Genomic DNA, 115,343 nt, shown 5'->3' with positions numbered 1-115,343 from the left:
GTCACATTCGATTTTATTGCCCAGGTTGGAGGAACAATCAGCTTGATGCCACCAAAAACTGCAGTCACATCAAGGGACGCCCTTTCATTAAAATCAGCTTGCGTCATAATGATGTCGGCCCCGCCAAAAACGGCTGAGATGTCTCCTCCTTTGAAATCTTTGGAATAAACTGTTTGGTTTGAACCACCGAAAACCGCAGTTACGTCGATGAAATCATGCCCTGTTGGTTGCTGATTTGCTTCATTATAGCCCGCTTCAGCGCCTTGCTTGAAGCCGAAGTCTGATTTCAGGTTCTCTTTAAAAGTTTTCTTACTCCTCAGCGAATCTTTTGGCCTGATGATTAAAAACCCGCCGATAATCACCAATCCAAATCCTAATGCATATTTTGATACATCAATATCAAAGCCCATATTGTCGATGGTATTATATGATCCAATTAAGATTAATATCAGCCAGCCAATTCCTTTAAAATGGCGCTTAACGCCTAAAAACAAACCTAATGCAATTAAGAATGTCCAGAAACTGAATACCCAGTTGGGGATATCCAGTCCCATGTTATCGAGCAGGAAGGCAAGCCCGATAATCACAATAACCAAACCACTTAAAATCCGTCCAGAACTTTTAGCCGAATGTTGTCCGTTTATATTTAGATTTTCCATGTGTTATAATATTTAATAATCAAAAGTATTTATAAGAGATCAAAATGACCATGGATTGGCTTTAAAGATTCGAAGAATGGCGGTGAGCGGCTGCATTTCATCGGTGAAAAATATTTGCGTATTTTGAGACTATGAAATATTGGTTAATAGTAGTAGGATTAAGCCTTTCCTCTTTATGTTTTGCCCAGGATATCCATACGAGATTTAAAGTCTACGACGTTAAAAAGCACAGGGTAATTTCATTGGGCGAGATTATATCCGATATGAGTAAAGCAGATGTACTATTTTTTGGCGAAGAGCACAATGACTCAATCGGACATTTCCTGGAATTGGAAATATTCAGATTATTAAACGAAAAATACCAGAAACAGGTAGCTTTAAGCATGGAAATGTTCCACACAGATGTTCAGCCAGTAGTTGACGAGTATCTTGCTGACGCCATTTCTGAAAAGAACTTTGTTAAAGACAGCAGAGCATGGTCAAACTATAAAGATTACAAACCACTAATCGAGTATGCCAAATTGGGGAAATTACCAGTTATCGCGGCTAATGCTGCTGCCAGATATAGTAACGCGGTAACAAAAGGTGGATTAGTTATTTTGCAATCGTTTCCAAAGTCATCCCTCGTCTTTTTACCGCCAATCCCTATTGATACAGCATCCGGCAGATATTATCAAAAATTTAATGATTTACTGGGCGGACATAGCATGGGGTCGATGAAAGTATATCAGACTCAGAACTTCTGGGATGCGACCATGGCCTGGTCAATCAGCAGGTTCATGAAAAACAACAAAGCGTTTAAAATATTTCAGATAAACGGTCGCTTTCACAGCGATGAAAAGTTAGGAACCTTTGTTCAGTTAATGCGTTATGCACCTAAAGCCAGAATCCTGAACATCTCAGCTTTTTCCGATGATAGTTTTGAGAATCCGGACTGGAGTAAGTTTAGCAACCTGGCAGATTATTTGATCATTACCGATCCGAAAGTTAAAAGAAGCTATTAAGTTGATACCAAATAAAAAATCCGCCTCTCAGGCGGATTTCCAATTTATGCTTTTGCTTTTAGCAAATCTCTTATTTCTGTAAGCAATACCTCTTCTTTGGTTGGTGCCGGAGGTGCAGCTGGCGTGGCTTCTTCCTTACGTTTCAAAGCATTAATAGCCTTAACCATGAGGAAAATAATAAATGCCAAAATCAAAAAATTAATGATTTCAGTTACGAAATTACCCCAGGCGAAAACAGGGCCCAGTTTTTTCGCTTCTTCGAGTGAAAGATCAGGATTTGCTTCAAACGCAGCTTTAACCTTATCATTTAATGGAAAATAAAAATTAGTAAATCCCTTATCTCCTATCAACAAACTTATTGGAGGCATTATCAAATCATTTACCAATGACTGCACAATTTTTCCAAAAGCACCACCAATGATAACACCGACAGCAAGATCTACTACATTGCCTTTAATGGCAAACTCTTTAAATTCTTTTACAAATCCCATAAATTAAATTTTAATATATTTATTTTCAAATTAGCAAACATAATGCCCATGCATATGTTTAAGGGATGATTTTAAAACCAAACATAACAAAAGCATTTGATTAATTCCCCAAATATCTGAAATGATTTGTTTATTTTTGCTCCAATTCTATTACTACTTATGCTAAAGCAACATTTACAACAAAAATTATTACAAAAGTTATCACCACAACAAATTCAGTTTATTAAGTTGTTGCAGGTGCCAACAGTTGCTTTAGATACGCGTGTTAAAGAAGAACTGGAAGAAAATCCAGCACTCGAAGATCCAAGTTTAATGACACAGGATGAGCCGAAAGGTGAGTATGATGATTTGAACGATACCCCGGATAATTACGAAAGCTCATCTGAGGAAAGTGGTATGGATGAGTTTAATGTTGATGACTATCTGCAAGATGATAGCGCTAACGACTATAGCACCAATTACAATAACGGCGATGATGATGAAGAAAAAAAAGAAACACCTATAGCGATAGAAAGTACTTTTTTTGAAAGTCTGCAGGAGCAACTGGACCTAGTACCCTTATCTGATCAGGATTTCATAATCGGCAAACAGATTATAGGCAGTTTAGATGATGATGGCTACTTGCGCCGCCCCCTAAGCTCAATGATCGATGACCTGGCATTTTCACAGAATGTAATGGTGGAAGAAGAAGATGTACTGGAAATGCTGAAACTGATTCAAAGCTTCGACCCTCCGGGAATTGGTGCCAGGGATTTAAAAGAATGCCTGCTTATCCAGCTTAAAAGGAAAGACGCCAGCAACCCGATCATCGTTAAAGCAATGAATGTTGTGGAGAACTACCTGGATGAATTTACACGTAAGCATTACGATAAATTAGAAAAGAGTCTCGGCCTTGACAGCGAGGAGCTGAAAGAAGTAGTGAATGAAATTTTGCGTTTGAATCCTAAACCGGGTGATGCGAACCAGGTTACAACAAAGCAAATGCAGATCATCCCGGATTTTCACATCAGCAACAATGACGGCATTTTAATTCTGACTCTCAATTCAAAAAATGCACCCGAGCTTAAAGTAAGCCGCTCCTACCAGGAAATGTTCGAGCATTATGATAAGGCTGCCTCAAAAGATAAAAAGCTCAAAGAAGCCGTTCAGTTTGTAAAGCAAAAACTTGACTCAGCAAAGTGGTTCATAGATGCCATTAAGCAAAGACAGCAGACCTTGCTTAAAACCATGAATGCCATCATGCATTATCAGTATGAATATTTTTTAACGGCAGATGAGCGTAAAATGCGCCCTATGATTTTGAAAGATATTGCTGATAAAATCGATATGGATATTTCTACAGTATCCAGGGTAGCCAATTCAAAGTACGTTCAAACGGAATTCGGCACCTTTTTGCTTAAATCCTTTTTTTCTGAAGCCATTCAAACCGAAAATGGTGAAGAAGTTTCCAACAAAGAAGTTAAAAAAATTCTTGAAGATTGTATTGGTAATGAGGACAAACGCAAACCGCTTGCCGATGAAAAGTTAACTGAAATCCTGAAAGACAGGGGTTATAACATCGCCCGCAGAACGGTTGCAAAGTATCGTGAGCAAATGAATATCCCCGTTGCCCGCCTCAGAAAGGAATTATAGAGCTGTTCTACATGCTGTGTTAGTTGTAAGCCATTTGTGTACTGGGGTTACAACCTAAAGTTAGGAGTTCAAAAAGCCTTACCAGATTTTAATGTATGATGGGACCTTGTAAATATTGTTCAACATCAGTCCAAGCACAATTTCATGACTGCCATTGCTCACCTGATTCAAATCTGAAGTTGTAAAATCGTACGAGTAAGTCAGATTAACCATTTTGCCTATGTTAAAACCAGCCATTGCAGCAAAGGAATCATCTTTCCGGTAACTTCCGCCCAGCCAGAAACGATCTCTAAAAGCAATTTTCATATTTAAATCAAATGAAACCGGACTTGGCTCCACGTATTTGATCATTACTGAAGGAATGGCTGCGATTTCATCATCAAAGAAAAACTTGTATCCTGCAGTAGCAAAATAATGCGGAACCTCTTTACCCACATTGTATGATTCATCTCCGGTAAAACTTAATGTTTGTGGTAAAATCTGCTGAACAGATAAACCTCCAAATAATCGTGAGCCATATAACCATAACCCGATACTCAGGTCAGGTTTAACCTGGTTGATCAACGCTCTGTTCAGTGCCGGATCATACGGCGTGTCAAATGTTAAAGCATTTACATCAAGCGAAATACTGGAAACACCGGCGGCAACGCCTGCAGATAAATTAAAGTTATTGTTAAGCTGTAAATGGTAGGCATAAGTCACATTTGCATCCACCCGCTTTATTGGCCCTGTTTTATCCAATACTGCCGTTACACCCATACCGTGGTGAGATGGAGATGACGTATAGTTTTGCGTATAATTGCGGTCCATTGGGTTACCTGTTTGCTCCGGAAAAGAAGTCAGTGCATTACTCCAAAGCTGGTTATCTCCTAGTGCCCAATGTGCTGACACAAACGATGTTTGCGGCGCGTCGTTAATCCCTGCCCATTGTTTCCTGTACCCCGCCTTGAAATCCATATAATTTTCAATTCCCGATAAAGCAGGATTGAGCAGATATTGATTAAATATATACTGGGTATACTGTGGTTTCTGCTGCGAAAACCCCTGAAGTGTAAGAAAAACTGCTAAAATAAAAATGAGCTTTTTCAAAATTCTATCTGATAATTGTTAATGGTCCTGTCACTGTTTTCCGGCCGTTGCGCGGATTAATAATGTAATAATATACACCTACGGGCAATGGTTCATTCTGATAATTTCCGTCGAATGGAGTCTGATATCCATTACTGGAAAACACCTTGTTCCCGTTACGATTGAAGATCTCAACAGTAGCAAGTGGATATGATTCTAAATATTTAATTAACCATACATCATTTACCCCATCCCCGTTGGGCGTAAATGCATTAGGCGGATTTATACTTTGCAATACTTTAACCATAACCGATGAAGTTGCCATACAACCATCGGGCTGGGTAGTTACAGTGAGGGTATATTCGGTATCTTTTTCCGGTGCCGCTACCGGGTTTAGTACATCTGTACGGTTAAGCCCCAGCGCCGGCGACCAGCTGTAGGTTAAGTTTTTGCCTTCGGCTGTGGCAGGAAGGGGAAGTTGACCACCTGCCAAAATGTAAATGCTTTCGCCTGCATCAGTTACAGGCGACTCATAAACTTCTACTGTTTTTGTCACTGCATTTTCGCAACCATTATCAGCCTTAAAGGTATAGGTAATCATATGACTTCCTGGACCGGCAACTTTCGGATTATAGAGACCATCTTCGGCCATGCCTTTGCCATCGCTCGTATAAATGCCCTTCCCAATGATTCCTGAAGTTTCGTTGGCATAAGTAAACATCACACTGCCATCATTTTCACAAACTGAAGCCATATCGTTGAATAAAATCCGGGGCACAGGCTTTAAAGTGATTTCCTGAATCGCCTCTTTTGTACAAACAGAATTGTCACCGGTATAACCCACAATCCTGATGGTATGTTTCTGAACCTGATTTCCTCCGAAAGCATCATAGGTTAAATGAATTTCATCGGTTTGATTAGGATACATCACCGTTTTGGTAATCGTGTTGACTCCTGTTGCGGTGTAATCTTTATAAATTTCGAGTTTTACAACTTTGCCTACCAGCGCCGTAAAACCGCTCCTGAGCACGACATCATTGTTGCTGCATAAATTATCAATATTTAGCACCATAAATTCAGCTTTATCTACACGTCCGTTAACGATAAAAGATTTAGTACTGGTATTTTCACATCCATTGGAGTTAATGATGGTGAGTTTAACCTCATAAGGACCTGGATTTACATACTGATGTTTACCATCTCTTTCGGTTGACGTATTTGCTCCACTCGCCGGGTCGCCGAAGTCCCATTTATAAGTAAAGGTTCCTGCCCCATCGGAAGCATCTACCGATATATTTACAAATGTGGTTAAGCAATCACTCGAACATACATCGGGCAAAGTGAAGTCGGCCGTTGGAATTGCCGTAATGTCAATCCTTTTTTCATATGTTGTGCCACTGCAACCTGCACTGCTGGTGGTATAAAGCTTTACAGTGTATGCACCTATTTTGGAAAAAACATGCGTGAATGGCTTACTGTCGGTTCTAGTTTCAGGATTTGTACCATCGTTGAAATCCCATTTCCAGAAAGAAATTGAAGATGTGTTAACAGAATTATCAACGGTAGATTGATCAGTAAAGGTAACCGGCGCATTCACACAGCCTATAGCAGGTGCATCAAACTTGCTTTGAGATACCGGGTAAACTTCCACTTTCTTTTCTATCACATCTGACCAGCATCCCCCCGAGTTGGATACAGATAATTTAATGATATGCGATCCAGTTGTTTTAAATGTGTATACAGGACTTTCTGTTTCAATCACTTCGTCATCAAACTGCCACTTCCATTTAGTTACGGGAGCGTTGGTACTGCCGTTTACGATTACTGGTGTTACAGAATTCCCTAAGCATACCCGTTCGGAAACATTAAAAGTGGCATCAGGCTTTTCATAAATAATAAACCCGCTACTAATGGTTTCCATGTTACCACAATTGTTAGCGTTCTTGTAGGTAACCTGTACGCTAAAATTATATTCACCTGCTTTGTTTATGTCTATCTCATCAGGAAAATTGTAAGTGTAAAACTGAAGGCCGTCTTTGGTAGTAGGAATGGCAACCGGATTAGTTTGCTTTATTGTGTTCGCCCCATCTAAATTCCAAATCAGTTCAGTAGCCTCACCAGTAAGATTAATCTTAACTTTAAATCCATCTCCTGCGCATCCCGATGTTATGGTATTCTCTGCAAGATCAGTTGCCTGAAAAGTATAACTCTGAACGTTTGCACCTGCAAGATATGCATAAGACTCAACAACACCATATCCATAGGCAATGGCTGAAAACCCGCCACTCGCAGTCAGTCTATGCTGAGCTTGTAGGCCTGTTACATCAATTACAGCATAACTATAATCGGAATTGGCAATCGGAACAAACGATGATGAGTAAGCAGTACCATCTAATTTAAACGATGCAACTTCCGCAGTTTTGATCACCACGTTAATAAAGTATTTGTTGATGTTGGTTTTTGTACCCAAAAAGCTCTTTATGTCAGAGAAAACAGTAATATCATTAAGCGTTTGCTCAACTGGGTTTAATACCGTTATTTCCGGATCACCAGGAAAAGGTGCATCTGCATTTGCCCCTGTATTGCTTGGATTACAGGTCTGGGAAGTCTGGTAATGAGCCAGCGCAATTGAACGATCACTGGATATTACATTTGGGCCCGTAGAATAAAAATTGATGATTGAACCTTTTTTATACGGGTTTGTTAAAGTAGTTCCATTTGCAGATGTAGTACTCCCATTTACAGTTACATTAGTATTATCCTCAGCAACAATTATTCTAAACGCATCAGTATTTCCGTGTAGTGTGTTAAAAAATGGGGAGGTCACAAAGTTTTTTCCCCAGGCAGATACAGGGAACAATTGTTGATATAAATTATCCCCACCTGATGGAGTTCTCGAGTTACCAGACTCACAAAACGCAACCCAACTATTTCCGGAAAAAACAGCAATGGGTTTGCAATCACCGTCAGAGCTGATATAAGTTCCCGAGAGGTCATCAACAGCCTGATATTGGTAAATTTGCCCTTTATTTAACGTTATAGAAAAAGGTACACCTGCAGTATGGCCCCCAGTTCTGGAAGTCTGTTTTGGAACAATATTAATAAGGGTATTATCAACAGTCCCTAAAATACTGAACTCAGAATAAATGTTTGCCCCTTTATTTCCAAGGTTTTCATGAGAAAAAACATAATATTCTTTGCCTAAGGTTGTGGTTGGAATCACCATTGTTCCACCAGTCCTGTTATTGTTATAGATAATGCAATACAAAGATATCTGCATATCAGTCTCAACATGAACAGCCATATTCGATTCCACAACCTCAGAACTCTCGATGTAAACATTAATTGAATTAGGATCAATAACAATCGGAGCTGAGCTGTTTGCATTTATCGTTCCCGAAGCAACTACTGTATTCCCAACAGATATCTTATAATTTGTTTTGTAATCTGCAGATAAAATCAGGTTCATCCTCGAGGTTTTACCATCCACGTGTGCTGAATATGGCAAATAAAAATCTTTTCCCTTATTGGAGGTCGCTTGCCCGAAAATAGTAGCTGGCAACAGAAATAATAGAAACACACCAACCAATAGCCAAAGCTTACACATTATTTTATTAGTTTATTCGGCTTATGAAAGACATTTTATTCAAAATAGATATGCAATATACCATTTAAAGAATAGAACAAAAAAGACAATAATGGAAATTTAACACTTTTTATATTGTGCTAACGGATAAATTGAAGATCATTAAAACGATCATGATCAATTCATCTGGAGAGAAAGGTGTAAGAATGGGCTTCAGTCAACAGATAGCCTAATTCAACGTATAGATAAGAAGCTTATATAAAATATAGATTTTGTTAGTCCTGATCAGACTGATCGCCACTACCGAATTGGTCGGAAAAATCTTTCGCATTTTCGTCAGCTATCTCATCATTATGCGACTTAGGCTCCAGATTTTCATCCAAACGATCATTCCAGTCGTTCAAGCCTTTAGAGGCTTCGTCCTGATTCTGTGTATTCACATTTGATTTCGAAAGATCTTTACCGTGGTTTTCCATGAGCTTAAACTTTGATTTAGAACAACTCTGTGCCTAGAAAGTTTTGAACCCGGCCGATAATAATGTGTAGGTGTTATTTTTTCAAAGGTTCCTCCTTTGCGTCTTTAAACTCCTTAACACTTTTTCCAATCCCACGCATTAATTCAGGAAGTTTTTTACCACCAAAAATTAACAATATAACAACCCCAATTAAAATGATCTCTATAGCCGACATATATATGTTTTAATACAATATACGATAAAAGCCCGGACAATGTTTTTTTAAAAGCAAACATTTCAAAAAAAGCTTGATCTGGAAACGAAAAATCCAATAGGTGATTGCTGCTTTATTAAACCAGCATTGCCTTTAAAGTTCGGTTTTTGATCTTTGGCAATAAACCATGCCGAATGTATTCAGATAACCCCCTGAGTTGCTTAATCGCCTTGATTGCTTCGTATCCTTCATAGTTCGTTCTGATTTTATTTAACAACAGCGTATCCGTTTTAAACATATCGCTTTCCTTAAGGAGCCCTTTATGCAGAAACCTTTTTATCAGTTCGGCCATCTTCCCGTTTGCATACAGGTGTAACGGAAGTTTAAATACCTCATTATTCAGTTTTTCAAATACCTCATTAATCCAGGCCACCTGCTGATCATCGTTAACGGCCATTCTGCCATTATTCATCACAACCGATAATAGGAAGTTGCGGGCACTTTGACGTGAAATAATCCCGCCGTGTATACTGTCACGTAAAGTATAATCTAATCGGTCGGCACATAAAAAAGGCATTGGTTGTTCCAGGATATCAAATGTTCCGTATATGATTTCTTTAACATCATAACCATATTTCAGTAACACGTCAGGAATTTCGGATCGATAGATAATTTCAGCAAAAACCTGCTCGTGATAATCCTCTTCAACATGATCGAAAACATAATCACCTACGTGGGAAAATGCAGTATGTGAAATATCATGTAGCAAGCCTGCAATTTGTTCCAGTTCCGATCCACCAAGTTTTTTGATCAGCATGGTAACTCCAATTGCATGCTCTAAGCGTGAGTGGCAGATATCAGGGTTAACCAGAAAAATTGCACCACTTTGATGAACACCTCCCAATCGCTTCAAAGCGTCTGTATTTAAAAGATCTTCAAACACCTGCGGGAAATCCATTTTACCATATAAAAAATCATTTATCTGTATCATATTTTCCCTTTGTTATTAAATAAATTATAAGCCGAAATTACTAATATATTTAGCTTAAAAGAAATTAAGATATCAACATTGCATCATTACTAACTAATTTTATTAGCTCAAAAGCAAACTTTCATTTATTTTGAAAATGATTATTACAATTACATGATTAACAAATACCTACCTGATAAAACAAGGTATTCACTAAAGCGTTATCATTGTAAAAAAGTAACTATGGCAACCGCTCAACAAATTAGAAACGGATATATTGATTATGTTTTAACAAACAATGAAAAACCGAAATCGATTTATTCATTTGCTAAAAAGCTTAAAATAACCGAAGCTGATTTTTATCAGTTTTACTCCTCTTTTGAAAGTATCGAGAAAACGGTTTGGTTTGAGTTGACTTTCGAAACCATCAGTAAAATTAAAGAGCAGGAGGTTTGGCAGCAATATACGTCAAGAGAAAAGATCCTTTCATTTTTTTACAGTTACCTGGAAAACCTGAAGCGCGAAAGAAGTTTTGTGATATATAGCCTTAAAAATTTTAAAGGCAAATTCTCCACTCCGGATGTCCTTGCAGGTGTTAAGCCGATTTTTGAAAATTTTGCGCAGGAGATTATAGATGAAGGTTTAGATAATGGAGAGCTTGCAGAGCGTCGCTTTCTAAGCAAACGTTACAAAGATGCGCTTTGGATTCAGTTTGCTTTTATTGTCAATTTCTGGATAAATGATGATAGTGATGGTTTTGAAAAAAGTGATGAAGCCATTGAAAAAGGAATTAATGTAACTTTTGATCTTTTTCAACATTCTCCAATCGATAACCTGATCGACTATGGAAAATTTTTATCACGCAATGGAAAGTTTAAAGAAAAGATGGGACTGTAATTTTAGATGAAGGCACAAGAGAGTATTCCAACCACGAAAGTAGAACGTTCGGCAAAATTTGTTAAAACCGGTTTTCAAATCGGAGGTAATTATATCAAACACTATTCAAAAAAGCTGTTCAATCCAGAAATGGATCGCGCACAACTTAATGAGGATAACGCTACCGATATCTATAAATCGCTAAGCGAGTTGAAGGGAAGTGCTTTAAAAATTGCGCAAATGCTAAGTATGGATAAAAATATCCTGCCGAAATCTTATGTTGATAAATTTACGCAATCGCAATACAATGCTCCCCCCCTATCCGGACCGCTTATTGTAAGAACATTCACAAAAAACTTCGGTAAAACTCCGGATCAGATTTTTGATACTTTTAATCTGGTATCAAGCAATGCTGCTTCTATTGGCCAGGTACACCAGGCCTCTCTTAACGGCCAAAAACTGGCCATAAAAATTCAATATCCTGGCGTTGGGGATAGTATTTCCTCAGACCTTAAATTGGTAAAACCTTTTGCATTCCGTTTGCTGGGCATGTCTGAAAGAGAGCTTAATATTTATATTAAAGAAGTAGAAGAACGTTTACTCGAAGAAACAGATTATGAACTAGAGGTTAAAAGATCGATTCAGTTTTCTGAAGATTGTAAAAACCTCGATCACGTCGTATTTCCTAAATATTATCCTGAATTATCGGGCAAACGAATCATTACCATGGATTGGTTAGAAGGTTTGCATCTGAAAGAATTTCTCAAAACCAATCCTTCACAGGAGTTAAGAAACAAAATCGGTCAGGCACTATGGGATTTCTATAATTTCCAGCAGCATGAATTAGGGGCTGTTCACGCAGATCCACACCCGGGCAATTTTATGATCACACCCGATCAGAACCTTGGCGTAATCGATTTTGGTTGTATTAAAGAAATGCCAAATGACTTTTATTATCCGTTTTTCTCATTGATATCCACCGACGTAATTAACGATAAACAGAAGACCATCGATGCTTTCAGAAAGCTGGATATGATCCATTCAGATGATACCGATGAACAGGTCGAATTCTACTATAAATCTTACAAGGAAATGATCAGCCTTTTTGCGAAACCATACATCAGTAAAATTTTTGATTTCAGCAGGCCGGAATTCTTCGACCAGCTGTATGTTTATGGAGAGAAAATTTCTAAAATGCCGGAATTTAAGCAGGCACGTGGCGTTAAGCATTTTATTTATGTTAACCGCACAAACTTCGGCTTGTACCAGATTTTACACGAACTTCAGGCTACAGTGAACACTGATACCTACGAACCCACGCTTAACCGTTAATCAGGCATTTTTCTTAACTACTTCAACCATGTGTTCAATGTCGAATGGCTTCTCAATAAAGTCATCGGCATTGCAATCTTCGGCTTGTTGCGCAATATTGTTTGATGTGGAAGTTAAAACTGCTGACACATCTTCAGTTTCAGGATCAGCCTTCAATTCTTTGATCACTTCAGATCCCTTTTTCTTTCCTTTAATATGATCGTCAACTATCACTACGTCAGGATTTATTTCGTCAATTTTTTCGATGGGTTCTGTTGTTAACGACGACGTCACTACAAAGCCTTCCTCTTCCAATACTTGATCCATAATATCTAGGATATCTTTATTATCCTGAACAAGCACAACCTTTTTCTTCATAAAAAACTAAGGAATAATTTTCTTTAAATATAGTAAAAAGAATGTTTGTTAAATATCCTATTCACAAAACATTTATGTTATCAGAGTACCACTATACTCAGCACCGTCCCAAAGTTCAGTATTTCTTCAGAATTGGTTGGTTACTTTGTAGCTCAATCACTGATCGTAATGACCAAAATATTCAAAAGCCGCTATGCTTTACTAACCGGCTTTATCCTTTACTTCCTAATATTTTCGTTCATTGTCCGTACCATACTTTTTATCGAATCGGCACAACATGCAGATTTCAGTTTTTCTGATATACTGCGGTTTTATGGTGTTGGCTTATTTTTCGATCTGGGAACGGCAATCATGATCAGTTCACTTTACACGCTTTATCTGCTTATTTTACCTGAAAAGATCTATAAACAGAAATGGAACATTATTATTACCAAAATAGTTCTATTCATGTTCATCGTGTTAACATTCTTCTCTTTTTTTGCTGAATTGACTTTTTGGCAGGAATTTCAAAGCAGGTTTAATTTTATTGCCGTTGATTATTTAATCTATACTTATGAAGTCATCAATAATATTAATGAGTCTTATCCACTTCCAGTTTTAACCGGCCTTATTATAGTAATTTCAGCTGGCGTCATGTTTTTGTTTTTCCGTTTGAAGGCTTTTAAAAACAGTTTCGAAAGCAATACGAGTCTGAAGACACGCTTTTACATTTCCTCAGTTCTCCTTTCTTTATTACTGCTTTATTCGGTTTTTATTAAAAATAGTACTGCTGAATGTGGAAATAACAGATATGCAAACGAACTAAGCAAAGCCGGTATTTATTCATTCTTTGCTGCTTTTAAAAATAATGAATTAAACTACAATGAGTTTTATAAGTTGATTAACAAGAAGCAGGCCCTTTCAATTGTCCGAAACCAGTTGAGGCAGTCAAATGCATCATTTAAAAGCGGGAATACCATTCTGCGGAAAATAGCCGGAACAGATTCGGCATACAAACCCAATGTAATTATGATTACCGTAGAAAGCTTAAGTGCAGAATTCTTATCTCTTTATGGTAATAAAGATAATCTAACACCCAACCTGGACAGCCTGGCTAATCAAAGTATATTTTTCAGCAATATGTATGCTACAGGCACCAGAACTGTGCGGGGAATGGAAGCCCTTACACTTGCTATTCCACCCACCCCAGGCAGTAGCATTGTAAGACGAACGGATAACGAAGATTTATACACTGTTGGTCATGTTTTCAATCAACATGGCTATACCAATACATTTTTTTATGGTGGCGATGGCTATTTCGATAACATGAATCACTTTTTCGGAAACAACGGTTACAACATTGCAGACCGTGGACGAAAATTGCTTGATGAGACCTACGAAGGTAAAAGAACAATCATACCAGATAAAGAAGTGACCTTTGAAAATGCCTGGGGAATTTGTGATGAAGATATATTTAACGTGGTGATCAAGGATGCGGATGAAAAATACAGGCACAACATCTTATTTAATAATTTTGTGATGACAACTTCCAACCACAGGCCCTATACTTTTCCTGCACACAAAATAAGCCTGCCTTCCGGAACGCGCGAAGCAGCCGTTCGGTATACAGATTATGCTATCGGCAACTTCCTAGATCATGCGAGTAAAAAGCCATGGTTCAAAAATACAGTCATCATCGTTGTTGCCGATCATTGTGCCAGCAGTGCCGGAAAAAACGAAATAGACGTCTCAAAATACCAGATTCCATGCATAATCCTAAATCTAAAGAATCATCCGGTAATGAATATAGATAAAATGACTTCGCAAATCGACCTATTTCCTACCCTTTGGCACTTGCTGGGCTGGAGTTATACAAGTGGCTTTTTCGGCCAGAATGTTTTATCAGATCAATACCAGCCGAGGGCCTTTATCGGTACATACCAAAGGCTCGGCTATTTGAAAAGAGATAGTTTGGTACTTTTAAGTCCCCAACATAAAGTAGACACTTATTTATATCAAAAATCTACAAATGAACAAAAAGCCGCGAAACTTTCAGCCAACATAATCAATGAGGGTATTGCCAACTATCAAACAGCTTTCGACTTGTTTAAAGACGGAAAGCTGAGCATTAAAAATCATCAACACTAAACATAGCGATAGAGAAATTCTATGGCAGATAATAAGCAATAAAAAAACCCTGTTGAATCGAAACTCAACAGGGTTAATATTATGATTAAAGGTTAACCCAGCATTTTTGCGATTTCTTTTTCTATCGACTTCAGCTCCTTAGGTTTCAGCTTTTTGGTAATGTCCTTATTTTTCTCGGGGTACTTAACACCAACGCGCAAAGCCTTTAATCCTGAAACACCTTGAAGTTCATCAAGTTCCAACTGCTCAAGGTCATCATTTAGGTAACCCTGCACCTGCATGTATTTGATGTATTCCATGTATTCTTTCGCTTCATCAAGATTGAAATACACCATGGCAATTTTGTGAGGTTGCGTGAGGCGTTCATCACTACCTTTCACTAAAACTTTATCAATACGTTTTTTAACAACTTCATAACGGATATTGTAGGCACCTTCCACATCAAACCGACGTTCATCGTTTCTAAAGCTAATATCTATTGCGTTAGAGTGTATGAAAATAAGTTGTGTGGTTTCCAGCGCACGAGGCATCTCACCAATTAAGCTTTTTGATAAACGGGCAATTTCTACCATTGAAGTAAGCTGCCATAACCTGATATTTTTTAAATACAGCAAATCAAAAGGTTTATGTGGCGCAATTTCCTGTCCGATGTAAATATCATACTCTACACCGTCAGTCCTGAACTTGGCGAAATAACAAGGGTAACTTGCCTGTAAATTAGCTTGTGATTTTTCAAGATACTGACTAACTTCAGTATTGATCAGCTGCATAGATACCTCAAGCTGTCTGCGGTTGGCATAAGCCGCACCGGTTTCCGGTACAATAACCTCGAAATATCCTTCTACAATTTTGGCTGTTTCAAGATCATTCCCTTTAATAATAGAAAGAAAAGGATAAACTTCCACTTCCAGAAATTCATTTAACTGGCTTTCTTCATTAGAAGAAGCCAGGCTACCAATCCGTTTGATCCAGTCTTTACAGTTAAATAAAAGTTTATCAGTCAACTCCAGAGACACAGATTTTCGAATCGCTTTCAAAGCAGCCATCAGGCTATTCAAAAGCACGTTCAAATCGTCTTTTAAAGCCCTGTTTCGCTCAATGGTCGAATTTCTGATATCAATAGCGCCAAACAAAGGATACATGTGCTTAAATGTAACCGTTTCAATTTCTTTTACTTTGCTGTTGCTATTTTGTTGCTGAAGGAAATGCCACACTGCTTCATTAAATTTCCACTGAACAGAAGGTTGCAGCGCAGTAAACTTATCCATCAATACCTCATCCATTTTAGCATCAAATTCTTCGATACTATACTGAAATAACTGACCAATCAGCGGTATGGCAGGCCTTAAACGCGAAAGCAATTTATCGTCCACCAAAACCTCCTGATTAGAATAAACCTCCAAAACACCCGCTAGCTGGGTATTATAGTATACGGGTAATACTGAATATGAACAAACCCCAGCCGCTTTTAAGACCCTTAAGAAAGGATCTTTCTCTATCTGATCATCGTTAATAGAACTGACAAAGATGGCTCTGGGATTCTCTTTATACTTATCAACTAAAGAATAAAAAACCTCTTCTTCAAGATTTGATGCTTTTGCCGAGTTAATCAGCATACTTTGAGAAAACTCCTTATTATCAAAAACAAGTTTTTTATTCACCGTTAAAAATGGCATTAAGCCAAATTCAAGGTTGCCATCACCGCTAAGGCTTTTAAGCGCCTGAATCACATGCGCATAGGCTTCAGTTTGATAATTATGGTTAACCAGCGCATCCCGAATGCCATCAATGGCATGGTGCAGGGTAACATCAGTAATTGAAATAATGCTGAATCCTTCGAAATGAAAGTTTTGTAAAGGCAGGTGTGTGATAAGGTATTCCAATTCATTATTATCCTGAAAATACTGACTTAATTCTTCGAAATTAATCTCCGGCAATTCACCCCTATGCTGGATATCAACAAACTTGGTATCCGTTTGAATGTTATAGTATTGGGTTAACTTGGTTTTTTCATTAACATGGCCATAAATAATCTCATTTCTTAAAACAGAAGTGAAATTATAAAACCGGTCGAGAATAATATTATAAATAAATTTAAGCTGCTTTTTTTCTACAGGCTCACTATCTTTCACCACTTTATTTTTCGGATCGTGATCTTTAAAAAACTGGTAAAAAGCATTTGTACTGAAAAAAATCTGATCAGGAATAGGCGTACTTAATGCCCAGAACAAATCTTCCTCATCATCCATCAAAGGGGTGAGGATGGTAAAAATAAGTTCTAATGTATCTTTGTATTTCGATAACTCCTCCGCACTGATGCTGTTCAACAACACATCATCCTTTTCAATTTTTTGAAGCAAAAATCTGTAAAATTCTGATTTTACAGATTTTTCTGTTTTTAACCTGTCTTTAAGGTATTGCACAAGGGGGCGAAAAGACAGCGAAGATTCTACCTGGCAACCTATACATTCGTTTTTATGTATTTTTATTACATCAGTATTCATTGTATATGTTCTGCTATAGTGTAAATTTTAGTAGTTAATCATTTGTTAATCTGCAACAAAGATAACCAGATACTAAACCAACAATGGTCTTTCTAACGTAATACTTGGATAAAGCACCAATAATAATGTTACACAAATTTAGTACCTAAAATTTAAAGAAACATAAGGATACCACCCATCGGTTGAGTGTCCCATCACAAATCGAACAACTGTGAGTGATGCGGGAGCAAAATAAACCCCTCCACCAAGCCCGTGGTGCCATGTTTGGGAGGCCTCGTCTCTTTTCCATACCCTACCTACATCATACAAACCCATTAGGCCAATTTGCCCTGGTAATACATAACTAACCAGGTCGCCAAGTTTAGCCCTTAACTCCAGATTGTTATAAAAAACATGCTCCCCAGCAAATCTGAACTGGCGGTACCCCAGCAGGTTACCTTGGCCCCCTAAAAATAATGACTGATAGAAAGCAGGCTTACCAACCGTTACACCCCCACCAAAGCGGTCAGCCAGAATAAAGTTCTTTCTTCCATCCAGATTTTTATATAACGAAATACTGGCTGTAAACTGACCAAATGAGTTGGAATATTTATTTACGCCTTTATAGCCCAGTAATTTGAAATCCACGTAGCTTCCAAGTGTAGGAAGCAAGTCGTTATCACGGGTGTTGTTGGTAAAGTTAACTATTGCACCGGCAAACATCTTTTCGTTTCGTACCGTCAAGCTATCCGATGAATGTAGTGCACCGGCATTTAAGATGAAGCGTCCATCATTATCCTCACGGTTGAATTTATAGTACTGGTACGATGGTCCGATCGAAAAGGTAGATTTGGGCCTGCGCCACCGAACAGCTGCATCAATCTGGTAAAGGTTAAAGCGGGCACGGTAATAACGGATTTCGTCACCATGCTCATCAAACTGCGTGTCATTACCAAGGCCAAAAAAGTTTTGTGTATTGTTAGGCGCATAGGCATCGCCTTTAACTACAATATCACCCTTACCCAATGCTTTCAACCATTCACCTTTATAGTTGAAACGAAATGCCCGGGTAGAGAAGGAATGTAGAAAAGACAGCGTTTGAGAATTCCCCCAAGGCTGCTTCCGGAATCCTGGATTGGTTTGGTTATAGATCAGTCCGAGTAAAATACCATCGTCATTATTGTAGCCAGCGTTAACCAGGTACGAATTTCTGCGGTACATATCTTTTGGAATATAACTGAAATTGGAGGTGTCGTTTGAAATTACCTTTCTCACTTTATCTTTATCTTCCCCCTGGTAGGTTGCCTTCGTTTTTCTGCCATAAAGCCTTACAAAACCATTGCTTTTGGCAAAGTCATAGTATTTATCCCCCTTGCCGCCGATGATGCGAATTTTGATGCCAGAATTTTTGTTATCCAATATCAGGCTATCGTTACCGTTGTGCATGTAAATCCGCAGCTCACGCGTCACCTTCGGATCAAACTTTCTATCGAACAACTCGTCTTTAATATTACCTTCCTTCGAAATCTTATTGATCTTCACCCTCAAACCATTATTCTTAGCGTCAGTAATTTTGATGAGTTCATTTTTATTGGTGAGTTCAATATCAACTATACGGTTAAAGAAATGATAATAATCATTCATCATCTTAGGTAAATCAGCTATACGTTCCCTTAGTGTGGACAACAAAGCGTCATGATGCATCGAATAACCTGGCTCCGGAAGTTTACGCAATGCCTTTTCAAAAACTTCATCATTGTAACTGGCACAGAACTTCTTTACAACCTGATCAAATTCCTCCTCATCAATATTGGCGGTCCAGCGACTGCTTAACTCCCTTCCCTCCCATAAGAACCAGTTTATGTTTTTTATGGGTCTTTCATATCCCTGCATCATAGGCAATAGTGATGAGGATTGTGTATAACGCTGAAGAAAACCATCCGAACGGTAAAATACCTGGTCTCTATCTCTGGGAACCGGTGTATACTTCGAACCATCTTTAGTTTTGGTTTCTTTCCAACGCCATTGATCTTCATGCCTGTCCCAGTCGCCTAGCAATACATCTAAAGCCCTGGCACGTACCCAGGCCGGACCATCCAGTTTATTATCGTTATCATCCGTCAGCTTTTTATCCATTTTTGGCGAGCTGTCCGATTCACCAACGGGTTCACGTTCTTCGAAAAGGCAAAGTGTATTTGCAAAAGCCGGTTCAAATTCACCTAGGCCATCATCGGGCGATACCCAGCCAATAACCGGATTAGTATGCGGAATCTTAGCTGCTCTAGCCAGTTCAGGCACAACCAAAGCAGAAAAAGGATGCTGTGCAGACATGTTGTCTTTGATAATATCTTTGGCAAACGTATTTCTCAAAGCTTCCGGCAACAACACTTCCGGATATTTTTCAATACTCCGCAATACATATTCCTTCCCGTTTTTATCTTCCAGCCGCAACGAGCGTGACTGATTTCCACCCCCACGCTGTGTAGCTTTTAAACCGCCCATCATTTCTGAAATACGCAACACAGGCACTTTGGTTTTGGCAGCCCATTCTTTGCGGTAGTTCTCTCCAAAAACATACCGGTGAAAACGTCCTACGCTATCGTATTCGGGCTTTACACGCACAATGACACTATCCGCAGTGATTGGTTTATCCCGGTTCCTCACTTTAGCGGGGATGGACTCGAATTTCTTGATGTAGCTGTAAACCTTTTTAACACTGCTATCCGAATACACATAATACTCATAACGCATGTCGTTATTCATCAACTGATCAGCAACCACATAACCCTGTTGCATTTCATGGAATAACGAAGTTTTCCCTTCCTTATTGGGTGATACTTTCGAGCCAGAACCACTGATGATCTGCAGTTGCTTACCCTTTATCAGTTGTAAACCATGTTCATGTCCTGCAACGTAAGTTACATTAGGGTAATCGCCGAAAACTCCTGTTATCGATTTAATCATATCCTTATAAGCCGGGTGATTCAAATCTTCGGGACTCAACAATGTCGATCTCAGCATGGGATAAATTGAGCCCAATACCGGTAATGGTATATATAAGTTTTTATTTAATGAGGTTAAAGGAAACAGGTGGTTTCTCAGGTTAAAATAACCACCATGCGGCCCGTAACTCTGAAAAGGATGATGAGAAGCAAGTAATATCACCTTATCTTTATTCTGCTCCAGGAGTTGTTCCATACGTACCACAACCTCATCTTTGGTTCGGCAATCACATTCTCCTGCCGGATTTGCTTTGTTGTATGGAAATAACCACCACTCGCTGTCATAAGCAATAATGGTAAGTTTATCGGTCAGCTTAATCGCTACAGGATCAGGACAGCCATCATCAGGAATGAGTTTGAGTAAAGGATCATTTTGTGCTTTTAAATAATCATCCTGTGCTTTAATTTTCGCCAGTCCTTTAGGTCCCGATTTATCCCAGTCGTGGTTACCCGGAATAAAATAAACCGGTGCGCCCATTTTGCGCATCGGTTCAAACTGCGATCTTAAAATCTTTTTTGTCTCCTCCTCTTCAACGCTGCCAGGCAAGCCCATCCCTGTTGGATATATATTGTCGCCAAGATATACAACCGTTGTTTTTTTTGGGATAATCTGCTTGGCAGCATTTTTTAAGTCCTGCATTTGTGCAGGGTTCATTTCTCCGGCGTCTCCAAAAAGAATAACACGATATTTTACATCATCCTGTGCTAAAACAATAAACCGTGTTAACAGCAAAATAATAAATAGGGTAAATCTTTTAATCATAGTCAGGCGTTTATATAAAGATAAGTATTTTTAACCTATTACTTTTTCAGTTTAAATAACAGGATATTCCCGGCAGACAGCGTTCCACCTTCATTTGAGATATAAAGGTTATTTTCTTTATCAAAAGCAATCCCTTCAGGCTGATTAAAAAAGCTGCCTTTAAGCGGATAAGCCGTTTTAATCTTAAAATCTGCATCCGTTATCAACAGTAACTTATTGATTGACGATAAAATGTACCATTCTCCGGTAGAGGGGTTTTTAGCTAAAGCCGAAGGATGGAACTTAACTTTACTATCGGCTGCTACTTCAGCTATTTCCTTAAACGGCAGGCTGTAGGTTTTATCGGCCGTAAATTTACCGGCATCAAATCTGAATGAAAATACATCAGTCTGATTCGTTTTACCTTTCTTCACTTCTTTTGTCAGCACAAAAATCTTTCCTGCTTGCTCATCGGCGGCCAGCCCTTCATACTCGGCTTTGGGTACCAGATCTTTTGTTTTTACAACATCCTTTGCTTCCGGACCACTGATTCCCGAAAGCGGGAATGTATGCAGCTCACCATTACTTTTCAAAACAATTGCATAGTCATTAATAATGGTTACGTCTTCATAATCACCTTTTCCGCCAAATTTTGTAAATTTCGACTCCTTATCGCTTAGTCCCAGGTGGAACAAATCGCCGTCTTCATCCTGAATGGCAAAAACCTCTTTTGCATTACCTTGATGGAAAACAATCCCTGAAATCTCAAACAGGTTTTGAGGCATGGTATACTTTACAGGATTTTCCAGGTCGTAAGGAAATGCAGTTTTACCTGAAGCGCTAACTGTATTTTCTGAGGATGCCTGCTCATCATGTTTTTCATTCACGCAGGATGCTGCTACAAAAACCACTGCCGATAAGGCCAATGCGATGGCTATTCCGTTTTTATTTTTTTTCATAGGGTAATTAATCTTTTAAGTACTCGTAAATGGCCTCCTGTGAAGCCACTCTTTTCTCATTATTGTTTACAGGGACGTTGTTCATTTCTGCATCAATTATAACAGCCTGCACATTATCTTGTTTCTGGATAGTGATGATGTCTAGAATCTCCTGCTTAATTTTATGGTTTTTAATCGGGAAACAAACCTCTATTCTTCTATAGATATTTCTATTCATCCAATCTGCAGAACCGAGAAAAACGTCAGGGTTACCTTGATTATGGAACACAAAAACCCTACCATGTTCCAGGTACCTGTCTACAATTCTCATGATCTTAATATTTTCGCTCATGCCCGCTACACCGGCTATCAGCCTGCAAATACTCCGTACAATCAGCTCGATCTTCACCCCGGCCTGCGAAGCTTCATAAAGTTTACTGATCAAAACTTTCTCTTCAAGGTTATTCATTTTGATGGTGATAGCGGCATCTTTCCCCAGCTTAGCCTGCTCAATTTCCCGGTCAATTAACTGTAAAAAGCGCTCCTGTAAATTAAACTGTGCTACCAGAAGATGTTTAAATTCAATAAAGTGATCAGGACCAGGTTTAACCCGCTTGGCCAGGAAAATGAAAAGCAACTCCACTTCCCTCAACATCTCCTTATCGGCTGTCATCAATATGTGATCGGTATAAAATGCTGCCGTGCTTTCATTAAAATTGCCGGTAGCAAAAAGCCCGGCATAATGCATCCTTCCGTGCACTTTACGTTTTACCAGGGCAACTTTAGCATGCACCTTTAACGCGGTAACGCTATAAATGATATTTACGCCAGAAGCTTTCATCTTTTTAGCCCATTTGATGTTGTTTTCTTCATCAAAACGTGCTTTCAGCTCAACCAGCACCGTAACCTTTTTTCCATTTTTTGCAGCGCTCATCAGCGCATTCACAATTTTTGAATCGCTGGCTACCCGATATAGGGTTACATAGATTTCTTCCACAGTAGCATCTATTGCCGCCTCGTTAAAAAAACGAAGGATGCTGTCGTAGCTTTGGTAGGGTGTATGAACAATGATATCCTGTTTGTATATTGATTCGGCAAGCGTGCCATCGATAATGTTTGTGTTGCAGAGCTTAGGCCAGGAGGGCTGGGAAAGGTGATTTGATTTTACCGGGAACGCAATGAAATCTTTGAGGTTATGGTATTTTCCGCCTTCTATCCTGTTGGCTTTCTTTAAATTGAAAACCTTCTTCACTAATCTCATCACCTCATCGGGAATGTCTGGCTGATGCAAAAAGCGTGTAGCGAGACCTAAATCCCGTTTTAGTAACTGCTTTTCCAGCTGTTCGGATAAATTACCTGAATATTCATCTTTCAGATCAATTTCAGCATCCCGGGTAATTTTAAAACTGTAACAACCCTTTACCTCCGCATCCGGAAAAATCCTGTCCAGATGGTACCGTATTATATCATCGAGAAAAACCACAAATATCTCTTTTTCCCGATCAACCTTGTAGAATCTGGGCAGGTCATCCGATGGGATGTTTAGCACAACTGTTTTGAATTCTCCTTGAACCTGGAGCGAAACAATGAAATAAAGCTTGTTATTGGATGGAAAAAAATCGGTCTGTTCCGTTAAAAAAACCGGCTGTAAAAAAGCCAGTACCTGACTCAGGAAATACTGCGTAATGATTTTTCCAATCTCTTCGGGATAAGAAGTACCATAAATCAGGTGAATGTGATGTTCCTTAAGCTGAGGGATAATATCCTGTCGTAATACTTTGCCATACCGCTGTTGCTGATCTGCAATTAAATCATTGGCGGATTTTAAAAGGTCATCCTGAATCTTGATATCATTGTCCTCACGATTACTTAGCTTTTCGAAAGCCAGCAGGACGGGCATTCTCACCCGGTAAAACTCATCCAGGTTGGAAGAAAAGATCGAAAGAAACTTAATTCGTTCTAAAAGCGGTACTGTATTCCGCTCTGCCTCCATCAATATCCTTTCGTTAAACTTTAGCCAGCTTAAGTCCCTGTTGAAGTATGTAGTTACAGCCATTTATTTTTTAAAGTTTTCCGTAAGCAGCATAGGCAATCACGAAGGCAAAAACCGCAGCAATTAAGCCCCACATAAAAATATTATAAGCCAGGCGAATAAGCTTGTATTTGCGGCCCAATACTACCCCTTGCGAGTATACGTCGGTGATCAGCGTTCCGTATAGAAAATCTGTATCATTCATTACCTTAATCATACCCTCGGTGTAACTGGGTAAACTCATTTTGTAAAAGTTACCAAAAAACAGCAGGTTAACCTTTTTATTATCCATATCCTCTTTGGTAAATTCCCCTTTTGGAATGGAAGGGCGCGTAGATAGTATCGATACCACCACACATGTTAAGCTCACGATGAGCAAAATAAAAGTGGGTATAATCAGGTTACCATGATCTTCAAGCCGGCGGAGCAATAAACTCACAATCAACGAAAGCATAATGGAGTTCACCGTAATCAAAATGTGCGCTTTATTATCTGCCATGTCACTCAGGCGCTGATTATTCGCCGAAGTAATTCTGAACATCGTTTCAATTCCTTTATCTGGCCTGCCATTTTTCTCTTTTTTATTCTTTTTACCCTGTACCACTGCAGGAGCGAAGTTTTTAGGTTCTTCCTGTTCAACCGAAATTTCTTCCTGAACGGTAAGCTTACTTTTCAGCTTGCTGATGTTGTCTTGCTTCTGATCGTTGAGCAACAAAATAGCATAGTCGGTATGGTAACGGTGGGTTTCCATAAACTGGATATCCCGCTTGCGCCACTCTTGCTTCGAAATATCCTTTTTGTAAAGCAACTCCGCCTCTTTGTGCATAAGCTTACCTTTCTTTCTAAAATCGATTAAACCAAGGTGAAATAAATCCGCATCACAAAGGATTTTATCAATTTGAGTTTCTGGCGACTGAGGAATTTTGGTAGATAAAATAGCCTGTTTAACCTGAGCACCTATTTCTTCATCAAGGTGATGTACCGCTAAAAACTGCCCTGCCAGTTCAGCTCCTTTCTGCTCATGGTTAATGGCATCTTCAAAATAACCTGTATCATGAAAATATGCCGCTACTGTTACTGTAAAAAAATCCCTTTCATTCAGCTGATAATGATTGGCAATTTGCTGAGCAGCTGCAACAACCTCTTTGGTGTGCTCCAAATTATGATAAACCAGCCGTGGATCATTGTGTGTATGGAAATAGTCAGTTACATAATTTTCCGCATCTTGCTGCAATTGTTTATAGTTCATAAGGTCGTTTTGATGGTGTTAAAGTTCTAAACTAGAGAAAACACATTCCTTAAAATAACTTTTAGCTAAAATTGTTTTCCTTTTTTATGGTTTCTAAAAATACGCTAATTTTTAGTAAATCCTGATGAATTAGTCAAATGATCAGCACAGGCCATTTTTTAAATATTAAGTAATTGAAAAGCAAATCATTCAGTTGCAGATTGTGCAGAACGAAGGCAATAAAAAAACCCTTAATTTAAAATTAAGGGCTATAAGTGGCAGTTGTTTCGAGAAAGATAGTAAAGCCGTAGGTCGCTTACTACATTACGTAGAACTTATTGTAGCAGCGATAGCATTTATAACGTTTAATGTTTATAAAAGGCAATATCGACTTAAATAGAAAACCTCTGGGTATTCTGTACGTTTCAAAATTTTTACATTTTGGGCACACAGGGGACGTTTTTACAACGGTAAATTTTTCTGTTGCAGTCATGATTAAGGAATAATAAGGATATGATAGTTGTTTGTATATCAAAAATATAAAATTATAATTTTAATACAGGCAAATAGAACTACAAATCTCTCTATTTCAACTACTTTTTAACTTATTTAAACTCAAAACGACTTTTAAATCCCTTTTGACGATAAAATCAGCTTTTATCACCAAAAGGTGTATAATAAATTAGGGGTTTATTCTGAAATATGTTTCACCAGGTAAGTGATAAAGCTTTTAAGGGATGTTTTTTTAATCAGATAATTAAAAGAAAGGATTCCGAAAAGAGCACAGGTTATCCCTGCCAAAACATCGAGTACATAATGATGACTGGTATATACTGCCGAAAACCAGATCCCCAACATTACAGTTACGAAAAATACATTGATTTTACCCAGTTTATTTCTGAAGCCATAGTAACAAACAATTACCGGGTAAGATGAATGAAGGGAAGGCATGGCCGCAAACACATTTGAGCCTTTACTGTATATGCCCTGAAAAAGACTGATATGAAAGTATTGGTCGAAGCGGGAAAGGCCAGCTGTATTACCTGCAGTATTGGCAATGAATCCAAAACCATGTTCCTGTATATACCACGGTGGTGCAGCTGGAAAAAGATAGTAAATCACAAAGCCAATGAGGTTCACCCAAACAAAAGTAAGCGAGAACTTCACAAACTGATTTTTGTTTTTTAAAAACAGATAAGTAGCAAATGCCAGTGGCACCGGCACCCACATCAGATAGAAAAACCCCGTTAACACATCCAGAAACACAATGTGGTGCAATTTCAGGTATTCATTAGGAGTAAGCAGCATACCTCCACCATTGATGCCAAACAGGCTTTTTTCAGTTTCATACAAGCCCTTTATATGCACCTCATTAAACAGGTAATTGGGAAAAGCTTTCATGTAATCGAATAATATCCAATACACGATGAATATCGAAAAGCCCAAAATAAACCTTCTTGTATTTTTTGAAATAAAAAAAAGAGAACCAAAAATAAAAATCAACACCAGCTGGTCTACTTTAAAGCCAACGAGAACAAATGACAGCAGCAAATAGGCCACTGCAAGCAGAGAAACGGTATAAATGTTTTTCAGCGAATAAAACCTGTTATTAACGAAACTGATTTCCTGCACGTTATTTTTTTTCAAAGTTCGATCTGAATATATGATCCCAGAAAGTCCAGCTTACACCATAACCTTTGGTCGAATCTGAATAGTGGTGTAACATGTGATGTTGCTTCAGCTTTTTCCAGAAGCCGCTTTTAAAATTGGCGTGATGAAGGGCATAATGCACCATATCATAAAACAGGTAACCCACCATAAAGCCCGAGAAGAATGGATTCAGCCCCGGAACAGGCAATAACCATTTAAACAAAAAATAGAAACCCAGCGCCATCGGGATACTTGCCGAGGGCGGCATCACCAGTCTTTTCGCGTCATTGGGATAATCGTGGTGCACGCCATGAAAAATGAAATGGATTCTTTTGCCAAACTCCACCTTTGGCTCAAAATGGAATACATAACGGTGTAACACATATTCGGTGAGGGTCCAGATACCCAGCCCAATAAAAAACCAGCCTATAAAATTAATTAATGGCACTCCCAACTCCCAAAGCGATTGCCATCCCAGAAACACAATTACTGGAACATATACGATCAGGGGTACGTAAAAACGGACTTTCGATAAACTTTCCAAAAAATCATTCTTGAACATCCTGATAGATGCAGAAGAATTAGAAACAAAATTCTTTTTCATGGATTTACAGACATTAAATTTTGATACGCTCGGTTAAAGATTTCGCGGGCTCTGCAGCATCATGCCCTTTTATTTCGACATATTTTACATTGGGCAGCCAGAATGAGCCACCCTCAATCCTCAAGAAAATGCGGTCCAGCTGCATTTTTTTATTATTAATGGTTGCGTAGACATGGTATTTTTTATCTGTAGCTGATTTGTACAGATACATGGGTAATTTTTTGTGTGATGTAAACCTTAACTCAAACTGACCGTTTCCCAGGTTTTTGGTAAGGATGCCGTAGGCAAACTTCCGCTGAATATAACTCAGCTCTTTCTTTTCGCCATTATCGCCATAACGAATCCAGAAAACATTTACTGGTTCATCTTTTACTACTTCCCCATTTTTATCTGTGTTCAGCTGGCAGATAATGGTATTTGTATTCGGATCGCGCTGTACATAAAACAACTGGTTGCTAATATTTTTCGGTGTAGGAAAAGTCAAAGGCGATGGGTCATCCTGAGCACTGGCATTACTTACAAATCCCAGTCCCGAAATCAGTAACGTGCCAACCAATACAGCTGCTTTAATGCCTCCCTTTCTTTCTTCTTTCTCCATTGCTTCAAGTCCTTTTTTAGCTTCCAGCAAACGATTAACCGCAGTAATATTGGTCATTACAGCCATCAGAGTAATGGGCAGGGTGAATATCGACATGGTTTCAAACACATGAAAAGCAATGCCTGGCATAAAAATTTTATAATCCCCACCCAGAAAATGTCCGGCAATGCCGCAAGCGATAGCGAAAACACCGATGGTAACCACCCTTTCCGGGCGCTGCATTAAGCCGCCCTTACATTCTACGCCCAGGCCTTCTGCTCTTGCACGGGTATAACTCACCATCATTGAACCAATCATGGCAATAAAAGCAAACAATGAACTGAGGAAATAGTGATGAGAAACCAGATAGTAGCATATCCCCAGGAACATAATCATTTCACTATAACGGTCTAAAACCGAATCGTACATGGCCCCAAATTTTGAACTCATGTTTCCCAAACGGGCTACCTGCCCGTCGAGCATATCGAATAAACCGGCAAAAAGCACCAGTGATCCTCCCCATCCAATGTATGACATGTCTCCTCGATTGGATTTTTCTGCTCCAAGCACAAAAACAATGGCTACGCCAATATTGAGCAGTAAACCAATGGTGGTAACCATATTCGGCGTGAGTCCCAGTTTAATTAAACCTTTAACGAAAGGATTAATTACGGTGTATATGCCCTGTTGCAGGCGATCTCTCATTTTCATTTTCTTCAATTTAAAAGTCAAATTTTACCCTTGCCCTTATGCCCCATTCCGAAACGTCGGGATTATCAAGATAATTGAATCTTTTCACCAAATCAACCCTTAACAGCTTAAAAATATTTCCAACGCCTACACTTCCTTCCATGTAAGGTTTACTACCCAAAGCGTTGGTACGTTGCAAACCGCTTTCAAATGTTGGGAACTGGTACACGCCCGTGCTCAGCGCAGGATTGTTCTCGTCCCTTAATCCGCCATAAAGGGCTTTAAATGATAGCACCTCTCTCAGCTTCAGTTTTTTGATTAATGGTAATTTATTAAAAAAGAACCCGTTGAAATTATGATCTATATTTACGCTTACATAATGATCACTCACAAACTCCAGGAAGTTCATCAGGTTATATGAATTAAGCTGATAGGCGTATGTTTGGTTAGCGCGGTGTATGGCCAGCAATGGAAATGGAACTTTTCCGGCAATGTAAGATCCCTCTACAGAAAAATCACTATAGCCCAGCTGCGAAAGATAAAAACGCTTATCAATACTGCCCATCAAATTATGGTAATTGTATTCGCCTCCCAACACGCCTTTTAGCCCGGCGGTATATCGTAAATTAAACACCGGATAACGGTCGGCAATAGGCACCCTGTAAATTTTACCCTGGTAAAATTTTTCATTAGGTGCATACCTTAATTGCAATGAAATTTCACTCGTAGTCAGGCGATCAATCTGGCGGCTGTTTCCGTCCAGGTATTTTAAGCCACCAGCCGGAGTCTGACTCCATTTTTTCAATCCTAAACTATAAGAAAAGTGGTTTTCAAATTCCTTTACATAATCAAAACGATAAAAGTCGTTGTAGAGCAACATGTCGTTCACCCCTCTTTTAAAAGATAGCAAAAAGTTATCTTCCTGCACAAACTGAAGCTCCTGCCCGGGAATTTTAGTGTCCCTTTGAAAACTTGCCCGGAGGTAGTTTTGCGGAAACTCATATATCGATTTGTTGTTGAGCGAATAAGTTGCCGATAAGAAATACTTCCATTTTTCATCTTTGATCCCATAAGCCACATAGTTTTCAAAATAATAACGCTTGCTTAATTCAGGAGTAGTTCTTCCCCCAATCCGCAGCCTTAAACCTTCCACATTATTAAAACTGTAGAAAGTATTTACCGGCCCGATCTCATAAGGCCCTAGATTTTGATAACCGGCAAATAACAAGGTCACAATCTTCATGGTTCGTTTAAAGGAAGGCAGATTCTGCAGGGTATCGATATTACCATAAATCTTTAGCTGATTTTTAGAAATGGTATCCAACCTGTTCTGCTCCCAAAACTGATCGCTCTTTTTATCTGCGCCAGCCACCACAACAGTACTTTTACCGGTGAAAACGGTATCAGGCAATTTGGCGTCGAACTCATAATTTTTAAAAGTTACCGTTCTGTCGCCTGTAAAGCCAATGCCTTTAGTTTTACCTACACCGAAATTGGCAATTAGGTTGCTTTTAGATAAGCTATACTTGCCGCTGCTGTTCGGCTCAAAATTCAGCTTGATCTTTAAAGCTCGTACAAAGTTAAGATTGATGTTTTTGTTGACCCCAAAAGATGCGCCTGTAACAGCATAATGCTTGTCGTTGGTAACATAAATTTTCCCTTCAAACAACATATCCGTCGTATTCCGGGGTGTAAAAGATAGTTCAATTACCTCGGGCTTCTGGGTTTTAATGGTATCAGTAATAAAGAATTTGTAAAATGCCGGAGCACCATCCGAAATCGGACTAAGAAACTCATTACTCACTACAGAAATGTTGTTTTTATAGATGTCGATATCCTGGTACATGCGTTCAAGATAGGTTTTCATCCCTTTATTGTCGATGTAACGACCATCAAAATTCACTTGTTTTTCCCCTAAAATAACAGTCTTACTTTTCTCAGGTGATTTACTCAGGTACAGATCCGATAATCTCTCCTGAATGTAAACCGGTAACAGGTTTTTTCCGCCAACCAATGTTGAATCCTGTTCCTGAAACAGAAACTGGTAATTGCGGAACATTTTTTTACTTTTAAACTTATCAGAGAGATTGCTCACTGAAAACAGCATTTTCTCATATTTCTTAAAGGCTACAGTATTGTAGCTGGTAATCCTGTTTTCATCTTTATGTGCAATCACCTGCCTGATGAGCTCCACAGCAGGGTTGTCTTTATTGCGGTACCGCACCTTTTTACCACCAATTACCACCACTTCATCCAGAGATTTCGAATCTGCCGCCAGGGAAACATTGATTTCCTGTGTAGCGGATGGAATTACAGATCTGCTGGCACTAAGGTAGCCGACATAATTAAAACTGAGCGCCTGTTGTGCTGAAGGAGCAACAATGGTGTATTTTCCGTTAATATCAGTTTGTGTAGCGATCCTGGTGTCTTTAAAGAAAACAGTAACATTTGGCAAGGTTTCTTTAGTAGCGGCGTCACGAACAGTTCCCGAAACTACGGTTCGCTGTGCAAAAGCATGAAACTGCAGCGTCAGGCAGCATAACACAAATAAAAAGGATGTACTAATGGCTTTCATTTAGCTTGTAAAAATAAACTGCCTTTGCATGATGTAATTGTAACTTAAGCCAGTTATTACCGATATGATTATTTTAGAGACTACGTAATTGAGATTAAAAAAGTGGGTAAGCAGGTATACGCCCGCAGTAACAATAATCAGATTGCCCACCCATACCAATATGTACCGGGCAATTTGCCTTTTCATATCCGGCGACTGGCTTTCGAACACCCACTTGCGGTTTACATAAAAGTTAACCACACCACCGCTTACTGTTCCGAAAACACTTGCCAATACATACCATAAACCGAAATAATTATGCGTAATAACGGTAATAGAAAAGTCGACGGCAGAGGCAGTCAAAGAAGATCCCTGTGCCTTGATATAGGTAAGAAAAGCCATTTACAACAGGTTGAATAACAATATGAACTGAAGGATCAGGTTAGCATAAATACCTGCCAGCACATCATCGGCCATTACGCCCCAGCCTCCCGGCAAAGCTTCAAGCTTGCGAATGTAAAGGGGTTTTAAAATATCGAAAAACCTAAAAAGTATAAGTGCAATAAGTACGTAAGGCCATTTTAGCGGAACATATAAGAGCGCAATACACATCCCCACAACCTCATCAATTACTACTCTTTGATGGTCTTTACCCCAGATTTCTTCCACTACATTTCCGCTGTATATGCCTAACATCAGCAGAAACATGGTAATTAGAAATGGCCATAAATATGGATTGGTATAATCGGTCTGGAAAAGCCACCAGAAAAAGCAGGTAGCAACAGCCGCAACTGTGCCTGCACCTTTTCCAATGTAGCCAATTCCCAGACCGGTTGATATGATTTTGTGAAATAACACTATGCTGTTTCGATCACTTCTTCTTCATAATCCTGACCTAAATGTGTGATTAAGTCTTCACCCATCATGTAGCGCAAGGTATTTTGAAGTTTCATTAGTTGTTTGAAAATATCATTCTCGGCAGGTACACCAGGAATGGTTTGTGGTGACTTCAAATAGAACGATAACCATTCCTGAACACCCGACATGTTCGCTCTTTGAGCCAAATCAATAAACAATGCCAAATCCAATACAATTGGTGCTGCTAAAATTGAATCACGGCAAAGGAAATTGATTTTGATCTGCATTTTATAGCCTAACCAACCGAAGATGTCGATATTGTCCCAGCTTTCTTTATTATCACCGTGAGGAGGATAATAGTTGATTCTAATTTTGTGGTACATATCACCGTATAAATCAGGGTTAAGCTCAGGTTTGAAGATATCTTCCAGTACCCCCAATTTCGAAACCTCTTTAGTTTTAAAATTATCCGGATCATCTAAAACCAAACCATCACGGTTTCCTAAAATGTTATCAGAGAACCATCCGTTAACACCTAATGAACGTGCAGCAAGCCCTGGAGCCAGAATGGTTTTCATTAAAGTTTGGCCTGTTTTGAAATCTTTACCGGCAATTGGTGTATTGGTCTCTTTAGCCAATTCGATTAATGCAGGAATATCTACAGTTAAATTTGGCGCACCATTAGCAAAAGGAATACCTAATTTCAATGCAGCGTAAGCGTAAATCATACTTGGTGCAATGCGGGCATCATTATCTTTTAAACCTTGTTCAAAGGCAGCTAATGAATCGTGTACCTCTGAAGCTTCGAAATAAATCTCCGTAGAACCACACCAAACCAGAACGATACGATCGCAATTGTTATCAGCTTTGAAATTTTTAATGTCTTCCATTACCGCTAAAGCCAGTTCGTAACGGTTATCGATGTCTTTAATATGTGTACCATCAAGGTTTTTCACATAGTTTCTGTCGAAAGCCGCTTTCATTGGTTTAATCGCCTGCAACTCCTCTTTCACATCACGTAATAAATTGGCATCAAGCACTCTGGCATTCATTGCCGCCTCGTAAACGTTATCTTCATAAACATCCCAGCCGCCAAATACTAAATCCTCAAGATTGGCTAAAGGCACGAAATCTTTAATTTTAGGTTCTTTTTTCTCCGTTCTTTTACCAATGCGGATCGTACCCATTTGAGTAAGTGAGCCGATAGGTTTAGATAGGCCTTTTTTTACCGCAGCCACTCCAGAAATCATTGTTGTAGCTACTGCACCAAGCCCTGGCATTAATATTCCAAGCTTTCCATTAGCTGATTTTACTTGTTCTGTCATTTCTATTTTTATTAAATTCTTATAACCAGTTATTGTTCTGATACCAATCTATTGTTTCACTCAAACCTTGCTCAAGCTGATATCGGGGCTTAAAACCAAGATCTTTTTTAATATTTTCAATGTTACAGGCCCAGTTTACGCCTGTGAGTTCGTTAATTTTATCAATGTTCAGTGTAGGCACTTTATTGAAAAGCTTAAATCCTTTTTCCAGCGACCAGGCAAGCCCTTTTAATACACCGAGCGGAAACTTTACTTTCAAGGTTTTTTTAAGGAGCACAGCCTTGGTGTAATCCGCCAGAGAGGAACGACCATATACTTCACCGTCTGAAACGTTATAGGCTTTGCCCGTTACATCTGATTGGAGTGCACTAACCATAATTTCTGCCAGGTCTTTTACATATACAAAACTCAGCTGCTGCTCCCTTTTACCCAGGTAAACCTCAATTCCTCTTTTAATGGCTTTCAGCACAATCAGGATCTCCCTCTCCCGCGGACCATAAACTGCTGTTGGGCGGAAAACAATCAATGGTAAAAGCGGTATATTACTCAGATATGATTCAGCCAGTAACTTACTCTTTCCATAATAGGTAACAGGGTTTGAAGCGCCACTGTCTTCCAGAAGGCTCGCCGAACTGTTTAACGGGCCTAAGGCTGCCAGGCTACTTACAAAAACAAATTTTTCTATCCGGTGTGCGGCCGATGTTGCGGCTATGGCCAGGTTTCGGGTATAGGAAGCATTAAACCGGTTGTACTCTGTCAGGCTTTCTGCTTTTGTAACGCCTGCAGCGTGAATAATGTAATCATACCTGTACTCACTGATATGTGCCGTTAGCGCATATATCGACTCAAAATCCAGCTCAACGAATTTGATGGGGTAATGCTGTAAATGATCAACCTTGCTCGATTGACGCACATTCGCAAACACTTCCATATCAGCAGCAAGGGCCGCCTCAATTAAATGAAAACCTACAAATCCTGTTGCACCTGTAATGAGTACCCGCTTTTTCATATTGCTTTTTCCAGAATTCTGTATTTTCTGTATAATTGACCACCTATATCTTCGATGGGTTTGTTAATCATATCGTTATGATCCAGTGTCCAGCTGGCTTCGGCATATTTCATATTCCGGGCTTTGAAGTGTTTGATAATCCTTCCGTACAAACAGGCTTCGATACCCATTTTACGGTAGCCGTCCACTACGCCGAGCAGCAGAATACGAATCCCGTCTATTTTCTTTTTGTTCAGTAAAAGTTTGAAAAGACCAGTTGGCAATAAACGCCCACGTTTAATCTTGATTAAGATCTGATTGATATCAGGGATAGCCAGGGCGAAACCAACAATCTTACCGTGCTGTTCGGCCAGAATACAAAATTCCGGATCCAATACCATTTTAAGGTCTTTCGCCGTGTAATCAAATTCTTTATCCGTCATGGGTACAAAACCCAGGTTTTTATCCCATGCTTTGTTGTACACTTCGCGTATTGCAGCACTTTCCGCTGCAAAGTTTTTCAGGTTGATGGTTCTCAGGGTAATGTCATTCCGTTTAAGGCGCTCCTCAATTCCCTCCATTAACCTAACTGATCGCTCACTGTAATTTCCGGCAGTATAACGGTAAGCCCTCAAATCCACATTCTTCTTAAAGCCTATAGCCTCCAAAAGGTTAAGGTAATAAGGGGCATTATAAGGCATCATCGCCACCGGAGGTCCGTCGAAACCATCGATCAGTAAACCGCATACCTCGTTGGTAGAAAAGTTTGCAGGACCTAAAACCTTGGTCAGACCTTTTGCCTTTAACCACGCTTGAGCTGCATCGAATAACTGACCTGCAACTTCCTGATCGTTGATGCAATCGAAGAAGCCAAAAAAACCATCAGTTACTTCGTAAGTTTTATTATGGTTAGTGTTGTTGATTGCAGCAATACGGCCAACAATCTCCTTATCGCGGTAGGCTAAAAAAAGTTGTATCTGCGAATGTTCGTAAAACGGATGCTTGCCTGGGCTTAGCAAATCCCGCTGAGCGATAAAGAGCTCAGGAACATAATTCACATCCGCTGCATATAATCCATGAGGAAAATCGATAAAAGCCTTTAAGCCTTTCTTATCGGAAACTTTAACAACTTCTATCATGATTGTACGCCTAAGAGGTCGGCGTTAACGGCTTTAAATGCAAATTTTAATTTCTCTATTGCGGTGTCAATCTGCTCAAAGCTGTGTGTCGCCATGAGCGAAAATCTAATCAGCGATGCATCAGAAGGAACAGCCGGGGATACCACCGGGTTTACAAACACACCTTGCTGCTGCAGAATATTGGTTACCATAAAGGTTTTATCATTATCCCTGATGTAAACCGGAATAATCGGGCTGTTGCTTTCACCGATATCAAAACCAGCCTCAATGAGCTGCTTTTTGGCGTGATTGGTATTTGCCCATAATTTGTCGATGCGCTCAGGTTCTGCTTCAATGATATCCAAGGCTGCAATTACACTGGCAACTGCCGATGGAGGCATACTTGCACTGAACATCAGTGAGCGGGCACGGTGTTTAATAAATTCAATGGTATCGGCATTTCCTGCAATAAACCCGCCAAGTGAAGCCAGCGATTTACTGAAGGTTCCCATAATCAGATCCACTTCATCATTGAGGTTAAAATGGGAAGCGGTACCAGAACCATTGAAACCAATAACACCCAAACTATGCGCATCATCCATCATGATGTTTGCACCATATTCACGGGCAATCTCAGTCATTTCCGTCAGGCTTCCAAATCCCCTTCCATACTGAAGATCCCGTCAGAAACGATTAGCTTAGCCGCATCTTCAGGGAGGCGGCTTAACTTTTTCCTAAGGTCGTCCATATCATTATGGGCATATTTAATAGTACGGGCAAATGCTAAACGGCTTCCATCAATAATAGAAGCGTGGTCGTATTCATCCAGCAGCAGGTAATCATTGCGATCGAGCAAACACGAAATTACGCCCAGGTTAACCTGGAAACCAGTACTGAACAATACCGCAGCCTCTTTACCCACATAATCAGCAAGCCGCTTTTCCAGTTCCAGGTGGATATCGAGCGTTCCATTCAGAAACCTCGATCCGGCACAACCCGTTCCATACTTTTCTATTGCTTCCTGTGCTGCTTTTTTTATTTTTGGATGGTTGGTAAGGCCCAAATACGAATTTGATCCGAACATCAACACTTTGTGGCCATTGATGATTACCTCTGTATCTTGTGCAGATTCAATCGACCTGAAATAAGGATACAAACCCCGCTCCTTAATCAGTGCTGCATCTTTAAAAGATGCGATTCTATCTTGTAATTTTTTACGCATGCTGAACGTTATTGTTCTTCAGTTTAAAAGGTGTTTATCAATTCCTGTTACCCCAAGGAAAAAGCATCACTTGTAAAAAAACCAGACACCTTAATTCCGGTCGTCTAAACCAAGTGATTTGATAACACAATTTTAACGTAGATTTTAAGCCAAAAAAAGGTTTATATGTAGGATATATTGGTCAAAATGTAGTATTGGCAAAATGTGACATTTAAATGAATTGACCAATTGACATTCTGACTTTTATTATAAAAAAGTAAAAAGGTTAAAAACAGCTCTTTACCACACAAAAAAGATACAAAACACTGATTTTTAACTTATTATTAACATATCGGTTTTAATCAAAACATTTAAATCTAATCAGAATTTAGTCATTTTATAAAAAATATCTTGTAATTATGATCTCAGATATTAGATTTGCCGAAGTTGTTTTTAACCAAAACGGCCACCTAGACATCCTCCGTAAATGATATGCCAAATGTTGCACCAAAAGATGCTATTTGTTAAGAAATTATAAAGAAGAACAAATGAATCTACTGCAACACTCCGTTTATAAAATGCCACGACAAGAAAGTTCCTGCGACGAGATCCTATCTTTGAACAATGGCTTGTTAACCAAAGTTTTTACCAACAGCCACCCTCATCCCACTTTTAGAAATCCTGTACGAACAGTTGGCTATGCTCTGCTCCTGATCACCAAAGGCAAGCTGAGCATCAATATCAACTTTGCCGCACAGACCCTGAACCAACGCGAGCTCCTGTTAATTGCACCCAATTCTGTGTACGAGATAGTCGACAATAAAAGCGCCTCTATGATCTGTATTTTCTTTGACAAGAACTACCTGCTAAATCAGGGTGTTTTTTTCAACTATGGAGAAGTGTATAAAATGTCGCATGATAATCCTTCGTTTAAACTCACCTTAACCAAAGAGGATTATACCTTCATTTATTACGATATGCTGGGCCTGCATAAAAAGATGAATGCCCCCCAAAGTATTCCTCAGATGGAGAATATCACGCATAATAGTTTTCTGAAAATTATGTACGATATCTTCCTCGTTTACAACCGGAAAAGACAGTATAGCCCAGTAGTACATGACAGCAAAGCCGATCTAACGAACAGGTTTATCAATCTGGTAGCTGAAAACTTCAAAACCGAGCGTCAGGTCATCTATTATGCAAATGCCTTACGCATTACCGCACGCCACCTATCCCAGGTGGTTAAACAGGTCACCAACAGAACGGCCAGCGTAGTGATTGATGAGATGGTAGTTAGAGAAGCAAAGTTACTGCTTACCAGCCACCAAATGAATATCTCGGAGGTTGCCATTGAACTGAGTTTCTGTAATTCTTCTTTTTTTGGGAAGTACTTCAAAAAGCATACGGGTTTTAGCCCTTCTTCGTACAAGCTATCAAATAAGTTTGCGGTATAATCATCAGTCGTTGGTCTGTAGCTTCTAAAGCTATACTCATCCGGGTTTGACATATACACAGGCATGAATCCCGAATTGTATGCACCTGTAGTTTTCGGGGCAGTGTAACCGCAGTATGCCGGCACCTGTTACTGCATCATCTTGTAATACTTTTAACATTCTGGCATTCAACCTCCTATTATCCTTCATTTTTTGAAAATACATGAAGAAATCATGAATTAATTTAAAATCTTCATAAAGCTCTTGCGCATACGTAACAAAGCTGTTATATTCGAATCATCAAACAAACTAACTAACTAAACATGCGAAAAGGTATTGTAACATATATCGATCCCGTATTTGGGCGAGGCACTATCGAAGATGAGAATGAACAGGATATTACCTTTCATTTGTCTAACAATGAGCATAATCTCCAACTGAACAGTGTGGTCAGTTTTGAAATTGCAATGGGCGCAGACGGACTTATCGCCGGTAATGTTACGCCAATGCGTCATGTGTGTGAGGTATCAAACACCTTTACCGCATTCCACCTCCTTTCCACTCACTAGTTATTTTGTAAATTTCCAATCATCCTGTTAATTTCCACGTCCCATGAAACTTCAGAACCAAAGTTCGTTTTTGTCTCCGCTATTCAGCTATCTGGAACAATTTAATCCCATTAGCGAAAGCTATAAAAAAGCATTTGATGGCCGGGCTTTTGCCATGAATGTTAAAAAAAGCAAATACTTACTATCGCCTATTGATAACAACGAATGCCTTTACTTCATTTGCAGCGGGATTATAAGGGGTTTCATCAAACAGGGTGGAAAGGAAATTACCACCTGGTTTAGCTTTGGAAACGAGCTGATCGGTGCCATCAGACATCCGGATGGTGTATCAACTTATTCACCTGAATTCCTTCAGGCGCTGGAAGACTGTGAGGTAATTTGTATTCCCTATACGCTGATTGATAAATTATACGCAGAATTTCCGGAAGCGAGTGTCATTTCCAGACAGATTCTCGCACTCCAATGCCATACTGCATCTCAAAGGGCATTATTGGCCAGACTTCCATCAGGAATTGACCGGTATCGCCATTTTCTGAATGATAAAAATATGGATATAGAGAAATTACCACTCCGCTGCGTAGCGAGTTACCTGGGCATGAGACAGGAAACTTTATCCAGGATCAGAAACAGAGAGGGGCAACAAATTAATCTGAAGATGAGAAAGGCCATGTGATGAATGATTGATTTTACATCTCAAATCATTATCCATACTTTTGCGCAAAATTTATTACACGCATGCAAGAAAATGACTTTGTTTCCATCTGGCTGGAAGAAACCGGAAACCCTGCTATTGAAGAAATCAACAGATTAAACATTGAACTCGCCGAAAAAACAGCAACACTAATTGAAGCAAAACACCTGTCAGCAAATGATCTGGCGATTTCTCTCGACATTAACCCTGACGAAATACAAAGGTGGCTCAATGGCCGTCACGTATTCAGTTTCAAAGTGCTGGAAAATATTTCCAAAGAGTTAGCGGCTTTTTAACAATATTCCAATTGTTCACTGAGCGGAACAATATGGATTAAAGGTTGTTAACAGGATATGAAGATCCTGCTCACTGGTGCCACTGGCTATATTGGAAAAAGACTGCTTCCTGTGTTATTGGAAATGGGCCATCATGTTACATGCGTGGTACGCGATAAGGGACGACTGGATATTAAGGCATTCAAAGCCGAAATGGTCGACATTGTCGAAGCCGATCTGATGAAGCCTGAGACGCTGCACAACGTGCCAAAAGAAATCGACGCCGCCTATTACCTGGTGCATTCCATGAGTAAAAAAGGCAACTTCAGCGATACCGAATTAAAATCTGCCCGCAATTTTATAGCCTTTCTGGATACTACGAAGGCTGCACAACTCATATACCTTTCCGGAATTATCAACGAAAAAGAGCTAAGCAAGCATCTGGAAAGCAGGAAAGCCGTTGAAAACACTTTAAAAGAAGGCAAAACACCTTTAACCGTTTTACGTGCCGGAATCATCATCGGCTCTGGCAGTGCATCTTTCGAAATCATCCGCGACCTGGTAGAAAAACTCCCGGTCATGGTAGCGCCGAAATGGCTAAAAACCCGGTGTCAGCCTGTGGCAATCCGTAACGTGATTGAGTTTTTAACAGGCGCACTGAACAAGGAAGAGACCTATAACAGGCATTTCGACATCTACGGACCTGATTTATTGAATTACAAACAAATGCTTGAGCAGTTTGCAGAAGTAAGAAAGCTTCGGAGAAAAATCATCATTGTTCCGGTTTTCAGCCCAAAACTTTCTTCCTACTGGCTTTATTTCGTTACCTCCACCTCTTATCCCCTCGCCAAAAACCTGGTCGACAGCATGAAGGTAGATGTTATTCCGGAAAAAAACGATCTGCCAGAATTACTCAATATAGACCTTATTCCTTATAAAAAGGCCATCGCCATGGCCTTTGAAAAAATCGAACAGAACCTGGTGCTTTCCAGCTGGAACGACTCGGGAAATAATCGCATTTTTCAAAAGAGACTCTCCGAACATATTGCCGTTCCGGCCTTTGGCGTTTTAACCGACAAGCAGAAGATGCGGGCTAAACAGCCTGATGAAGCACTGAACCGGATATTCTCTATTGGAGGGAGAAACGGCTGGTATTATGGCAACTGGCTGTGGGAGTTCAGGGGCTTTCTGGATAAACTTTTCGGAGGAGTAGGACTTAAACGCGGCAGGAAAAATGCTGCCGTGGTTTCTCCTGGTGATGCGCTCGATTTCTGGCGTGTGATTCTTTCTTCAAAGGAACAGAAGCGGCTATTGTTGTATGCAGAGATGAAGTTACCGGGCGAGGCCTGGCTCGAATTCCGGATAGATGAAAAGGGCTATGTACACCAAACTGCAACCTTCCGCCCCCTTGGACTGGCGGGCAGGCTGTACTGGATCGCCATGCTGCCCTTTCATTATTTTATATTCAGGGGCATGCTTTCTAAAATTGTGAAATCGCCGAATAAATCAAATTAATGTAATTTAGCATTAACCCATTTTTTTATGACTCGTACCATTACCTTAAAAGCAGTAATCTATTTCATCTTCGCTATTTTTTTTTCCAACGTCACAATCGCTACAGAAACACCAGTATCCAGATTAACCACAAAGATCAGACTTACACAGGGGCAGCTTCAAGGGACCAGCCCCGAACAGGATGTACTCTCATACAAAGGTATACCCTATGCCGCAGCGCCGGTTGGTAATTTGAGATGGAGAGCCCCACAACCTGCACCGAAGTGGGACGGCGTCAGATCTGCTGATAAATTTGGTGCCCGTCCTATACAGGATTCCAATCTACTCTACGAATTCAGATCGGAGGAAGTGAGCGAAGACTGCCTCTTTCTTAACGTATGGACTTCAGCATCCTCGAATCAGGAGCGAAAACCTGTATATATTTATATCCATGGCGGTTCATTTATCCATGGAGACGGCTCGCAGGTGGCTTACGATGGAACCAGCATGGCGAAGCAGGGGATCGTTTACGTATCCATTAATTACCGTCTTGGCGTTTTTGGCTTTATGTCGCACCCCGAACTGAGTAAAGAAACCACCTATGGCGGATCGGGAAATTACGGCCTTATGGATCAGCTGGCTGCAATAAAATGGGTAAGAGAAAACATAGCGGCCTTTGGCGGAGATCCGAATAGAATTACCGTTGGAGGAGAATCTGTTGGCGCCCAGTCGGTAAGCGCGTTGATGGCTTCGCCGCTTTCTAAAGGATTATTTTCAGGTGCGATTGCCGAAAGTGGCTCGCTGCTGGATTCAGAAGCGCTGGTTATTCCCCTTAAAAAATCTGAAGCCATGGGAACAGAAATCTCTGTCCAGGCTAAATCGCCTTCTGTAGCAGATCTTCGTAGCATGAGCGCCATCACATTATTGAAGCTTGTAGAAAAAGGAAATCCACGGCGCTTTAAACCAACAATTGATGGTTATTTTCTTGTCGAACGTCCGGAGGAAACTTTCAGAAAAGGATACCAGGCTAAAATTCCACTACTGATGGGCTGGAATGCCCAAGAAGTACCTGCCCTTGCCCTCTATCGTCTTCGTAAAATGAACGATAAAAACTATAAAAAGGCATTGAAAAAATTCTACGGCGATCACGCAGATGAAGTGCTGGCCCTATACCCGTCAGGAAACAAGGCTGAATTGAAAAAATCATCAGGTGAAATGATGAGTGACCGGCTGATCAATTACAGCAGCTTTAAACTGGCGGAGCTCCATTCCACAAAGCCCAATGTGTCGGTTTACCGCTACCTTTTTGCCCATCCCCATCCCGGACTTAATCCGCGAACCATTCGCGAGGGCAGCTTTCTGCAAATACTGATAAAAAAATTAATTAACAGTGCCATATCCGGAACATCTTTTCATGCTTCTGAAATTGAATATGCCTTGGGTAATCTGGATGTTCAGGACAATTATGCATGGCAAAAAGCCGACTACAGGGTATCTGAACAAATGCAGGGTTATTTTGTGAATTTCATCAAAACCGGAAATCCCAACAGCTCTGTACCTTCTGCAGCAAACGAGGTTGAGTGGCCACGCTATCGTGCTGAAGAGGGCAGAAAGTTCCTTAGAATACAGGAAGCCAGCGTAATTGAAACCGAGCAGCAAACCAAACGGTACGAGTTACTGGATCGCCTGGGTAAAGAAGAATAATGGTTCATTGATCCTAAATTTCATCCACTTTATGATCGTTGCTATTATCTAATACTATCTTTTCGCAAATAACTTTTTCACATAGTCAATCATCGAGGTATTGGGTTTACCAGGGTTTTCTGGTCCGATTAAATAACCATATGGTTTTAATTCGGGATAGCTGTCGCAAATAATCTTGGCCATACCAAGTAACGGAACGGCCAGAATCATTCCGGCTATCCCCCAAACCAGTTCGCCGAGCACGATAGCCATAATGGTAAACAATGGATTGATATTTACTTGTTCACCAACCACTACCGGCTCCAAAATATACGTTTGAATAAACTGTACCAAAAAATAGGTGATCAGTACGCCCACGATCATTTTTGCATCACCACCCTGCGCTACAACTGCAAGTACGGTTAAACCAGTACCCGTTAAATTTCCCACAAATGGAATAATCTCCAGCAACCCACAAAGCACGGCGAAGAAAATTGCACTCTCTACACCTACAATGCTGAAACCAATGCCATACATTACCCACAACATTCCGATCATTGCTGCAAGCCCACTCAGGTATTTTTGCGAAACCTTACCCGCCTGATGGATCACCAGTGAGGTATCTTCATTTTCTTTGCGGGGCACCAGTTTGAGGATAAAGTTTTTAATGTGACGCCTCATGGAGAGAAACAGAAACATGTATACCAAAACCAATATGGTGTTCACTAAAATCCCTACCATCCCCATCGCAAACGAAAGGATCATGCTGCTGGATTTACCTTTCGTATTCTGGTCGATTACTTTCTGCTGTGTATCTTTCTTTATTCCAATCGTCTCGTTGATCCATTGTTTCAGCGACTCCAGCATCCTTACAAGCCGCTGTTCCATCGCGTCCAGATTATCTGCAAAACTTCCCAGCTGTATCGAAAGCAAGCCAATAATCAGACCGACTACCAGCACAAAAAGAAAAATACAAATCAAAGCAGATATATTTCTGCTCAAACCTTTCCGCTCAAAGTAGCTGCACAATCTGATAAAAACCATTGATAGTACCGCAGCCAGAATAACCGGAATTAAAAAAGGTGATGCGAAATAAAGCCCGCCAAATGACAGGACGAACAGCAAAAGCGTATTAACAGATTGTGAAAGTTTTACCATATGATTAGGTAACACGCCTGGATGCCGAATGTTTAATATTGATGGAGTTTTTTTAGGTAGTTTTAATGATCTATCCGATAGAATATTATTTAATCAAAGCCTATTTCCTTTCATTATAAACTCCAAACTCTGCTATTGCCGGTGCTTCTTTGAAATCAGACAGGTTTACCCTGATTTTCTCGCACCAGACCCTTTCAAACCTAAAAATACTTACCTTTCTCTCCCCGGCTGCCTGCGCTTTAAGTGGCGACCATTTTCCATTGGCGAAATATTCGAGACTGTATTTAGCGCCCGACGCGTTACCTGCAGTAATGACAACCATATTGCAAGGCATGGCTTTTTCAAACTTCACTTCATACCAGGGAGCTTTCACCTCCGGATTCGAAGACCAGTTCGACCTGAAACTATCATCGTTGGCAAAATCCATTAAATTCATGTCATCGCTCCAGCTGCTATTGCTCACTACGTGCTTTGCAATATTGCTTGAAATGATTGGTGCCGAAAATGGTGGCAACTTTGACGGATTAGCAGAGCGCTTATAAAGCTTCCCCATTTCTTTCAGCGCGGCAAGTGCATTATCATCAATCAAACCATTTTTATTCGGGGCCACATTTAAGATGAAATTACAATAAGCACCATTATAAGGGATAATGAACTTATTCACCAGCTCATCTACATTTTTAACCGGAGTAGTCGGAAACGATGTTTTCCAGAACCAGTTTTGCTGTAAGGGCAAACAAGCCAATGCCGGCAGTTTGTTGCTTTCTTTTGAGATAAACTGACCTGCGCCCTGTTCATAAGATTTGATATCAGTATAAAAGAGTGCCTCAGTCGGATATTTTGCTGCATTCAAATCCATTACCAGACAATTTGGTTGCAAAGATTTAATGAGGTCATAAATGTCTTCAAATGGAACATCATCATAAGAAATTCTTGACCAGGGTGCATCCCATCCATCGATAATTAGAGCGGTAATTTCACCGTAGTTGGTTAGTAATTCTGTAATCTGATCTTTAATCAGTTTAATATGTGCAGGAGTAATCTGGTTTGGGCGGATGCCATTGTGCGTATCCAGTATGGAATAATATAACATCACTTTCAGTCCGTTTTTACGAAATGCATCTGCATACTCTTTCACCACGTCGCGTTTCAGCGGTGTATTCATCACGTTGTAACTGGTAGTTTTGGTATTCCAGATGGGAAAGCCACTATGGTGTTTGGTAGTTAAACAACCGTAAGTCATATTGGCCGACTTTGCTGCTTTTGCCCACTGATCTGCATCCAGCTTTGGCGATTGAAACAAGGATAGCGAAGCATCGGGATCAGACCAGTCCTGATCCATAAAAGTTGGCATCCCGTAATGGATAAACATTCCAAAACCCAAATTCACAAAATCCTGCTGCAAATCTGTTAGGTTTTTATTACCCACTGTTTGCTGGGCAGCACCACGCTCCCGCGAAATCAGTACTGTAAGAACAAGGTGTATGACTGCTAATTTTCTAATATTCATATTAATTCAATTTGTGTGGTATAAAGACTGTTTTAATAATTTATAATACTCAAAAATACTGCACACCTGTCAACCATTTATCTAATGGAAACCTAATGAAAGCCTAACAGATACCTAACAAGATGAAATTTTGGAATAATAGCACTATTTTTAGGGGTAAATATGAAAGATCGCCTTTATAAATCCATCGTATTGATAAGCTTTCTCATATTGCTTTTTGTTCAGCTGAGATTAACTTATAATACCTATGTACTTCGCGACAGGGATTACCAGATTAAAGATAAAACCTTAATAAATGACGAATATGGCCGCAGCATTCCTGATGATAAGCTTTATCAGGGCGGTGGGAAGATTATAGACAGCATCTTATCCCGAAATATGGCCGGGCTAAAAGCAGCGTATGATGGCGATGGTAAAAACTTTAAAGCGCTGGCGGCAAAGGTAGCCGATACCTTACTCCTTCACCTGAAGGCGGAAAGTTCAATGGATAGTATTTTCAAATCTATTGTTGAAAGGAATGGCTTGGATCCACATCTGCAGTACCTGCTCACCTTCGAATCCTTTGAGATTAACTTCAATAAGAACCAGGGAAACGTTTTCCTTTTTAACCATAAAAGCAATAATGAAACTCTGCTTCCGTCAGCTAATCCCTTTGGTGTAATTATCGATGGAAACCTCGGCTTCCCGAATTTGCAAAACCGGGTAACCAACCTTTCGGTTAGCGGAACATTAATGTACGATTACCGCATTACATTCAATTTGTTTGTCGATGCCCCAGGCAGGCCATTAAAAGTTGCAATGCAAATGTTGCCCACTTTCCTCCTGGTAGCGTTGTGCATTGCAATCATTGTAGCCATCAATTATTACACCTACATTAACTGGATGCGGCAAAAGAAAGAAACCGAGGTGAAATCTGACTTCCTTAACAGCATTAAACATGAATTCAATACGCCGGTTACCACTATTTTAGTGGCCAGTAAAAGTCTGCATGAAGACGAAGTATTAAATGACCGCAACCGTGTAAAAGCATTAGTAAATATTGTAGAGCGCCAGGCCCTGCGTTTGCATTCACACATTAATCAAATGCTGGAGATCTCAGAAATTAGCAACAAAATTAATCTGGAGGAAACTGACCTGAATTATGCCGTACTTACCATTGTAAATGATTTTAAAATTAAGGTTCCTGAACCACATTCCATTACTTTTGATCCGCATCACAGCGAAATTTTATTAATGATTGATCCTTTTATGTTTACCACCATGCTGCAAAACATGCTCGATAATTCATTTAAACACAATCAAAATGCGGTGAAAAACACGTTTATCTTCCTCAGCGAAGAAAGTGATGATTTCGTTCTGCACATTAAAGATAACGGGAAGGGCATTGCAGCGGCTAACATATCTAAACTTTTTGATAAATTTTTTCGGGAAGAAAGGGATAAAACCGTACCTGGATTGGGTTTGGGCCTGTACTACGTTAAGCAATCGGTAGATTTACATGGCTGGCGTATCGACGTAAAATCGGATATTGGACCCGAATTTATGGTCTACATCCCCAAAGCGTCTGTTATCATTAATACAAACTGAAATCAACATGAAATACGATATCGTCATCATCGAAGATGAAGTAGATTTGGGCAATGTAGTTTCAGAATACCTGAAGTTGAGGGGATTCACTGTGCGCTGGTTTCAATCGGCCGCAGACACATTAGCGTATTATCAGCAACATCAACTTGATAATAAGCTGATGATCATTGATATCCAACTCCCTGACATGAATGGTTTTGACCTAAGTACCGAAATTGTAAAGCTAAACCCAAACCAGGCTTTTTTCTTTTTAACCGCGCACAATGAAAAGCATGACCGGATGAGGGGGCTAAAAATTGGCGCCATCGATTATATCTCTAAACCATTTGAAATTGAGGAACTGGTCCTCCGCATCGGGAACATTATTAATAAATTCCCTAACACACCTATGGTTTCAAAAGCTATGGAAAGCGTTGTTACAATCGGCGACATCAGCTATCAGAAAGATCAGTTGTTTGTGCTTTTACCCGATGGCAAAGAAAGATCGTTAACTGTGCGAGAATCTGAGGTGCTCGATCATCTGTCTGCCAACATCAACCAGGTGGTGAAGAAAAAAGACCTGTTGATTGCATTATGGGGCAATGACGATTATTTTAATGGCAAAAGCCTCGAAGTGTTCATCTCCAGGTTAAGGCGACTTTTCAAAGCTTCCGGTCAGGTAAGCATCGAAAATGTTTATGGCCTGGGCTATATCCTGAAGGTGAAGTAAGTCTTAAATACGAACCAGGCACCTCTTTTAGTTAGAAAGTTATTTTCTTTTACGCTAGTTAGGTGATAAGCACCTAATTATTAATTGCTATTGTAAACCAAGTTTAAATAGTGGCTGAGGGCATTTTTGCTTCAAAAAGCAGGTTTAGATGCCTTTAAACTGGGTATTATTTGGTTTTAGCCAAATAAGAACCAAGTGAAACCCAAATTATAACCAAGTAAGAACCCTGTTAATTATTACGCGAGGTTATCTTTCAGTACCTGATTACCCGAGACAAAATTTTGGTTTTATTAAGAAAGAACACCCTCTACCTGGTCGCTAAAAATCGTAAACGTATTAAAAATCAGAATAGTCAGCAGGGTATAGAAATAAGGTTATGTTTTTAGAAACATTATGCTGGTACTGTGGTAAGCCACTGATCTTTTTATACTCCGGGCCGAAAGCCGCCCAGTGTTTTTCTCTATCGGCCTTATTGTTAAAAGTTGTGAGATACATGAGGTTAGGCATTTTGCTGCCGGAAATGACCTGTCCGTAAAACACTGCATTAAAATCCAGCTTCGAAAAAATCTCAACTTCGTAATCATTAAACATCCCTATTTTATTGGCTGAAAGATTTTCTGTAGCGGCTTCGTAACTTCTCAACTCATAAACCCGTTCGTTTTTAGGTGCCGTCAGTTTTGGCAGTGAATACTTCGGCATAGCAGAAAAAGCCTTCAATAAAATAGATTCTATACGGGTATAAGGTGCATCATTATACGAAGCGCCTAAATAAAATTTACCGCTTTCGGCATGTTGTTTATCCTGGCTTATCTTTATATTGATTTTATCCAAATCGGTTAATTTTTTAAGGGGGATAAAAATATAAATCAGCTTTTCTGAGGTATCCTGACTAATCGGTTTAAAAACGCCTACATCTTTTATGCCTGCTCTGTGGAGAGTCGGCAAATAAGCAGTTTTTAGATACGTATCAATCTTATTTTCCTGTGCAGCAGTTTTTAAATGATATACTTTAATTTGATAGTAAAATGCTGGCCTGGCAACAAGAGTGTTGGCTGATAAAACGATCAAAGTAACAGCGGAAAGAATTATTTTAGTGCAAAAAGATTTCACAATATATTGATTTAATTTAAACTCACTATTTGTACCCCCTCGGCCCCACAGGTCTCACCAGAATAAATGAACACACGAGATGTTGAGATTGTTGTTGATTCCAAGATCAAACTTATTATTCTATTCAACCTCTCCCCCGGATATGCCTTCTAAAAACCAGCCAGATTCATAATCGAACGACCTCCGTTCCGTTCCGGATTCATTAACCACTTCGGATGTGAAATCGTGCGCAATTAATTTTTCTGCTTCCAGTACTTGTTTGGCTAAAAGCGCATATTGAGCAAGGTCAAGCCCGTCCTTAATAACGAAAAAAGGAATTCCATTCTCCGTCAGTTTTTCCTCAACTAGTCCTGCTTCAAATTCTTTTCTGATTGCAATCTTATCTGTGGCGCTATTATTATCCTGGTTTATCATAATGCTGATGTAAAAAAATACTGTTTCAATTTTTATGCCTCTTCAGCGGCCTTATAATTTATTTCATTACCTGCAATATCAGAAAGATTGCTGTCTGCTAGTTTTTCTTCAGATAATGTTTTTTCCAGGATGTCTGCTACTTCTGTAAGTCCGAGGGTTGTTGCCAACTGAAAAAGTCCATTATAAGAGGCTATTTCATAATGTTCTACTTTTTGTGAGGCCAGTATGATTCCGGCATCGCGTGTTGCCGTTCCTGGTTCGGTTTCCTCAATTATTCCTTCTCCCTCCTTTGTCAGCCCCTCCATCGCATCACATTTTTTGGCTATGGGTTTCTCTCCAAGAAGCGTAAAGATTTCTTCTATCCTGGTCACGTGATCTTTAGTTTCAACAAGATGAGATTCTATTGCTGCGACAAGTTCAGGTGAGGTTGCTGCAGAAATCATTTTAGGAAGTGATTTGACCAAATGGTTTTCTGCCCAATATAAATCACGAATACCATCCGCGAAAAGTTCCTGAAGTGGTGATGAATCTTCTTTATTCAATTTGGTGCTTAATTTCGGTGCAGTGCCGCTTTCCTCTTTTTTCATGTGGTGTAGTGTTAGGTGTAAGTTTGTAGATAACCTTATAGAAGGATGATTGGTTTTGCTTTTTTACTTTTAAAGTTTAGTATTATTTGCTTTTTACCGATTCGTCAGTTAATTTTAAGTATCAATTGCTGATAAGGTAAATAAGCACCAGGTGCACCCACACTCCTTATAACCTGGCAACAATATCCCAATCACCCTTTTTTGATTAAGATCAATAACTGATTTGCAACTATGTGCTCAAAGATTAGCGTTGATCATTTTTAATGGATTAATTCGTGCCTTACGCTAAACCATGACTGAATTAAACATTTGGTTATGATTAACGCCACCTTATGAATAAATTATATGAGCGTTAAATCTTTTATTGCGGATTACGTTATGTTAGCCTGGCGCGTGCCGCTGGGGTAGCTGCATATATCCCCAAACTGATCACCAAAGATCAATTATGCAAAGTAATTAGGGATGTGTATCGCCGTGGTAAAACGAATATTGGGGAAATTACATAATTTTTTTGCTCATATTCTTTCTGAACCCTAGATAACAAATGGAAAGGATAATAAAGTATGGCAACCCATAAAGGACTCCTGGCCAGACCTCATCCCACATTGCAAATAGTGATAATAATAAAAATATTGCAGGCAAAAGAAAAAAACTAAGCGCACTCCAGAGTGACTTTTTCCGAATGTTTTGATTAAGATTAAAAAAAACAGGCAGTGTGCCCAGGAAAAGATAAAGGTTAAATCCGATCGCAATTCCGTAAGGTAAATTTTTCATATCTGAATCGGCCGTACCAATGATCTGGGCAGATTGCAGAATAAATACACTCGTTAAACCAACAAGTGTAGAAATAAAGAAACAGACAAGAATAATTTTAAGAAATTTCATCAGCTCAATAATTAATTAATATCTGGCGAACGCACAATCATTGTAAATTGTTTGATGTTTTCGGGGATGGTCCTATATTAAAGCCGAATGGATTTACTACAAAAGCTTTTAATCGGCAAATTTCATTCCGTCAACATTCAACGGCGCTTAGAGAACTCAATAAAGTATTTGGTTTATTTATAAACTTTAATCGGCTAGATTGGTTCATAAATATATTATTAACTTAATCACTATTTATGAGATTCAAGAACAAAAATATACTTGTTGTGGGTGCAAGTTCCGGCATTGGTTTAGACCTGGTTCATTTATTAAATGCTGAGGGTGCGAATATTTTTGCAGCCTGTAGAAGCCGCTCAACCCTATGGCCTGAATCAGTGGAATATCTGGAAATGGATGTAGTGGATTCTACATCAGCCTTATCCTCATTCCTGCCTGAAGAACTTGATGGACTAGTTTACTGTGTCGGAAATATCAACCTGAAGCCATTTGCGAGAATTTTGGAAAGTGACTTTATTGATGATTTTAAACTGAATGTTGTCGGGGCAGCTTCATCTATTCAGCAATCGCTAAAATCATTGAAAAATTCTTCTTCAGCATCTATTGTGCTCATCAGTTCCGTTGCAGCAAGAACCGGAATGGCCTTCCATTCAAGTATCGCGGCATCCAAAGCTGCGATTGAGGGATTAGCAATTTCACTCGCTGCAGAATTAAGTAGCGTTCAAATCCGGGTTAATGTTGTGGCGCCGTCTTTGACCGATACACCTCTTGCCTCAAAACTTCTGAACACGCCCGAAAAAATGGAAGCTGCAGCAAAAAGACATCCTTTAGGAAAGTATGGTACAGCAAAGGACATCAGTACCGCCATTGCATTTTTACTCTCTACAGAAAGCAGTTGGATAACCGGACAAATTATACCTGTAAACGGTGGTCTTGGCAACCTTAAAACAACATTTTAAGAAGAATAAATTTTATTAACCTCCGTTATGCGCAAACGATATCATACATTAAGGCTAATTTTAGGCGACCAGCTGAACATGCAGCATTCTTGGTTTGCCAAACCTGCAACCGATACCCTTTACGTATTAATGGAGGTGAGAACAGAAACCGACTATGCCTGGCATCATATCCAAAAGCTTTGTGCTTTTTTTGCCGCCATGGAAGATTTTGCAGCACAACTGAATGATGAAGGATTTGAAACGCTTTACCTCAAGCTTGACGATGCTGAAAACAGACAAAGTTTTGCAGATAACTTAAAATACCTGGTGAAGAAATTTAGCATCGAAGAATTTCATTATCAGTTGCCTGATGAATACCGGTTAGACAATGAACTACAGCATGTTTGTAATACTTCGGGGATAGCTCATCGAGCCTTCGATACAGAGCACTTCTACACCAGCCGAGACGAGGTTGCCATATTATTTTCCGGAAAGAAAGAATTACTGATGGAAACCTTCTACCGCAACATGCGTAAAAAACATCATATTTTACTCGATGAGGGTGATGATCCACATGGTGGTAAATGGAATTTTGACGCGGAAAACCGCAAAAAACTTCCTAGGAATCACAAACCAAATCCCCCGCTCTTGTTTGACAATGACGTTAGGACCCAGTTGATCAGAATCACCGGGGATAAGATTGTGACTATTGGCAATGTTGATGCTCAATATTTAGGGTGGCCGATAAACCGGGAGCAATCACTAAGGCTTTTGAAATATTTTTGCGAAAACGGCCTGCAACTTTTTGGAACTTTTCAGGATGCGATGCACAGCGAAGAATGGTCTCTTTACCATTCCCGACTGTCATTTAGCATGAATACCAAACTGCTTTCACCCATGGAGGTGGTGAATACTGCAATTAAATACTGGAGGAAAAACAAAAAATCAATATCGTTCAATCAAATCGAAGGATTTATCAGGCAGATTTTGGGTTGGCGTGAATATATGAGGGGAATATACTGGATGAAGATGCCGGAATTTGAATCTATGAATTTCTTCAACCATACCAGAAAACTGCCAAAATGGTACTGGACCGGTGATACACATATGAACTGCCTGAAGCATGCGATCAGTCAATCACTCCAATTTGGATACGCACACCACATTCAGCGGTTGATGATTACGGGGAATTTCGCTTTACTTGCGGGCATTCATCCCGACGAAGTAGATTTCTGGTACCTTGGCATTTATATCGATGCCATACAGTGGGTCGAAATTACCAACACAAGGGGAATGAGCCAGTTTGCGGACGGCGGAATTACAGGATCAAAACCCTACACGGCCTCAGCTAATTACATTCACAAAATGAGCAATTACTGCGAAAAGTGTAAATACGACCGCAGCGATAAAACAGGAGAAAATTCATGCCCTTTTAATAGCTTATATTGGGATTTTCATGACAGGCACAGAAGCAAGCTTGAGCATAACCACAGGCTTGCAATGGTTTACCGGATATGGGACAAGATGGATGTAAAAGTTAAAGAAGCTGTTCTGAACAGAGCAGATTCTTGTCTTAAGCACATTGAACTGTTATAATATTTCATCAAACATTGCCGGCAATATTTCAAACATTGATGTTCTGGCTTTAATAACAATCTTAAAACTATTTAGCTGGGGTAATGTTGAGAATTTGAATAAGATGATTTATTCTGAAATCAAAAGATATGAACACAGGAAGTATAGAATATTTGAACCTCAGGGAATTAGCCAACGAAGATTATACCATTAGTGACGGAGAAGCCGATATAACAGGATGGCCTGTTGTTGACGAAAGCCAGACCACAGTTGGAAAGGTAAGAGATCTACTTTTTGACCCTGAGCAAAATGCCATCCGGTATATCATTACTGATCTTGAAAATGACGTTTCAGCATCAACTAATAAGGCCATTTTAATCCCTATAGGGTTTGCAAAGCTTGGGATCGATAAAAAGGAAGTTATAATACCTGTAATGGATAAAGTACAGTATGACAGAATGCCTGGATATATCATTGGAGAAGTAACCAGGGATACAGAAATGAAAATAAGAGCAGCAATTGGCAGTCCGGCAGCCTTGAAAATAGAAGAAGAAATCATAGAAATTGATCAAGCTGATTTTTACCAACATCACCATTTTGACAGGGGAAATGTGATTTCCAAATAACAAGAGATTTCACCTGCGAATGTTATTTCCCAGTCAATTAGTGAGGACCGGAAGGAAGAAGAAAGCACTATCCATCAACTGATCGATCATGCACGATCAGAAGCAAAATCTGAACAGGGGCTTGACCAACCTGCAGCAGATAACCACGATCATTTTAGTGTAAGTACATCGCAAGGTACGTTCATAATCCAGCCACAAGCTAATGGAATCTACAGAGTTTTCGAAGGAGAGAGTAAAATCGGAGTGATATATGCAGAACCTGGTCATAACGGCAGTAAATGGCAAACGATGGATCATCTGGACGAAGGCCTGGTTATTAATTTAGGAGAGGCAATTACTCATCATAATACATCAGCATCATAAAGCTATGTTCATAAACGACAACCTTGAACAGGTTGTCGTTTATGCTTATTTATCCCCTCTGATTCATCCTGAAGCTACCCTCCTATTCACTATCAAAGACAATCAATAGAAAACAATTCAGAGCAGTATTATTTTTCAGTATTTGTATCTGAACGTCCAGATTGCGGCTTATAAACCATTTACCATAACATGGTACTGGCCATTTCTCAGTTCGCCAATTAATTGCTGTCCGCTTCGCCATCTCTTTATTCTGTTTGAAAACTGGATATCAGACCTGGGTTTAATTTCACCTGTAGGGTCATAATATTCGGACATGTACTGACGCATGGCAATATGTACATCCAAAGATGATCCGTGCAGTAACACTTCGACATTATTTTTTACAAGTCCTGAAAATGCATCTGCCAAAGCAGCGGCGTAATAAGGGCAGTCCCAATCGTGCCTGAATGGGTCATCACCTTTTATATTTACTTTTTGAAGCGGATGCGAAACATCTTCTATCAATTCGTTCGCTGCATCTCCAAATACGTTTGAATAAGCATTCACGAAATGATGCCACCAGCGCGGATGCTGAGGGAGTTGTTTCAACAAGGTATCACATATTAAGATCCGCTTCGGAAACTCAGGTGTTTGAGGGTCAATTATAACAATGGATGTTCCGAAGTGCCCCTCAGTGATGGAGTGACGTGAACAGATTACAAAAAATAATAACTGACCAGGAATTAAATTTTCTTTTGAGTATTGATAAGACCTTATTTCCTGAAGCCGGCCTTCCAGAAAGCCGTTTTTGAAAAGCACATGAAGATTTCCCTCAGATTTCATAGTTGAAAACTGACTGTTCTGAATAAACACATTTGCATTTGCCGGACGGCTGGCGAAGTGATTGCCACTGTTATATCGTACTTCAGCAGAATCTTCAGGGTAAGTTTCAATATCGGCAATATCACCAACTTCAGTTTGTTTATTGGGCTGCACCGACCGGAAAGGGATATGAACCTCCACATGTTCCATCCGCCGGGCAAGGTTGTAGATGCGCTGCTCTGAGCGCGAAAGTAAAGGATCACCACTAATGCTGTCGAAATACACCAGATGTTCCGGGCGGTTGAGATGAAGGAAGATGCGCTCGTCACTTAATAATTCACCCATGGGATTTTCGGAACTGATAAAAAAATCGCGCAGCGCATCGTTTTCCAAATAAGCAGAATTATCCTGATCAAACCGCAATAATCCAGGTTTTGATTGCTTAACCATCCAGGCACAAAGAAACGATGAAATATCGGATTCGAAAGCCATATTTCTATTGCGCGCCTCCAATGGCGATACGGTATATGGCTTCATAAGTTAGTGTTAAGTTCTTTAGGTGTTGAAAGCTAAATATAGCAATCATATTATATGAAATCAAGTGTTTAATCACAACCTTTAGGCTTAAAGGAGTGAAATGGAATGCATTTATTATATTATCAATGAAACATAGTAATATATGCCCGGATGATTTACGTTATTCCCTTTTATTTTCAGTGATTTATATTATTTTTGTTATCAAACTAATCAGCCTTACCCCCTGAGAACCACAGTCTACACGAAAAACCCTTTTAATAATTGCCTGCCAGTAAGCAAATATTAACCTAACAAGCTATACGATCGATTAAGTGTTGAGTGAGAAGGATATCATATTGGATTTGAAAGCAGGAAAAGAATCTGCCTTCCGGATAGTTTTTGATCAGAATTTCAAGAAGCTTTATGCTTTTAGTTTCCGGATTCTTAAAAATAAAGAGCAAGCCGAAGAAGTGGTACACGATGCGCTAATCAATGTATGGATTCATCGGGGAAAGCTTAACGAGCAACTATCTATTTTACCCTACCTCTACACCATCACGCGCAGGTTAACACTGAATGTGCTCCGGCAAATTTCTACTTCACAGAAAATGATGGACCAGTTGTGGTTTGACATGGAGAAAGTGAGCAATCAGACCGAAGAAAAAGTTCTTTTATCAGATTTACAGCGATTCACGGAATCTTCCATAAATATTTTACCCCAACAACAGCAGATTGTATTCAAGTTAAGCAGATACGAGGGACTGAATTATGATGAAATTGCAGAAAAGCTTCAAATCTCGAGAAACACTGTGAAAAATCACCTTGTTGCTGCATTAAAAACCTTGCGAATGCATTTCCACATCTCTGATATGAGTTGTTTTTTACTTATCTCAAGCTTATTATTGAAAAAATAGGAATAAATCCTAATACACTAGTCCTAAAATCTGTTTCAAGTGTAATGCTATTATAAACCCGATATAAAGGGAATATAAAGCTATGATTAAATCTGCCCGGATAGAGTACCTGTTACATCAACACCATAACGGAACCATTACCCGACCAGAGTATGATGAGTTGATGGAGGCACTTAAAACGGATTTAAATGATGCAGGGTTTACTGCAAGCCTTGATCAGGTTTGGGCAGCTACTACGGATGAGAGCTTTCATAGCCCCAATGAACAAGAAAACTTTTATCAGCGGCTTTTACAGCATGAGGATTTCAAGCCGAAACGTTCGGATACCAAACTTATCCCATTGTATCGCTATACAGCCGCAGCCATCGTTTTACTGGCCTGTGCCATTAGCATTTATTTTCATACCACAACAGGTTCGGTTTTCAATCGTCTTAGCGATCATGATATTGCACCTGGCGGCAATAAAGCTATGCTACTATTATCTGACGGAAAAAAAATTGATCTTGAAGCCATATCCAGCGGACAGTTGCTACACGAATCCGGCATAGACATTACCAAGACAAAAGACGGCCAGCTGATTTACACTATCGATCAATCTGCTGCTTCCGGCGATACCAATCTAAAGAATACTGTCATCACCCCTAAAGGTGGCCAATATCAGGTAAACCTGCCAGACGGCACCAGGGTTTGGTTAAATGCACAATCCACCCTTAAGTTCCCCCTACGTTTTGCAAAAGTACGTGAGGTGAGCTTAACAGGTGAGGCGTATTTCGAAGTTGCTAAAGTTTATCAGGATGCCAGCCATAAGGAGCGTTTGCCTTTTTATGTAAATTCCCAGAATCAACGTGTTGAAGTGTTGGGCACACATTTCAACATCAACGCGTATCCCGAAAGCCTGACGAAAACTACACTACTTGAAGGAGCAGTCCGGGTGGTCTCGAAAGGGAACACTTATTCGAATAATCAGGTCTATCTGTTACCTGGCCAGATGGCCATCAATAGCGGATCAGCCATGCAAACAGGAACTGCTGACCTCGAAGAAATCATGGCGTGGAAAAACGGGCTGTTCATTTTCAATGGTCAGAATCTCGCTGCCATTATGAAAGAAGTTGAGCGCTGGTATAATGTGGAGGTAGTCTTTGAAGATAAGGACCTGAAAAATGATGTCTTCAATGGAAGTACCTCCAGGTTTAAAAATATTTCTGAGTTACTTGAAGTACTTGAATCAACAGGATCAGTTCATTTTAAAATTTCGGGAAGGAGGGTAACTGTGATGGATTAATTTATACCCCAATTAAAATGCACTGACAAAAAATAACCGGAAATGCTGCGAACATTCCCGGTATAAAAAATTAGTGTATTCATGTAACGTATCAAACAAGACAATAAACCACTAAACTACAAATGTAATGAAATTTAAGGATCTAATCCGATCTGAGGCTCCTACCTGGATTAATAAATCTATAGTTCGTGCGATGAAACTAACAATCTTACTAATGACTACATTTTTGCTGCAGGTACATGCCAATGGATTTGCTCAAAATATAACATTGAACCAAAGAAACACTTCACTCAAGCAATTGTTTTCACAAATCAGAAAACAAACCGGATACAATATCCTGTGGCAGGAAGGCAAAGTGAATGATGCTATAAAGGTGGATGCTGTTTTTGACAATACCCCTCTTGAAAAAGTGCTTGATAAAGTACTGGTACCAAAATCGTTAACCTACAACATCATTAACCGGACCATAGTAATCCGGAAAGCCGACAAACCATTTCTGGATAAAGTAGTCGACTTTTTCTCCTCGATTGATATTGATGGAAAAATCCTGGATGCAGAAACCGGGGCTGAAATACCAAAGGTTACCGTAACCCTTAAAGGTACTGCACGCACAGTGCTGGCCAATGAACATGGAACCTTTCGCTTCGCCAGTTTGCCTGATGACGCTACCCTCGTTTTTTCGAGCGTAGGCTATGTAACGCAGGAGTTAAAAGCCAGCGCAAATATGACCATCAAAATGGTGATGGCTACCAAAGAATTGCAGGAAGTGATGGTATCTACAGGATATCAAACGCTCAGCAAAGTGAGTACTACAGGTTCTTTTGGTGTACTTACGGCTAAAGATATCGAACGCCGCCCGAAAATTGACTTATTGGAGGGCATCCAGGGAACGGTACCTGGTGTAGCAGTCGACCTGCGAAACAACAAAATACAAATTCGCGGCGTAAGCTCATATTCGGGCAATTACGCTCCCCTTATTGTTATCGACGGATTTCCAGCCATCAGTCAAAGTATTACTACGGTAACCTCAAATGGCATTAATGGAAATCCATCGAATCCAATTGTTACCAATACATCTGGAAATGCCATCCTAAGTCAGTTTAACCCTGATGATATTGAAAGCATCACATTCCTTAAAGACGCGGCAGCTTCATCTATATGGGGTGCCCGTGCAGCCAATGGAGTAATTGTGATCACAACCAAAAAAGGAAAAAGGGGTGCCAATACCATCAAATTCAGCAGCATGGTGAGCACCTCGGCTCCGGCAGACTTCAGTAAACTGACTTCCATGAACAGTTCTGATTATATTGACCTGGAACAAGAACTGGTAGATAAAGGATTTGTAAGCGATCCGGTGGCGGCCATTATTGCATCACCAGCAAATGGTTATCGAAGTGCTCCTGTTTCAGAAGCACAGGAATGGATGTTCAAAGCGAAAAGTAACCCAGCCTATACAGCGCAACGCGATTCGGCTTTAAATGTATTGAGAAACCGGTCTAATCAGGATCAGCTTCGCGAATACCTGTTGCAAAGGGCCGTTACGCAACAATATAACCTGTCGTTTTCGGGGGGAACAGATAACAGTTCATATTATATTTCTGGAAATTATACCAAAGATCAGCCGATTTATAAAAGTAATGGTGCCAAAAGTTATAACATCAATACCAGTTTTACGAATGATTTCCTGCGCAAGCGCATCACGCTTAATACTGGTTTGGTTTATAACTATCAGTCAGCACAGGTTAATACAGCCGCTTTGCAGGCATTGGGAGTTGGTATTTATGGAATGGCGCCATATGATCAGCTGGTAGATAATAATGGAAACAGAATTTACCGGGGTGTTACTTTTACTACACGGGTTTCAGATAGTTTAACCCGTACCAAAAATTTGTTGCCCTGGACATACAATGCCATTGATGAGCTTGATTACAACCACACCATTACAAATAAAAATAACATCAGGTTGAATGCTTCCCTGAAAGGCATCATTACCTCGTGGCTGAATGTGACGGTTTCCGGACAGTATCAGAAATCAATTGCTGATCAGATCAATAACCAGAATCTGAATAGTTACCTGACCAGAGATCTCATCAACAACTCTACAAATCCGCTAAACCTTACCAATTCAAGCTATCTGAGGGTAAATGGCGTTCCAAAAGGAAGTGTTTACAAAACCAGCAGATCTACTTTTGATGATTATGGCTTGAGAGGTCAGCTAAATGCAAACAAAAATTTTGGCAGTGATCATCATTTTGATTTGATTGCCGGAACAGAAATCCGCGAGTCGAAATATCAGGGCACCGAACAAACCTTGTACGGCTATGACGAAGAAAGATCCACATCGGTTGCGGTGACGCCAATAATCAGTTATAACACCATCACCGGATCAACAGGCCGTTTAACAAGTCAGGGAACAGTTTTTAAAAACAGGACCCGCTATTTATCCTACTACAGCAATGGAACTTACAGCTTCAGGGAAAAGTATTACCTAAGTGGTAGTGTGCGTTTTGATGACATTAATATCATTGGCGTAGACAGAAGAGACCGCGCCCGCCCGCTATGGTCATCGGGTTTACGCTGGGATGTTAAGAAAGAAAATTTCATGGCCGATTTAAACTGGATCAATTCATTAAGCCTTCGGGGAACCGTTGGTACTGCAGGGAATCCGCCTTTAGCATCCAGCAATTTTACTACCATCAACTCCGGCCTTGTAGATAACATTACCCAACTTACCTATGTTACTATATCGAACCCCGCAAACCAGGGTATTGGCTGGGAAACCACTAAAATGGTAAACGGAGGTGTTGATGCCTCGTTTTTGAATAACCGCATCTCTTTTTCAGTTGATTTGTATAGCAAAAGAACAACAGATATTTTGATTAACCAGCCCGTTAATTCAGCATATGGTTTCAGCACCTTACAGTTCAATAGCGGAACATTGGCTGGTCACGGCCTGGATTTAGGTTTTACAGGCAGAATTATCCAGGACACCAAATTTAGCTGGACTTCGACATTAAACTTTTCATATAACACAAACAAGGTTACCGATAGCCGTTTCCCTCCCACTACAGTTACTGTTGGTACTGCTACCATTACTACTGGCTATCCGCTTGATAACCTCTTTGTTTATCGTTGGGCAGGATTAGATAATACCGGCCAATCACAAATTTATACCGCTGATGGTACTGTCGTAAAATCAACAGCCTCAACAGCCATAAAACCTGAAGACAGAACCTATGCCGGTAGGACGACGGCTCCTTACTTCGGAGGATTTTTAAACGTGTTCAGCTATAAAAACTTTGAATTATTTACCAGGATCACCTACAACCTCGGGCATAAATTCCTGATCCAGAACATCAATAGCAGCAACTATCCAAATGGCGCATCTTCTTCAGGATTATTGGCCACCAGCCAGGCATTGGTTAACCGATGGAAAAAACCAGGTGATGAGGCTAATACAAACGTACCCGGGTTAAGCGGAACGAATTTTAATAGTTTTAACAGATACATGTATAGCGACCTCAATGTCAGGGATGCAGGAAACATCCGTTTTCAGCAAATCTCACTCAACTATAATGTTCCGCAATACATGTTAAAAAAGGTACCATTTATCAGAAACTTCAGTGCTGGCTTTACTCTGGGCAACCTGGGCTTACTATGGGTAGCCAATGAAGAAAAAATTGACCCCGATTATCAAATGACTGGTTCATTTATCAACCTTCCACCGACCAGGAGTTATGTATTCAACCTTAAACTAACGCTTTAATCCCACCATGAAAAAAATTAATTATATCATATTGGCTATTGCCAGCTTCAGCATTTTGGCATGCAGAAAGTATGTTGAAATTCCCCCTGAGCAAACGAAACCATTAATTACAACTGTAGATTACATGCAGTTGATGAATAACTCTTTTTTAAACGAGCAAAGCTATTATTATCCCGTTTTTTCGGGCGATGATTGTGGTACTACAGAAACCACATGGCAAAATGGATTAACTGTTCCAGCCGGAAATGCTTATATGTGGGCCGACCGCTTTTATGGTGCCAATGAAGAAGACCTGGACTGGCAAACCAATTACAAAAAAATATTTATCTGGAATACTGTAGTTAATGGCATTATGGGTAGTAACGGGGCTGAAACCGACAAGCAATCAGGCCTTTCATACGCACTGGTACACCGGGCATTTGATTACTTTACCTTGGTTAATCTTTATGGCAGGCAGTATGATCCCGCCACTGCCACTACTGACCCGGCGGTGCCTTTAATACTTCAGCCGAAATTCCTGACAGACTTATCGCGCGCCAGTGTTCAAAATGTTTACGATCAGATTGTAAACGACTTGCTGGCGGCTGTCCCTAATTTGAAGGATTTGCCAGATTACAATACCAACCCTTCAAAAGCTGGTGCCTACGGGCTATTGGCGCGCGTGTACCTTCATAAGCGCGATTTCACTCAGGCACAACGCTATGCTGATTTAGCGCTGTCGTTGAAAAACACGCTTCTGGATCTCAATTCCTTTAAATCACCCACGGCGGTTTTCCCTACTAAAATCTTTAATCCTGAAGAAATATGGTTAAAAAGGACTAGTCAGTATCCAACAGCGTTTCCATTAAGTGCCGATGCAGAAAGCATGTACGATAAGACCAGGGATTTGCGCTACACCTATCTCACTGTACCGGGTGCCACAGTAAGGTTCAGCAACTTCACCATTGCACGCGCTTACAATAAATCCATACTCACAGGTGATGGTGGTTATGTAGGTCCGAGTGTTCCTGAAATGATCCTGATCAAAGCAGAATGCCAGGCCCGGGCTGGAAATACAGCAGCAACGCTAAGCCTATTGAACGATTTCCGCAAAAAGCGTTATGACAATGCTTCGGCCTATATAAACCAAACGGCTGCTAATGCCAATGAAGCATTGCGCCTGGTGATAGAGGAGCGTAAACGCGAATTTGTAGGCCGTGGATTCCGATGGTTCGATCAGCGTCGCCTTAGCAAAGATGCCGGCTTTATCAGCACTTTAACACGCGTGTATAAAGGGAATACTTACACCCTTGAGCCCGGCGGCAATCGCTATGTATATGCCATAGCGGATAAATACATTACGCTTAACCCTGAAATCACACAAAACCCAAGATAGAATTTACCCATGTTAAAACAAAAAACCATTTTAATGGCCGCAGCCATCAGCATTACATCTGGCATTTCGGGCTGTGCACTTTTTCGAAAAAAACCTGCCCCGGCTGCAAACGTTGCAGTTGTAGATCAGGCGAAGAAAAAAGCTGATAGCCTGGCCAAAGCTACAGGCTTAAAACCGTATACCGAGATCGTTTCAAAAGGAACAAAAACGCAGCACGGATTTTTCACCGTACACCAGAAAGAAGATAAATACTATTTTGAAGTACCAAACCAGTTACTAAGAAGAGATATCCTGATTGTAAGCCGCATTGCCAAAGCCTCGGCTGATATGCGCAATGGTTCATCAGGGTATGCCGGCGACCAGATTGGTGAAACCGTATTCCAGTTTGAAAAAGGCCCGAATAAAAAGCTTTTCTTAAGAAGGATTTCCTTCGCCGAATTGTCGAAAGACAGTACAACAACGATGTTTGCCAGTCAGCAAAAAAACAACATCAGTGCTATTGTTGCGGCTTTCCCTATCATCTCCATGCCGAAAGATTCATCGGCTATGGTTGTGGACGTTACCGAATTTTTAAACAGTGATAACGATGTACTGTATTTCCAGAAAAAGATGTTTAAAGATAAGGCGGGAATGGGTGCTCAGCAGAACGACAAAAGCTATGTCGACTATATCCACACTTACCCGAAAAACATCGAGATCGGTTCGGTTAAAACCTATGCTGCCGGTATGAACCCTACCGGTTCGAGCTATACCGTTACCTTAAACGCATCATTGGTTTTATTGGATGCGCAACCCATGCGCGCGCGCCTGGCTGATCCTCGTGTGGGATATTTCTCCACTTCTTTCCGTGATTTCGATGCCGATCCGCAAGGGGTAAAAACAACTACTTATGTAAAAAGATGGAAACTGGAACCTAAACCTGAAGATGTAGAAAAGTACAAAAGAGGTGAATTGGTGGAGCCAGCTAAACCAATTGTATTCTACATCGATCCGGTAACCCCTAAAAAATGGATACCCTATTTAATGGAAGGTATTAACGATTGGCAGAAAGCTTTTGAGTCTGCTGGATTTAAAAACGCCATCATGGCCAAAGAAGCACCAACTAAAGAACAGGATAGCACCTGGAGCATTGATGATGCCAGCCATTCGGCAATTATCTACCGTCCGTCGGCAATTGCCAACGCGATGGGTCCGAGCACTTCCGACCCGCGTAGCGGGGAGATCATTGAAAGCCATATTTTCTGGTATCACAATGTGATGTCGTTACTGCAAAAATGGTACCGTGCTCAGGCTGCCATGGTTGATCCTGAAGCCAGAAAAGCCACTTTCAGCGATGAGCTGATGGGTAACCTCATCCGTTTTGTATCTTCTCACGAAGTTGGACATACACTGGGTCTGATGCACAATTTCGGTTCGAGTTCTACTGTACCTGTCGAAAAATTACGCGACAAAGCCTGGGTAGAAGCTAATGGCCATACCCCCTCTATTATGGATTATGCACGTTTCAATTATGTGGCGCAACCAGAAGATCATATCAGTCAGAAAGGCATTTTTCCACGCATTGGCGATTATGACAAATGGGCCATTAAATGGGCTTACACCTGGCACCCTGAATTCAGTTCTGCCGAAGAAGAAAGTAAGTCGCTGGTTAAAATGGTGAGCGATTCTCTTCAAAAAAACCATCGCTTATGGTTCGGATTTGAAGGTGAACCTTTTGATCCCCGTTCGCAAAATGAAGATCTGGGCGACAATGCCATGCTGGCCAGTACTTATGGGATTAAAAACCTGAAGAGAATGCTTCCGCAGCTGGAGAAATGGGTAAGTGTACCTGGCGATGATTTCGGAAAATTATTTACTGCCTATGAAGGGGTATGGGATCAGTATGGTTTATACATCGGCCATGTAACCAAAAACGTAGCGGGTGAAAATAACACCCCGAAAGTGGTAGGCGAACCCGGCTTACGTTTGGAAACGACACCAGTATGGAAACAACGTGAGGCTGTTAAATTTCTTAACGATAATGTATTTACGACGCCAACATGGCTGATGAATAAAAGTCTGGAAAATAAGCTGAATATTACTTTCGGCGTGGAATTAAATGCGGTACAGGAAAACGCAATCTACAGCCTGATTACCAGAAACCGCTTAAGCAGAATGCTTACCAGTGAGATGAACGATAAAGGGAATGCATATACCGTATCTAACATGTTCAGCGACCTGGATAAAGGTATTTTCAAAGAATTGTACAAGGGTCAAAATTCGGACACCTATCGTAGAAATATGCAAAAACTGTATGTATGGCGCTTATTGATGCAAGGTTTTTTCGCAAATGATATGGTACAAATCAATCCTCCGAATACGTATCGTTTCACCGTAACGGATTTAAATGGAATGATTAGAAATGAACTGAGAAAACAACAGGCTTTATTCAGATCTACCCTCAAAACGCCAGGTCTAAATGAATTAAACCGTGTTCACCTGAAGGAGATGATTTCGTTAATTGACAGCAAATTCAATGCAGAAAGCAGCGGACTTGCAAGGTAAATGGCACAAAAGCCTTATCTCATCGGATAGGAATATATAATAATAAGTTAGTTTGATGACAAATGGCAGGACCGCGATGGGACTGCCATTTTTGTTTATGGCAACTATTCCAACAATAAAATGTTCACATTACAACATCAATTAAATGAGGTCTTATTCGTACATCCTGTGTAAAAGTTCACTTTATAAACATAAGAAAATCATTAAAACAGACTTTAAATAGCCTCTTAGTGTAGTTTTTTGAGTATAAAAAAAACCCTCCAGTAATACTGAAGGGTTTGTGGGCCCACCTGGGCTCGAACCAGGGACCAAAAGATTATGAGTCTTCTACTCTAACCGACTGAGCTATAGGCCCGGAAAAAACTTACGTTTTTTGCGAGTGCAATGTTACAAATTTGAATTCAATTTTCGAAAATGTTTTTTGCTAATTTTTACAAAAAACAACCTATCACCTCATTTTCAATGTACTACACCCCAGGTTTTATTCGGCATTGCGCCCATCTCCAGTTCCAGCTTGCCCCCATTCATCAGTTGCTCATGCGTAAACCACGGCGTATTCAATACCTTTCCATCAAACTTAGCACTTTGAATATACTTATTGATTACCGAACAGTTGTGTGCAACCAGTTCGAACTTTTTCCCCTTAGGCAAATCAATGGTCACCTTTTCAAAAACCGGACTACCAATGGTATATTGCGGAATTCCGGGGGTTAGGGGATAGAAACCCATAGACGAGAACACCACGAAGGCGGTCATCCCTCCCCCATCTTCATCGCCCGGTATGCCGAAAATATTGTCCTTAAACCAGGTATCCAATAAAAAACGGATGCGTTTCTGGGTTTTCCAGGGAGAAGCGGTAAAATTATAAAGATACGGAATGTGGAAACTTGGTTCGTTACCCATTGAATATTGCCCTACCAAACCTGTGGCATCAGGAAGTTTCGCCCAGAAAGCGTATTTTGCCCTGCCCAGTGGCTCGCGGAAAAGCTGATCGAGCTTGTTTTCAAATTGCTGACTTCCGCCAAACAGCCCTTGAAGGCCCTTGATATCGTGCTGCACCTGCCACAGGTATGTCCAGCCATTATTTTCATCATAATAATCACGGGCACCCATGCCACCATCAAACACCGGATCGATGTTGATCCACTTGCCATACTGATCTTTAGGCATAAACAGCTGCTTGCTGGCGTCCCAGAGGTTTCTGTAATTCTGGCCACGTTTATTGAAACGCTGGTAATCTTCCTGCTTGCCTAAATTACGTGCAAATTGTCCCAGTGCCCAGTCATCGAAACTGTTGCCAAGGGTAACGGCCACCGCCTGTCGCTTCTCCCACGAATCTACAGCCGTATCAGTTTCCTTTTCATCAGGCTTTAATGCCGGTATGTAGCCATTTTTATAGTAAAATTGCTCCAATTCCCCGCCCTTACCATTTTTCCATGGCATCATGGTTGCCTCGTCTGCATTTTTCTTCATCCCCTCATAGGCTTTCTGCACATCGTAGTTCTTCAAACCTTTATTGTAGGCATCTAAGAATACGAGCGTAGAATGGAAGCCATTCATGCACGGATTGTCTCCGAACAATACCGGAAAAGTAGGTACCCAGCCGCTTTGTTCGTACATGGAAACATAGGAGTTCAGCATATCTTCTTCCTGCGCCGGATTGAGGATGGTTCTTAAGGGGTGATGCGCGAGATAAGTATCCCAGGTCCAGTCATCCACGTAAAAGGGCCTGATGGTTTGGTGAATCCGGTTATCATACCCGCTATAGTACTGTCCATCTTCGGTAATATCTACCATCCTTTCGTACGTACGGTATAAGGCCGTATAAAAGGAACGTTTCTGTCCATCAGTTCCGCCAATGGTTTTGATCTGGTTAATCACTTTAGACCATGCATCTTCACCATGCTTCACCAATGTTTCGAAGGTTTGATTTTTAAATTCGCGCTCGAAGTTTTTACGCGCCTGAGCGGCACTTATATATGATATCGCATACCGGAACTCGATCTTTGCAGCAGTTTTGGCCGGGAAGCTTACATAAGCTTTAACATTTTTAGTGAGATCACCTTTCACAGCAGTTTCCGCACTGAGCTGATCATTTCTGATTACCCCAACACTTGCACCATCACTGAATACCCCGTAGAGGTATACTTTAACCTTGTCGTGGTAAGTTTCCAGACCAGTAATTTCGTTTCCGGAAATAAAGCGGTACTCACTTTCGCCATCATTATAGGTACCCAGCAAAATAGATTTCGGAGTATTTGCGGGAAATTCAAACCGGTAGTAGCCCGTTTTCTGATTGGGTACGAACTCAACCTTGATTCCCTGATCGATGAGATAGGTAGAATAGTACCAGGGCCGCGTAACTTCCAGTTCATGATCATAGGTGGAGCGCTTGTTCCATGTACTCACATCGGGCTTTTGGGCCCATGGCATAATGGAAAACACTTCACCCAAACGATGCGATACCACATTTAGCGGAAAACTGGATAGCTGATCGTCCATGTAATCTTTGCGTATCGGGAACATCCGGATCATTTGATTCGGCAATTGAACTGTTGGCCGTGTGGGCTCAAGCAGCTGCCCCACATTACCGATCCTGGGATCAACATACTTAAGATTGCCCGCACCGGAATAATCCTGCGCTATGGAATAGAAAACTGTAGCTGAAAAGAGGACAACCAGACTGAATATCTTTTTGATCATGTTAACTAAAAATAATTAATCGATTTAGCAGTATAAATTAAAGCCTTAAAAGTAAAATTTTAACCGGGATAATCACATAACATTTTGGTTAAGGTGAATTAAATCCTCCAGGATAATGTGGATAAAACAAATTGTTATTGGCACATTACCAGTGCCCAAATGGTTATTTTTGCCTGTAATATGAACAGCCCTGATTCGGAACACCAGTTACTTTTTGATTTTTTAGCCAACACCAACCAACCTGTTTTCCTTACCGGAAAGGCGGGAACAGGAAAAACAACCCTGCTTCGTAAAATAAGGGAAACTACGAAAAAGAACTTTGCCGTTGTGGCGCCTACCGCTGTAGCGGCAATAAATGCCGGCGGTGTTACGCTCCATTCATTCTTTCAGATTCCTTTTGGTCCGCTGGTGCCTAATGCCGAAGAGCAGGATGTAAGCCAGATGAGGTATGCTGATGAAAAGCAACGCCTGCTCAGGTGTCTGGAGTTACTTATTATCGATGAGATTAGTATGGTGCGGGTTGACATCATTGACTTCATTGATCGTACATTAAAACGGGTTAAAGGATCAAACCGGGCTTTCGGTGGCGTACAAGTCTTGATGATCGGCGATCTGTATCAACTGTCGCCAATTTTTCACGATGCATGGCACATCCTGGGTGCTCACTATAGCAGCCCATACTTTTTCGACAGCCTGATTTTTCGTACGATGCCTGTAGTAACCTTTACCCTTGAAAAGGTTTACCGTCAGTCGGACCCCATGTTCCTGAATATCTTAAACGCCATGCGCGAGAACCACCTGAATGCTGATTTGCTGGAGGCCTTAAACCAACGTTACGATCCATCTCTGGATCAGGAATGGAAAGACGATTACATCACCTTAACCACACACAATCAAATGGTTTCGGAGATTAATCAGAATTGCCTGGAGAAACTGGAAGGCGAAACCTTTGAGTTCGATGCGCAGGTGAACGGAGATTTCCCCAGAGATGCCTACCCTACCGATGAAAAGCTGAAGCTGAAGCGAGGTGCGCAAGTGATTTTTATTAAAAATGATTCATCGGGCAAGAGGCAATATTACAATGGCAAGGCTGCCCGGATTACCGGGATTACTACCGACACCATTAAGGTAGCTTTTATTTCCGATGGACATGAAATTGAGGTGGAACGTGAAATCTGGCAGAATGTAAAATACAGCCTGAGTAGCCAGGATAATAAAATAGATGAAACCAGTACCGGATCATTTTCCCAATACCCATTTAAACTGGCCTGGGCCATTACTGTGCACAAAAGCCAGGGACTGACTTTCGACAAGGCAATTGTAGATGTAAGCGGCGCTTTCACCCATGGACAGGCTTATGTGGCGCTGAGCCGCTGCCGCAGTCTGGAAGGATTAATTTTGAAATCGCCTGTAAAAAATGAAAACATCCTGACCGATGAAAAAGTAACCCGCTTTACCTCTGCTTCACATCAGCAGAAGCCTGATCTGTTGTTATTGGAGAAATATAGCCAGGAATATGCCTGGGGCCTGATCCGCGAATTGCTCGACTTTTCATTGCTGGCAAAAGACTGGGCAAAGCTGGGCCGCTCCAAACTGATAGATAAGGATGAGAAGCAGGCTTTCGTAACTTTGTTCGAAGAAGGCAACCAGATCCTGGAGAATGAGGTGATCAGGGTTGCAAATAAATTCCTTTCACAGGAGTTTGCAAAGGTATCAACAACGAGCAACCCCACGGATGAAAATGCTTTTATGGAACGTTTAAAAAAGGCTTCAGCCTATTTTATCCCGAAACTTGAGCATGCCATAAATCTTTTAAATAAAATTGTTGCCATTAAGTTTTACAGCGATACGCATTCGGAAAAACTACTGAATAAAGTTAACGACTGCCTGGATGTGCTGAAGGTTAAACTGGCGCTGTTCCGGATTTCATGGATACCATTTTCCGTTAATGATTACATCAGTACTTTCCACGCGACAAGTAATAAAAAACCTGCTGGAAGCAATGCAGCGAAACCGGCGTTTAAACCAAAAGAAATTTCCAATCCGCAGGTATACAAAAACCTGGCAGAGTGGAGAAAAACAGTGGCGGTGCAACGTGGCGTTCAGGATTATGCAGTACTGTCAGACCTGGCTTTGCTGGCCATTGCCGAGCGTTTGCCCAGAACCGCCGATCAGCTTGCGGCAATAAAAAGCGTAGGTTTTGGCAATGCCAAAGAATTGGGCCAAGCCATCACCAGAATTGTAAATGCGCACCTGGGCACCAGTGAATTGTTTTAGGATCTCAGGGATGAAGGGCTTCCATGATAAAAAACACATTTAGAATAATATAGACGGCCAGTAAAACAAAAGCAAAAATCCGATCGAAGCGTGCGGCCTTTTCCACCTTTTCGCATTTGATCATTTTTAGCGAATAGGCCGTTGAAATGATGATGATGAGGATAAAACTCAGGGTGAGACCATGAAGTGTATCTACAAGTGTAAAAGTGGTTGATTCGGGTAATGAGCCATCAATGATGTACTTGTTTCCGATTACGGCAAACAGCGCACCTACACTTAGTCCAAAACGCGAATCAATACTATCGGCATGGATATAGAAACACATATAAGCAATCAGGAACGCAACGTACATCCCAAGGAACATTTTCCAGAATAAGCCTATGGCATCTCTGCTGATGCCTATTTTAACTTTATAACTGCTATACTGAGTCTGCGGAACCTTGACTTCCGGGTCGCCAAATGCCGTTTCGTACACCTTTATTCCGGAGGAGGTTTTTAAACTGTCTATATTCCATCCCCGAAGGGCAAAACGCGGATCAAACTGCCTTCCAAGAGTATCTGGCACAAAAATAAGCGATTTGGAATCGAACTGTGAGTTTTCGAGGGAAAGCCGCAGCGTTTGATGATCGAAAGGAAAGTTATCAATTGCCCAGGAATCTTTCATTACACACTGTAATTTCATGAGCAGATAAACTTCATTACCTGTGGTATCGATGGTGGAGAAAGATTTTTCTACAGTTTTAGCCTGAGGAATTTCCAGATTCTCAATAAAATTGAAATCTTTGTTTTTATATTTAAGCCACAGCCAGAAGTTTACAGTATACTCTTTATCTTTAAAATTGATATCGTGAATGCTGGTGACATAGATGCCGGTTTTGACGGTATCAGCATGGCTTTGTGCGGCTGCGTAATCTGCTGACAACAGCATCTGGATCAAGACGATAACGGGCAGGAATAGATATTTTCTCAATTCGGAACAGGCTGGCTTTTGGTATAAAGATAACAACTTAACGTTTTAATAAATAATAAGTTTTGGAAAATTAATTATGCTTTAACTGCTTTTTTTAATACTTTCGCAACCCCATTTTTTAAGCGGTAACCTCCCAACACATGAGCAATTTTTTATACGGAATCGACTTTGGTACAACCAACTCAGCACTTTCTATTTATGATGAAGACAAGAAGGAAATTATAGATACCATTTCTATTCCCTCATTGATTTATTTTACCGAAAGCAAAAGCTTTGTTGATGGAGAAAGTCACATCGTTGGTGAAAAGGCCATTGAAGCTTATTTAAATGATGGGATGAAGGGGCGTTTCATCAAGTCAATTAAACAGATCCTTTCCCGTACTACTTTCACTGAAACCCGGATTCATAATAAACGCTACACCGCAGCTGATCTGGTTACTTTAATTTTGAAAGACTTAAAGCAGAAAGCGGACAAGATTACCGGAGTAGACTGCATAAAAGCAGTAATCGGCCGCCCGGTTTTTTTTGACGATGAGAATACGCAAAAAGATACTTTAGCACAAAGCCGGTTAATGAAAGCAGCACAAAATACCGGTTTTACCAGTGTCCGCTTTCAGTTTGAACCTATCGGCGCTGCTTTCGCCTATGAGCAAACCATTACCAAAAAAGAAAGGGTGCTGGTAGCGGATTTAGGCGGGGGGACAACAGATTTCACCTATCTTATTCTCGACCCGGAAAAGGTTGGTAGCAAAGATCGTAAAAATGATATGATTGCTTCGGGAGGTATTTATATTGGAGGAGATAGTCTGGATTCGGCTTTTATGTGGGAAAAGGGAACGCCGTATTTTGGAAAAAACACTACCTATGAAGCAACAAAAGGCAAAGTATTAACAGTTCCTAAATCTTTGTTTGCCAATATCTGTACCTGGGATAAAATGAACTTTTTTAATGGTTTGAAGATTCAGAGGGAGATTGACGACTATTACTACTATTCCGGCAACGACCCAAAGTTCAAAAATTTAATCACACTGATCGATAATAATCTGGGCTATTCACTTTTCCGGTCGATTGAAAAAACCAAAATAGAGCTGTCGGATCAACCTTTATCCAATTTCAACTATTCGAACATGGGTATCGAAATTAATGAAGATATTAATTTGGCGCAGTATAACAGCATTATTGAGAAAGACATAAACAAAATTGAGCACTACCTCAATCATTTCATGGAAACCTATCAGGTTAAGCCAGATGAAATTGATTGTTTATTTTTAACTGGAGGAACATCGATGGTTGCTGCCATTCAGGAGCTTTTTAAAACGAAGTTTCCACACATCCCCTTAAATTCAGGTGATAACTTCAAGAGTGTGGCTAAAGGCCTTGCATATAGCGGGTATTTGTTTGAGGACTAAAATAAGTCTCTGCCTGCCACCCATAAGTCCTAACTTGATAGTTACTATCAGATACTTGATACTTGCCACACCTATCAACCTAAATGAGTAAACTGATTAACGGTGACACCGCGATGCCGTTTGAAGGTGGAACAAAAATTAGCTGCACTATCAAACCCTAAGGAAGAAGCAATCTCATCAACGCTGTTTTCGCTATGCAGCAGCAGTTCTTCAGCCTCCCTCATCACGCGTTCTTTAATCAAAATTGAAAAGCTTTTTCCCAGCACCTTATGGAGAAAGGAATTTAGTTTCTTCGGACTCACGCCCATGCCTTCGGCGTAAAAACCAATGGATCTCTCGCTTTTGAAAAATTGTTCCAGAATGGCCCGGAAACGTAATACCTGATCGAGTTCATCAAGTGTCCACGCCGCCATATAACCATCTAAACCAGCAGTAAAGCCCAGGAAAAGAGAAATATATTGCATTAAAAAGGAAAGATCCTTTTTTGCCTTAATATCTTTTTTCAGCTGCTCGATTAAGCTATAAGTTTGTCTGGATTCTTTTCCTAAATCACGGAATGACAAATTGAGAAATAAATTTTTAGCAAGGGGATCCAGATGCTGAAGCAGAAATTCAGAATAGAGCAAACTACTGAAATTAAGCCAGTATCCTGATTCAATGCGGCCTTCAAGACGTACTAATCCCTCTTCGGGAATGAAAAAAATCCTCCCGTCCTTAAGCTCGTAATCTCCCGAGTTCATACAAAGGAAGCCATCTCCCTCCTTTATAATCAACACGCGCATGGGAAACACGGCTTGCAGCGCCCGATCTCTTTTAAAAATCCCGCTTATCGGCTCCAACTGTATCATTAGACAAACTATTTTGATTCAATATAATATCCCTTTACAATCAAAAAAATACCATGAGGAATCTCGATTATTTTAAACAGAATACTGAACTCATAAAAAAACCCCCAAAATTAACAAATTGGAGGCTATTTCTATAAAGATTTAACGTGATTACGAGGAAAGCAATTTTACCTGAACTGCTTCTACTCCCTGCTTAGTAAATTCAATATCAAACTGAACAATGCTATTGGGATGAATCTCATCAAGCACGCCATGTGCAAAGACATTTAATTCCCTTCCACCATCTGAAGGTGTGATGTGTCCGTGACCCGACTGCGGATCGTAAGACTTAACTGTGCCTAGTCTCATTACGCACGGGTTAATTTAACATTAACAGCATTCGGACCCTTTTTGCCCTGTACAACTTCAAAAGATACGTGATCATTCTGATTAATCTTATCAACGAGCCCGGTAACATGAACGAATACTTCTTCACCGTCACTTGATGTAATGAATCCAAACCCTTTAGACTCATTGTAAAACTTAACTACACCCTGCATTAACTTATTTTTTGATGGATAAACATAAAAAATATTTAAAAAGTTTTCCAAACGAATAGATTTCTACCTGAAATTAATAGATATAGCTCAAATATTAAAAACCTATACCGCCATCTGTTGTTCAATTAACACTAATCTATCCCTCATTATGAAAAAGCTAACCAAAAGAAGCAGTATCCAAGAACTGGAAAACGTGAAAGCAGGTGATAAAGTTGCAGATGACACCGGAAAAAAAGGAGAAGTATCCAACATCGAAGTACTGGAAAGAAAAACCGAAAAACAATACTATTATAAGTTAAAAGGGGACGGTACCATCCTGGTGATAAAATAAATATTGTTTATAAACTCATGTTAAATCAGTAGATTTAGAATAATAAATCCTTTTAACTAACCATGAATAGGATCAGAAGATTTGTTGCTGCTGTAACCGCGTTTGCAGCTGTTTTGCTATGCAGCTTTTATTCCAGGGATGTTCATCCCGAAGACGATGGCGTTTATTTCGACATCGATACACTGGCAACCAATCTGAATGTACCCTGGCAGATATGTTTCCTGCCCGACGCGACAATGCTTTTTACCGAAAGAACAGGAGCGGTCAGGTTATATAGAAACGGTAAGTTATCCGCAAGGCCGGTACTGACGGTGAAAGATATCAGGGCCGAAACGAAAACCGGGCTATTGGGCATGGCAATACATCCTGATTTCAATCAGAACCACTGGGTTTACCTGGCACAAAATTATGCAGCGGATAACCACCTCTGGCTTAAAATTGTTCAATATCAGTATGCCGGCGACAGTCTCATTAAGGGTAAAGTTTTACTGCAAAATATTCCAGCTGCAAGAAACCATACAGGCTGCAGGCTGATCTTCGGTATGGATAAAAAGCTGTATCTGACATCCGGCGATGCTGATCAACCAGCATTGGCTCAGGACTTAAAAGCACTTAATGGAAAAATATTGCGGATAAATGATGATGGCAGCATTCCGGCCGATAACCCATTTACTAAAAATGATACTGCCAGAAAAGAGATCTGGTCTTATGGTCATCGAAATCCCCAGGGATTGGTATTCCATCCTCAAAGTGCTGTACTTTACGAATCGGAACATGGTCCTACAGGAGGCGATGAGGTAAATATTATTCGTAAGGGCGAAAACTATGGCTGGCCTGTAGCACATCATCGGGAAACACGGGAGGCAATGGTGGGTCCTTTATTGGAATATACCCCTTCTATTGGCCCATCAGAAACTATAATTTATCGTGGCAATGCCTTTCCGCAATTAAAAGGAAATCTGCTGGTAGCCTGTTTACGGGGCGAGTCGATTTTAAGGATACAACTGGAGAATGGTAAGATAGCAAAACAGGAGATGCTTCTTAAGAAAGCTTACGGACGGATCAGGTCGCTTGTTGTTGGCCCGGGTGGCTATCTATATTTGTCTACCTCAAATTTCGACATGCCTGAAAGCAAAGGCGAAAGGCCATATGACATGGTATTACGTTTACGGCCGGCTAAGGCGAAAAATAATCAGTCCGTTACAAAGATTGTTGCTAATCAGCCTGAAAAGACTGAACCTGCTAACGGAAAAAACCTTTTTAAGCAGCTTTGTGCCTCCTGCCATGGTGAAAACCTGCAGGGTACATCAACTACTTATGCCTTAACAGGAAAGAAATTCAGGCATGGAGCAGGCAGGCAGGCCATTATGAACAGCATTGCCAATGGTTATATCGATAAAGGTATGCCAGCCTGGAATGGGGCGGTTAGCAAGGCGGATATCGAAAAGCTGGCTGACTACATTATGAGCAGGAGCCAATAATCATCAAGCATAAATTTTTACACAAAACGTTTTGCCCCAATGCAAAAGCTATATTTATGATCGAACTGACCTTGCAGGTGCTCGGTTTGGCCACCACCAGGCTGTAAAAACGCTTATTAGTAAAACCCTGATACTTAAATTAGATTGCCGCAGCTGCCATAAAGAGTCAGTAGCTTCAAGAAGACCTGCATTAGATCAAATTGCTGCCAGATACAAAACTGATCCTAAAGCGATCGATTACCTTGCTTCGAAGGTGGATAGCGGCAGTCATGGCGTATGGGGAGAAGTTCCAATGCCTGCACATGCCAACATGAAAGATGCCGAGGTAAAGAAGATAACCGAATGGGTTATGACATTGTGACACAAGGATGTATCGGTTGCCTCACTACCTGCAGCCGGAAAAATTACGCCCCCGGCCAACATCAGTAAAAACAAATCTGTTTTGACCGCCTAAGTAAATCAAAACTCCCGGTATCCAACGCGGTAATTCTAATTAAATCCAGGTAATGATGCAGGAAGATTGTTTTCCAATAATATCTTTGCATCAAATTTCAGGGTTATGCAAAATATTAAGAACATCATTTTTGACTACGGAAACGTAATTTTCGATATCGACTTCAGAATTACACAGGCGGCATTTGAAAAGCTGGGGATAACAGATATAGACAATTTCTTTGCTCATAAAGGACATAATCAGCTTTTCGATGATTTTGAAACAGGCACGATCACTCCGGCTGAATTCAGAAATGGCATTCGTAAAGTAGCTGGCAAACCTGAGCTTACAGACGCTCAGATTGATGATGCATGGAACAGTTTGCTGATTGGAACCATTCAGGAAAACCATGAATTGCTTTTAAAAGTAAAAAACAAATACCGCACTTTTTTACTAAGCAATAATAATGAAATACATTACAACTGGATTATCAATTACCTTAAAACAACATTCCAGCTGAACAATTACGACGATTACTTTGAGAAAGCATACTTTTCTCAACAAATGAAACTTCGTAAGCCCAATACCAATATTTTCGAGCAGGTTTTAAAAGAGAACAATCTCGATCCGGCTGAAACTTTGTTTATTGATGATAGTCCGCAACATATTGAGGGGGCAAAAAAAGTAGGATTAAATACCCTGTTAATGACGGAGAAGCCTGCAAAGCTGGAAGCGCTTTTAAAAGCCAATGGGATTTTGGATTAATACATAGCCGCAGAACTGCAGATGGTATTGCACATCTGCGGCTAAATTCATCAGGCTATAACTTCCTTCTTTTCAGTTCTCTCTCAATTAATCCTAACTCACGACCGGTTTGTCCTGCAACCGAAGTGTTTTCCTGTGCCCGGCGGAACAAGTATGGCATAACGGCCTTAATCGGTCCGTACGGAACATATTTGGCCACGTTGTATGTGGCATCAGCAAGGTTGAAGCTCAGGTTATCGCTCATTCCAAGCAGCTGCGCGAAATAAACATGCGGATGGTTGTGGGCTATTTTCTTCTCATCTAAAAGATAGGTAAGCAAACGACTGCTATCTTCATTATGTGTACCACATACAATCGCAATTTCTTCAATATGATCTACACAATAGCGCAGTGATTCATTGTAATCGCGGTCTGACGCTTCTTTATCCGGTTGGATTGGTGAAGGATAACCCATTTCCGCTGCACGTTTACGCTCCTTCTCCATGTAAGCTCCACGAACCATTTTAACGCCTAAGATAAATCCTGCTGCCCTGGCAATCAGGTGATCAGCTTTCATATCGGCCAGTTTATCATGGCGATACATCTGGTAAGTATTGTAAACAATGATGCGTTCCTGATTAAATTTACGCATCATCTCTACAGCAAGCTCATCTATAGTATCCTGTATCCAGGTTTCCTCGGCATCGATCATAACCGGTACTCCTTTTTCAAATGCTGTTCTGCAAATCATTTCACAACGCAGTTTAACTTTGTCGTATTCTGCCTGCTCCGCTGCATTAAGCGTTTGTTTTGCATCCAGTTTTTCCAGTAAGGCAAAACGCCCTATGCCGGTAATTTTAAAAACTGTAATCGGAATATTGACATCACCATCGGCACGAAGAATGGTACGAATAATTTCCTGGCAGGTTTCATCAAAAACGGCTTCTTCTTCTTCGCCCTCAACGGAGTAATCCAGTATGGTACCTACCCCACCCTTTGCCAGCTGGGCAATGGCTTTATCGCACTCCCTGATGGTTTCACCACCGCAAAATTGTTGAAAGATGGTGGCTTTGATGGCACCCTGAATGGGTAAGCCAATGTTCAAAAAGAAATTGGTAACCGGGGGCCCAACCTTGGTTAGGAAATTGCTGCCGATCATTTTGAAAAGCCAATATGCTTTTTTCAGTTCAGCGTTGCTTTTCTGGCGGAATGCCACTTCCGTGTTATCGAAGTTAGGTTGTTTATTGGAGGATAAATCCATCATTTGTTGTTTAATAAGTCAGCAGGATGCAAAATTATAAAAAGCATTGGTTGTAGAAATTAAAAACAACTAAATAATCGTATTTTTGCAGCAATAATGATACAATTCAAATTAGAAGGCGAATTTATTCCATTAATTCAGCTGTTAAAGGCCACCGGCCTGGTTGGTACAGGTGGTGATGCCCAGGCTGCTGTAATGGATGGCCTGGTGAAGTGCAATGGCGAAGTGGAATTTCGTAAACGCTATAAAGTAAGGGTTGGCGATATCATCACCTTTGAACAAGATAAAATCGAAATAATATAATGCAAACCTTAACGAGCGCAGGCCATTCGCTTTATTTCGAAAGCAATTTAGATGCCTTAAAAACCCTGTTGGAGAGCAATAGATACAGTAAAGTATTTATCCTTGCTGATGAACACACCAGCGAAATCTGCTTACCTGTTTTCCAGGCATTAATGGATGATTTTGGTGATTTTGATTTAATAGAGACTTCTGCAGGCGAGGAAAATAAGAATATCGATTTCTGTATCGGCATCTGGAAAACGCTGCTGGATTTTGAAGCCGACCGTAAAAGCCTGATGATTAATATTGGAGGGGGTGTAATTACTGATATGGGCGGATTTATTGCCTCTACATACAAGCGTGGAATTGATTTCATCAATGTACCAACTACTTTACTTTCCCAGGTTGATGCATCAGTAGGCGGCAAAACCGGTATCGATATAGACAATGTGAAAAATATGGTAGGGACTTTTACCCTCCCCCAAATGGTATTTATTGAAACCAAATTCCTGAAAACATTGCCGCAACGCGAATTGCTTTCTGGATTTGCCGAAATGATCAAACACGGTCTGATTTACGACAAGCCTTATTACGAGAAGTTAAAAACAAGTAACTACTTAACCCCATCAGCGGAAGATATTTACCGATCGGTGGAAATCAAAAATGAGGTGGTAACGATCGATCCGCATGAGAAAAATTTAAGGAAGATTTTGAATTTCGGACATACCATTGGTCATGCTGTTGAAGGTTATTCACTTGCCAACGATGAAAATCCTTTAACCCATGGTGAAGCCATTGCTATTGGATTTATATGCGAAGCTGCATTATCCATCAAGAACAGCACGCTTACGAAAGAGGAATTAAAAGATATCAGCGATTATATTTTGTCGTTATATCCTAAATATCATATTGAAAAAGAAAGCTTCGGATCCCTGTTGGACCTGATGAAAAGCGATAAGAAGAATGAGGATGGAAATATTTTATTCTCTTTGTTAGAAGCTACAGGTAAATGCACGTTTAACTGCCGTGTAAGTACTGCGGATATTTTAAGCAGTTTGGATTATTATAACAGTTTATAGTAGCAGTAATGCTTTTCGACCCTGAAAACATCAACTATCTGCACCTTAAACCATTAAATTAAGTATAGATGAAATTTACTGGAAGTGATATCTCTGTAGTAGGATTATTTGGCTTTGTAATCGTTTTAACTTTAGTTGAAATGTATTTCAGCTACCTTCACGACAGGAAGCTTTACACCAAACGCGATACCTGGACAAACATTTATTTAATGACGGCCGCCATTGTAATTAACCTGGCCACCAAAACAGGCACCTTCTTTTTACTGAGCTACTGCTATCAGTTTCGGTTATTTCAGATTCAGAATGTCTGGATTTATTGGTTGGTTTTGATTTTAGCCCAGGATTTTTTGTACTGGTTTTTACATACTGTTGGCCATTATGTACGTTTCTTTTGGGCAGCACACGTTACCCATCACTCATCAGAACACTTTAACCTCACTACGGGTTTCCGCTCTACGGTGTTTGAACCGCTGTATCGCGTATTCTTTTATCTGCCACTGGCATTTATGGGCTTTACAGCAGTTGATATCCTTTTTGCCTACCTCGTTACGCAGATTTACGGTAACCTGGTTCACACTCAGTATAACATCAAGTTCCCAAAATGGTATGAATATGTTTTTGTTACGCCATCACATCACCGTGTTCACCATGCCAGCAATGTTCGTTACCTGGATAAAAACATGGGTATGGTGCTTATTTTGTGGGATAGGTGGTTTGGTACTTTTCAGGCCGAGTTAGCGGAAGATGAAGTAAAGTATGGCTTAACCACGCAGCCAAAAGACACGGGACCGATGAATATCATCTTCCACGAATTCATTGCCCTAAGTGCAGATGTGAAGAAAGCACCAAGATTTACTGATAAGGTAAAATACATCTTCAACCCTCCTGGATGGAGCCACGATGGCAGCACCAAAATTGCCAAAGTGATGCAGCAGGAACTACGGGAAGCTGAAGCACTTGAAAAAGAAAATAACATTACCAATATTCATGAGCGGAAGAGAGAATTAAGCTCTACAGGTTAACACATTAAGGTCTGCATTTGCAGGCCTTTTTTTATACATCATTTTTTAAACCCCATCGGGCTTCAAACTCACAACCTGGTTATTAACGTCCACAGCATGCTTTGAGCAATAGAATACCATTAAAATAATATTTCTTTTATTACGAATATTTCGTAGATTTACGATAAATAAATAGTTATCTAAAATTAAATCGTATGAAACGTATTCTAATGACTACTGCTGGGCTGTTTAGCTTTCTGGCTTCGTTTGCTCAAAATCCTGATCAGGCACTCGCTCGGGTGAGGTATACTTTTACACACATTCAGGACACTTCGGAGCGTGATAAACCCCATATCGAGAACATGTTGCTGGTGACTGGAAAGAACGCTTCAGTGTATACCAGCTACGACAAGCTTAATCAGGCTATAAAAGCGAAGGCACAGATCATGGAGCAACTCAAAAACCAGGCCGGTAGCTCCAATATGAAAATAGAAATCAAGAGCGAAATGAAATCGCCAATAACGGCTGCCGACCTGTTCTTCTTCGCGAGCGAACATAAAATGTTCAGTAAGGAAAAACTGCTTAGTAATTACCTGATTGAGGAACCGGCAGCAGTAATAGACTGGAAGATATCAAGGGATACCATGAGTATATCTGGCATCCCCTGCCAGAAAGCAAATGCAAATTTTAAAGGGAGAAAATGGATAGCCTGGTTTGCTACAGAAATACCTTTTCAAAGCGGCCCCTGGAAACTAAATGGGCTACCTGGCCTAATCATCAATGCTTATGACGACAAGAATGAAGTAAAATTCGAATTTGCAGGCCTGGAAAACGTTAAAGCCAGCGATGCCCAGCTTGCAGATGATGGAGATCAAAAGTTTACCACGGCAAACGGCGCTGTAGGCACCATTAAGATTGCAGGAATTGAAACCAGTACGACCTATCTAAGTAATGAAATTAAACTTCCGGCAGATGCTGTAAAAACTACTAAAAAAGAGCTTGATAAATTAAAGGCCGCACGTGATCAGGATCCTCAGGGCTTCATGCAGGCACAAATGGCGGCAAACGGAATTCAGGGAACATTTAAATCCAATTCCTCTTCCGGTCCGTTGAAAAGAAGTTCCTCAACTACAAAGGAGATTAATAACCCGATTGAATTATCCGATAAAAAATGATTAAGCTCGTCTCCGCAATAGGATTATTCCTGATCGGTTTCACCACTGTGTTTGCCCAGAAACCGATCAGGGGAACAGTTAAAGACCATAAGGGTATAAGTATAGAATCAGTGAATGTTAACCTCAAAGATGTTGAAGGAAATATCATTGTTTTCACGCGGACTAACAAAAACGGTGAGTTCAGTCTGCCCGTCAAAAACGAACAACCTAAGGGTTACAAAATTGAAGTCTCGAGTATCGGATATCAGAAACAATCGGTAGCGGTTACTCAGCTAGACGAAGCATATGATTTCATTTTATCGGGAAGCGAAACCATCCTTGAAACCGTCACTGTAAAAAATAGCCCTTTGCTCAAAGCAAACGGTGATACGCTGAACTACCGGACTTCAGATTTTGCAAATCAACAGGACCGCAGCATCGGCGACGTCATTAAAAAGATGCCGGGGATAGAAATAAGTGAGAATGGCAAAATCAGCTATAACGGGAAGCCCATTTCCAACTTATATGTCGATGGGGATGATCTGCTTGATGATAAGTATAACATTGCTACGAAAAGTGTTCCGCATGGGGCAGTAGACAAAGTACAGGTGATACAGAATGATCAGCCGGTCAAAATGCTGAGAAAAAATAACATGAGTGATGATGTTGCGCTCAACCTCGTCATTAAAGACGATGCCAAGATGAAGGTGATGGGTGATGCCACTGCAGGAATTGGTACGCCCGACCGCTTCGATGAAAATTTCACTGCTATGCTTTTTAACAAAAAACTCAAATTCATCAACAATGTTAAGGCAAATAACACGGGCAACGATCCAGGTATTGACTTAACTTCGCATAATATGGAAGACTATACGAGGCGGCTCGACAATAGCAAGCCTGCTAAACTGTTATCAACCGGGGCAGCTGGCGTACCCTCCCTTCCACAAAGCAGGTATTTATTTAATAAGGCGGCACTGTTAAACCTGAACAACCTTTATAAGTTTAATCAGGATCTACAATTGAGGGCCAATATTTCTTATATATACGACGACCGCCGCCAGCAATACAGCAAGTTTTCCCAAACTTATCTTGCCGGTCAAACCGTCAGCTATTCCGAGTTCCAGAACAATGAGATCAATCCGCAGAGGTTAAGGGTGCAGTTCAACCTCAATAAAAATGCAGACGCCGATTATTTAAACAATAACCTGGTATTCGATTACAGTCCTTTCAAAACGGTTTCGGATTTCTCAATCAATAATATCGCGGCCAGTCAAACCCTCAGGCAGCAGGGCTTCGATCTATCAAATGAACTTAACTATAGAAAGAAGCTGAAATCGTCGCAAGTGATTAATCTGTACTCTTACTTAAACAGAAGCACGCAGTCTGAATCCCTTGATATTAATCCAGGTTTAAATGCTGATATTTTAAATAGCGGAAATCCTTACCAGGGCTTAAATCAATACATAAAATTACCAACCTGGTATTTCAATAATTATGCCTCGCTGGCTTTTGTAAATGGGGGCTTTACGCAAACGTATAAAACCGGCTTTAATATTCAACAGCAAAACCTGGATACTGAACTTTACCGTATTCAAAATAATCAAAGCATCACGCCTTCGGAAAATGCTGTCAACAGTTTGGACTGGTTTAAGCAAAGGATTTATACTGATGCCAGCTATGAGTTTACAAATGAAAAAATAAAAGCCGGTGTGAGTGTACCTATGAGCTATAACCATATTGCTTATCGGGATCAGATAAACGGACTTAATAATAAGCTGAATAAAGTTTTTGTGAATCCATCTGTAAATGTAAAATACCAAACGGGAATTGAAAACTACATAACAGCAAATTACTTTTTTAAAAACGATCTTGGTAGCCTCGACGATATTTACCGGGGTACTGTGCTGAAGAATTACAGGTCGTTATTTGCGAACAATGCGCCAATATCAGAAACCAAAACGCATAGTCTTGGAGGGGTTTTTAATTTCAGGAAAGCCATGCAGATGTTTTTCTTTAACGCCGGGGCAAATTACAGCGATACGGAGCTCAACACCATCTCATCTTACACATTGACCAATAATATCCAGCAGCGTATTGTGCTCCCATTTAAAAATCACATCAAAAACTTGTCTTTCAATGCCAATTTGAGCAAGTACCTGTTTCTCCTGAAAACTACAGCAAACGCTGGGATTAGCATTTCAGAGAGCAAATATAACCAGTTACAAAATGGTGAACGACTTCCGTTTCGGTCTAATACGATAGCCTATAAAGCTGGTTTTGAAGCAAGATTAGCGGGTTTTATGAACTGGTCGTATAATGCCAGTTATTCAGTTACCCAAAACAGGGCAGAAATTCCAGACGCCATTACGACGAATTTCCAGCAATTGAGGCAACAGTCCTCTCTTGCTGTTATGCTAATGAGCAACGTGTACCTGAACCTTTCGGCGGAACATCTTTTCACACATCAGTCGAGCCAAAGTAACCTGAACTATTTATTCGCCGATGCCAATGTGAAATACAGGTTTAGCAAACTAAAAACGGATCTGGAGTTTGGCCTGACTAATCTGGCTAACATCAGGCAATACGATGCCATTTACCTGTCGGCAAACACATTGACTACCGGAACGTACCTGATTCCGGGGAGAGTAGCAATGCTTAAAGCAACGTTTAATTTTTAAGCGGGATACATTGATCCTTCCCAATGACGCATTATAACCGTTGTTGGGAAGCTGTTTGATCCTTGCTGATTATGGTTTGGTATTGATGTAAATTGAACTGTTATTATTCTTTAACAACTGAATATCAGCAATCTGATTCACATCGATACCTTTCACATCCTTCTTTTCAACCTTTTTTCCATTGATATAAAAATCCATCTCAGCAGACGAACCAGATTTGACTAAGTTGCTTGTCCCACTATCGCTTGTTTTACTGATCGTTTTGATAAAGATCATTTTCCTGACCGGTTTAGTTGCTTTATCTCCTTGCGCTCCACCTTGCTGATCGCTTACAGCCACGGTCATCAGCGTGGGATTCAGCTTCAAGGTATCTTTAAAGGTAAACTGGTGCACGCTTACATTCGATACAGAATTCATCTTAAATTTAATGGCTTTTCCTGCCAGCTTTTGCATTTCATGCGCCATGGACTGCCGACTGCTATCAACCGTATCGAAGCTGGTATTGAAGACAAAACTGAACTTCTGTAGAGAATCAATAGGTTGTTTATGATGTGGGGAAGCATTCTTCCGGGTTTGTTTCTTTATAGGTGCCGGATGTTTAATAACAACCGTTTTTTCCACTTCAGGCAAAACTTGTTTCACCATCCGGCTAATCGGGCGAATGGTTTTATCCACATCTTTCTTATCAATGGTGAAAGCTAAAGTTATGCAAAGCAACAGGGTCAGCGCGAGGAAGTAACGCGTTAAGTTTATATTTGATGAACGTTTTAAGTTCATCATTACAATTCGTTTCCTGAGATCAGAAAGGTTGAAGTCATTGACTATTGCTACCGAATGTTGCAATGCACCTACACCTAATAAACTGTACTGATAGGCTTTTTTATCGATTCCTTTTTTAATGATTTCCGCATCAGTAATAAATTCAATATTCTCCCGGACAGCCTTTTTCATTAACCACACCCCTGGGTTAAACCAGTAAAATACCACACTTATTTCAGAAAGGATAATGTCAATGGTATGCCACTCCTTTACATGCACTTTTTCGTGAGCCAGGATATGATTCAGCTCGTCTGCGGCATGTAAATCAGGATTGATATAAATCGTTTGCCAGAAAGAAAAAGGACTCAGCTCCTCTTTCAAAACACGTACCTTGCTATTTTCTACAATAGCTGGCCTGGACTTCCGGTGAACCCTGTAAAGAGAAAGAAACTGAATTGTTAGCCTGATGCCCATAAACACCACGCCTGCGTAAAAAATTAGACTGATTAGCTGCCACATTAATGATACCGGAGTAATGTGAACCAGTCCGCTGACGTTTTGGTTTAATCCCGGTACAAACTCAGGGATTCCTTTTTGCCCGTTCAATAGCGCCGTGAGGTTAATAAAGGGATAGCATGTAGAAAACAGGATACCGAATAAGAGGAATGCCCGGTTAAGGACGTAGAAGGTTAGTTTTCTTAATACCAGGTAGTAGGAAGCGGCAAAAAGTACCAGCACCAGGTTAATCTTAAGCAGAATGATAAATAAATGTGGCATAACACTTACTTTTCAGGATTCTCAATCAGGTTGATGATCTCTTTTAGCTCTTCGGCACTAATCTTTTTATCTTTCGCAAAAAATGCTACGAGGTCTTTATAGGAGCTTTTGAAATAGTTATCTACAAAACCACTCATAAAGCGTTTCTTGTAATCGGCCTCTTTTACCTTAGCGCCGTACCGGTTTGCATTGGCAAAACGCTCACTAACCAGATAACCTTTACGTTCAAGATTTTTAACAGTAGACGCAAGCGTAGTGTAGGGTGGCTTTGGCTCTGGCATAGCATCCATAAAATCTTTAATAAAACCTTTACCAATCTGCCAAACGGCCAGCATTGCTTCTTCTTCCTGTATTGTAAGTTTTTCCATCATTACGAATATATCGTAAATATACGAAAAAACCCTAAAAAAGAACGGCTCTAACATTTATTCTGAAGCCAGAAAAATGTTAAAGCCGGTATATCAAAGAGGAGAATCTAATTCCCGTTGAAGTCTATTTAAGAGGTGCTGAGCGCCTTTCTGCAAGGGTCAATGTTTCCTGAACCACCTTTCTCATCTCAACCGCAGCATCAAGCAATTTTGGGTTACCTTCAAAATCACCATAAATAACCACATGTTTCGATTTTTTCTTATAGTTGAACGTGATATCGTAACGAGGAACCATTTTAGATTTTTCACTCTTCTTACCAACAGTATCAGGAAAATTCCACAGCCCTATTTCATTGGCTTTTCTGTGCATATACAAAATATCATCAGCCTTTAAAAAAACCTTTTTTCTGATGACTGAATCTTTGTTATTAACATACTGATATTCGCCCGTAGCAGAGTTATAGGTATTTTCCAAAGTATCTTTTAATCCATACCTAAATTGCATCGATACAAAATCGTCTTTACGAAAAGGTGCATTCTGAATGATGGGCTTGTAATAAATATAACAATAAATAATCATCGGAACGATGATGGTAATGGCTAAGAATATTTTTTTTCCTCTACTTGACACGGGTATTGATTGTTGAATGAATAAATTTTTGAATCAGTGAATTAATGCTGCAAAGCTGATAAAATTATTTGAGCTTCGAAACATACTAAAATCATATATTTCTATAATTCACCTGCCTGGAAAGCAAACTACGAATCTTTAAGTTCTCCCTCCCACTTACTTACTACCGCTGTTGCAATGCTGTTTCCTACCACATTTGTAGCTGAACGACCCATATCCAATAACGGATCTATACCGATCAACAAAGCTAAACCTGCTTCAGGAATATTAAAACTGGCAATAGTACCAGCAATAACCACCAAAGAAGCTCTAGGTACACCAGCAATTCCTTTACTCGTTAACATCAGGATTAACAGCATGGAAATTTGCTGTTCAAAACCCAGGTGAATTCCATATGCCTGTGCGATAAATAAAGAAGCAAAGGTCATATACATCATCGATCCGTCGAGGTTAAAAGAGTAGCCTAACGGGAGTACAAAACTTACAATTTTATCTTTACAGCCAAAACGCTCCAGAAGCATCATCGTTTTCGGATAGGCCGCTTCGCTGCTGGCTGTACTAAAAGCCAGTATGGCTGGTTCTTTCATATCGCTCACCAAACGGAAAATGCGTTTCTTCAGGATTAAGAAACCTAAGAAAATCAAAACCGACCATAAAATGGCAAGGCCGAAATAAAACTCACCGATAAAGATGGCGTAAGTGTTCAACACATTTAAACCCTGTTTGGCAACAATTGCCGTCATGGCACCGAAAACAGCCAATGGTGCAAAGTTCATCACATAACCCGTCATCTTCAAAATTACGTGCGCAATGGCGTCAAAAGCTTTGATGACCACCTGGCCAAGATCACCTATTGCGGCGGTAGCTACACCAAAGAAAAGTGAGAACACTACGATCTGCAGGATTTCATTGGTAGCCATAGATTCAGCTATACTTTTAGGAAATACATGGGCAATGAAATCCTTCACGCTCATGGCAGCTTTCTGTATACCTGTATTAACCAGTTGATCGGGCAATGTAAGTTTCATGTGCCTGCCCGGTTCGAAAAGGTTTACCAGGATTAACCCCAATACCAGCGACATGAGCGACATGGCCATAAACCATCCTAATGTTTTACCGCCTATACGGCCTACTGCTTTAATGTCGCCAACTTTTGCTACACCCACTACAAGGGTTGTAAAAACGAGCGGCGCAACAATCATTTTAATTAGACGCAGGAAGATATCACTCAAAAGCGTAAAGTATTCAAGCTTCTTTTCCCGGATATCCTCGTTTTCTTTTTTGATTTTAGCATTGGCTTTTCGCTCTGCTTTAAGCTGGGAATACACCACAGATGTGGTATCGGTAGTTTTGGCAATATTTACTTCAATGCTTTTAACTTTAGCATCTGCATTAAGAATATTTTGATTGTAAACATCAATAGAATTAACATTTAGAATGTAGCCCAATGCAATACCAGCAATCAGCGCTAGAAAGATAAAAAGCGTGAGTTTGTTTTTCTTCATGAATTAAAATAGTTTGTGGCTTCGTTAATTTGGTAAAACTACAATATTTAGGCGGGGTAAGCAATTTTGATCTTCAACAGGCCGAAAAAAATATGTTAATTTGCCGTTTCTCTGTAACAAAGAGATGCCTCTTCTATCTAAAAAAAACGATAACCACCTAAATGGAGCAAAAAGACAAGTTATTTAAGCAGATTTTTGATTCTAATTCCAAGAAGATTTTTCACCTGTGCTACGGATACACCGGCGATGCAGATGCTGCCAACGACCTGTTACAGGAAACCTTTTTAAAGGTTTGGCAGAATCTGGATAAGTTTAGGAATAAATCTTTAATATCTACCTGGATCTACAGAATTGCCGTAAATACCTGTTTAACTTATCTGCGATCGGAAAAACGGCAGGCAAAAGATGAACTGACTGACAACATCATTGAAAACAAAATAGAAGAGTTTTCAGAAAAAAATGAGCAGGTGGCTCTACTTTATAAATGCATTTCAAAGCTTGAGGAGAATGACCGTTTGATTATCACCATGGTTCTTGATGAACTTCCCTACCACGAAATTGCCGACATTTCGGGGATTAGCGAGGGCAACCTTAGAGTAAAAATTCACCGTATTAAACAAAAATTAACAGAACTATACAACCAATATGCAAGCGTTTGATCAATTACAGGAGTTGTGGCAAAAGCACGAGGTAGACGTTAAGTTTTCTGCTGATGAGATGCTGCAACAGGCAAAAAAAGAAGTGAATGGTTTGAGGTTTAAATCAACCTTAAACTTATTGGGTATGCTGGTATCCTTCATAGCGATTGCGGCATTGTGGGCATTTTATCACTTTGACTCATGGACTACCCACGTAGGAATCAGTATTACCTTAATAGCCATTGGCGTGTATACCCTGATTCTTTACCGTGACCACAGGCTGATAGCAAAGAACGATTATACCGTTCACCCCAATGAATACCTGAATAACTTGAAAACATACCAGCTGAATCGCTACAGCCTTTATAATTCCTTGTATTGGTTTTATACGGTAGCACTCTCGCTGGGCCTTATGTTTTATTTCATCGAAATATTAGCGTACTTTAATTTATTTCAAAAAGTAATTGCAGTGGGACTTACCTTTCTATGGATTCTATTTTGTTCAACGATTTTAAGGAAAGCGGTAATAAAAAGGGAGAAAGAACGAATTGCACTGCTTATTGAGAAGTTTGAACGGCTTAGCGATCAAATTTCCACTCCCGAGTAATTTAGGCACGGTTTTTTCATTAGCTTTTCTACATACTGAAACCTTTTGCTGATGAAAAAGCTGACTGCACTTTTATTTTTTTGTTTGATCATTCCACTAACGTTTGGTTTTAAACAGGATACCCCTGGTCCCGTTCAACTAGACTGGCAAACTCATTTCAAGGGAAAAGCAGATGCCCGTTCTCCTTTCTTCGCACTTACCTCCATGACCTGGCAATACAGCTACGAATCTACCGTATACCGAAACAGGGTAGTCATTAAATTAAAAAACGAAGTGAGTGTGGATAAAGGAAGGTCGTGGGTAAAGTTGGATAAAATCAAAGATCCACAGGTAAGCGCTGATCTGTTGCACCACGAGCAGGGACATGCCGATATTCAGAATATCTTATTTATGGAGGCAGAACGCGTGCTTAAAAACCGCACCTATTCAGTAAATAATTACAAAGCTCAGATTTCTCAGCTTGCTAATGAAATCAGCAATTATTTCGACACGATGCAGCGCAACTATGATGATGAAACAGAGCACGGGAGTAATCATAAAATGCAGGCGCGCTGGGATCAGATTATTATGGATAAAACTGAAGAATCAAGGGCGGCAAGCCTTGCCGATTCAGCAAAATAATTTAGGGAGAAAAACAATCGTTCCTACAACGATGGCCAGAAAAGCCATAAGCAAAACACCGGCAGCAGCCAGATCTTTAACCACCTTTATTTTAGGATGATATGCCGGAGAGACTACATCTGATAGTTTTTCAATGGAGGAATTAAATATTTCAGCAGCGATAACCAGGATAATCACCGATAGGATAGCGATCCATTCCAGTCCGGATATATTGAGGTACCATGACAAATACAGTGCCAATAGCGCCCCAAAGAGGTGTACCCGTCCGTTATGGTCGTTTTTAATAAAATACCATAAGCCCCCGAAAGCGTATTTAAAACTTTTGATTCTATCGGTAACTGAGAACTTTTGATTTTTATGAGCCATATCTGTGCCTTCAATACTAGTCCTGGTGTTTTAGTTTTTAGTCTTTATGGTTTCGTCTTTCAATTCAGTGGCAGAAAAACCATTACCCCTCAGGTTATACTGGTAAGTTTTGGTGATGCTTTTAGTTGAATCTGCAGGATCCTTCACCGGAAACGACCGGAACAGATCGCCGTTTTTAATAAAAAAATTATCGCTTCCTTTATATCCTTTTTTCTGGCTCGAGCTCAGCGAAGGGAAACTTATTTTGTTGAAGCCCCCTCCTGCATATTCAAATACGTTCAGGTCGGCCATCGTTTTTTTATTTATTAACCGGATGTATAGCTCCGGGTTCCCGTCGTTGTCGAGATCCATATTCCAGGCATCACTGATCACCCCTTTTCGCTCTACAGCCACAGATTTGTAATTGCTTTTAATTGAATCCGACATCAGTATCTGGTATCCACCTACAGAATCTACCCCTTTGCCCCAGCTCACAATCTCAAAATTTTGTCCGGGTTTTACTTCAATATCTTTATAGTACTTAAAAGGATTTTTTTGTACTACTTTCACTTCCGCTTTCACTTCTGCTAGTTTATCTTCGTTGCATGCAAAACAAAACAGCATCCCTGCCATAAGCATAAGATGCTGTAATTTATTTCTTGGAATGATCATTTTGTTTGGGCGTATTTGTTTGTCCCAAAATAATGATTTTAACTATTTAAAGCAATTTATTTTACTTCTTAGCTTCAGGTTTAACATCTGCTGCTCCGTTATTCAGAATGGTTTCAGTTGTTACACTTCTCCTTCCACTTGGTGCAATCACAATGGTTTTCAGCACTCTTTTCTCTCCTTGAGGAACGCTGACTTTAACAGGAGCTGTGTAGAGGAATGCGTTTTCTGAAGGGCGTGAAGCATCCAGAGAATAATAAATTTTTCCACCTTTAACTGGTACCTTCAGGTCGATAGTAAACTCGCCACCATTTAATGTTTTGTCGCTTTGTCCGATTGGTGTTGGCACCCAAAGATTAATATTCATTTTATCTAAACGGGCCAGATGTACAGGCAAACGTTCTTCAGAGAAATTCTTGATGTCTTTACGTTCTAGAGGGCTCCAGGCAATTTCAGCAAGTGCCAGTATGCGTGGGAAAGCATGATTCTCTGCCTTCTCAGGGGTTTTAATGTATTCTGTCCACATATTGGCCTGCACACCTTTAATGTATTTGCGTTGATCGGGGGTGAGTACCTGAGGTACCGGATCGTAAGCGTAAATCTTCTGGTAAGGCGCATAACCACCGATAGTTAGGGGTTCATCAGGAGAGTTGGATTGTTTATGATCGATATACAAGCCCATTGAACCTGGTGTCATGATTACATCGTGATTTTGTTGGGCTGCAGCGATACCACCGGCTTCACCTCTCCAGCTCATTACTGTAGCGTTCGGTGCCAAACCACCCTCTAAAATCTCATCCCATCCGATAATGGATCGTCCTTTTCCATTTACATGTTTCTCAATGGTTTGAATGAAATAGCTTTGTAGTTCATGCTCGTCTTTCAATCCTTTTTCTTTCATCAAAGCCTGGCAGAAAGGTGATTCTTTCCAATAGGTTTTCGGAGCCTCATCACCACCGATGTGAATATATTTTGAAGGGAAAATAGCGATAACTTCGTCCAGAATATTGTTTAACATGGTGAAGGTATTTTCAGATGGCACGAAGATATCATCGAACACACCCCAGGTTTGCTGTACCTGCTTACCTTTTCTGCTGCCTGCCCATGGCGTTTTATCGCTTACAAAAGTATCACGATCAGGAAAACAACTCAATTCAGGGTAGGCTGCAATGGCTGCCGATGCATGGCCCGGAAGTTCAATTTCAGGGATAACCGTAATGTAACGGTCTGCTGCATATTTAACGATTTCTTTTGCCTGCTCCTGCGTATAAAAACCTTTAACTTCTGTTAGGTAATTTCCATTACCCGGATAATTACCAATAATTGAACCATTTCTTGAGGAACCAACCGTGGTTAATTTTGGATATTTTTTTATTTCCAGACGCCATCCCTGATCATCGGTTAAGTGCCAGTGAAAGGTATTAATTTTATAGTAGGCCAGCTGGTCGATATATTTTTTTATGAAAGAGATCGGGAAGAAATGGCGGCAAACATCAAGCATGGTTCCACGGTAGCCGAAACGGGGATAATCATTAATGGTTACTGCAGGTATGGTAATTTTATCTGCTACTTTATCAGGCATCATTTGCATAGCCGACTGAACGCCATAAAAAAGTCCTGCGCCTTTACCGGTAATCACAAACTGATTTGCCGTAACTTTAATAGTGTAGCCTTCAGCAGGCAATTTATCGGCTCCAAACGAGGTCAATACAATAGTTTTCTGACCAGGATCAGTTACCTTCGCGTCTCTGAGTGCGAAACCGGCTTTTGTTACGATAAAGGCATTTAGTAAATCAGCCATTTTGGTGCCATCAATACTTTGATTAACCAAAACAGTTGTTTTATCTAATGTAAAGTTTCCGCTAGCCCGGGTTATGGATACTGGTGCCGGAATAATCCCCAGATTGGGATCGCCCTGCGCAAAGGCACTGGTACTGATTAACACTCCAATAAAAATCGATAATGCTTTGTTCATGATTGGTTTTATTATTAGGTTTTGTTTTAAACAACCAAGATATAGAATATGTGAAGATATTAAAGAGCACATTTTTGTTACAAAACCTATCAAACGCCTGTTCACAGCACGCAAAGGCATTTCCCGTCTCTTGTAGTGCACAAAAAGTATTGTTTAAATCAAACACCAATGCAAAGATCATACAATTGAACAAAAAAAAGGAGAAACCATTTCTGATTTCTCCTTTTGACTTTTTAAGGCGCTAAGATTAAGCTTCTACCGGATGCTCTTTTGCGGCCAGGTATCTTTCGGCATCTAAAGCAGCCATACAACCAGAACCAGCAGCAGTCACTGCCTGACGGTAATACATGTCCTGAACATCACCACAGGCAAATACGCCTTCAATATTGGTTAAGCTTGAACCTGGTTTGGTTAACAGATAACCCGTTTCATCCATGTCCAGCTGACCTTTAAAAATATCAGTATTTGGTTTATGACCAATGGCCACGAAGAAACCCTCTACCGGAATTTCGGAAGTGATGTTCGTTTTATTATCCAGTACCTTAACGGCAGTTACGTTTTTTCCATTGCCCAGGATTTCCTGTGTTTCAGTATTGTAATGTACAACGATGTTTGGAGTAGCCAACACGCGGCTTACCATGGCTTTTGAAGCCCTGAACTCATCACGGCGAACCAATAAGTGAACTGTTTTACAAAGTTTAGCCAGATAGGTAGCCTCCTCTGCAGCAGTATCACCAGCACCTACAATGGCAACGTCTTGTCCTTTGAAGAAAAACCCATCGCATACGGCACAGGCAGAAACACCAAATCCATTGTAAAGTTGCTCGCTAGGCAAGCCCAGCCATTTTGCAGTGGCTCCTGTAGCAATAATCACAGTATCGGCAGTAATGGTTTTAATTTCATCAACCACAACTTTATGCGGTGCAGCAGAAAAATCTACCGAACTCACATAACCAAAACGGATATCAGTTCCAAAACGCTCAGCTTGTTTACGGAAGTCTTCCATCATTTCAGGACCCATAATTCCCTGAGGATAACCAGGAAAATTTTCTACGTCGGTAGTTTGCGTTAACTGGCCACCAGCTTGCATACCGGTATACATGATTGGTTTTAAATCAGCTCTTGCTGCATAAATGGCAGCGGTATATCCTGCAGGACCAGAACCTATGATTAAACACTGTACGTGTTCGTTTTCTTGTGACATTATATTGTGTGTTTGAAATTCATTAATTATGGCTCAAATTTAGTGGATTAAACGATTGTTAACAAGAGTACATTGTCAATATAGTTTACTTATTAGCAAGTGAGGCCATAGCGAAGGAAGCTTATGTTTGTATCATTCCGACATTGAACTTTCTGGTAACCGGAGATTGATTGGCAGCTTCAATTCCCATGGAAATTACTTTACGGGTTTCCAGAGGATCGATGATACCGTCGACCCAGAGTCTTGAAGCAGCATAATATGGGGTAGTCTGGCTATTATATTTATCTGTAATTTCTTTTAATAGTTCTGCCTCTTTCTCTGCGGAAATCTCCTCTCCCTTCGATTTCAACGAAGCTTCCTGAATTTGGAGTAAAGTTTTGGCAGCCTGTGCACCCCCCATCACGGCAATTTTTGCTGTAGGCCAGGCATAAATCAAACGTGGATCGTAGGCCTTTCCACACATGGCATAGTTGCCTGCTCCATAAGAATTACCCATTACGATGGTAAATTTGGGCACCACAGAATTGGCTACGGCATTCACCATTTTAGCGCCGTCTTTGATGATTCCGCCATGTTCGGAACGACTTCCGACCATAAAACCCGTTACGTCCTGGAGAAATACCAGCGGAATTTTCTTCTGATTACAGTTCATAATGAACCGCGCTGCCTTATCGGCGCTATCCGAATAGATGACGCCACCAAACTGCATTTCCCCTTTTTTGGATTTCACCACTGTTCGCTGATTGGCCACAATGCCTACTGCCCAGCCATCTATACGCCCTAAGCCGCAAACAATGCTTTGTCCATAGCCCTGCTTATATTCTTCAAATTCCGAACCATCAATCAGGCGGTTAATCACCTCCATTACTTCGTAAGGTTTATCTCTGCTATCGGGTATAATGCCATAAAGCTCTTCTTCATTGTGTTTGGGCTTTAGCGATTTAATCCGATCGAATCCGGCAACTTGTGGCGATCCGAGCATGCTCATGATGTTGCGGATGCTATCGAGACATGCCTGGTCATTGGGATGCTTATAGTCGGTGACTCCTGATATTTCGCAATGGGTAGTTGCACCCCCTAACGTTTCGTTATCTACATCCTCGCCAATGGCAGATTTAACCAGGTAAGAGCCGGCTAGGAACACCGAGCCCGTTTTATCCACAATCATGGCTTCATCGCTCATAATTGGCAGGTAGGCGCCACCCGCAACACAGGCCCCCATGATGGCGGAGATCTGAACAATCCCTTCAGCCGACATGATGGCATTGTTTCGAAACATTCTTCCAAAGTGTTCTTTGTCGGGAAAAATCTCATCCTGCATGGGCAGGTAAACACCGGCACTGTCCACCAGATAGATGACAGGCAACCGGTTTTCCATCGCTATTTCCTGCGCACGAAGATTCTTTTTGGCAGTCATAGGAAACCAGGCCCCTGCTTTCACGGTAGCATCATTGGCGACAATCATACACTGCCGGCCACTTACGTAGCCAATACCACAAACCACACCAGCAGAGGGACAACCACCCTGCTCGGCATACATTCCGTCGGCGGTGAAAGCCCCTACCTCCAGAAAGTTTGAATCCTTATCGATCAGGTAAGCAATCCGTTCGCGGGCAAGTAGTTTGCCTTTTTCCTTCTGCTTAGCGGCATTTTTTTCGCCACCCCCTTGATAAATCTTTTTCAGCTTAGTTTTTAACTCGTAAACCAATTGCTTATTGACGTCTTCGTTTTTATTGAATTCGATATTCATACAGGCAATTTAGATTTATTTTTAGAAAAACAGTGGTGACCAAATTGGTTTCTGGTATAAAGAGTTCGAAGTTCCGACTTATCTCCTTAGACAATCGGTGAACAAAGGGTAAATAAACTCATTCACAATGATTCTAATCGATCCTTCCATCTGCTATGGACCTGTACCGATATACTGCAATCAACGATCGATCAACAGATAACCTAAAATTTAGTTCCGGTTAAGTATCTGGAACTGTAAAGCATAGACTCCTGCTAAAAGTAATCTTCCTGTGCCGTTTTCGAAAAAAGCTGTGGAGCAAAGTTTACTAAATATAATTCTTTTTTTGCCCTGGTTACCGCAGTATAAAGCCATCTTAGAAAGTCAAGGTCAATCATCTCTTCTGTGAGGTAACCCTGATCTGTAAAAACGGCATCCCATTGACCGCCCTGTGCTTTATGGCAGGTTACTGCATAAGCAAACTTAATCTGCAAAGCATTAAAGAAAGGATCTTGTTTAATGGCAAGCATCCTTTCCCGCTTATTGGAAATATGTTCGTAATCCTGGTTCAGTCCTTCGAAAAGCTTTTTATTCTGGTCATAAGGCAGATTGGCCGATTCCAGGTTCAGGGTATCCAGCATTACTTTGCAGCTGATTTGTCCTGCAGCCGGAAAATCCAGAAACTCCAGGGTGGCATCAGCGAATCGAAAACCATAACGTTCTTCTTCCCTGCGCACCCTGATTACCTTTGCCATATCACCATTGGCAATGAATGCGGTTTCTTCATTTTCGGGGAGCCAAAAATAGTTATTTCTTACAACCATAATCTGATCTCCACCGGTAAGTTCTTCTTCCCGGTACAGCAACCTTGATCTGATTTGCTGATTGTAAATATTGGCAGATTTATTGGAGCGACAAACTACTAGTGTATTTTCAATTCCAAATTTCCGGTAAGCATATTCCAATCCTTCAACCAGCCTGGCACCGGCCATGTTGTAGATATCAGTATAGTTTTTTGTGAGGAATTTAGGTAACGGGTGTTCAGGATTTTTAATGATCTGGTTTCTTAACATGGTTGCATTGGCCAAAATCCCCGATTTCTTTTCCTGGCGGACAACTTCCTTCAATTCTACCGAGGTGATGCTGAGTGAGAACTTATCTTTTAAATATTGCTCATTAAGTGCCGGGCTATCCAGGCTACCTACCGGCGGCAGCTGCGCTGTGTCGCCTACAAAAAGCAGCAAACAATTTTTAGTATTGTACACGAACTCCAGCAGATCCATTAATATTGACGAGCCTGTTTCATTGTATTCATCAGAAATCATAGAAGCCTCATCAATGATAAAGAGCGTATTTTCTGATAAGTTTGGGGCAAGCTGAAACTGCATTTCGGGTGAGGCTGCTGATCTTTTCCTGTAAATCCGTTTATGAATAGTTAAGCCTTTCCTATTGGCATACTGGCTCATTACTTTTGCCGCTCGACCAGTTGGCGCGAGTAGTTCACTTCGTAGATTAAACTTCAGCAATACCTTTACCAATGCTGCCACCGAGGTGGTTTTACCAGTACCGGCATAACCTTTTAATACAAAACAACGGTGCTCGTCTTCATCCTGCAAAAACCTCGACATGCGCTCGCAAAAAAGCAACTGTTCTTTGGTGGGTTTATGTTCGTAAGCATCTGCAATAAGTTGACTTTTATCTGTGTACATCTGTTTTGTTTAAATGCTGGTTACAATAGCAACGTTTCTATTCGGTGCGCCATTACCATATTCTGTTGTTTACTCCAGCTGAAAATGGTGAAGTGACCATCCTGGGAGGCCACCAAACCTATGGCCTGTGGCTGGTCGTTTACAAACTGTGCCACCGAGAAGTGCCTGGTACCACCGAGCTGCCCCGGATAAAGGATTTTATCTTCACCACCAACAATTGGTTCGGAGAACGCGATTTGCTCTACCGTTGGTTTACCTTTTGCCCTGCCGATTTTGGCGCCAAAGGCTACCAATTCAAAATCCTCATTGATGATGGTTGCCCCGTCAACAGCCGTCAATCCGGCAAGGTGCTCAACTTCCCGGCGCAAAGCACCTTGTGAAAAAATCTCTGTTTGATTGCCACTTTGTTTGGCAAGGTTGGCTAGTCCGCAAAACGGTGGTTCAACCAGATACTGGATAGGGTGAATGATGGAATCTTCCCATTTAACATCGCCTTTCGAAACGATAAGCAGTGCCCCGCCTCGTCCGTGGCTGCGCATCGATACCGAGAACTGAATCAATATGTTGATCGGGTCGTTCCAGCTGGCCAGAACTGTTAAATCCAGGAGTGCCTTTAAAATAGGCGGACAATCGCGGTTGGTGCAGGAGGTATCATCAACAATCCTGATCTGTTCTCCCTTTAGCACGGCAACGTTGGTATATTTTCCAATGCCGTAAATCCTTCTGTGTTTAATTACAATGAGTCCGGGTTCAGACACATCTACAACAAAGCAAAAGTTTGGAATGTTTAAAGTGGTTCCCCAGATATAGAGCTCTCCATCTTCTTCCCAAACGCCGAGATGGATTCCTGATCGCTCCACACCAGGCGCAATTTTGGTAAGCGTATTTGCATTCAAGGGCAATGGCCGGGCAAATTTCAAAGGCTTCGAAGTTTGTGAAGGCGGTAAAAACGCGACAGAAATTCGGGGTGAGTGCCCCTCTTCTTTGCGCAGGCTACTCCAAAACGCAACGTCGATGAGTGCTTCAATAGTATGTTTATCGGGTTGAGTGGCCAAATCTACCTCACCTTGTGCCGCTGCATTTGCGTGTAGCTTAATAAAATGTTGCTCAATTTTAGCTGAAACAGTGTTTGCAGCTTTGTAGGTAGGCTTGTAACTCATGTTTCGAATTTAAGCGGATTATTTTAATTTTCAGTTAAGCGAAAGGTTTGATTTTGGTAAAAATCTCCCTCCTACCTCCCGTTTATTTCTTTTGTTAATTTAGAGTGGCGGTTAATTCTTAAAAAACGCTATTTTTGCTTCAATGAGTAACAACAGCCTTTTATTAGTCGATCCGGATTTTAAAGCTGACGCAACAGACAACTGTCATTTATTATTAAAAATAACAAATGACAGCTTTTCTTACGCAGTGCTTAACAAGGATTCGGAAGAGATTAATTTAATTTTTGATAAACAAGGCTGTACTAATCTTGAACAGGATCTGAAAACCGCTTTCGAAACCGATCAGTTCTTATCCGGAAAGTATGTTAAGGTAAAAGCAGCCGTTCATACCTCAAGCTTCATTTTTGTACCTGACGAATCGTTTGACGCCAAAAATATTTCGGTTTATTCTAAGTTTTTGGGAACTGACAAAGAACTGCACACCATACCGAATGCTGAGCTGGGCTTCCACACGATTTATTCATTGAATCAAAAGATAGAAAACACGCTTCCTGAAAATACGGCAATTTATCCGCAATCATCACCGTTACTGGCCCTCCACAAACATATTTCGGAAGATGGTTTGGTGATTGATTTTACCGCCAATTCATTTAATGTATTATTCATAAAAGGTGGAAAAATACATTTCCAGAACCACTACGAATCGGAAAGCCCTGAGGAATTTAATTACTTCTTGTTGCTGATCATAGAGCAGTTGGGCTTATCTGAAATTACGCTGGTATACCTTCAGGGAATTATCAATGAGGATGATGAATATTATAATACGCTTTTGAAATACTTTAATAACCTATATTTCTTTTTACCCGCGGGCACAAAAAACAGCGAGCTATTAGCTGATATGCCAAAACATTATTTCAGCGGATTACTGGCTTTGGATTTATGCGAATAATTGGAGGTACATTAAAAGGCATCCGTTTGCAACCGCCGGCAAATCTGCCGGTCCGCCCTACAACCGATATGGCTAAAGAGGCCCTGTTTAATATCCTGAATAATCGGTTTGATTTTGAAACCTGCACCGTTCTCGATTTATTCTGTGGAACGGGCAACCTGACGTTTGAATTTGCTTCGCGCCAGGCCGAAAAGATTGTAGCGGTTGACCTGGATTATGGTTGTGTGAACTGGGTAAAAACCACTGCACAAAAACACGGGTTCGACCAGATAGAAGTTCGTAAAGGTGATGTTTTTAAATTGCTTAAGCAGATGACTGGCAATTATGACCTGATTTTTGCCGACCCTCCTTATAATATGCCAAACATTCCGCAGATTCCAGTGATGGTGGAAGAGCAGGGCTTACTAAAACCTGATGGATTACTGGTAGTGGAACATCAGAGCAACATGAAACTGAATAGCCAGCCTGGTTACACAGAAACACGTAAGTATGGCAATTCATCATTTAGTTTTTTTGAATACGTTTAATTTTTAACGCAGATCGCTATTGCCGAAACAAATCCGGATACCGGCGAATCTGCAAAATCTTTTTGAGATTTGTTTATATTTGAAATATTCCTAATAACTGATGAAAATAGCGTTATTTCCAGGTTCATTTGATCCGATCACCATTGCACATGTAAATATTCTGCAGCGTGCCACTCCCCTTTTTGATAAAATTATAATTGGTATTGGATTGAACAGTTCGAAGCAAAACTTCCTGACAGCAGAACAGCGCCTGCAGATCTTAGAAACCGTTTTTAAAGGTTACGAGAACATTGGTGTACAAACTTACGAAGGGCTGACTGTCGATTTTTGCAGAAAGATTAACGCTACTTACATGGTGAGGGGTATCCGCTCTGCTGCTGATTTTGAATATGAAAGGGCAATTGCTCAGATTAATCAAACCATGATGCCGGAAGTGGAGACGATACTGCTGTTAAGTAAACCTGAATATTCGGCAATCAGCTCGACCATAGTTCGTGATATTTTGAGAAACCATGGCGACGTAAGTCCTTTTGTACCGCAAGAAGCCCTAAAATTCTTATAAACCGGCCGAAGCATCAGCTAAACGACCGGTTATTATATTGCTTCAGCTATAATATACCTCCAGCCCTTAACACGTCCATAATCGACGGAAAGGTGTTTTTCACCACCGGACCAATGTGATTTTTATCTAACCAAACGGCCTGGTCAATTCCTTCTTCTTTTTGGGGCACCAGTTTGGGCTCACCTTTAACTTTCATCTTATACCAGTTGGTTTTCTTAATCACCATTTTTGAACCGATCGGATATACGTGATAGGTTTTGCAAAGTTTCTCCTCACGCCTGGCTACCTTAATACCACATTCTTCTTCCACTTCGCGAACAGCAGTTTCCTTCATGTTTTCACCCTCTTCGAGTTTTCCTTTAGGTAAATCCCACTTTTTATTTCTGAAAATAAAGAGATAATTACCATTTACACTCTCCACCAGGCCGCCTGCTGCCTTGATAATTTCACAGTTCTTTTTAAGCTTTCTAAAGGTTTCCTGTGGATTCTTAGTGAGAAAAATGTAGCTTTTTTTAGACCCGTTTTTCAATTTTTTGTAAAATGTCTGCAAATCAAAATCCTGAAATTCAAGCTGTTGAATTTTTTCTTTTTGTTCAGGCAAAACATCTGATATAAAGAGGGTGTTATCGTTAATATAAATTCTGTATTTTTGGGCCATGTATAATAAAAGTGATATTGAATTAAAGGTAGCGGAATTTTTATTACAAATAAAGGCAATTAAATTACAACCTAATAATCCTTTTACATGGGCATCTGGTTGGAAGTCGCCAATTTATTGCGATAACCGCATTACCCTTTCCCATCCTCAGGTTAGAACTTACATCCGTCAGAAACTTGCACAAGCCATTCAGGAAGAGTTTGGTTCAGTTGATGTGATTGCTGGAGTTGCTACTGCGGGAATTCCTCAAGGCGTTTTAGTGGCACAGGAATTAGGTTTACCTTTTATTTATGTAAGATCAAAAGCTAAAGAGCATGGCACTGGCAGCTTAATTGAAGGCGAAGTGGTTGAAGGACAACGTGTAGTTGTAATTGAAGACTTAATTTCTACCGGGAAGAGCAGTTTACAAGCGGTAGACGCATTACGTGCAGCAGGCCTATCGGTAGCTGGTTTAGCTGCAATTTTTACATACGGCTTCGAAAAAGCAGATGAGAACTTTTCTGCTGCGAAATGCCGCTATTTAACTTTATCAAATTATGGTGCTTTAATTGATTATGCTGCTGAGCACAGCATCATTGCTAAAAGCGACATGGAACTATTAGGCAAATGGCGTTTAAACCCATCGGAATGGGGTCAGGTAACCAGTTCTGAATCATAAGCCCGACTTTTTAAATCAACCTAACACATATAATGACAATTATTGAGAGCGCTGTAGAAATTAATAAGCCCGTTGCTGAGGTTTATGCTTTCTTATCAAATATGAACAACCATCAGCAACTGATGCCTGAAAATATCTACAACTGGGAATCTACAGAAGACGATTCGCGTTTCACCATTCAAAACATGGCAAAACTGGCAATCAAAATCTCCAGCCGCGTCGAAAACCAGGAGCTAACAGCAATCCCATCTGAAAAAGCACCATTTGATGTTGAACTGAAATGGACGCTTGCCGATAACGGAAATGACACAACGACAGCAAAACATATCATTTCAGCTGATTTAAACATGATGATGAAAATGCTGGCTTCCGGACCATTGCAAAAACTGGTTGATCATCAGACAGAGAAACTAAAAGAAATACTAGGATAGAAGAAAAATTAACGGGTAATGATTTACCGGTTAATAAAACTTCAATATATCAAAGCATCTGCACTTAAGCGGCCGATGCTTTTTTTATGCGTAAAAATATCGTTGATACTTATTTAGCGGCGTTTTATTTTAATACCTTAGTTTTTGATAACCATCGCACTATGAGATTTAATTATATTCAGATTCCAACATTAATATTTACCATTTTTTATTTTTCAAATGCAAATGCGCAATTTTTAACAGCGCTTAAAACGGAATACCTGGTTAATCCTGCCGGGCTGGACACACCCAATCCGCGTTTTACCTGGCAGATGGATGATGAAAGTAATGGGGCGAAACAATCCGCTTACCGCATTCTGGTTGATACCGATTCTGCCTTACTGGTGAAAGAAAAATCGTTGGTGTGGAATTCGGGCTGGTCTAAATCAGATGCCAACCTCACTACTTTTTCGGGTAATCTACTAAAACCTTTTACCAAATACTACTGGCGGGTAGATGTACTCAACGGAAACAAGAAGAAATTTGGTAAAATTGCCAGCTTTGAAACAGGAATGATGAATATGGGCAACTGGCAAGGGGCATGGATTTCCGACAATGAGAATATTAAACTCAAACCTGCCCCCTATTTCAGGAAAACGTTCAGCACGGAAAAAAAAGTTAAGTCGGCAAGAGCATACATTGCGGCAGCAGGACTATATGAACTTTCCATCAATGGAAATAAAATAGGTAATCACCGTATGGACCCCATGTATACTCGTTTCGACAGGAGAACATTGTATGTGACTTATGATGTGACCAATGCAATCAAACAGGGGAAAAATGCCATTGGCGTCCTGCTGGGGAACGGATGGTACAACCACCAGTCAACCGCGGTATGGTATTTTGACAGGGCACCCTGGCGTAACCGTCCGGCATTTTGCCTGGATGTCCGCATTACTTACGAAGACGGTACTATAGAAACCATCAAATCAGGCAAGGACTGGAAAACCGCTTTAAGTCCGATTGCATTTAACAGCATTTATACTGCTGAACATTACGATGCCAGAATGGAAAAGCAGGGATGGAATACAGCAGATTTTGATGACAAAGACTGGAAAGAAGTCATGATCCGTTCAGCCCCATCCAGAAACATTGTAGCCCAGGCGCTACACCCTATCCGTAATGTTGAGGAGATCAGCACGAAAACACTTAAAAAAATAAATGATACCACTTACCTTTTCGATTTAGGAAGAAATATTTCAGGGGTGAGTAAAATCAGTATCGGTGGTCCGAATGGCACTATCGTTCGTTTAAAACATGGAGAACGTTTATATGCAAACGGCAGGCTTGATATTTCAAATATTGATGCCCATTATCGCCCGACGGATAATACCGATCCCTTTCAAACCGATATACTGATATTAAACGGAAAAGGCCGGCAAAGTTTTATGCCGCATTTTAACTATAAAGGATTTCAATATGTGGAAGTAACGACCTCTGTTCCGGTTAAATTGAGAAAAGAAGACCTGGTTGGCTACTTTATGCATAGCGATGTTCCGGTTAGTGGCGATGTCAAGTCATCGGATCCAGTAATCAACAAAATTTATTACGCGACCAATAACTCATACTTATCCAATCTTTTCGGTTACCCTACCGACTGCCCGCAGCGGGAAAAGAATGGCTGGACAGGCGATGCACAAATTGCTATAGAAACAGGCTTGTATGGATTTGATGGTATTACAATTTATGAGAAATGGCTTGCCGATCATCGTGATGAACAACAGCCGAATGGTGTTCTTCCCTCCATTATTCCTACGGATGGCTGGGGATACGAATGGGGCAATGGTCCGGACTGGACCAGTACAATAGCCATTATTCCATGGAACGTTTATTTGTTTTATGGCGACAAGAAACTGCTGGCAGATTGCTATGACAACATCAGAAAATACGTTAACCACATTGATGAAACCTATCCACGTGGCTTAACAACATGGGGACTGGGCGACTGGATACCTGTAAAATCCAAATCTCCTGTAGAACTGACCTCAACTTGCTATTACTATGCGGATGTAGTAATTCTGGCCAAGGCTGCTAGAATTCTGAATAAGGATGAAGATTATAGAAAGTACACCGAGCTGGCAAAAAAAATAAAAGATGCCTTTAATGGCAAATACTTAAACAAGGAGAAAGGCATTTATGGCTCGGGGATCCAGACCGATATGAGTGTTCCGTTATATTGGAAAATTGTACCTCAGGAATCTGTTGCACTGGTTGCTGAAAACCTGGCTAAACGGGTGGAAGCAGATGGCTTTCATCTGGATGTAGGTTTGCTGGGTACTAAAGCAATTTTAAATGCGCTTAGCGAAAATGGTTACAGCAACTGGGCTTACAAAGTTGCCGCGCAGAAAACTTACCCAAGCTGGGGCTGGTGGATGGAAAACGGTGCCACAACCTTGTACGAAAACTGGCCTATTGATGCAAAATCAGATATCTCGATGAACCATATCATGTTTGGAGAGATCGGTGCCTGGTTGTATAAGTCTCCCGGTGGAATCAAACCTGATGAAAAACAACCGGGCTTTAAACATGTAATTCTGGATCCCCATGTAATGGAGGGACTGGATGCTTTCGAGGCCAGCCATATTGGTCCTTATGGAAAAATTATCAGTGGCTGGAAAAAGACTGTAAATGGCGTGAGGTATGAAATTGTAATCCCGCCCAACTCTACAGCAAGTATGGAATTACCTGTTGTTCGCAATATGGAGATCAAGGTGAATGGGAAAACCAGCCCGAATAAAATCGAACTTTCGGCAGGAAAGTATGTAATTGAGCATTTACGGAAATAGTTTTTTTTGGTAAACCCTGCAGAAGATGGAAACTGCGGGGTTTACCTAAATTAATAACGACAAAATTTCAGCACAAAACATTATATATCAGCAATTTAGTCATTAAAAATAGCATCATACCGACAAAATTTCCGATTGAAAAATCAAAACAGCTATGGCACTGGTTTTGATTAAAACGGATATATGAACTTCAACAATTTTACAATAAAAGCCCAGGAAGCGATTCAACAGGCTTCTGAAATAGCCCAGGGCAATCAGCAACAAGCTATTGAGACAGCACACCTTTTAAAAGGCCTGCTTACTGTTGATGAAAACGTGGTTTCGTATGTATTGAAGAAATTAAACGTTAATCTGAATTCGTTAAATCAAAACTTAGATGCAGAGATTGGCAGGTTCCCGAAAGTGAGTGGAAGTAATGTCTATCTGTCATCAAATACCAATAGTGTTTTACAAAAAGCGCAGACTTTTTTAAAGGAATTTAAGGATGAGTTTGTATCTGTAGAACACTTACTATTAGGCATACTTGCTATTAATGACAGCACATCAAAACTGTTGAAAGAACAAGGTGTAAATGAAAAAGACCTTAAAAAAGCAATTACTGAATTGCGTGGCGATAGCCGTGTAACTGATCAGAATGCGGAAGCGACCTATCAGGCATTAAGCAAGTATGCACGAAACCTGAACGAATACGCGGAGAGTGGAAAGTTAGATCCCGTGATTGGCCGTGACGAGGAGATTCGTCGTGTAATCCAGATTCTGTCACGTAGAACAAAAAATAATCCTATTCTGATTGGCGAGCCAGGTGTTGGTAAAACTGCTATTGCTGAAGGAATTGCCTTCCGTATCATTAAGGGTGATGTACCAGAAAACCTTAAAAGCAAAACTGTTTTCTCACTGGATATGGGTTCCTTAATTGCCGGAGCAAAGTATAAGGGCGAATTTGAGGAACGCTTAAAAGCAGTTGTGAAAGAAGTGACACAAAGTGATGGCGACATAGTATTGTTTATCGATGAGATTCATACCTTAGTTGGTGCCGGCGGCGGTGAAGGCGCGATGGATGCAGCTAACATCCTCAAACCAGCATTGGCACGCGGCGAGTTGAGAGCCATCGGCGCTACTACTCTTGATGAGTACCAAAAATACCTGGAAAAAGATAAAGCATTGGAACGCCGTTTCCAAAAGGTGATGGTAGAGGAACCAGATACGCAGGATGCCATTTCTATTCTTCGTGGTTTAAAAGAGCGTTATGAAACGCACCATAAAGTAAGGATTAAAGACGAGGCGATAATAGCGGCAGTTGAAATGAGCCAGCGGTATATCGCTGATCGTTTTCTTCCTGATAAGGCAATCGACTTAATGGACGAGGCTGCATCAAAGCTGCGCATGGAAATGGATAGCGTACCGGAGCACGTAGATGCTTTAGACAGAGAAATTATGCGTCTGGAAATCGAACGTGAGGCTATAAAACGCGAAAAAGATGATAAAAAAGTAAAAGATCTATCAGAGGAGATTGCCAATTTATCAGCAGAGCGTGATGAATTCAAAGCGAAGTGGCAGGGTGAAAAAGACCTGGTAGATGCTGTGAATAACCAACTGGAAGCTATTGAGCACTACAAGCTGGAGGCAGAGCAGGCAGAGCGCGCAGGAGACTATGGTAAAGTTGCCGAAATCCGTTATGGTAAAATAAAAGAAGCGCAGGATCAGGTTTCCAAGTTGAAAGCAGATCTGGAGAGTCAGCAAACGGATAGCCGCATGCTGAAAGAAGAAGTTACTGCCGATGATATTGCTGGCGTTGTAGGCAGGTGGACGGGAATACCCGTTACCAAGCTGATTGCCAGTGAACGGGAGAAATTATTGAACCTGGAAGCGGAATTACATCAAAGGGTAGCTGGACAGGATGAGGCCATTGAGGCTATTTCTGATGCGATACGCCGCTCGCGTGCAGGATTACAGGATAAGCGGAAGCCAATCGGATCATTTATTTTTCTGGGAACTACTGGTGTGGGTAAAACAGAGCTGGCAAAGGCACTTGCAGAATTTCTATTCAACGATGAAAATGCTTTAACGCGTATTGATATGAGTGAATATCAGGAGCGTCATGCTGTTTCCCGCCTGATTGGAGCGCCCCCGGGATATGTTGGTTATGATGAAGGCGGACAATTAACTGAAGCAGTGAGACGTAAACCCTATTCAGTGGTATTGCTTGATGAAATTGAAAAAGCGCATCCAGATGTATTTAACATCCTGTTACAGGTATTGGACGATGGCCGCCTGACCGATAATAAAGGGAGGACGGTAAACTTTAAGAACACGATTATCATCATGACCTCAAACATAGGGGCTCATTTGATCCAGGATAATTTTAAAGATTTGAGCGACGAAAACCGCGATGAGGTGATTGCCAAAACTAAAAACGAATTGTTTGAAGTACTCAAACAAACCATTCGTCCAGAGTTTTTGAACCGTATTGATGAACTGATTATGTTTACACCGTTAAACCGCAGCGAAATCAGGGATATTGTTGCTTTACAATTTAAACAGGTACAGCAAACCCTTGCGGAGATGGGTATCGAAATGGATGCCAGCGATGAAGCTTTGGATTGGCTGGCGCAATTGGGGTACGATCCGCAGTTTGGAGCCAGACCGCTGAAGAGGGTTATCCAAAAGAGAATCTTAAACGAATTATCGAAAGAAATACTGGCAGGTAAAGTAGACAAAGAGAGTAAAATAAAACTCGATATGTTCGATCACAATTTTGTGTTCATCAATCAGAAACAAGGTTAGGCCTGGCTTATCCGACAAGAAATCCCGCAGATGATCATCTACGGGATTTTTTTTTATTTCTTCTTTGTTTCGATATTAGGCAGGAAGCCGGTAAGTAGTCCGATCAGGGGTAGAAAAGCACAGATGCTGAACACATAATTTATTCCTTTTCCATCGGCAAGTTTACCCAACAGTGCCGATCCTATTCCGCCCATTCCAAAAGCGAAACCGAAAAACAATCCTGCTACCAGTCCAACCTTACCTGGAATAAGCTCCTGGGCATACACCAGAATAGCTGAGAAAGCAGAGGCGAGAATCATTCCGATGGGAACAATCAAAACACCAATCCAGAACAAACTGGCATGGGGCAGTAACAGTGCGAAAGGTGCGGTACCGAGAATTGAAGCCCAGATCACATATTTCCTGCCAATCTTATCCCCTATTGGCCCGCCTAATAAGGTTCCGGCGGCAACAGAGAATAAAAATACGAAAAGGTAAACCTGAGAAGTTTGAACAGATACGTGAAACTTATTAATCAGATAAAAAGTAAAGTAGCTGGTTAAACTCGCCATATAAAAGTATTTGGAGAAAATCAGCAACAGCAATATACATACGGAGAATATCACTTTCCTGCGGGAGAACTGATTTATTACAATTTGGGCATTAACCTTTTTCGCTCTTGCTAAAATAAAGCCCTTGTACCAGTTCCCGACAAAAGTTAAGATGACGATGGCCAATAGTGCAATAAATGAAAACCACACCACGCTAAACTGACCATATGGAACAATTATCCAGGCGGCCAGAAGCGGACCTAATGAACTTCCGGCATTGCCACCCAATTGGAAAACAGATTGGGCAAGGCCTCTCTTACCGCCTGATGCCGCATGTGCCATTCGGGAGGCTTCCGGATGAAAGACAGATGAACCTACTCCAATCAGTGCCACAGACATGAGTATGGTGTAAAAATTTTGCGACTGCGACAGGGTAATTAATCCGGTTAGGGTAAAGCCCATCCCTATTGCAAGAGAATAAGGCTGAGGTTTTTTATCGGTATAGAGCCCTACGAAAGGTTGCAACAATGAAGCTGCCATTTGAAAGGTTAAAGTGATTAAACCAATTTGCGAGAATGTTAAATGGTAGCTGGTTTTGATGATTGGGTAAATAGCCGGAATAAGCGACTGTATGGTATCATTCAATAAATGAGAAAAACTCAGTGCAAATAGAATCGGGAATACTGTTTTTTCGATTAGAGATTGTGTAGAAGTATTTTCGGTCATAATGGGATATTGATATCTTCAAATGTAACGATTAAATATTTTTTCAATCCGCAGACATGTCCTTGCAATTTTAAAAGATTTTTAGCAGACAGTGTTACGCAGGCGGAACGAGATTGTAAAGCACTACCAACGCGATGTACTATGATCCGCGGGATTGATGTGGGCAAAAGGTGGCTGAAAGGTGGGGAAAAGGTGGGTAGAAACAATACTGATGCAAATCATTTATTCCTAAAAGATGTCAAAACTACCGAAATAATTCTGACAATAATACAAAAAAAAGCGGCTTGTCAGTCTGTCACGATCCAAAAATTAATCACTTGATTGATTTTTAGTCACCATAAAATAATATTGATTTAATACTAAATTTATATCTGTTTACTAATGAATAACTTGGATAAAATCTGATTTTTTGATGACGCTGACAGGGTTTTTCGGCATAACTGTTGACTTTAATCCAAATATAGTCAGAAATTAAAAAAGTAAAAATGGCTATAAATTTTAACATATATAATTAATAAAACGATGAAAAAATTATTATTATCATTGGTAGCAGTAGCAGGATTGTTCTACAGTGCAAACGCACAAACTGAAAAAGGTAAATTCATTTTAGGTGGTAACGTTGGCTTCAGTTCTTCAAAGGTTGAAGGTGCTGCTAAGTCGGACATCGACTTTAGCGTTGTTCCCAGTATTGGTTACTTTGTAGGCAACAATTTTGCAATTGGTACCGGTGTTGGTTATACTTATTCCAAAACGGTTAGTGGTGGTGCTTTGAACAGAAACCAGGTGGGTGCTTTTCAGGTATCTCCTTTTGGACGTTACTATGTAGGTTTATCAGACCAGTTTAAATTCTTCGGACAGTTATCTGTTCCTATGGCATTCGGAACGGCTAAAACTGTTGATGCAAATGGCGATACTGGTTCAAAATACGCATCGACAACCTCAATTGGTGTAAATGTATCTCCAGGTTTTGCTTTCTTCCCAACTAAAAGAATTGGTATAGAGGTTTCTGTAAATGGTTTAGGTTATGCTAACAATCAGATTAAAGAAGAAGCTACAGGTGCAAAAACTACCAGTAATTCATTCGGATTGGAAGCTGATACCTTCGCTCCAAAATTAGGCGTGCAGTTTCACTTTTAATCGCTGATTAAATAATAAAGCCGCGGCCGCGCAGATGACTAATTCTGCGAGCTGCGGCTTTTGTATGTTCAACCTATTTCTTCTCTCTGATGGCCTTGAATTCTGAGCCGTCTTTCCATTTCGGGTAAGTATCTTCATTGCTGATCCGAAAACCCATATCAAACAACATTCTTACATCTTCGGTGATGCCAGATAAATCCCATGTTTTGGGATCAAAATTATCCTGTGGAGAATGGTATCTGGATTTGGTAAAATCGGCTACCTGTTTTAAGCCCCACTCCCGGCCATTTTTCACGTTATCAACTCCGGAACCCGTGAATAAGGATGGAACACCAAACTTAGCGAGATTAAAGTGATCAGAACGGTAGTACAAACCTGATGAAGGAACAGGATCGGGAACAATTACACGTCCTTGTTTTTTAGCAGATGCAGCCGCGTAATCTTCCAGTTCAGATTGTCCGTAACCATACACCACAATATCTTTGGTTTTGCCGGCAATCCCCATCATGTCCATGTTAATATTGGCAACGGTTTTCGATAAAGGAAATGCCGGATGTTTGGCATAATACTCTGATCCCAGCAACCCTTGTTCTTCGCCTGTATAAGAAACGAACAAAATTGATCTGCCTGGTTTTCTGTCTAATTTTTTAAAGGCCGAAGCAATTTCAAAAAGAGACGCCACGCCAGTAGCATTATCTACAGCTCCGTTATAAATCGAATCGCCCTGAATTTTCTCCCCTATTCCCAAATGATCCCAATGTGCCGAATAGATAATTGCCTCATCCTTATGTTTATCCCCAGAAATTTTTGCCAGCACGTTATAGCTCACAGATTTTTTAACCGAATTCTTTACAGTTAACGATGTGGAAACATGCAGATCAACTGCTTTAAAATCCTTTTTACCGGCATCTTTCATTATCTTCTCAGTCTGTCCTGCCAGTTTAAACAGTTCCTTTGCCTTGTCTAAACTTATCCATCCTTCAACTACAGTACGGTTCATTCCATTGTCTTCAGATTGAAGGGTGAGCTTGGATTTAGACCATCCACTCCTTACTACACTCCACGGATAGGCAGCAGGCTCTGTGTCATGAATGATCAAAATCCCGGCAGCTCCTTGTCTGGATGCCTCTTCGAATTTATAAGTCCAGCGTCCGTAATAGGTCATATTTTTCCCTTTAAACAAAGTTGAATCTGCAAAACCCGGATCGTTGATCATCACTACTACCGTTTTACCTTTTACATCCAGATTTTTATAATCATTCCAGCCATATTCAGGGGCCACTATGCCGTAACCTGCAAATACTAGAGGAGAATTTTTGATACTAACCTGATTTTGCACCCTGCGTGAGCCTGCAACAAAATCGGTCAAGTAGTTTAGATTTACCGATCCCGTTTGCCCCGTTATCGTCATTTGCTGGTCGGGTACAGATTTAATTTCTACCATGGGCACTTCCTGAAAATAGCTATCGCCATTTCCCGGCTCAAGGCCAAGTTCGTCGAATGATTTTTTGAGATAACTGATGGTTTTAGTTTCTCCGATGGTGAAAGGTTTCCTACCCTGAAGACTATCAGCAGCAATAACAGACAAATATTGAGTAAGGCTTGAGTCGTTTATGGCTTTAATGGCCAACGAATCTGGTCCATCTGAATTGCTTTGAGCAGATTGCTTGCATGATGAAAAGCAAAAAGCAACTGCTACCAAAAAAAGAATGGGTTTAGTCATTAGAAATAAGTTTAGGAGGGTAATTTAGAGAATTTAAATTTGCCACGGAAACACGGAATACACAACGCGCTTTTCTGAACCTCCGTGGCAAATTACATTAACTACTGTTTTCCGTTTTGTTCAATGTCCCTGTCCATCTCTACTACGTCAACATCGCTGGGCTCAGAAAAATCTCCGATGAGATATTTATTAAAGTGATCGGCAAGTTTCCAGAATGCATATTCCGTCATATCGCCAAAGCCATGACGCTGTCCGGGGATGATCAGGAAATCGAAACGTTTACCAGCTTTCATTAAAGCATTGGCTACCCGAATGGAGTTGGCCGGGTGAACATTATTATCCACGTCGCCATGCATTAGTAATAGATGACCTTTCAGGTTTTTAGCTAAGTCAGGATTTTTATCGATGCTATATTTAAAAGAAGTATCGCCTTTTAAAGAAACTACCTCTTTAACACCATGGTGTTTCTCACTCCACCAGCGGTTGTAAATGCTATTGTCGTGATTTCCGGCGTTGGAAACCGCAGCCTTAAAGAAATCAGGATAAACCAGCATGGCCGCGGTAGACATGAAACCACCACCAGAGTGACCGGTTATGCCGACTTTAGACTCATCGATATAGGAATACTTTGAAGCCAGTTGCTCTATTGCCGTTTTTTTATCTGCTAGGCCATAATCCCGAAGATTTCCGTAACCATAAGTATGATACCATTTTGAGCGCGATGGATTGCCACCACGGTTACCAACTGTAATTACGATATAGCCAAATTGGGCTAAACGTTCCGTACGGTCCATACTTTTGCTAAACGCTTTGTTTACCGCTTCAGTTTGCGGGCCTGGATAAACGTACTCAATGATCGGGTACTTCTTGTTCGGATCGAAGTCGAATGGCTTGTACATCACACCGTATAAATCGGTGATACCATCATCAGCCTTCACTTTAAAGGGCTCCGGAAATTTGTAACCTGCAGTGATCAACAGTGATAAATCGGTCGTTTCCAGGTCCATCACTTTTTTGCCGCTTTTATCATATAGTGTTGATTTTGGTGCGGTGTTAACCCTCGAGTAGTTATCAACAAAATAAGTATTATTGTCATTCATGCTTGAAGCATGATCAAAGTCACCTGTATTGAGCAACTTCATATTAGAACCGTCAAAATTGATGCTGTACAAATGCAGGTAGTATGGGTCTTCCTTAGCCTCTCTTCCGTTAGCCGTGAAGTAAAGAACCCGGTTTTTTTCATCTACATTTACAATACTTTCACAATGGAAAGCACCTTTAGTAATTTGATTTTTAAGTTTACCGTTACCATCGAAAAGGTAAAAATGCGCCCAGCCGTCGCGTTCGCTCCAATGAATGAGTTCTTTGCCATCATTCACCAAACCCGGGCGATTCACTTCTACATAGGTATTGAAGCGTTCGTCGATCAGTGGTGTGACTTTTCCTGTTGCAATATCTACCGTACCGATATCAATGCGTTTTAAATCTCGGCTGGTACGTGAAAAATAGAAGCGGCTCTCGTTACCTAACCAAACTGATGGACGGAATTCGTTATCGCGGTCTTTTGCCAGCGATGGCTTGCCCCAAACACCTACACTTTGATCCTTAAAAGCAGCAATAGTTAATTTCTTATAGGTTTTAGCAGTAAAGTCGAAAAGCAATACCTCATCCTGTGGTGCTTCAGCTTCTCCCGGCATCTGATATTTGTAAGTCTCCAGTGTTGGTCGGCCCGGCGTTACGCTATTGATTACCCACAAGTCTTTTACCTTACGTGAATCTGTTCTGTCTAAAACGAAATACCTGGCATTTGGTGACCAAAGTACATAGGCCCCGCGACGTTTTTTATTGTTCTTTTCATTTTCAACATTATTTTCTCCATCTCCATCACTTCCGTAAGAATAAAACTTTACACCATCTTTTGTGAGCTGATGTTCTACAATGGTACTATCATCCTCATTTTTAACGGCTTTCTTGTAATTCTCTTTATCCATCCAATAGAGATTATAGTTTCGCGAGAAAATAATTGCAGATGAGTCGGGAGCTACTGAACCCCATGTAGGCTTAGGTTTTGGTTTACTGAAATTCGGAATTTCAGTAAGTTTGGCAGAGGCAAGTTCATACCTAAACGAGTAAATCTTTTTCTGCATGGAGTCGGCCGCTTTTTTGTCTTTGCGGTCTTTTTTCAACTCATCGATTGTGCTTTTCACTTCGAAAGTTACGCTTTTCTCATCGGGAGAGAATTTAAGATTCTCCAGTGGCAAATGTTCCGCATCAAAGGGATCACGTACAATCAGGGTGATATCAGATGCTATTTTGGCATTATCGAAAAGCTGTTTTTTGGTCTTTACGGCAGGATCAACAAGGTACCAAAACTTACCTTTAG

At 40.5% G+C, this 115,343-nt stretch carries 94 protein-coding genes and 1 tRNA gene (2 of these 95 cut by a window edge); 43 read left to right on the top strand and 52 right to left on the bottom strand.

Annotated features, from left to right (window positions below):
- A protein-coding gene (locus AC570I_RS03395; RefSeq protein ID WP_047797386.1) for a LiaF transmembrane domain-containing protein crosses the window boundary here: on the bottom strand, positions 1 to 659 show its 5' portion. It extends 121 nt beyond the left edge of the window; the window shows 659 of its 780 coding nt (coding positions 1-659); the start codon lies at positions 657 to 659; the stop codon falls past the left edge of the window.
- A 131-nt stretch (positions 660 to 790) separates the two neighbouring features.
- On the opposite strand from AC570I_RS03395, the gene AC570I_RS03390 reads away from it, so the two are divergent.
- Positions 791 to 1,663: a ChaN family lipoprotein gene (locus AC570I_RS03390; RefSeq protein WP_497404351.1), complete on the top strand. Its 873-nt coding sequence runs from the start codon at positions 791 to 793 to the stop codon at positions 1,661 to 1,663.
- 44 nt (positions 1,664 to 1,707) lie between these two features.
- Here AC570I_RS03390 and mscL read toward each other — a convergent pair whose 3' ends face one another.
- Positions 1,708 to 2,154: a large conductance mechanosensitive channel protein MscL gene (gene mscL, locus AC570I_RS03385; RefSeq protein WP_047797387.1), complete on the bottom strand. Its 447-nt coding sequence runs from the start codon at positions 2,152 to 2,154 to the stop codon at positions 1,708 to 1,710.
- 159 nt (positions 2,155 to 2,313) lie between these two features.
- On the opposite strand from mscL, the gene rpoN reads away from it, so the two are divergent.
- Positions 2,314 to 3,786: an RNA polymerase factor sigma-54 gene (gene rpoN, locus AC570I_RS03380; protein ID WP_047797388.1), complete on the top strand. Its 1,473-nt coding sequence runs from the start codon at positions 2,314 to 2,316 to the stop codon at positions 3,784 to 3,786.
- Between the two features lie 78 nt (positions 3,787 to 3,864).
- Here the strand turns inward: rpoN and AC570I_RS03375 are convergent, their stop codons facing one another.
- The 5 genes from AC570I_RS03375 to AC570I_RS03355 all read right to left on the bottom strand — a co-directional run bounded on the left by AC570I_RS03375 (position 3,865) and on the right by AC570I_RS03355 (position 10,100).
- A complete protein-coding gene (locus tag AC570I_RS03375) occupies positions 3,865 to 4,875 on the bottom strand; it encodes a PorP/SprF family type IX secretion system membrane protein (protein WP_497404350.1) in 1,011 nt (336 codons plus the stop codon).
- A gap of 4 nt (positions 4,876 to 4,879) precedes the next feature.
- On the bottom strand, positions 4,880 to 8,461 hold the full coding sequence (locus tag AC570I_RS03370; protein ID WP_497404349.1) for a PKD domain-containing protein: 3,582 nt from the start codon (positions 8,459 to 8,461) through the stop codon (positions 4,880 to 4,882).
- A 254-nt stretch (positions 8,462 to 8,715) separates the two neighbouring features.
- The gene (locus tag AC570I_RS03365) at positions 8,716 to 8,916 is read right to left on the bottom strand and encodes a hypothetical protein (RefSeq protein WP_497404348.1); all 201 of its coding nucleotides are present in this window, start codon (positions 8,914 to 8,916) and stop codon (positions 8,716 to 8,718) included.
- 73 nt (positions 8,917 to 8,989) lie between these two features.
- Positions 8,990 to 9,130, bottom strand: a complete 141-nt coding sequence (gene tatA / locus AC570I_RS03360) for a twin-arginine translocase TatA/TatE family subunit (RefSeq protein ID WP_497404347.1) — start codon at positions 9,128 to 9,130, stop codon at positions 8,990 to 8,992.
- A gap of 115 nt (positions 9,131 to 9,245) precedes the next feature.
- Positions 9,246 to 10,100: an HD domain-containing protein gene (locus AC570I_RS03355; RefSeq protein WP_497404346.1), complete on the bottom strand. Its 855-nt coding sequence runs from the start codon at positions 10,098 to 10,100 to the stop codon at positions 9,246 to 9,248.
- A 222-nt stretch (positions 10,101 to 10,322) separates the two neighbouring features.
- On the opposite strand from AC570I_RS03355, the gene AC570I_RS03350 reads away from it, so the two are divergent.
- Positions 10,323 to 10,976, top strand: coding sequence for a TetR/AcrR family transcriptional regulator (locus AC570I_RS03350; RefSeq protein WP_497404345.1), 654 nt, complete (start codon positions 10,323 to 10,325; stop codon positions 10,974 to 10,976).
- Positions 10,977 to 10,982: 6 nt separating this feature from the next.
- Positions 10,983 to 12,287: an ABC1 kinase family protein gene (locus AC570I_RS03345; protein ID WP_497404344.1), complete on the top strand. Its 1,305-nt coding sequence runs from the start codon at positions 10,983 to 10,985 to the stop codon at positions 12,285 to 12,287.
- Here AC570I_RS03345 and AC570I_RS03340 read toward each other — a convergent pair whose 3' ends face one another.
- The gene (locus tag AC570I_RS03340; RefSeq protein WP_047797393.1) at positions 12,288 to 12,644 is read right to left on the bottom strand and encodes a response regulator; all 357 of its coding nucleotides are present in this window, start codon (positions 12,642 to 12,644) and stop codon (positions 12,288 to 12,290) included.
- A gap of 168 nt (positions 12,645 to 12,812) precedes the next feature.
- Here AC570I_RS03340 and AC570I_RS03335 point away from each other — a divergent pair, with 168 nt between their 5' ends.
- A complete protein-coding gene (locus AC570I_RS03335; RefSeq protein ID WP_497404343.1) occupies positions 12,813 to 14,771 on the top strand; it encodes an LTA synthase family protein in 1,959 nt (652 codons plus the stop codon).
- A 92-nt stretch (positions 14,772 to 14,863) separates the two neighbouring features.
- Here the strand turns inward: AC570I_RS03335 and AC570I_RS03330 are convergent, their stop codons facing one another.
- The 16 genes from AC570I_RS03330 to AC570I_RS03255 form a co-directional block, all read right to left on the bottom strand.
- Positions 14,864 to 17,275, bottom strand: coding sequence for a GAF domain-containing protein (locus AC570I_RS03330; RefSeq protein WP_497404342.1), 2,412 nt, complete (start codon positions 17,273 to 17,275; stop codon positions 14,864 to 14,866).
- A gap of 138 nt (positions 17,276 to 17,413) precedes the next feature.
- A complete protein-coding gene (locus tag AC570I_RS03325; RefSeq protein ID WP_497404341.1) occupies positions 17,414 to 21,019 on the bottom strand; it encodes a metallophosphoesterase in 3,606 nt (1,201 codons plus the stop codon).
- A 38-nt stretch (positions 21,020 to 21,057) separates the two neighbouring features.
- On the bottom strand, positions 21,058 to 21,957 hold the full coding sequence (locus AC570I_RS03320) for an SdiA-regulated domain-containing protein (protein WP_497404340.1): 900 nt from the start codon (positions 21,955 to 21,957) through the stop codon (positions 21,058 to 21,060).
- Between the two features lie 7 nt (positions 21,958 to 21,964).
- On the bottom strand, positions 21,965 to 23,992 hold the full coding sequence (gene ppk1 / locus AC570I_RS03315) for a polyphosphate kinase 1 (protein WP_497404339.1): 2,028 nt from the start codon (positions 23,990 to 23,992) through the stop codon (positions 21,965 to 21,967).
- A gap of 7 nt (positions 23,993 to 23,999) precedes the next feature.
- A complete protein-coding gene (locus tag AC570I_RS03310) occupies positions 24,000 to 25,217 on the bottom strand; it encodes a Pycsar system effector family protein (protein ID WP_497404338.1) in 1,218 nt (405 codons plus the stop codon).
- A gap of 669 nt (positions 25,218 to 25,886) precedes the next feature.
- Positions 25,887 to 26,843, bottom strand: a complete 957-nt coding sequence (locus AC570I_RS03305; protein ID WP_497404337.1) for a phosphatase PAP2 family protein — start codon at positions 26,841 to 26,843, stop codon at positions 25,887 to 25,889.
- The gene (locus AC570I_RS03300) at positions 26,830 to 27,450 is read right to left on the bottom strand and encodes a sterol desaturase family protein (protein WP_497404336.1); all 621 of its coding nucleotides are present in this window, start codon (positions 27,448 to 27,450) and stop codon (positions 26,830 to 26,832) included. Before AC570I_RS03300 ends, AC570I_RS03305 begins: the two co-directional genes overlap by 14 nt.
- 13 nt (positions 27,451 to 27,463) lie before the next feature.
- The gene (locus AC570I_RS03295; protein WP_497404335.1) at positions 27,464 to 28,738 is read right to left on the bottom strand and encodes a DUF4833 domain-containing protein; all 1,275 of its coding nucleotides are present in this window, start codon (positions 28,736 to 28,738) and stop codon (positions 27,464 to 27,466) included.
- Positions 28,739 to 28,748: 10 nt separating this feature from the next.
- Complete coding sequence (locus AC570I_RS03290) at positions 28,749 to 31,292, bottom strand: DUF5686 and carboxypeptidase-like regulatory domain-containing protein (protein WP_497404334.1); 2,544 nt, start codon at positions 31,290 to 31,292, stop codon at positions 28,749 to 28,751.
- Positions 31,293 to 31,673: a GtrA family protein gene (locus tag AC570I_RS03285; RefSeq protein ID WP_497404333.1), complete on the bottom strand. Its 381-nt coding sequence runs from the start codon at positions 31,671 to 31,673 to the stop codon at positions 31,293 to 31,295. It abuts the gene before it with no gap.
- Positions 31,674 to 32,129, bottom strand: coding sequence for a phosphatidylglycerophosphatase A family protein (locus tag AC570I_RS03280; RefSeq protein ID WP_497404332.1), 456 nt, complete (start codon positions 32,127 to 32,129; stop codon positions 31,674 to 31,676).
- On the bottom strand, positions 32,129 to 33,454 hold the full coding sequence (locus AC570I_RS03275; RefSeq protein WP_497404331.1) for an inositol-3-phosphate synthase: 1,326 nt from the start codon (positions 33,452 to 33,454) through the stop codon (positions 32,129 to 32,131). Before AC570I_RS03275 ends, AC570I_RS03280 begins: the two co-directional genes overlap by 1 nt.
- A 19-nt stretch (positions 33,455 to 33,473) precedes the next feature.
- Positions 33,474 to 34,463, bottom strand: coding sequence for an NAD-dependent epimerase/dehydratase family protein (locus tag AC570I_RS03270; protein WP_497404330.1), 990 nt, complete (start codon positions 34,461 to 34,463; stop codon positions 33,474 to 33,476).
- Entirely contained in the window at positions 34,460 to 35,581 is a 1,122-nt protein-coding gene (locus AC570I_RS03265) for a hypothetical protein (protein WP_497404329.1), read from the bottom strand. The genes AC570I_RS03270 and AC570I_RS03265 overlap by 4 nt, the downstream gene beginning before the upstream one ends.
- Positions 35,578 to 36,201, bottom strand: coding sequence for an aminotransferase class I/II-fold pyridoxal phosphate-dependent enzyme (locus tag AC570I_RS03260; RefSeq protein ID WP_497404328.1), 624 nt, complete (start codon positions 36,199 to 36,201; stop codon positions 35,578 to 35,580). The genes AC570I_RS03265 and AC570I_RS03260 overlap by 4 nt, the downstream gene beginning before the upstream one ends.
- A gap of 5 nt (positions 36,202 to 36,206) precedes the next feature.
- Entirely contained in the window at positions 36,207 to 36,782 is a 576-nt protein-coding gene (locus tag AC570I_RS03255; protein ID WP_497404327.1) for an aminotransferase class I/II-fold pyridoxal phosphate-dependent enzyme, read from the bottom strand.
- Between the two features lie 527 nt (positions 36,783 to 37,309).
- On the opposite strand from AC570I_RS03255, the gene AC570I_RS03250 reads away from it, so the two are divergent.
- The 6 genes from AC570I_RS03250 (at position 37,310) to AC570I_RS03225 (ending at position 42,927) form a co-directional block, all read left to right on the top strand.
- Entirely contained in the window at positions 37,310 to 38,215 is a 906-nt protein-coding gene (locus AC570I_RS03250; RefSeq protein ID WP_497404326.1) for a helix-turn-helix domain-containing protein, read from the top strand.
- Between the two features lie 302 nt (positions 38,216 to 38,517).
- Positions 38,518 to 38,763 (top strand): S1 domain-containing protein, encoded by a 246-nt coding sequence (locus tag AC570I_RS03245; RefSeq protein ID WP_497404325.1) that lies wholly within the window; start codon positions 38,518 to 38,520, stop codon positions 38,761 to 38,763.
- 43 nt (positions 38,764 to 38,806) lie between these two features.
- Positions 38,807 to 39,436 (top strand): Crp/Fnr family transcriptional regulator, encoded by a 630-nt coding sequence (locus tag AC570I_RS03240; protein WP_497404324.1) that lies wholly within the window; start codon positions 38,807 to 38,809, stop codon positions 39,434 to 39,436.
- Positions 39,437 to 39,498: 62 nt separating this feature from the next.
- Positions 39,499 to 39,750 (top strand): helix-turn-helix domain-containing protein, encoded by a 252-nt coding sequence (locus AC570I_RS03235; RefSeq protein WP_497404323.1) that lies wholly within the window; start codon positions 39,499 to 39,501, stop codon positions 39,748 to 39,750.
- A 57-nt stretch (positions 39,751 to 39,807) separates the two neighbouring features.
- Positions 39,808 to 41,244, top strand: coding sequence for an SDR family oxidoreductase (locus AC570I_RS03230; protein WP_497404322.1), 1,437 nt, complete (start codon positions 39,808 to 39,810; stop codon positions 41,242 to 41,244).
- Positions 41,245 to 41,271: 27 nt separating this feature from the next.
- Entirely contained in the window at positions 41,272 to 42,927 is a 1,656-nt protein-coding gene (locus AC570I_RS03225) for a carboxylesterase/lipase family protein (protein ID WP_497404321.1), read from the top strand.
- 54 nt (positions 42,928 to 42,981) lie between these two features.
- On the opposite strand, the gene AC570I_RS03220 is transcribed toward AC570I_RS03225, so the two are convergent.
- Positions 42,982 to 44,064 (bottom strand): AI-2E family transporter, encoded by a 1,083-nt coding sequence (locus AC570I_RS03220; RefSeq protein WP_497404320.1) that lies wholly within the window; start codon positions 44,062 to 44,064, stop codon positions 42,982 to 42,984.
- A gap of 100 nt (positions 44,065 to 44,164) precedes the next feature.
- On the bottom strand, positions 44,165 to 45,574 hold the full coding sequence (locus tag AC570I_RS03215) for an alpha-L-fucosidase (protein WP_497404319.1): 1,410 nt from the start codon (positions 45,572 to 45,574) through the stop codon (positions 44,165 to 44,167).
- A gap of 162 nt (positions 45,575 to 45,736) precedes the next feature.
- Between AC570I_RS03215 and AC570I_RS03210 the strand changes: the two genes are divergently transcribed.
- Both AC570I_RS03210 and AC570I_RS03205 read left to right on the top strand, forming a co-directional pair.
- Positions 45,737 to 47,161: a sensor histidine kinase gene (locus tag AC570I_RS03210; RefSeq protein WP_497404318.1), complete on the top strand. Its 1,425-nt coding sequence runs from the start codon at positions 45,737 to 45,739 to the stop codon at positions 47,159 to 47,161.
- Between the two features lie 7 nt (positions 47,162 to 47,168).
- On the top strand, positions 47,169 to 47,870 hold the full coding sequence (locus AC570I_RS03205) for a response regulator transcription factor (RefSeq protein ID WP_497404317.1): 702 nt from the start codon (positions 47,169 to 47,171) through the stop codon (positions 47,868 to 47,870).
- Between the two features lie 336 nt (positions 47,871 to 48,206).
- On the opposite strand, the gene AC570I_RS03200 is transcribed toward AC570I_RS03205, so the two are convergent.
- The 3 genes from AC570I_RS03200 to AC570I_RS03190 form a co-directional block, all read right to left on the bottom strand.
- Positions 48,207 to 48,980 carry an NIPSNAP family protein gene (locus AC570I_RS03200; protein ID WP_497404316.1) on the bottom strand — a complete coding sequence of 258 codons (774 nt, stop codon included), beginning with the start codon at positions 48,978 to 48,980 and terminating at the stop codon, positions 48,207 to 48,209.
- A gap of 120 nt (positions 48,981 to 49,100) precedes the next feature.
- Positions 49,101 to 49,394 carry a hypothetical protein gene (locus AC570I_RS03195; RefSeq protein ID WP_497404315.1) on the bottom strand — a complete coding sequence of 98 codons (294 nt, stop codon included), beginning with the start codon at positions 49,392 to 49,394 and terminating at the stop codon, positions 49,101 to 49,103.
- Positions 49,395 to 49,426: 32 nt separating this feature from the next.
- Entirely contained in the window at positions 49,427 to 49,981 is a 555-nt protein-coding gene (locus tag AC570I_RS03190) for a YciE/YciF ferroxidase family protein (protein WP_497404314.1), read from the bottom strand.
- A 1,121-nt stretch (positions 49,982 to 51,102) separates the two neighbouring features.
- Here AC570I_RS03190 and AC570I_RS03185 point away from each other — a divergent pair.
- From AC570I_RS03185 to AC570I_RS03175, 3 genes are all read left to right on the top strand, one after another.
- Complete coding sequence (locus AC570I_RS03185) at positions 51,103 to 51,822, top strand: SDR family NAD(P)-dependent oxidoreductase (protein ID WP_497404313.1); 720 nt, start codon at positions 51,103 to 51,105, stop codon at positions 51,820 to 51,822.
- Between the two features lie 27 nt (positions 51,823 to 51,849).
- On the top strand, positions 51,850 to 53,397 hold the full coding sequence (locus AC570I_RS03180) for a cryptochrome/photolyase family protein (RefSeq protein WP_497404312.1): 1,548 nt from the start codon (positions 51,850 to 51,852) through the stop codon (positions 53,395 to 53,397).
- A gap of 128 nt (positions 53,398 to 53,525) precedes the next feature.
- The gene (locus AC570I_RS03175) at positions 53,526 to 54,002 is read left to right on the top strand and encodes a PRC-barrel domain-containing protein (RefSeq protein WP_497404311.1); all 477 of its coding nucleotides are present in this window, start codon (positions 53,526 to 53,528) and stop codon (positions 54,000 to 54,002) included.
- A gap of 531 nt (positions 54,003 to 54,533) precedes the next feature.
- On the opposite strand, the gene AC570I_RS03170 is transcribed toward AC570I_RS03175, so the two are convergent.
- Positions 54,534 to 55,703 (bottom strand): hypothetical protein, encoded by a 1,170-nt coding sequence (locus tag AC570I_RS03170; RefSeq protein WP_497404310.1) that lies wholly within the window; start codon positions 55,701 to 55,703, stop codon positions 54,534 to 54,536.
- Positions 55,704 to 56,014: 311 nt separating this feature from the next.
- Here AC570I_RS03170 and AC570I_RS03165 point away from each other — a divergent pair, with 311 nt between their 5' ends.
- The 5 genes from AC570I_RS03165 (at position 56,015) to AC570I_RS03145 (ending at position 65,563) form a co-directional block, all read left to right on the top strand.
- The gene (locus AC570I_RS03165) at positions 56,015 to 56,596 is read left to right on the top strand and encodes an RNA polymerase sigma factor (RefSeq protein WP_497404309.1); all 582 of its coding nucleotides are present in this window, start codon (positions 56,015 to 56,017) and stop codon (positions 56,594 to 56,596) included.
- Between the two features lie 82 nt (positions 56,597 to 56,678).
- On the top strand, positions 56,679 to 57,878 hold the full coding sequence (locus AC570I_RS03160; RefSeq protein ID WP_497404308.1) for a FecR family protein: 1,200 nt from the start codon (positions 56,679 to 56,681) through the stop codon (positions 57,876 to 57,878).
- Positions 57,879 to 58,071: 193 nt separating this feature from the next.
- Positions 58,072 to 61,644, top strand: a complete 3,573-nt coding sequence (locus AC570I_RS03155; protein ID WP_497404307.1) for a SusC/RagA family TonB-linked outer membrane protein — start codon at positions 58,072 to 58,074, stop codon at positions 61,642 to 61,644.
- 7 nt (positions 61,645 to 61,651) lie between these two features.
- Positions 61,652 to 63,019 (top strand): RagB/SusD family nutrient uptake outer membrane protein, encoded by a 1,368-nt coding sequence (locus AC570I_RS03150; RefSeq protein ID WP_497404306.1) that lies wholly within the window; start codon positions 61,652 to 61,654, stop codon positions 63,017 to 63,019.
- Between the two features lie 9 nt (positions 63,020 to 63,028).
- Positions 63,029 to 65,563, top strand: a complete 2,535-nt coding sequence (locus tag AC570I_RS03145; RefSeq protein WP_497404305.1) for a zinc-dependent metalloprotease — start codon at positions 63,029 to 63,031, stop codon at positions 65,561 to 65,563.
- A 281-nt stretch (positions 65,564 to 65,844) separates the two neighbouring features.
- Here the strand turns inward: AC570I_RS03145 and AC570I_RS03140 are convergent.
- Positions 65,845 to 65,918 (bottom strand) — tRNA-Ile (locus tag AC570I_RS03140).
- Between the two features lie 104 nt (positions 65,919 to 66,022).
- On the bottom strand, positions 66,023 to 68,266 hold the full coding sequence (locus AC570I_RS03135; RefSeq protein ID WP_497404304.1) for a GH92 family glycosyl hydrolase: 2,244 nt from the start codon (positions 68,264 to 68,266) through the stop codon (positions 66,023 to 66,025).
- Between the two features lie 117 nt (positions 68,267 to 68,383).
- Here AC570I_RS03135 and AC570I_RS03130 point away from each other — a divergent pair, with 117 nt between their 5' ends.
- On the top strand, positions 68,384 to 70,543 hold the full coding sequence (locus AC570I_RS03130) for an HRDC domain-containing protein (protein ID WP_497404303.1): 2,160 nt from the start codon (positions 68,384 to 68,386) through the stop codon (positions 70,541 to 70,543).
- Positions 70,544 to 70,547: 4 nt separating this feature from the next.
- Here AC570I_RS03130 and AC570I_RS03125 read toward each other — a convergent pair whose 3' ends face one another.
- Positions 70,548 to 71,513: a hypothetical protein gene (locus AC570I_RS03125; protein WP_497404302.1), complete on the bottom strand. Its 966-nt coding sequence runs from the start codon at positions 71,511 to 71,513 to the stop codon at positions 70,548 to 70,550.
- A 140-nt stretch (positions 71,514 to 71,653) separates the two neighbouring features.
- Here AC570I_RS03125 and AC570I_RS03120 point away from each other — a divergent pair, with 140 nt between their 5' ends.
- On the top strand, positions 71,654 to 72,922 hold the full coding sequence (locus AC570I_RS03120; protein ID WP_497404301.1) for an Hsp70 family protein: 1,269 nt from the start codon (positions 71,654 to 71,656) through the stop codon (positions 72,920 to 72,922).
- Positions 72,923 to 72,996: 74 nt separating this feature from the next.
- Here the strand turns inward: AC570I_RS03120 and AC570I_RS03115 are convergent, their stop codons facing one another.
- The 3 genes from AC570I_RS03115 to AC570I_RS03105 form a co-directional block, all read right to left on the bottom strand.
- Positions 72,997 to 73,770 carry an AraC family transcriptional regulator gene (locus AC570I_RS03115; protein ID WP_497404300.1) on the bottom strand — a complete coding sequence of 258 codons (774 nt, stop codon included), beginning with the start codon at positions 73,768 to 73,770 and terminating at the stop codon, positions 72,997 to 72,999.
- A 150-nt stretch (positions 73,771 to 73,920) separates the two neighbouring features.
- On the bottom strand, positions 73,921 to 74,118 hold the full coding sequence (locus AC570I_RS03110) for a cold-shock protein (RefSeq protein WP_047797429.1): 198 nt from the start codon (positions 74,116 to 74,118) through the stop codon (positions 73,921 to 73,923).
- Complete coding sequence (locus tag AC570I_RS03105) at positions 74,118 to 74,309, bottom strand: cold-shock protein (protein WP_497404299.1); 192 nt, start codon at positions 74,307 to 74,309, stop codon at positions 74,118 to 74,120. The genes AC570I_RS03110 and AC570I_RS03105 overlap by 1 nt, the downstream gene beginning before the upstream one ends.
- Before the next feature lie 148 nt (positions 74,310 to 74,457).
- Between AC570I_RS03105 and AC570I_RS03100 the strand changes: the two genes are divergently transcribed.
- From AC570I_RS03100 to AC570I_RS03085, 4 genes are all read left to right on the top strand, one after another.
- Positions 74,458 to 74,640, top strand: coding sequence for a hypothetical protein (locus AC570I_RS03100; RefSeq protein ID WP_497404298.1), 183 nt, complete (start codon positions 74,458 to 74,460; stop codon positions 74,638 to 74,640).
- A gap of 62 nt (positions 74,641 to 74,702) precedes the next feature.
- The gene (locus AC570I_RS03095) at positions 74,703 to 76,121 is read left to right on the top strand and encodes a PQQ-dependent sugar dehydrogenase (protein WP_497404297.1); all 1,419 of its coding nucleotides are present in this window, start codon (positions 74,703 to 74,705) and stop codon (positions 76,119 to 76,121) included.
- Between the two features lie 31 nt (positions 76,122 to 76,152).
- Positions 76,153 to 76,482: a c-type cytochrome gene (locus tag AC570I_RS03090; RefSeq protein ID WP_497404296.1), complete on the top strand. Its 330-nt coding sequence runs from the start codon at positions 76,153 to 76,155 to the stop codon at positions 76,480 to 76,482.
- Between the two features lie 198 nt (positions 76,483 to 76,680).
- Positions 76,681 to 77,319, top strand: coding sequence for an HAD family hydrolase (locus AC570I_RS03085; protein ID WP_497404295.1), 639 nt, complete (start codon positions 76,681 to 76,683; stop codon positions 77,317 to 77,319).
- 55 nt (positions 77,320 to 77,374) lie between these two features.
- Here the strand turns inward: AC570I_RS03085 and AC570I_RS03080 are convergent, their stop codons facing one another.
- Positions 77,375 to 78,562 carry a proline dehydrogenase family protein gene (locus AC570I_RS03080; protein ID WP_497404294.1) on the bottom strand — a complete coding sequence of 396 codons (1,188 nt, stop codon included), beginning with the start codon at positions 78,560 to 78,562 and terminating at the stop codon, positions 77,375 to 77,377.
- 93 nt (positions 78,563 to 78,655) lie between these two features.
- On the opposite strand from AC570I_RS03080, the gene AC570I_RS03075 reads away from it, so the two are divergent.
- The 5 genes from AC570I_RS03075 (at position 78,656) to AC570I_RS03055 (ending at position 84,753) form a co-directional block, all read left to right on the top strand.
- Positions 78,656 to 78,862 (top strand): RNA-binding S4 domain-containing protein, encoded by a 207-nt coding sequence (locus AC570I_RS03075; protein WP_010599515.1) that lies wholly within the window; start codon positions 78,656 to 78,658, stop codon positions 78,860 to 78,862.
- A complete protein-coding gene (gene aroB / locus AC570I_RS03070; RefSeq protein WP_497404293.1) occupies positions 78,862 to 79,920 on the top strand; it encodes a 3-dehydroquinate synthase in 1,059 nt (352 codons plus the stop codon). The genes AC570I_RS03075 and aroB overlap by 1 nt, the downstream gene beginning before the upstream one ends.
- A 68-nt stretch (positions 79,921 to 79,988) precedes the next feature.
- The gene (locus tag AC570I_RS03065) at positions 79,989 to 80,942 is read left to right on the top strand and encodes a sterol desaturase family protein (protein WP_497404292.1); all 954 of its coding nucleotides are present in this window, start codon (positions 79,989 to 79,991) and stop codon (positions 80,940 to 80,942) included.
- A gap of 194 nt (positions 80,943 to 81,136) precedes the next feature.
- Positions 81,137 to 82,096 carry a GLPGLI family protein gene (locus AC570I_RS03060; RefSeq protein WP_497404291.1) on the top strand — a complete coding sequence of 320 codons (960 nt, stop codon included), beginning with the start codon at positions 81,137 to 81,139 and terminating at the stop codon, positions 82,094 to 82,096.
- Entirely contained in the window at positions 82,093 to 84,753 is a 2,661-nt protein-coding gene (locus tag AC570I_RS03055; RefSeq protein WP_497404290.1) for a carboxypeptidase-like regulatory domain-containing protein, read from the top strand. The genes AC570I_RS03060 and AC570I_RS03055 overlap by 4 nt, the downstream gene beginning before the upstream one ends.
- Positions 84,754 to 84,822: 69 nt before the next feature.
- Here AC570I_RS03055 and AC570I_RS03050 read toward each other — a convergent pair whose 3' ends face one another.
- The 4 genes from AC570I_RS03050 to AC570I_RS03035 all read right to left on the bottom strand — a co-directional run bounded on the left by AC570I_RS03050 (position 84,823) and on the right by AC570I_RS03035 (position 88,793).
- Positions 84,823 to 86,289, bottom strand: coding sequence for a M56 family metallopeptidase (locus AC570I_RS03050; RefSeq protein ID WP_497404289.1), 1,467 nt, complete (start codon positions 86,287 to 86,289; stop codon positions 84,823 to 84,825).
- A gap of 5 nt (positions 86,290 to 86,294) precedes the next feature.
- Positions 86,295 to 86,660 (bottom strand): BlaI/MecI/CopY family transcriptional regulator, encoded by a 366-nt coding sequence (locus tag AC570I_RS03045; RefSeq protein WP_231582613.1) that lies wholly within the window; start codon positions 86,658 to 86,660, stop codon positions 86,295 to 86,297.
- A gap of 121 nt (positions 86,661 to 86,781) precedes the next feature.
- Complete coding sequence (locus AC570I_RS03040; protein ID WP_053058200.1) at positions 86,782 to 87,288, bottom strand: hypothetical protein; 507 nt, start codon at positions 87,286 to 87,288, stop codon at positions 86,782 to 86,784.
- A gap of 128 nt (positions 87,289 to 87,416) precedes the next feature.
- A complete protein-coding gene (locus AC570I_RS03035; RefSeq protein WP_497404288.1) occupies positions 87,417 to 88,793 on the bottom strand; it encodes a dicarboxylate/amino acid:cation symporter in 1,377 nt (458 codons plus the stop codon).
- A gap of 161 nt (positions 88,794 to 88,954) precedes the next feature.
- Between AC570I_RS03035 and AC570I_RS03030 the strand changes: the two genes are divergently transcribed.
- Genes AC570I_RS03030 through AC570I_RS03020 form a run of 3 tightly spaced genes read left to right on the top strand, consistent with a single transcriptional unit; the run spans position 88,955 to position 90,659 of the window.
- Complete coding sequence (locus AC570I_RS03030; protein ID WP_047797443.1) at positions 88,955 to 89,452, top strand: RNA polymerase sigma factor; 498 nt, start codon at positions 88,955 to 88,957, stop codon at positions 89,450 to 89,452.
- Positions 89,439 to 90,038, top strand: a complete 600-nt coding sequence (locus AC570I_RS03025; protein WP_497404287.1) for a hypothetical protein — start codon at positions 89,439 to 89,441, stop codon at positions 90,036 to 90,038. The genes AC570I_RS03030 and AC570I_RS03025 overlap by 14 nt, the downstream gene beginning before the upstream one ends.
- Positions 90,039 to 90,089: 51 nt before the next feature.
- Entirely contained in the window at positions 90,090 to 90,659 is a 570-nt protein-coding gene (locus tag AC570I_RS03020; protein ID WP_497404286.1) for a DUF922 domain-containing protein, read from the top strand.
- On the opposite strand, the gene AC570I_RS03015 is transcribed toward AC570I_RS03020, so the two are convergent.
- The 7 genes from AC570I_RS03015 to AC570I_RS02985 all read right to left on the bottom strand — a co-directional run bounded on the left by AC570I_RS03015 (position 90,648) and on the right by AC570I_RS02985 (position 99,450).
- Positions 90,648 to 91,025: a diacylglycerol kinase family protein gene (locus tag AC570I_RS03015; RefSeq protein WP_497404285.1), complete on the bottom strand. Its 378-nt coding sequence runs from the start codon at positions 91,023 to 91,025 to the stop codon at positions 90,648 to 90,650. The two genes, AC570I_RS03020 and AC570I_RS03015, sit on opposite strands and share 12 nt — an antisense overlap.
- 30 nt (positions 91,026 to 91,055) lie before the next feature.
- Positions 91,056 to 91,676 (bottom strand): hypothetical protein, encoded by a 621-nt coding sequence (locus AC570I_RS03010; RefSeq protein WP_497404284.1) that lies wholly within the window; start codon positions 91,674 to 91,676, stop codon positions 91,056 to 91,058.
- A 61-nt stretch (positions 91,677 to 91,737) separates the two neighbouring features.
- Positions 91,738 to 93,648, bottom strand: coding sequence for a beta-N-acetylhexosaminidase (locus AC570I_RS03005; protein WP_497404283.1), 1,911 nt, complete (start codon positions 93,646 to 93,648; stop codon positions 91,738 to 91,740).
- Between the two features lie 247 nt (positions 93,649 to 93,895).
- The gene (trxB, locus tag AC570I_RS03000; protein ID WP_047797450.1) at positions 93,896 to 94,852 is read right to left on the bottom strand and encodes a thioredoxin-disulfide reductase; all 957 of its coding nucleotides are present in this window, start codon (positions 94,850 to 94,852) and stop codon (positions 93,896 to 93,898) included.
- A gap of 121 nt (positions 94,853 to 94,973) precedes the next feature.
- Positions 94,974 to 96,602, bottom strand: a complete 1,629-nt coding sequence (locus tag AC570I_RS02995) for an acyl-CoA carboxylase subunit beta (protein WP_497404282.1) — start codon at positions 96,600 to 96,602, stop codon at positions 94,974 to 94,976.
- Between the two features lie 254 nt (positions 96,603 to 96,856).
- On the bottom strand, positions 96,857 to 98,290 hold the full coding sequence (locus AC570I_RS02990; RefSeq protein ID WP_497404281.1) for an ATP-dependent DNA helicase: 1,434 nt from the start codon (positions 98,288 to 98,290) through the stop codon (positions 96,857 to 96,859).
- Between the two features lie 20 nt (positions 98,291 to 98,310).
- On the bottom strand, positions 98,311 to 99,450 hold the full coding sequence (locus tag AC570I_RS02985; protein WP_497404280.1) for a putative sensor domain DACNV-containing protein: 1,140 nt from the start codon (positions 99,448 to 99,450) through the stop codon (positions 98,311 to 98,313).
- A gap of 142 nt (positions 99,451 to 99,592) precedes the next feature.
- Between AC570I_RS02985 and AC570I_RS02980 the strand changes: the two genes are divergently transcribed.
- The 3 genes from AC570I_RS02980 to coaD all read left to right on the top strand — a co-directional run bounded on the left by AC570I_RS02980 (position 99,593) and on the right by coaD (position 101,488).
- Entirely contained in the window at positions 99,593 to 100,399 is an 807-nt protein-coding gene (locus tag AC570I_RS02980) for a DUF3822 family protein (RefSeq protein ID WP_497404279.1), read from the top strand.
- Positions 100,390 to 100,926: a 16S rRNA (guanine(966)-N(2))-methyltransferase RsmD gene (rsmD, locus tag AC570I_RS02975; RefSeq protein ID WP_497404278.1), complete on the top strand. Its 537-nt coding sequence runs from the start codon at positions 100,390 to 100,392 to the stop codon at positions 100,924 to 100,926. Before AC570I_RS02980 ends, rsmD begins: the two co-directional genes overlap by 10 nt.
- A gap of 100 nt (positions 100,927 to 101,026) precedes the next feature.
- Positions 101,027 to 101,488, top strand: coding sequence for a pantetheine-phosphate adenylyltransferase (coaD, locus tag AC570I_RS02970; protein ID WP_047797455.1), 462 nt, complete (start codon positions 101,027 to 101,029; stop codon positions 101,486 to 101,488).
- 46 nt (positions 101,489 to 101,534) lie between these two features.
- On the opposite strand, the gene AC570I_RS02965 is transcribed toward coaD, so the two are convergent.
- Complete coding sequence (locus AC570I_RS02965; protein WP_497404277.1) at positions 101,535 to 102,146, bottom strand: NUDIX hydrolase; 612 nt, start codon at positions 102,144 to 102,146, stop codon at positions 101,535 to 101,537.
- Between AC570I_RS02965 and pyrE the strand changes: the two genes are divergently transcribed.
- The 4 genes from pyrE to clpB all read left to right on the top strand — a co-directional run bounded on the left by pyrE (position 102,145) and on the right by clpB (position 108,844).
- Positions 102,145 to 102,804: an orotate phosphoribosyltransferase gene (gene pyrE, locus AC570I_RS02960; protein ID WP_047797457.1), complete on the top strand. Its 660-nt coding sequence runs from the start codon at positions 102,145 to 102,147 to the stop codon at positions 102,802 to 102,804. The genes AC570I_RS02965 and pyrE overlap by 2 nt on opposite strands.
- A 32-nt stretch (positions 102,805 to 102,836) precedes the next feature.
- On the top strand, positions 102,837 to 103,235 hold the full coding sequence (locus AC570I_RS02955) for an SRPBCC family protein (protein ID WP_497404276.1): 399 nt from the start codon (positions 102,837 to 102,839) through the stop codon (positions 103,233 to 103,235).
- A 161-nt stretch (positions 103,236 to 103,396) separates the two neighbouring features.
- The gene (locus tag AC570I_RS02950; RefSeq protein WP_497404275.1) at positions 103,397 to 106,060 is read left to right on the top strand and encodes an alpha-L-rhamnosidase; all 2,664 of its coding nucleotides are present in this window, start codon (positions 103,397 to 103,399) and stop codon (positions 106,058 to 106,060) included.
- Between the two features lie 183 nt (positions 106,061 to 106,243).
- Positions 106,244 to 108,844 carry an ATP-dependent chaperone ClpB gene (gene clpB, locus AC570I_RS02945; RefSeq protein WP_497404274.1) on the top strand — a complete coding sequence of 867 codons (2,601 nt, stop codon included), beginning with the start codon at positions 106,244 to 106,246 and terminating at the stop codon, positions 108,842 to 108,844.
- 53 nt (positions 108,845 to 108,897) lie between these two features.
- Here the strand turns inward: clpB and AC570I_RS02940 are convergent, their stop codons facing one another.
- The gene (locus AC570I_RS02940; RefSeq protein ID WP_497404273.1) at positions 108,898 to 110,100 is read right to left on the bottom strand and encodes an MFS transporter; all 1,203 of its coding nucleotides are present in this window, start codon (positions 110,098 to 110,100) and stop codon (positions 108,898 to 108,900) included.
- Between the two features lie 522 nt (positions 110,101 to 110,622).
- Between AC570I_RS02940 and AC570I_RS02935 the strand changes: the two genes are divergently transcribed.
- On the top strand, positions 110,623 to 111,237 hold the full coding sequence (locus AC570I_RS02935) for an outer membrane beta-barrel protein (protein ID WP_497404272.1): 615 nt from the start codon (positions 110,623 to 110,625) through the stop codon (positions 111,235 to 111,237).
- Positions 111,238 to 111,310: 73 nt separating this feature from the next.
- Here AC570I_RS02935 and AC570I_RS02930 read toward each other — a convergent pair whose 3' ends face one another.
- Together AC570I_RS02930 and AC570I_RS02925 are read right to left on the bottom strand one after the other, a co-directional pair.
- On the bottom strand, positions 111,311 to 112,960 hold the full coding sequence (locus AC570I_RS02930) for a M28 family metallopeptidase (protein ID WP_497404271.1): 1,650 nt from the start codon (positions 112,958 to 112,960) through the stop codon (positions 111,311 to 111,313).
- A 101-nt stretch (positions 112,961 to 113,061) separates the two neighbouring features.
- On the bottom strand, positions 113,062 to 115,343 hold the 3' portion of the coding sequence (locus AC570I_RS02925) for a S9 family peptidase (protein ID WP_497404270.1). 229 nt of this gene lie beyond the right edge of the window; the window shows 2,282 of its 2,511 coding nt (coding positions 230-2,511); the start codon falls outside the window, past its right edge — the gene reads right to left on this strand; the stop codon is at positions 113,062 to 113,064.

The organism is Pedobacter sp. A2324 (assembly GCF_059693705.1).
Note: the sequence above shows the minus strand (reverse complement) of the source record. Positions and strands in the feature narration are given on the sequence as shown.

Coding starts and splice junctions, on each gene's coding strand:
- AC570I_RS03275 (WP_497404331.1), bottom strand. CDS start 33,454: ATGACAGAACAAGTAAAATCAGCTAATGGAAAGCTTGGAATATTAATG.
- AC570I_RS03065 (WP_497404292.1), top strand. CDS start 79,989: ATGAAATTTACTGGAAGTGATATCTCTGTAGTAGGATTATTTGGCTTT.
- AC570I_RS03335 (WP_497404343.1), top strand. CDS start 12,813: ATGACCAAAATATTCAAAAGCCGCTATGCTTTACTAACCGGCTTTATC.
- AC570I_RS03190 (WP_497404314.1), bottom strand. CDS start 49,981: ATGAAAAAAGAGGAAAGCGGCACTGCACCGAAATTAAGCACCAAATTG.
- AC570I_RS03120 (WP_497404301.1), top strand. CDS start 71,654: ATGAGCAATTTTTTATACGGAATCGACTTTGGTACAACCAACTCAGCA.
- AC570I_RS03060 (WP_497404291.1), top strand. CDS start 81,137: ATGAAACGTATTCTAATGACTACTGCTGGGCTGTTTAGCTTTCTGGCT.
- AC570I_RS03155 (WP_497404307.1), top strand. CDS start 58,072: ATGAAACTAACAATCTTACTAATGACTACATTTTTGCTGCAGGTACAT.
- AC570I_RS02995 (WP_497404282.1), bottom strand. CDS start 96,602: ATGAATATCGAATTCAATAAAAACGAAGACGTCAATAAGCAATTGGTT.
- AC570I_RS02980 (WP_497404279.1), top strand. CDS start 99,593: ATGAGTAACAACAGCCTTTTATTAGTCGATCCGGATTTTAAAGCTGAC.
- AC570I_RS03195 (WP_497404315.1), bottom strand. CDS start 49,394: ATGATAAACCAGGATAATAATAGCGCCACAGATAAGATTGCAATCAGA.
- AC570I_RS03085 (WP_497404295.1), top strand. CDS start 76,681: ATGCAAAATATTAAGAACATCATTTTTGACTACGGAAACGTAATTTTC.
- AC570I_RS03055 (WP_497404290.1), top strand. CDS start 82,093: ATGATTAAGCTCGTCTCCGCAATAGGATTATTCCTGATCGGTTTCACC.
- AC570I_RS02935 (WP_497404272.1), top strand. CDS start 110,623: ATGAAAAAATTATTATTATCATTGGTAGCAGTAGCAGGATTGTTCTAC.
- AC570I_RS03355 (WP_497404346.1), bottom strand. CDS start 10,100: ATGATACAGATAAATGATTTTTTATATGGTAAAATGGATTTCCCGCAG.
- AC570I_RS03170 (WP_497404310.1), bottom strand. CDS start 55,703: ATGAAGCCATATACCGTATCGCCATTGGAGGCGCGCAATAGAAATATG.
- pyrE (WP_047797457.1), top strand. CDS start 102,145: ATGTATAATAAAAGTGATATTGAATTAAAGGTAGCGGAATTTTTATTA.
- mscL (WP_047797387.1), bottom strand. CDS start 2,154: ATGGGATTTGTAAAAGAATTTAAAGAGTTTGCCATTAAAGGCAATGTA.
- AC570I_RS03015 (WP_497404285.1), bottom strand. CDS start 91,025: ATGGCTCATAAAAATCAAAAGTTCTCAGTTACCGATAGAATCAAAAGT.
- AC570I_RS03320 (WP_497404340.1), bottom strand. CDS start 21,957: ATGAAAAAAAATAAAAACGGAATAGCCATCGCATTGGCCTTATCGGCA.
- AC570I_RS03050 (WP_497404289.1), bottom strand. CDS start 86,289: ATGCCACATTTATTTATCATTCTGCTTAAGATTAACCTGGTGCTGGTA.
- rsmD (WP_497404278.1), top strand. CDS start 100,390: ATGCGAATAATTGGAGGTACATTAAAAGGCATCCGTTTGCAACCGCCG.
- AC570I_RS03180 (WP_497404312.1), top strand. CDS start 51,850: ATGCGCAAACGATATCATACATTAAGGCTAATTTTAGGCGACCAGCTG.
- AC570I_RS03175 (WP_497404311.1), top strand. CDS start 53,526: ATGAACACAGGAAGTATAGAATATTTGAACCTCAGGGAATTAGCCAAC.
- AC570I_RS03235 (WP_497404323.1), top strand. CDS start 39,499: ATGCAAGAAAATGACTTTGTTTCCATCTGGCTGGAAGAAACCGGAAAC.
- AC570I_RS03230 (WP_497404322.1), top strand. CDS start 39,808: ATGAAGATCCTGCTCACTGGTGCCACTGGCTATATTGGAAAAAGACTG.
- AC570I_RS03100 (WP_497404298.1), top strand. CDS start 74,458: ATGAAAAAGCTAACCAAAAGAAGCAGTATCCAAGAACTGGAAAACGTG.
- AC570I_RS03110 (WP_047797429.1), bottom strand. CDS start 74,118: ATGAGACTAGGCACAGTTAAGTCTTACGATCCGCAGTCGGGTCACGGA.
- AC570I_RS03185 (WP_497404313.1), top strand. CDS start 51,103: ATGAGATTCAAGAACAAAAATATACTTGTTGTGGGTGCAAGTTCCGGC.
- AC570I_RS03210 (WP_497404318.1), top strand. CDS start 45,737: ATGAAAGATCGCCTTTATAAATCCATCGTATTGATAAGCTTTCTCATA.
- AC570I_RS03045 (WP_231582613.1), bottom strand. CDS start 86,660: ATGATGGAAAAACTTACAATACAGGAAGAAGAAGCAATGCTGGCCGTT.
- AC570I_RS03295 (WP_497404335.1), bottom strand. CDS start 28,738: ATGAAAATGAGAGATCGCCTGCAACAGGGCATATACACCGTAATTAAT.
- AC570I_RS03340 (WP_047797393.1), bottom strand. CDS start 12,644: ATGAAGAAAAAGGTTGTGCTTGTTCAGGATAATAAAGATATCCTAGAT.
- AC570I_RS02940 (WP_497404273.1), bottom strand. CDS start 110,100: ATGACCGAAAATACTTCTACACAATCTCTAATCGAAAAAACAGTATTC.
- AC570I_RS03020 (WP_497404286.1), top strand. CDS start 90,090: ATGAAAAAGCTGACTGCACTTTTATTTTTTTGTTTGATCATTCCACTA.
- clpB (WP_497404274.1), top strand. CDS start 106,244: ATGAACTTCAACAATTTTACAATAAAAGCCCAGGAAGCGATTCAACAG.
- AC570I_RS03075 (WP_010599515.1), top strand. CDS start 78,656: ATGATACAATTCAAATTAGAAGGCGAATTTATTCCATTAATTCAGCTG.
- AC570I_RS03345 (WP_497404344.1), top strand. CDS start 10,983: ATGAAGGCACAAGAGAGTATTCCAACCACGAAAGTAGAACGTTCGGCA.
- AC570I_RS03255 (WP_497404327.1), bottom strand. CDS start 36,782: ATGCGTAAAAAATTACAAGATAGAATCGCATCTTTTAAAGATGCAGCA.
- rpoN (WP_047797388.1), top strand. CDS start 2,314: ATGCTAAAGCAACATTTACAACAAAAATTATTACAAAAGTTATCACCA.
- AC570I_RS03150 (WP_497404306.1), top strand. CDS start 61,652: ATGAAAAAAATTAATTATATCATATTGGCTATTGCCAGCTTCAGCATT.
- AC570I_RS02985 (WP_497404280.1), bottom strand. CDS start 99,450: ATGAGTTACAAGCCTACCTACAAAGCTGCAAACACTGTTTCAGCTAAA.
- AC570I_RS03240 (WP_497404324.1), top strand. CDS start 38,807: ATGAAACTTCAGAACCAAAGTTCGTTTTTGTCTCCGCTATTCAGCTAT.
- AC570I_RS03390 (WP_497404351.1), top strand. CDS start 791: ATGAAATATTGGTTAATAGTAGTAGGATTAAGCCTTTCCTCTTTATGT.
- AC570I_RS03205 (WP_497404317.1), top strand. CDS start 47,169: ATGAAATACGATATCGTCATCATCGAAGATGAAGTAGATTTGGGCAAT.
- AC570I_RS03325 (WP_497404341.1), bottom strand. CDS start 21,019: ATGATTAAAAGATTTACCCTATTTATTATTTTGCTGTTAACACGGTTT.
- AC570I_RS03030 (WP_047797443.1), top strand. CDS start 88,955: ATGGAGCAAAAAGACAAGTTATTTAAGCAGATTTTTGATTCTAATTCC.
- AC570I_RS03160 (WP_497404308.1), top strand. CDS start 56,679: ATGATTAAATCTGCCCGGATAGAGTACCTGTTACATCAACACCATAAC.
- AC570I_RS03370 (WP_497404349.1), bottom strand. CDS start 8,461: ATGTGTAAGCTTTGGCTATTGGTTGGTGTGTTTCTATTATTTCTGTTG.
- AC570I_RS03135 (WP_497404304.1), bottom strand. CDS start 68,266: ATGATCAAAAAGATATTCAGTCTGGTTGTCCTCTTTTCAGCTACAGTT.
- AC570I_RS03220 (WP_497404320.1), bottom strand. CDS start 44,064: ATGGTAAAACTTTCACAATCTGTTAATACGCTTTTGCTGTTCGTCCTG.
- AC570I_RS03105 (WP_497404299.1), bottom strand. CDS start 74,309: ATGCAGGGTGTAGTTAAGTTTTACAATGAGTCTAAAGGGTTTGGATTC.
- AC570I_RS03035 (WP_497404288.1), bottom strand. CDS start 88,793: ATGAAGAAAAACAAACTCACGCTTTTTATCTTTCTAGCGCTGATTGCT.
- AC570I_RS02965 (WP_497404277.1), bottom strand. CDS start 102,146: ATGGCCCAAAAATACAGAATTTATATTAACGATAACACCCTCTTTATA.
- AC570I_RS03145 (WP_497404305.1), top strand. CDS start 63,029: ATGTTAAAACAAAAAACCATTTTAATGGCCGCAGCCATCAGCATTACA.
- tatA (WP_497404347.1), bottom strand. CDS start 9,130: ATGTCGGCTATAGAGATCATTTTAATTGGGGTTGTTATATTGTTAATT.
- AC570I_RS03290 (WP_497404334.1), bottom strand. CDS start 31,292: ATGAAAGCCATTAGTACATCCTTTTTATTTGTGTTATGCTGCCTGACG.
- aroB (WP_497404293.1), top strand. CDS start 78,862: ATGCAAACCTTAACGAGCGCAGGCCATTCGCTTTATTTCGAAAGCAAT.
- AC570I_RS02930 (WP_497404271.1), bottom strand. CDS start 112,960: ATGACTAAACCCATTCTTTTTTTGGTAGCAGTTGCTTTTTGCTTTTCA.
- AC570I_RS03245 (WP_497404325.1), top strand. CDS start 38,518: ATGCGAAAAGGTATTGTAACATATATCGATCCCGTATTTGGGCGAGGC.
- coaD (WP_047797455.1), top strand. CDS start 101,027: ATGAAAATAGCGTTATTTCCAGGTTCATTTGATCCGATCACCATTGCA.
- AC570I_RS03005 (WP_497404283.1), bottom strand. CDS start 93,648: ATGAACAAAGCATTATCGATTTTTATTGGAGTGTTAATCAGTACCAGT.
- AC570I_RS03350 (WP_497404345.1), top strand. CDS start 10,323: ATGGCAACCGCTCAACAAATTAGAAACGGATATATTGATTATGTTTTA.
- AC570I_RS02990 (WP_497404281.1), bottom strand. CDS start 98,290: ATGTACACAGATAAAAGTCAACTTATTGCAGATGCTTACGAACATAAA.
- AC570I_RS03270 (WP_497404330.1), bottom strand. CDS start 34,463: ATGAAAAAGCGGGTACTCATTACAGGTGCAACAGGATTTGTAGGTTTT.
- AC570I_RS03250 (WP_497404326.1), top strand. CDS start 37,310: ATGAATCTACTGCAACACTCCGTTTATAAAATGCCACGACAAGAAAGT.
- AC570I_RS03300 (WP_497404336.1), bottom strand. CDS start 27,450: ATGAAAAAGAATTTTGTTTCTAATTCTTCTGCATCTATCAGGATGTTC.
- AC570I_RS03080 (WP_497404294.1), bottom strand. CDS start 78,562: ATGATGGATTTATCCTCCAATAAACAACCTAACTTCGATAACACGGAA.
- ppk1 (WP_497404339.1), bottom strand. CDS start 23,992: ATGGCTGTAACTACATACTTCAACAGGGACTTAAGCTGGCTAAAGTTT.
- AC570I_RS02950 (WP_497404275.1), top strand. CDS start 103,397: ATGAGATTTAATTATATTCAGATTCCAACATTAATATTTACCATTTTT.
- AC570I_RS03260 (WP_497404328.1), bottom strand. CDS start 36,201: ATGACTGAGATTGCCCGTGAATATGGTGCAAACATCATGATGGATGAT.
- AC570I_RS03025 (WP_497404287.1), top strand. CDS start 89,439: ATGCAAGCGTTTGATCAATTACAGGAGTTGTGGCAAAAGCACGAGGTA.
- AC570I_RS03285 (WP_497404333.1), bottom strand. CDS start 31,673: ATGGCTTTTCTTACCTATATCAAGGCACAGGGATCTTCTTTGACTGCC.
- AC570I_RS02955 (WP_497404276.1), top strand. CDS start 102,837: ATGACAATTATTGAGAGCGCTGTAGAAATTAATAAGCCCGTTGCTGAG.
- AC570I_RS03010 (WP_497404284.1), bottom strand. CDS start 91,676: ATGATCATTCCAAGAAATAAATTACAGCATCTTATGCTTATGGCAGGG.
- AC570I_RS03215 (WP_497404319.1), bottom strand. CDS start 45,574: ATGAATATTAGAAAATTAGCAGTCATACACCTTGTTCTTACAGTACTG.
- AC570I_RS03095 (WP_497404297.1), top strand. CDS start 74,703: ATGAATAGGATCAGAAGATTTGTTGCTGCTGTAACCGCGTTTGCAGCT.
- AC570I_RS03225 (WP_497404321.1), top strand. CDS start 41,272: ATGACTCGTACCATTACCTTAAAAGCAGTAATCTATTTCATCTTCGCT.
- AC570I_RS03310 (WP_497404338.1), bottom strand. CDS start 25,217: ATGAACTATAAACAATTGCAGCAAGATGCGGAAAATTATGTAACTGAC.
- AC570I_RS03265 (WP_497404329.1), bottom strand. CDS start 35,581: ATGATAGAAGTTGTTAAAGTTTCCGATAAGAAAGGCTTAAAGGCTTTT.
- AC570I_RS03365 (WP_497404348.1), bottom strand. CDS start 8,916: ATGGAAAACCACGGTAAAGATCTTTCGAAATCAAATGTGAATACACAG.
- AC570I_RS03115 (WP_497404300.1), bottom strand. CDS start 73,770: ATGATACAGTTGGAGCCGATAAGCGGGATTTTTAAAAGAGATCGGGCG.
- trxB (WP_047797450.1), bottom strand. CDS start 94,852: ATGTCACAAGAAAACGAACACGTACAGTGTTTAATCATAGGTTCTGGT.
- AC570I_RS03330 (WP_497404342.1), bottom strand. CDS start 17,275: ATGAATACTGATGTAATAAAAATACATAAAAACGAATGTATAGGTTGC.